At 65.1% G+C, this 115,343-nt stretch carries 88 protein-coding genes, 2 tRNA genes, 1 other RNA gene, 1 pseudogene and 2 riboswitches (2 of these 94 cut by a window edge); of the genes and pseudogenes, 38 read left to right on the top strand and 54 right to left on the bottom strand.

All coding sequences use genetic code 11. The features are described 5' to 3' along the window. Together ssrA and JOE66_RS07305 are read right to left on the bottom strand one after the other, a co-directional pair. Positions 1-64: a transfer-messenger RNA gene (gene ssrA, locus JOE66_RS07310) on the bottom strand (it extends 333 nt beyond the left edge of the window). Between the two features lie 75 nt (positions 65-139). Continuing rightward, positions 140-1,192 carry an isopenicillin N synthase family dioxygenase gene (locus JOE66_RS07305; protein ID WP_205108091.1) on the bottom strand — a complete coding sequence of 351 codons (1,053 nt, stop codon included), beginning with the start codon at positions 1,190-1,192 and terminating at the stop codon, positions 140-142. Between the two features lie 135 nt (positions 1,193-1,327). Between JOE66_RS07305 and JOE66_RS07300 the strand changes: the two genes are divergently transcribed. Further along, the gene (locus JOE66_RS07300) at positions 1,328-2,257 is read left to right on the top strand and encodes an oxidoreductase (RefSeq protein ID WP_205108089.1); all 930 of its coding nucleotides are present in this window, start codon (positions 1,328-1,330) and stop codon (positions 2,255-2,257) included. A gap of 83 nt (positions 2,258-2,340) precedes the next feature. On the opposite strand, the gene JOE66_RS07295 is transcribed toward JOE66_RS07300, so the two are convergent. From JOE66_RS07295 to prfB, 6 genes are all read right to left on the bottom strand, one after another. Next, entirely contained in the window at positions 2,341-3,210 is an 870-nt protein-coding gene (locus JOE66_RS07295) for an ABC transporter permease (protein WP_205108087.1), read from the bottom strand. After that, a complete protein-coding gene (locus tag JOE66_RS07290) occupies positions 3,207-4,229 on the bottom strand; it encodes an ATP-binding cassette domain-containing protein (RefSeq protein WP_205108085.1) in 1,023 nt (340 codons plus the stop codon). The genes JOE66_RS07295 and JOE66_RS07290 overlap by 4 nt, the downstream gene beginning before the upstream one ends. Before the next feature lie 121 nt (positions 4,230-4,350). Further along, on the bottom strand, positions 4,351-4,827 hold the full coding sequence (smpB, locus tag JOE66_RS07285; protein ID WP_205108083.1) for an SsrA-binding protein SmpB: 477 nt from the start codon (positions 4,825-4,827) through the stop codon (positions 4,351-4,353). A 66-nt stretch (positions 4,828-4,893) separates the two neighbouring features. Further along, positions 4,894-5,811 carry a permease-like cell division protein FtsX gene (ftsX, locus tag JOE66_RS07280; protein WP_205108081.1) on the bottom strand — a complete coding sequence of 306 codons (918 nt, stop codon included), beginning with the start codon at positions 5,809-5,811 and terminating at the stop codon, positions 4,894-4,896. Beyond that, positions 5,808-7,118 carry a cell division ATP-binding protein FtsE gene (ftsE, locus tag JOE66_RS07275; RefSeq protein ID WP_205108079.1) on the bottom strand — a complete coding sequence of 437 codons (1,311 nt, stop codon included), beginning with the start codon at positions 7,116-7,118 and terminating at the stop codon, positions 5,808-5,810. Before ftsE ends, ftsX begins: the two co-directional genes overlap by 4 nt. A 91-nt stretch (positions 7,119-7,209) precedes the next feature. Beyond that, positions 7,210-8,316 (bottom strand): peptide chain release factor 2, encoded by a 1,107-nt coding sequence (gene prfB, locus JOE66_RS07270; RefSeq protein ID WP_205111723.1) that lies wholly within the window; start codon positions 8,314-8,316, stop codon positions 7,210-7,212. Positions 8,317-8,433: 117 nt separating this feature from the next. On the opposite strand from prfB, the gene JOE66_RS07265 reads away from it, so the two are divergent. The 3 genes from JOE66_RS07265 (at position 8,434) to JOE66_RS07255 (ending at position 10,703) form a co-directional block, all read left to right on the top strand. Then, positions 8,434-9,723, top strand: coding sequence for an MFS transporter (locus tag JOE66_RS07265; protein WP_205108077.1), 1,290 nt, complete (start codon positions 8,434-8,436; stop codon positions 9,721-9,723). A 72-nt stretch (positions 9,724-9,795) separates the two neighbouring features. After that, positions 9,796-9,877 (top strand) — tRNA-Leu (locus JOE66_RS07260). 73 nt (positions 9,878-9,950) lie between these two features. Continuing rightward, a complete protein-coding gene (locus JOE66_RS07255) occupies positions 9,951-10,703 on the top strand; it encodes a DedA family protein (protein WP_205108075.1) in 753 nt (250 codons plus the stop codon). A 75-nt stretch (positions 10,704-10,778) separates the two neighbouring features. Here JOE66_RS07255 and JOE66_RS07250 read toward each other — a convergent pair whose 3' ends face one another. The 4 genes from JOE66_RS07250 to murI form a co-directional block, all read right to left on the bottom strand. Continuing rightward, a complete protein-coding gene (locus JOE66_RS07250) occupies positions 10,779-11,702 on the bottom strand; it encodes a cation diffusion facilitator family transporter (protein ID WP_205108073.1) in 924 nt (307 codons plus the stop codon). Between the two features lie 106 nt (positions 11,703-11,808). Beyond that, entirely contained in the window at positions 11,809-12,435 is a 627-nt protein-coding gene (gene rdgB / locus JOE66_RS07245) for an RdgB/HAM1 family non-canonical purine NTP pyrophosphatase (protein ID WP_205108071.1), read from the bottom strand. Positions 12,436-12,449: 14 nt separating this feature from the next. Beyond that, positions 12,450-13,205 (bottom strand): ribonuclease PH, encoded by a 756-nt coding sequence (gene rph / locus JOE66_RS07240; RefSeq protein WP_205108069.1) that lies wholly within the window; start codon positions 13,203-13,205, stop codon positions 12,450-12,452. Continuing rightward, complete coding sequence (gene murI, locus JOE66_RS07235; protein ID WP_205108067.1) at positions 13,202-14,116, bottom strand: glutamate racemase; 915 nt, start codon at positions 14,114-14,116, stop codon at positions 13,202-13,204. Before murI ends, rph begins: the two co-directional genes overlap by 4 nt. Before the next feature lie 167 nt (positions 14,117-14,283). Between murI and JOE66_RS07230 the strand changes: the two genes are divergently transcribed. After that, entirely contained in the window at positions 14,284-15,591 is a 1,308-nt protein-coding gene (locus JOE66_RS07230; protein WP_205108065.1) for a nicotinate phosphoribosyltransferase, read from the top strand. Between the two features lie 30 nt (positions 15,592-15,621). On the opposite strand, the gene JOE66_RS07225 is transcribed toward JOE66_RS07230, so the two are convergent. From JOE66_RS07225 to JOE66_RS17625, 3 genes are read right to left on the bottom strand one after another with little or no spacing between them, the layout of a single operon-like run. Further along, on the bottom strand, positions 15,622-15,915 hold the full coding sequence (locus JOE66_RS07225; RefSeq protein ID WP_205108063.1) for a DUF3039 domain-containing protein: 294 nt from the start codon (positions 15,913-15,915) through the stop codon (positions 15,622-15,624). A 23-nt stretch (positions 15,916-15,938) separates the two neighbouring features. Then, positions 15,939-17,510 carry an ABC transporter permease gene (locus tag JOE66_RS07220; RefSeq protein ID WP_205108061.1) on the bottom strand — a complete coding sequence of 524 codons (1,572 nt, stop codon included), beginning with the start codon at positions 17,508-17,510 and terminating at the stop codon, positions 15,939-15,941. Beyond that, positions 17,486-18,991: an ATP-binding cassette domain-containing protein gene (locus tag JOE66_RS17625; RefSeq protein WP_307827103.1), complete on the bottom strand. Its 1,506-nt coding sequence runs from the start codon at positions 18,989-18,991 to the stop codon at positions 17,486-17,488. The genes JOE66_RS07220 and JOE66_RS17625 overlap by 25 nt, the downstream gene beginning before the upstream one ends. 174 nt (positions 18,992-19,165) lie before the next feature. Here JOE66_RS17625 and JOE66_RS07210 point away from each other — a divergent pair, with 174 nt between their 5' ends. Both JOE66_RS07210 and JOE66_RS07205 read left to right on the top strand, forming a co-directional pair. Continuing rightward, on the top strand, positions 19,166-20,068 hold the full coding sequence (locus tag JOE66_RS07210; RefSeq protein ID WP_205108059.1) for a hypothetical protein: 903 nt from the start codon (positions 19,166-19,168) through the stop codon (positions 20,066-20,068). A gap of 66 nt (positions 20,069-20,134) precedes the next feature. Next, on the top strand, positions 20,135-20,437 hold the full coding sequence (locus JOE66_RS07205; protein ID WP_205108057.1) for a hypothetical protein: 303 nt from the start codon (positions 20,135-20,137) through the stop codon (positions 20,435-20,437). A 402-nt stretch (positions 20,438-20,839) separates the two neighbouring features. On the opposite strand, the gene JOE66_RS07200 is transcribed toward JOE66_RS07205, so the two are convergent. Both JOE66_RS07200 and JOE66_RS07195 read right to left on the bottom strand, forming a co-directional pair. After that, entirely contained in the window at positions 20,840-21,934 is a 1,095-nt protein-coding gene (locus tag JOE66_RS07200; RefSeq protein ID WP_205108055.1) for a glycosyltransferase, read from the bottom strand. A gap of 121 nt (positions 21,935-22,055) precedes the next feature. After that, positions 22,056-23,789, bottom strand: coding sequence for a S1C family serine protease (locus JOE66_RS07195; protein ID WP_307827102.1), 1,734 nt, complete (start codon positions 23,787-23,789; stop codon positions 22,056-22,058). Positions 23,790-24,064: 275 nt separating this feature from the next. Here JOE66_RS07195 and JOE66_RS07190 point away from each other — a divergent pair, with 275 nt between their 5' ends. After that, positions 24,065-25,267 (top strand): pyridoxal phosphate-dependent aminotransferase, encoded by a 1,203-nt coding sequence (locus tag JOE66_RS07190; RefSeq protein ID WP_205108053.1) that lies wholly within the window; start codon positions 24,065-24,067, stop codon positions 25,265-25,267. An 87-nt stretch (positions 25,268-25,354) separates the two neighbouring features. On the opposite strand, the gene JOE66_RS07185 is transcribed toward JOE66_RS07190, so the two are convergent. Next, positions 25,355-26,209, bottom strand: a complete 855-nt coding sequence (locus tag JOE66_RS07185; RefSeq protein WP_205108051.1) for a carbon-nitrogen hydrolase family protein — start codon at positions 26,207-26,209, stop codon at positions 25,355-25,357. A 276-nt stretch (positions 26,210-26,485) separates the two neighbouring features. Between JOE66_RS07185 and JOE66_RS07180 the strand changes: the two genes are divergently transcribed. The 3 genes from JOE66_RS07180 (at position 26,486) to JOE66_RS07170 (ending at position 29,218) form a co-directional block, all read left to right on the top strand. Beyond that, a complete protein-coding gene (locus tag JOE66_RS07180) occupies positions 26,486-27,076 on the top strand; it encodes a hypothetical protein (RefSeq protein ID WP_205108049.1) in 591 nt (196 codons plus the stop codon). A gap of 14 nt (positions 27,077-27,090) precedes the next feature. Continuing rightward, a complete protein-coding gene (trxA, locus tag JOE66_RS07175) occupies positions 27,091-27,486 on the top strand; it encodes a thioredoxin (protein WP_205108047.1) in 396 nt (131 codons plus the stop codon). A 172-nt stretch (positions 27,487-27,658) separates the two neighbouring features. Further along, a complete protein-coding gene (locus JOE66_RS07170; protein ID WP_205108045.1) occupies positions 27,659-29,218 on the top strand; it encodes a family 14 glycosylhydrolase in 1,560 nt (519 codons plus the stop codon). A gap of 156 nt (positions 29,219-29,374) precedes the next feature. Here JOE66_RS07170 and JOE66_RS07165 read toward each other — a convergent pair whose 3' ends face one another. Both JOE66_RS07165 and JOE66_RS07160 read right to left on the bottom strand, forming a co-directional pair. Next, positions 29,375-29,605: a hypothetical protein gene (locus JOE66_RS07165; protein WP_205108043.1), complete on the bottom strand. Its 231-nt coding sequence runs from the start codon at positions 29,603-29,605 to the stop codon at positions 29,375-29,377. A gap of 47 nt (positions 29,606-29,652) precedes the next feature. After that, positions 29,653-32,340 (bottom strand): ATP-dependent DNA ligase, encoded by a 2,688-nt coding sequence (locus JOE66_RS07160; RefSeq protein WP_205108041.1) that lies wholly within the window; start codon positions 32,338-32,340, stop codon positions 29,653-29,655. A gap of 107 nt (positions 32,341-32,447) precedes the next feature. On the opposite strand from JOE66_RS07160, the gene ku reads away from it, so the two are divergent. From ku to JOE66_RS07145, 3 genes are read left to right on the top strand one after another with little or no spacing between them, the layout of a single operon-like run. Next, entirely contained in the window at positions 32,448-33,365 is a 918-nt protein-coding gene (gene ku, locus JOE66_RS07155; protein WP_205108039.1) for a non-homologous end joining protein Ku, read from the top strand. A gap of 48 nt (positions 33,366-33,413) precedes the next feature. After that, on the top strand, positions 33,414-34,106 hold the full coding sequence (locus JOE66_RS07150; RefSeq protein ID WP_307827100.1) for a thioredoxin-like domain-containing protein: 693 nt from the start codon (positions 33,414-33,416) through the stop codon (positions 34,104-34,106). Then, positions 34,103-34,765, top strand: coding sequence for a DUF305 domain-containing protein (locus JOE66_RS07145; protein ID WP_307827099.1), 663 nt, complete (start codon positions 34,103-34,105; stop codon positions 34,763-34,765). The genes JOE66_RS07150 and JOE66_RS07145 overlap by 4 nt, the downstream gene beginning before the upstream one ends. 13 nt (positions 34,766-34,778) lie before the next feature. Here the strand turns inward: JOE66_RS07145 and JOE66_RS07140 are convergent, their stop codons facing one another. Then, positions 34,779-36,272: a cation:dicarboxylate symporter family transporter gene (locus JOE66_RS07140; RefSeq protein ID WP_205108037.1), complete on the bottom strand. Its 1,494-nt coding sequence runs from the start codon at positions 36,270-36,272 to the stop codon at positions 34,779-34,781. Between the two features lie 199 nt (positions 36,273-36,471). Between JOE66_RS07140 and JOE66_RS07135 the strand changes: the two genes are divergently transcribed. The 4 genes from JOE66_RS07135 to thiE all read left to right on the top strand — a co-directional run bounded on the left by JOE66_RS07135 (position 36,472) and on the right by thiE (position 40,775). Beyond that, entirely contained in the window at positions 36,472-38,295 is a 1,824-nt protein-coding gene (locus JOE66_RS07135; RefSeq protein ID WP_205108035.1) for an ATP-binding protein, read from the top strand. Positions 38,296-38,341: 46 nt separating this feature from the next. After that, positions 38,342-39,061 (top strand): response regulator, encoded by a 720-nt coding sequence (locus JOE66_RS07130; protein ID WP_205108033.1) that lies wholly within the window; start codon positions 38,342-38,344, stop codon positions 39,059-39,061. Between the two features lie 73 nt (positions 39,062-39,134). Next, positions 39,135-39,226: riboswitch (TPP riboswitch) on the top strand. A 53-nt stretch (positions 39,227-39,279) separates the two neighbouring features. Further along, on the top strand, positions 39,280-40,095 hold the full coding sequence (gene thiM / locus JOE66_RS07125; RefSeq protein ID WP_307827098.1) for a hydroxyethylthiazole kinase: 816 nt from the start codon (positions 39,280-39,282) through the stop codon (positions 40,093-40,095). Beyond that, entirely contained in the window at positions 40,092-40,775 is a 684-nt protein-coding gene (gene thiE / locus JOE66_RS07120) for a thiamine phosphate synthase (protein ID WP_307827097.1), read from the top strand. The genes thiM and thiE overlap by 4 nt, the downstream gene beginning before the upstream one ends. A gap of 68 nt (positions 40,776-40,843) precedes the next feature. On the opposite strand, the gene JOE66_RS07115 is transcribed toward thiE, so the two are convergent. The 6 genes from JOE66_RS07115 to nirD form a co-directional block, all read right to left on the bottom strand. Then, positions 40,844-43,546, bottom strand: coding sequence for an ATP-binding cassette domain-containing protein (locus JOE66_RS07115; protein WP_205108031.1), 2,703 nt, complete (start codon positions 43,544-43,546; stop codon positions 40,844-40,846). A gap of 50 nt (positions 43,547-43,596) precedes the next feature. Continuing rightward, positions 43,597-44,280, bottom strand: a complete 684-nt coding sequence (locus JOE66_RS07110) for an ECF transporter S component (RefSeq protein ID WP_205108029.1) — start codon at positions 44,278-44,280, stop codon at positions 43,597-43,599. A 124-nt stretch (positions 44,281-44,404) separates the two neighbouring features. After that, a riboswitch (TPP riboswitch) is annotated at positions 44,405-44,511 on the bottom strand. Between the two features lie 107 nt (positions 44,512-44,618). Next, positions 44,619-46,523, bottom strand: a complete 1,905-nt coding sequence (locus JOE66_RS07105) for an FAD-dependent oxidoreductase (protein ID WP_205108027.1) — start codon at positions 46,521-46,523, stop codon at positions 44,619-44,621. Next, positions 46,516-48,927, bottom strand: coding sequence for a molybdopterin oxidoreductase family protein (locus JOE66_RS07100; RefSeq protein WP_205108024.1), 2,412 nt, complete (start codon positions 48,925-48,927; stop codon positions 46,516-46,518). The genes JOE66_RS07105 and JOE66_RS07100 overlap by 8 nt, the downstream gene beginning before the upstream one ends. Positions 48,928-48,977: 50 nt before the next feature. Further along, positions 48,978-50,414, bottom strand: a complete 1,437-nt coding sequence (locus JOE66_RS07095; RefSeq protein ID WP_205108022.1) for an MFS transporter — start codon at positions 50,412-50,414, stop codon at positions 48,978-48,980. 95 nt (positions 50,415-50,509) lie between these two features. After that, positions 50,510-51,787, bottom strand: coding sequence for a nitrite reductase small subunit NirD (gene nirD / locus JOE66_RS17620; protein WP_307827095.1), 1,278 nt, complete (start codon positions 51,785-51,787; stop codon positions 50,510-50,512). Between the two features lie 296 nt (positions 51,788-52,083). Here nirD and nirB point away from each other — a divergent pair, with 296 nt between their 5' ends. The 3 genes from nirB (at position 52,084) to JOE66_RS07070 (ending at position 57,315) form a co-directional block, all read left to right on the top strand. Continuing rightward, entirely contained in the window at positions 52,084-54,810 is a 2,727-nt protein-coding gene (nirB, locus tag JOE66_RS07080) for a nitrite reductase large subunit NirB (protein WP_205108020.1), read from the top strand. Next, positions 54,810-56,075, top strand: coding sequence for a uroporphyrinogen-III C-methyltransferase (gene cobA / locus JOE66_RS17615; RefSeq protein WP_205108018.1), 1,266 nt, complete (start codon positions 54,810-54,812; stop codon positions 56,073-56,075). Before nirB ends, cobA begins: the two co-directional genes overlap by 1 nt. 94 nt (positions 56,076-56,169) lie before the next feature. Then, positions 56,170-57,315 carry a uroporphyrinogen-III synthase gene (locus tag JOE66_RS07070; RefSeq protein WP_205108016.1) on the top strand — a complete coding sequence of 382 codons (1,146 nt, stop codon included), beginning with the start codon at positions 56,170-56,172 and terminating at the stop codon, positions 57,313-57,315. Positions 57,316-57,404: 89 nt separating this feature from the next. On the opposite strand, the gene JOE66_RS07065 is transcribed toward JOE66_RS07070, so the two are convergent. Then, a complete protein-coding gene (locus JOE66_RS07065) occupies positions 57,405-57,923 on the bottom strand; it encodes a cupin domain-containing protein (RefSeq protein WP_205108014.1) in 519 nt (172 codons plus the stop codon). 235 nt (positions 57,924-58,158) lie between these two features. Beyond that, positions 58,159-59,886, bottom strand: coding sequence for an HNH endonuclease signature motif containing protein (locus JOE66_RS07060; protein ID WP_205108012.1), 1,728 nt, complete (start codon positions 59,884-59,886; stop codon positions 58,159-58,161). 304 nt (positions 59,887-60,190) lie between these two features. Here JOE66_RS07060 and JOE66_RS07055 point away from each other — a divergent pair, with 304 nt between their 5' ends. From JOE66_RS07055 to JOE66_RS07045, 3 genes are all read left to right on the top strand, one after another. After that, complete coding sequence (locus JOE66_RS07055; RefSeq protein ID WP_205108010.1) at positions 60,191-61,003, top strand: helix-turn-helix domain-containing protein; 813 nt, start codon at positions 60,191-60,193, stop codon at positions 61,001-61,003. A 61-nt stretch (positions 61,004-61,064) separates the two neighbouring features. Next, positions 61,065-61,859 (top strand): SDR family NAD(P)-dependent oxidoreductase, encoded by a 795-nt coding sequence (locus tag JOE66_RS07050; RefSeq protein ID WP_205108008.1) that lies wholly within the window; start codon positions 61,065-61,067, stop codon positions 61,857-61,859. A 49-nt stretch (positions 61,860-61,908) separates the two neighbouring features. Then, positions 61,909-62,703, top strand: a complete 795-nt coding sequence (locus JOE66_RS07045) for an alpha/beta hydrolase (RefSeq protein WP_205108006.1) — start codon at positions 61,909-61,911, stop codon at positions 62,701-62,703. A 373-nt stretch (positions 62,704-63,076) separates the two neighbouring features. Here JOE66_RS07045 and JOE66_RS07035 read toward each other — a convergent pair. The 3 genes from JOE66_RS07035 to JOE66_RS07025 form a co-directional block, all read right to left on the bottom strand. Continuing rightward, positions 63,077-63,150, bottom strand: a tRNA-Met gene (locus JOE66_RS07035). A 152-nt stretch (positions 63,151-63,302) separates the two neighbouring features. Next, positions 63,303-66,212 (bottom strand): UPF0182 family membrane protein, encoded by a 2,910-nt coding sequence (locus JOE66_RS07030; RefSeq protein ID WP_205108004.1) that lies wholly within the window; start codon positions 66,210-66,212, stop codon positions 63,303-63,305. Positions 66,213-66,374: 162 nt separating this feature from the next. Beyond that, positions 66,375-67,451 carry a YlbL family protein gene (locus JOE66_RS07025; protein WP_307827094.1) on the bottom strand — a complete coding sequence of 359 codons (1,077 nt, stop codon included), beginning with the start codon at positions 67,449-67,451 and terminating at the stop codon, positions 66,375-66,377. Between the two features lie 359 nt (positions 67,452-67,810). On the opposite strand from JOE66_RS07025, the gene JOE66_RS07020 reads away from it, so the two are divergent. Then, positions 67,811-69,100, top strand: coding sequence for a zinc-dependent metalloprotease (locus JOE66_RS07020; protein ID WP_205111703.1), 1,290 nt, complete (start codon positions 67,811-67,813; stop codon positions 69,098-69,100). 914 nt (positions 69,101-70,014) lie between these two features. On the opposite strand, the gene JOE66_RS07015 is transcribed toward JOE66_RS07020, so the two are convergent. Both JOE66_RS07015 and nudC read right to left on the bottom strand, forming a co-directional pair. Then, the gene (locus JOE66_RS07015) at positions 70,015-71,832 is read right to left on the bottom strand and encodes an ATP-dependent helicase (RefSeq protein WP_205111701.1); all 1,818 of its coding nucleotides are present in this window, start codon (positions 71,830-71,832) and stop codon (positions 70,015-70,017) included. A gap of 56 nt (positions 71,833-71,888) precedes the next feature. Then, positions 71,889-72,893: an NAD(+) diphosphatase gene (gene nudC / locus JOE66_RS07010; RefSeq protein ID WP_205108001.1), complete on the bottom strand. Its 1,005-nt coding sequence runs from the start codon at positions 72,891-72,893 to the stop codon at positions 71,889-71,891. A 47-nt stretch (positions 72,894-72,940) separates the two neighbouring features. Between nudC and JOE66_RS07005 the strand changes: the two genes are divergently transcribed. Next, on the top strand, positions 72,941-74,023 hold the full coding sequence (locus JOE66_RS07005; protein WP_205107999.1) for a phosphotransferase: 1,083 nt from the start codon (positions 72,941-72,943) through the stop codon (positions 74,021-74,023). Positions 74,024-74,056: 33 nt separating this feature from the next. On the opposite strand, the gene JOE66_RS07000 is transcribed toward JOE66_RS07005, so the two are convergent. Next, positions 74,057-77,383: an ATP-dependent DNA helicase gene (locus JOE66_RS07000; RefSeq protein ID WP_205107998.1), complete on the bottom strand. Its 3,327-nt coding sequence runs from the start codon at positions 77,381-77,383 to the stop codon at positions 74,057-74,059. Then, the gene (locus JOE66_RS06995) at positions 77,383-80,760 is read right to left on the bottom strand and encodes a UrvD/REP family ATP-dependent DNA helicase (RefSeq protein WP_205107997.1); all 3,378 of its coding nucleotides are present in this window, start codon (positions 80,758-80,760) and stop codon (positions 77,383-77,385) included. The genes JOE66_RS07000 and JOE66_RS06995 overlap by 1 nt, the downstream gene beginning before the upstream one ends. 204 nt (positions 80,761-80,964) lie before the next feature. On the opposite strand from JOE66_RS06995, the gene JOE66_RS06990 reads away from it, so the two are divergent. Together JOE66_RS06990 and JOE66_RS06985 are read left to right on the top strand one after the other, a co-directional pair. After that, on the top strand, positions 80,965-81,189 hold the full coding sequence (locus JOE66_RS06990; RefSeq protein WP_205107996.1) for a DUF3107 domain-containing protein: 225 nt from the start codon (positions 80,965-80,967) through the stop codon (positions 81,187-81,189). Between the two features lie 12 nt (positions 81,190-81,201). Continuing rightward, on the top strand, positions 81,202-81,507 hold the full coding sequence (locus tag JOE66_RS06985) for a hypothetical protein (protein WP_205107995.1): 306 nt from the start codon (positions 81,202-81,204) through the stop codon (positions 81,505-81,507). A 25-nt stretch (positions 81,508-81,532) separates the two neighbouring features. On the opposite strand, the gene JOE66_RS06980 is transcribed toward JOE66_RS06985, so the two are convergent. Next, positions 81,533-82,249, bottom strand: a complete 717-nt coding sequence (locus JOE66_RS06980) for a ferritin-like fold-containing protein (protein WP_205107994.1) — start codon at positions 82,247-82,249, stop codon at positions 81,533-81,535. 305 nt (positions 82,250-82,554) lie between these two features. Between JOE66_RS06980 and JOE66_RS06975 the strand changes: the two genes are divergently transcribed. Both JOE66_RS06975 and JOE66_RS06970 read left to right on the top strand, forming a co-directional pair. Continuing rightward, positions 82,555-84,216, top strand: coding sequence for a DEAD/DEAH box helicase (locus tag JOE66_RS06975; protein WP_205107992.1), 1,662 nt, complete (start codon positions 82,555-82,557; stop codon positions 84,214-84,216). 13 nt (positions 84,217-84,229) lie between these two features. Further along, positions 84,230-85,540 carry a DUF445 domain-containing protein gene (locus JOE66_RS06970; protein WP_307827093.1) on the top strand — a complete coding sequence of 437 codons (1,311 nt, stop codon included), beginning with the start codon at positions 84,230-84,232 and terminating at the stop codon, positions 85,538-85,540. Positions 85,541-85,620: 80 nt separating this feature from the next. Here JOE66_RS06970 and JOE66_RS06965 read toward each other — a convergent pair whose 3' ends face one another. Continuing rightward, positions 85,621-86,493, bottom strand: a complete 873-nt coding sequence (locus JOE66_RS06965) for a PHP domain-containing protein (RefSeq protein WP_205107990.1) — start codon at positions 86,491-86,493, stop codon at positions 85,621-85,623. Between the two features lie 110 nt (positions 86,494-86,603). Here JOE66_RS06965 and JOE66_RS06960 point away from each other — a divergent pair, with 110 nt between their 5' ends. After that, positions 86,604-88,145, top strand: a complete 1,542-nt coding sequence (locus JOE66_RS06960) for an aminopeptidase P family protein (protein WP_205107988.1) — start codon at positions 86,604-86,606, stop codon at positions 88,143-88,145. Positions 88,146-88,410: 265 nt separating this feature from the next. On the opposite strand, the gene JOE66_RS06955 is transcribed toward JOE66_RS06960, so the two are convergent. After that, on the bottom strand, positions 88,411-88,977 hold the full coding sequence (locus JOE66_RS06955; RefSeq protein WP_307827092.1) for a YflT domain-containing protein: 567 nt from the start codon (positions 88,975-88,977) through the stop codon (positions 88,411-88,413). 136 nt (positions 88,978-89,113) lie between these two features. Between JOE66_RS06955 and JOE66_RS06950 the strand changes: the two genes are divergently transcribed. From JOE66_RS06950 to JOE66_RS06940, 3 genes and pseudogenes are all read left to right on the top strand, one after another. Next, positions 89,114-90,400, top strand: coding sequence for a magnesium transporter MgtE N-terminal domain-containing protein (locus JOE66_RS06950; RefSeq protein ID WP_205107986.1), 1,287 nt, complete (start codon positions 89,114-89,116; stop codon positions 90,398-90,400). Further along, positions 90,390-90,911, top strand: a pseudogene (locus tag JOE66_RS06945) (DUF1003 domain-containing protein); the annotation flags it as partial. The gene JOE66_RS06950 and the pseudogene JOE66_RS06945, both read left to right, overlap by 11 nt. Positions 90,912-91,113: 202 nt before the next feature. Further along, complete coding sequence (locus JOE66_RS06940) at positions 91,114-92,277, top strand: Mrp/NBP35 family ATP-binding protein (protein ID WP_307827091.1); 1,164 nt, start codon at positions 91,114-91,116, stop codon at positions 92,275-92,277. Positions 92,278-92,498: 221 nt separating this feature from the next. Here JOE66_RS06940 and JOE66_RS06935 read toward each other — a convergent pair whose 3' ends face one another. Both JOE66_RS06935 and JOE66_RS17810 read right to left on the bottom strand, forming a co-directional pair. After that, positions 92,499-94,238, bottom strand: coding sequence for a cation:proton antiporter (locus tag JOE66_RS06935; protein WP_205107982.1), 1,740 nt, complete (start codon positions 94,236-94,238; stop codon positions 92,499-92,501). A 125-nt stretch (positions 94,239-94,363) separates the two neighbouring features. Further along, the gene (locus JOE66_RS17810; protein WP_372435481.1) at positions 94,364-94,906 is read right to left on the bottom strand and encodes a twin-arginine translocase TatA/TatE family subunit; all 543 of its coding nucleotides are present in this window, start codon (positions 94,904-94,906) and stop codon (positions 94,364-94,366) included. Positions 94,907-95,003: 97 nt separating this feature from the next. Between JOE66_RS17810 and JOE66_RS06925 the strand changes: the two genes are divergently transcribed. Then, positions 95,004-95,633 carry an O-methyltransferase gene (locus JOE66_RS06925; protein ID WP_307827090.1) on the top strand — a complete coding sequence of 210 codons (630 nt, stop codon included), beginning with the start codon at positions 95,004-95,006 and terminating at the stop codon, positions 95,631-95,633. Between the two features lie 119 nt (positions 95,634-95,752). On the opposite strand, the gene JOE66_RS06920 is transcribed toward JOE66_RS06925, so the two are convergent. The 3 genes from JOE66_RS06920 to dapE form a co-directional block, all read right to left on the bottom strand. Next, complete coding sequence (locus JOE66_RS06920; protein ID WP_104244821.1) at positions 95,753-95,926, bottom strand: DUF3117 domain-containing protein; 174 nt, start codon at positions 95,924-95,926, stop codon at positions 95,753-95,755. 93 nt (positions 95,927-96,019) lie between these two features. Continuing rightward, positions 96,020-97,396: a hypothetical protein gene (locus JOE66_RS06915; protein WP_239518249.1), complete on the bottom strand. Its 1,377-nt coding sequence runs from the start codon at positions 97,394-97,396 to the stop codon at positions 96,020-96,022. Continuing rightward, entirely contained in the window at positions 97,389-98,504 is a 1,116-nt protein-coding gene (gene dapE, locus JOE66_RS06910; RefSeq protein ID WP_205107978.1) for a succinyl-diaminopimelate desuccinylase, read from the bottom strand. Before dapE ends, JOE66_RS06915 begins: the two co-directional genes overlap by 8 nt. 147 nt (positions 98,505-98,651) lie before the next feature. On the opposite strand from dapE, the gene dapD reads away from it, so the two are divergent. After that, positions 98,652-99,632: a 2,3,4,5-tetrahydropyridine-2,6-dicarboxylate N-succinyltransferase gene (dapD, locus tag JOE66_RS06905; protein ID WP_205107976.1), complete on the top strand. Its 981-nt coding sequence runs from the start codon at positions 98,652-98,654 to the stop codon at positions 99,630-99,632. Positions 99,633-99,718: 86 nt separating this feature from the next. Here the strand turns inward: dapD and JOE66_RS06900 are convergent, their stop codons facing one another. The 4 genes from JOE66_RS06900 to JOE66_RS06885 all read right to left on the bottom strand — a co-directional run bounded on the left by JOE66_RS06900 (position 99,719) and on the right by JOE66_RS06885 (position 103,135). Then, positions 99,719-101,026 (bottom strand): citrate synthase, encoded by a 1,308-nt coding sequence (locus JOE66_RS06900; protein WP_205107974.1) that lies wholly within the window; start codon positions 101,024-101,026, stop codon positions 99,719-99,721. Between the two features lie 89 nt (positions 101,027-101,115). Continuing rightward, entirely contained in the window at positions 101,116-102,252 is a 1,137-nt protein-coding gene (gene dapC / locus JOE66_RS06895) for a succinyldiaminopimelate transaminase (RefSeq protein WP_205107972.1), read from the bottom strand. 29 nt (positions 102,253-102,281) lie between these two features. Beyond that, positions 102,282-102,602, bottom strand: a complete 321-nt coding sequence (gene fdxA, locus JOE66_RS06890; RefSeq protein ID WP_205107970.1) for a ferredoxin — start codon at positions 102,600-102,602, stop codon at positions 102,282-102,284. Positions 102,603-102,631: 29 nt separating this feature from the next. Beyond that, complete coding sequence (locus tag JOE66_RS06885) at positions 102,632-103,135, bottom strand: DUF6113 family protein (RefSeq protein WP_205107968.1); 504 nt, start codon at positions 103,133-103,135, stop codon at positions 102,632-102,634. A gap of 137 nt (positions 103,136-103,272) precedes the next feature. On the opposite strand from JOE66_RS06885, the gene JOE66_RS06880 reads away from it, so the two are divergent. Next, positions 103,273-104,169, top strand: a complete 897-nt coding sequence (locus tag JOE66_RS06880) for an EfeM/EfeO family lipoprotein (RefSeq protein ID WP_205107966.1) — start codon at positions 103,273-103,275, stop codon at positions 104,167-104,169. Between the two features lie 148 nt (positions 104,170-104,317). Here JOE66_RS06880 and efeB read toward each other — a convergent pair whose 3' ends face one another. The 3 genes from efeB to efeU are packed head-to-tail and all read right to left on the bottom strand — an operon-like array spanning position 104,318 to position 108,532. After that, entirely contained in the window at positions 104,318-105,595 is a 1,278-nt protein-coding gene (gene efeB / locus JOE66_RS06875; RefSeq protein WP_205107964.1) for an iron uptake transporter deferrochelatase/peroxidase subunit, read from the bottom strand. Further along, entirely contained in the window at positions 105,595-106,794 is a 1,200-nt protein-coding gene (gene efeO, locus JOE66_RS06870; protein ID WP_205107962.1) for an iron uptake system protein EfeO, read from the bottom strand. Before efeO ends, efeB begins: the two co-directional genes overlap by 1 nt. Beyond that, a complete protein-coding gene (efeU, locus tag JOE66_RS06865; RefSeq protein ID WP_205107960.1) occupies positions 106,784-108,532 on the bottom strand; it encodes an iron uptake transporter permease EfeU in 1,749 nt (582 codons plus the stop codon). Before efeU ends, efeO begins: the two co-directional genes overlap by 11 nt. 183 nt (positions 108,533-108,715) lie before the next feature. Here efeU and JOE66_RS06860 point away from each other — a divergent pair, with 183 nt between their 5' ends. Then, a complete protein-coding gene (locus JOE66_RS06860) occupies positions 108,716-110,554 on the top strand; it encodes a bifunctional 3'-5' exonuclease/DNA polymerase (protein ID WP_205107958.1) in 1,839 nt (612 codons plus the stop codon). Between the two features lie 133 nt (positions 110,555-110,687). Here the strand turns inward: JOE66_RS06860 and typA are convergent, their stop codons facing one another. The 3 genes from typA to JOE66_RS06845 form a co-directional block, all read right to left on the bottom strand. Further along, positions 110,688-112,601, bottom strand: a complete 1,914-nt coding sequence (gene typA, locus JOE66_RS06855; protein ID WP_205107956.1) for a translational GTPase TypA — start codon at positions 112,599-112,601, stop codon at positions 110,688-110,690. Between the two features lie 143 nt (positions 112,602-112,744). Further along, a complete protein-coding gene (locus JOE66_RS06850; protein WP_205107954.1) occupies positions 112,745-114,487 on the bottom strand; it encodes a dipeptide ABC transporter ATP-binding protein in 1,743 nt (580 codons plus the stop codon). After that, on the bottom strand, positions 114,484-115,343 hold the 3' portion of the coding sequence (locus JOE66_RS06845; protein WP_205107951.1) for an ABC transporter permease. Its footprint extends 127 nt past the window's final position; only the last 860 of its 987 coding nucleotides appear in the window; its start codon lies beyond the right edge, outside the window; its stop codon occupies positions 114,484-114,486. The genes JOE66_RS06850 and JOE66_RS06845 overlap by 4 nt, the downstream gene beginning before the upstream one ends.

The raw sequence follows: 115,343 nt of genomic DNA, 5'->3' as shown, positions 1-115,343 counted from the left end.
TTAACCCTGCATCCTCGACCCGCTTCTCACACTCACTCAGGCAATGTCGAAACCGATCATCCCCCCGGGCAAGCAGAAGCTTGAGTCACTACCGCGCGCTGTTGAATTTTCACTGCACCCAGCAATCGAGTGCAGCCCTCTAGTATAGCGCAGATTTCACTCGTTCGGCGTCGCGCGTCGCGGACTCGTTGAGCTTGCCCTGGCGAGACCCAGCGAGCTTCTGCGCGATGTGGTCGCCGATGGTAATCGGGGCGTAGAGATCGGGAGTCGATTCGGTGACCGTCGACGGGATCGTCGTGATCACCGCATCGAAGTTGCCGTCGTGGAAGAACGCCGCCGATCGACGCCGCTGTATGGTGCCATTCACGATCGGCGGCTTGACGCGGTGAAGGGTCGACATCCACTGGTCGTTCGTCCACCGGCCAGTGACATCACCGAGGTTGATCAGAAGCGCTCCATCGGCCGGGGCCACGTCGTGCCAGGCGCGGTCGCGACCAAGCACCTGGAGGCCGGCGACCTGGTCTGCCCAGAGGATGGTCACGATGCCGAAGTCGGTGTGCTCCCCCATTCCGGTCAGGTCACCATCGAGATCGACAGTGCCTTCGGGAAGCGCGTAGTTATTCATACGCATCACATCGATCGAGTGGTCGGTGACGCCCTCGAAGAAACCGCGGTCGAGGCCGAGAGCGTCTTCGAAGATGTGGGTCATCGTCTGCGCGACCCGTCGAGCCTCTTCGTAGTAGGCAAGCACCTGCGTCTCGAATCGAGCATCGAGCTCCGGCCAGACATTCTCGGCATAGACCGAGGTCGGAAGGTCTAAGCCAGGGTGGAGAGATGCCGCATCACCGATGTTGAAGGCTTCGAAGAAGTCGTTCATCCTCGAGGCGGATTCGACTCCCAGCGACAGGCTCAGGGATTCACTCTTCGGCGCCGAGTAGCCGCGGTTCGCGCCGGCGGGAGCCGTCGACCGTTTCTTCGTCTCGAGATCCTGCCCGAAGAAGAGGTCCATCGCTTCGGCGAGACCATCGGTGACGCGTGTGGGTACACCGTGGCCGACGATCTGCATGAACCCGACGGTTCGGCAGGCAACGTCGAGCTTTCGCGCGACGTCTGCCCGGGCATCCATGTCGTCACCCGCCACATAGGCGGAGATGTCGATGGTGGGCACTTCGAAAGAAACGTCTTCGGTCATGCGTTCATCGTAGAGGTCCGGTATTTCAGGCACGTTGCACGGTCGGCGAATGCCAGAACCCTGACACGGTGTCTGGCCGTCAACCCCACCACAATCCCCAGCCGCCGCAAGACCCGGTCGACTATTCTCTTCGCTATGAGCATCGGCCGCTGGACTCCCGCGCAACTCCCCTCACTGGCAGGCAAACGATTCGTCGTCACCGGCGGCAACGCCGGGCTCGGCTACTGGGCCTCAGAGTTTCTCGCCCGCCGCGGCGCTTCGGTCGTGCTTGCGGCCCGTAACGAGCAGAAGGCCGAATCAGCGGCAGCATCGATCCTGACGCGAGCACCCCTCGGCTCGGTCAGTTTCGTCAAGCTCGACCTCGCCAACCTCGAATCGGTGGAGTCGGCAGCAGCCGTGCTCGGCAGCGAACCGATCGACGGGCTTGTCGCCAACGCCGGGATCCTGGGCTCGTCGAAGCCGCAGTTCACCGTCGACGGCTTTGAACTGATGTTCGGCACGAACGTGCTTGGCCACTTTGCCCTGATTGCCCGGTTGATGCCGACACTGCTCGCCACGCCGGGCTCACGCGTCGTGTCGCTGGGCAGCATCAGCCACGAGTTCTTCGAGATGGATCTGGCCGACGTGATGAGCGAGATCGACTACCGAAGCTTCAGAGCCTACGGCCGGTCGAAGCTCGCGGCCATGCTGATCGGGTTCGAGCTCGACCGGCGCCTGCAGGCAGCGGGGCTGTCGACCCGCAGCCTCGTGGCCCACCCGGGGTTCGCGCTCGACAGTCTCGCTTCTGACCGGCCGGGCATCGCCAAGGCTCGCCGTGCGAACGCGCTCGTTCGCACGGCGCTCGCCCCCCTTGCCCAGGGAAAGGACGCCGGCGCCCTCCCCATTGTGCGCGCCGTCGCCGACCCGGTTGCCCGCGGTGGAGAGTACTGGGGCCCCGATGGCTGGCGGCAGCTCAAAGGTGACCCCGCTGTGGTTCGCGCCCGCAACCGTGCCCGTGACATTCGAACCGCCAGTGAACTGTGGGCGATGGCCGAGACCATGACAGGCAATCCGCTCGCGTTCTGAGGGCTGCTCGCGTTCTGAGGGCTGGCCGCGATCTGGCGCGAAAGGGGGTGACACTCCGCGCCAGGCCGCAGCACCACTCTGCATCACCGCGTCGTGATCGAGGCGAACTTTCGGATGCTCAGCGGCACGAACACGAGCAGCATGACGGTGATGCCAATCAGCACGGCGAGGATCGGGTTCTGCTGCGTCCACACGTCGGCCACCGGGGTGCCTGGAGGTACGTTGCCGAAGAGCTGCCGCGCAGCCTGCACGAGCGCCGAGACGGGGTTGTACTCCGCAAAGATGCGAAGCGGGGTGGGCAGCGTGTTGGAGGGTACGAACGCGTTCGAGATGAACGTCAGGGGGAACAGAATCAGGAACGACACGTTGTTGATGATCTCCGGGCTCCTGACGCTCATGCCGATGAAGGCCATCAGCCACGAGAGCGCGTAGGCGAACAGCAGCAGGAGCCCGACCGCAGCCACGGCCTCGAAGAAGCTCGACCGCACCCGCCACCCCACAATGAACCCCGTGGTCATCATGACGACCATGGAGATGCTGTTGATGATCAGGTCACCGTTCGTGCGACCCACGAGCACGGCTGCCGGACTCATCGGCAGCGTTCTGAAACGGTCGATGATGCCGTCTTTCAGGTCTTGTGCCATCGCTGACCCAGAGTAGGTCGAGCCGAAGACGACGGTCTGGGCGAAGATGCCCGCCATGATGAACTCGGTATAGCTACTGCCCGGAATGGAGATCACACCGGAGTAGACGTAGCTGAACAGCAGAACGAACATGATCGGCTGGAGCAGCGTGAAGACCAGGATGTCGGGAACGCGTTTGATCTTGATGAGGTTGCGTCGGGTGGTGATCCACCCGTCGCTGAAGAAGTGGCCGAACGCCGCGCGCGGCGCGTGGTCGGGTTGTAGCCGCGCGGCCAGCGGAACATCAGGCTGTGTGGATGTCGTCGTCATGATTTCACCGCTGCTTTCGTCTTCTTGCCACGGCCTGTGGAATGATCGTCAGCCTCGTCGTCGGCCGCCGTTGCAGCATGACCGGTCAGTCGAAGGAACACGTCGTCGAGCGTGGGACGCCGCATGCCCGCGTCGAACAACTCGATGTTCTCCCGGCCGAACTCGCCGAGCACGGCCTGCAGGACGACGGGCGCGTCTGTCGCCCCGACGGTGAGGCTGCGGCCCTCGCTCGACACGACGGGCTCACCGGAGCCGTGGCGACGAAGGATCTGCACTGCCGCAACGGTGTCTGCCGACGTCACGAGGTTGATCTCCACACGCTGGCCACCGATCGATGCCTTGAGCTCATCTGCCGTACCTTCGGCGATCACCTTGCCGTCGTCGACGACAGAGATGCTGTCAGCGAGTTGATCGGCTTCTTCGAGGTATTGGGTGGTCAGCAGCACAGTTGTGCCCTCCCCTACCAGGGAATTGATGATGCCCCACATGCCGAGCCTGCTACGGGGGTCGAGGCCCGTGGTCGGCTCATCGAGGAAGAGCACCTGCGGCCGGGTGACCAGGGCGCCCGCCAGGTCGATGCGCCGTCGCATACCACCGGAGAAGCCCTTCACCGGGCGATTCTGCGCCTCTGTGAGGTCGAACAGCTCGATCAACTGCGTCGCCCTGGCACGCGACTGCTTCGCGCCGAGGTGGTAGAGCCGCCCCACCATATCGAGGTTCTCGAACCCTGTGAGGTTCTCGTCGACCGCCGCGTACTGACCCGAGACGCCGATGATCGGCCGGATGCGCTCGGGATGTTTCGCCACATCGACTCCCCCGATCATCGCCACTCCGGAGTCAGGCCTGATCAACGTTGTGAGCACCTTCACGGTGGTGGTCTTGCCTGCACCGTTCGGCCCGAGCAGTGCCGTGATCGTGCCCTGGGGCACCGAGAGGGTGAGGCCGTCGAGAGCGTGGACCGGCGGCGCCCCGCGTGGTGTGTAGACCTTCGTGAGGTTCTCTGCCGTGATGTACGTCATGCCGAGACGATAACCACCACCTCTGACATTCGCAAGGAACACTCACGATCACCGCGAAGTGTTCACCACGCAATCATCACCGCGCAATCATTACCGCGTGCCCCTTGTCTGCCGGAAAGAGTCAGTCGCCGAGGTTGCGCTGCGTTCCGATCGCCCGGTCTGCCTCGCGTTTGTCCTGCCGCTCGCGCAGCGTCTGGCGCTTGTCGTACTCCCGCTTGCCCTTCGCAACCGCGAGTTCGACTTTCGCCCGCCCGTCGCTGAAGTACAGGCGGAGGGGTACGAGTGTGTACCCACCCTCTTTGACCTTGTTGTGGATCTTCAGGATCTGCGCCTTGTGCAGCAGCATCTTGCGCTTTCGGCGCGGCGGGTGGTTGTTCCAGCTGCCCTGGTTGAATTCGGGGATGTGCACGGCATCGAGCCACGCCTCTCCGCCGTCGATGTAGCCGTAGCCGTCGACGAGGGATGCCCGGCCAGCGCGCAGCGACTTGACCTCGGTGCCCGTGAGCACCAGCCCCGCCTCATAGGTGTCTTCGATGGTGTAGTCGTGGCGGGCCTTGCGGTTGGTCGCGACGACCTTCTCTCCGCGTTCGCGTGGCACGATGACTCCTGGCTCTGGTGGTGGTGTTGCTGGCAGCCCACCAGTGTATCCGATAACGCGGGCGGACTAGACCTTGAGGTAGCGGGTGATGGCGAACTTCGCCGAGATGGCCGCCAGGATCACCCCGAGCACGAGCAGGATGGGAGCAACGATCACGAGGGCATCCTGAACCGTGACGAAGGCCGTCAGCGGAAGGGATTTCTGCAGGTACCCCTCGACAAAGAAGTGCACGATCGCCCAGACCGTCGCACCGGCGAGCACTGAACCCACCACTGCCGCGATGACGCCTTCGAGAATGAAAGGCGTCTGGATGAACCTGTTCGACGCGCCCACGAGTCTCATGATGCCGATCTCCCGCCGCCGTGAGAAGGCAGAGAGCCGGATGGTCGTGGCGATGAGCAACACCGCTGCAACCAGCATCAGGGCGGCTATGCCGATCGCCGTGTAGCTGGCCGCGTTGAGGATCGAGAAGATCTGCTCGAGATAACTCCGCTGGTCGACGACGGAGTCCACACCGGGAGCGGTTGTCAGGCTTTCGACCAGGACAGCCGACTGTTGCGGGTCGACCATGTTGATCCAGAAGGTCTGGTTCAGCAGATCGGGGGTCACATACTGCGCGACATCGTTGCCCGCGAACTGCGCCTTGAACTTCTCGTAGGCCTGCTCGTGGTTCTCGAAGTCGTACGTCTTGATGAACGGGGCGAGCGTCGAACCGGTGAGTTGCGCGTCGACGGCGGCGATCTGGTCGGCAGTGGCCTCACCGTTGGCGCAGTTGGCACTGCTGGAGGTTGCGGTGCACATGTAGACCGCGACCTGGGCCTTGTCGTACCAGTAGCCCTTCATCTGGCCGATCTGCATCTGCAGCAGAATGGCCGCGCCGACGAAGGTCAGCGAGATGAAGGTCACCAGAACGACGGAGACGACCATTGACATGTTGCGGCGGAGGCCGGTGCCGACCTCGCCGATGATCAGTGCGAGTCTCACGAGGTGGGCCCCACCTTCTGGTCGGCGGCCGGGTCGTGCCTGTCGCCAGGAGCACGCAGGCCCAGCTTCTCGGCGAGGCTCAGGGACGCTGTCGCCAGGTCGTCGTCCTGCTCTGACTCAGGGGCTGCGGAGGCAGCACCGGGCGATTCGTTCCCTTCAGGGACGGATGGCGGATCATCGAGACCCGAAAGCAGCGATGACAGCTCGCCTTCGACGCGGGGATCCGGCGACGGGTCATCGGTGGATGCGGCCACAACGGGAACCCGTGGAACAACGGGAACGGCTCGCGAATGTGTCGACGTCGAACCCGAAACGGCCGCCGTCGCGCCGGTGAAGGCAGGCACGGCGGCGCCAGAGGTCGTACCTGTGGCAGCAGCGGGCACCGCAGCTCGCGCATCGTCGTCGTCGGGGGCCGGGTTGGTGGGCACGGGGTTGGAGGTTGCGGGGTTGGCTGTGGCGGGGTTGGCTGTGGAGGGGTTGGCTGTGGCGGAGACTGCCGGAGTCAGTACGACGAGCGGCATCACCGGCCGGTCGATGGCTCCGGTGGCCTGCATACGCAGCGACAACGGATCTGGACGGGTGATCTCTGCGGTCATTCCGCTGTCTTGGAGACTGACGTCGGTGATCGTGCCGTAGCCGCCTTGGCGCTCGTCGCGCACGACCTGCCCGCTGACCAGTTCGACAACCCGGCGCTGCATCTGGTCGACGATGGCGTTGTCGTGCGTGGCCATGATGATCGTGGTTCCGCCCGCGTTGATGCGGTCGAGCACATTCATGATGCCCGCGCTCGTGACGGGGTCGAGGTTGCCCGTCGGCTCGTCGGCGAGCAGGATGGCGGGCTTGTTCACCACGGCGCGGGCGATGGCCACGCGCTGCTGCTCCCCACCGGAGAGCTCGTGCGGAAGCCGCCCTGCCTTCTCAGCGAGACCCACCATCGCCAGCACGTCTGGCACGGCCTCCTGGATGAACCCGCGAGACTTGCCGATGACCTGGAGAGTGAACGCAACATTGTCGAACACGTTCTTGTTGGGAAGCAGCCGGAAGTCCTGGAAGACCACACCGAGGTTACGCCTGAAATAGGGCACCTTGCGCGACGAGATCGACCCCAGGTCCTGGCCCAGTACGTGGATGCTGCCGCTGGACGGCCGGTCTTCCTTCAGCACCAGACGAAGAAAACTGGACTTGCCCGACCCCGAAGCGCCGACGAGAAAAACGAACTCACCCCGAAGAATCTCGAGGTCGATCGTGTTGAGCGCCGGCTTGGCCGTGCCCTTGTACATCTTGGATACCTGGTCAAATCGAATCATGATCGAGACGAGCCTAAGCAGAATGCCCCACCTCGGGGCTGAGCGACGCGCCCAACAGCGAAGGCTTGGAGAACCCTGTGCGGCAGGTGGGTTACTCGATCTTGCGCTTGCGCCACCGGATGCCCGCGGAGATGAACCCGTCGATGTCACCGTCGAACACGTGCGAGGGGTTGCCCTCTTCGTAATCCGTGCGCAGGTCTTTGACCATCTGGTAGGGCGCGAGCACGTAGCTGCGCATCTGGTCGCCCCAGCTCGCCGTGATGTTTCCGGCGAGTTCCTTCTTGGTCGCGTTCTCCTGCTCGCGCTGCAGCAGCAGCAGCCGGGACTGCAGCACGCGCAGCGCCGCGGCGCGGTTCTGGATCTGGCTCTTCTCGTTCTGGCAGCTCACAACGATGCCCGTGGGCAAGTGGGTGATGCGAACCGCGGAGTCGGTCGTGTTCACCGATTGGCCACCAGGCCCGGATGACCGGAAGACGTCGACGCGGATGTCGGTCTCCGGCACCTCCACCACCTCGGTCTGTTCGATCAGAGGCACGACCTCGACGGCGGCGAAGCTGGTCTGGCGTTTGCCCGCCGAGTTGAAGGGGCTCATCCGCACCAGCCGGTGTGTACCCGCCTCGACTGAGAGTGTTCCAAAAGCGTACGGCGAGTCGATTTCGAACGTCGCGCTCTTGATGCCGGCCTCTTCGGCGTAACTGGTGTCGAGAACGGTCGCCTTGTGCCCGTGTTGCTCTGCCCACCGCAGATACATGCGCATGAGCATCTCTGCGAAGTCCGCGGCGTCGACTCCACCAGCCCCGGCACGAATGGTCACCACGGCGGCACGGGGGTCGTACTCCCCGTTCAGCAGGGTCTGCACCTCGAGTTCGCCCAGCACTTTCTGGAGGCTGACGAGCTCGGCCCGGGCTTCGATCGCCGACTCCTCGTCGGATTCGTCGTTGGCCAGTTCGACCATGATCTCGAGGTCGTCGAGTCGCGACTCGATGCTCACGATCTTCGCGAGCTCGGCCTGCCGGTGCGAGAGAGCGCTTGTGACCTTCTGCGCCTTCTCGGTGTCATTCCACAGGTCGGGAACCCCGGCCTGCTCGCTCAGCTCGGCGATCTGCTCACGCAGGCTGTCGACATCGACCACCGACCTGATGTCGCCGAAGGTCGAACGAAGGGCGGCGATCTGCTCAGAGAGGTCGAGTTCTAACACGGTCACCCAGCCTACCCGCGACTGCTGGTCGCCAGCGGCGTAAACTACTTAACTGATGTGTACTATCGACGAGACTCCCCTGTGCCCTCGACGGTCGTCGAACCGCGAAGGCTCCGCGTGAGCATCGCCGAACCCGATTTCTCCTTCCGGCAGATCGCCCTGCCGGCGTTGTTGCCCTCGCTTCTGTTCGCGATCGGCGAGGGCGCGATCATCCCGCTCATCCCGGCCCTGGCGAGCAACCTCGGGGCGAGTCTCGCCGTCGCCGGATTCATCGCCGGTATGACCATGCTCGGCCAACTGGTGGGCGACATCCCGAGCGGCTGGGTGGTCAGCCGAATTGGTGAGCGCCGCGCAATGATCTACGCCGCGGCCCTCGCGATCCTCGCGGTCGTGCTGTGCCTGCTGGCCGCCAGCCCGGCGGTGTTCGGTGTCGGCATCTTCTTTCTGGGGCTGGCAGCTGCGATCTTCTCGCTGGCGCGCCATGCCTTCCTCACGACCTTCGTGCCCAGGCCCTACCGTGCGCGGGCCCTGTCGACCCTGGGCGGCACCTTCCGTGCGGGCTGGTTCATCGGGCCCTTCCTCGGAGCAGGCCTCATTGCTCTGACCGGCGACTCTCAGGCCGTCTTCTGGATCCAGGGCGCCTGTGCGGTCGCGATCATCGTACTGCTCATCGTCGTTCCCGACCCCATCGAGAAGCTCAGCCTTCCCGATGTGGGTGGCGAGTTCATCGCCGAGGAGTCCACGGGCCTCGTGAAGACTCTCTGGGGGCACCGGGGGCTCCTGGCGCGCATCGGCAGCGGCGTGGCACTCGTCATGGGCCTGAGGGCGGCACGGATGATCATCCTGCCGCTCTGGGCCGTCAGTCTTGGCCTCAGCGAAAGCAACACGGCGCTGATCATCGGCGTCGGCGGCGCACTGGACTTCGCCCTCTTCTACACCAGTGGCCAGATCATGGACAGGTTCGGGCGGCTCTTCAGCGTGATTCCGTCGATGCTGGGCATGGGCGTCGCGCTCCTGGCCCTCTCCGTGACGCACGATCTGCCGGCGGCGCTCACCTGGTTCATTGTGCTCACGATCGTGCTGGGCATATCGAACGGTGTCGGCAGTGGAATCGTCATGACGCTCGGTGCCGACCTCGCGCCACCCGATGACCCTGCGCCGTTCCTCGGTGCCTTCCGCTTCACTGGTGACCTCGGCACGGCCGGTGCGCCCCTGCTGATCTCGCTCGTCGTCGCCGTGGCATCGCTGCCGCTGGCCGCCGCAGTTCTCGGACTTCTCGGGTTCGTGGGGGCTGGGGTATTGCTGCGGTACGTACCCCGGTATGCCCCCGGAGCCGACCCCCGACACAGCCCGCGGAACCCCCCACGCAACGGCCGCCGGATGCTCGCCCCCACACCCCCCGAATAACCCGCCGGTTCGCAGAACTCAGACCCACACAGTCCCCCCGTGAACGCACCCATTACACTGGGGGTGTTCTCTGCGGGAGTGGTGAAATTGGTATACACGCAGGTTTTAGGTACCTGTGCTTTCGAGCGTGAGGGTTCAAGTCCCTTCTCCCGCACGCGCCACAGGCTGCGTCGACTCCTCCGGCGCGGGCACTGACCAACCGGCCGCACGACGACTGGAGTTTGACGTTGCACACTGCACTCATACCGTTTCTCGATCCCACCACGCTGATCAACGCGTTCGGCCCCTGGGCGCTGCTCGGCATCTGCTTCATCGTCTTCGCTGAAACCGGGCTCCTGGTCGGATTCGTGCTGCCCGGCGACACGCTGCTCTTCTTCACCGGGCTACTCACCTTCACCGGAACGATCGGCGTGCCGATCTACTTCGTGGCCCCCGCCATCGCCCTCGCGGCCTTCATCGGCGGTGAGGCCGGGTACCTGATCGGCCGCAAGGCGGGTCCACGCATCTTCGAACGCAAGGAATCCGGGTTCTTCAGCATCAAGAACGTCGAACGCACGAATGCGTTCTTCGAGCGGTTCGGCGGCTTCGCGGTCGTCATCGCCCGCTTCGTGCCGGTTGTTCGCACCTTCGCACCCGTTGCTGCCGGCGTCGGGCGCATGGACTACCGCAAGTACAGCCTGTACAACGCGATCGGTGCCATCATCTGGGGTGGCGGATTCGTCATGCTCGGGTACTTCCTCGGCCAGATCCCGGTTGTCGCCGACTTCACTGCGAAGTACATCGACGTCGTGCTCCTCGCCGTTGTCGTGATCACGCTGGTCCCCACCGTTCTGCACACCGTGATGTCGGCCCGCAAGTCGAAGAAGCTTGCCACTGCTGCCGACGCAGACACTGTCGAGGCCACCGGGGCAGCCGAAGAACTGCTGCTCGACCCCGAGGTGTTCAACCGCCGGCCAGGCAAGGGCCACGCCGCCGAGTGAGGGCATCGCTGGGCGATCATCCTGCCCGGTGAGTGAGCGAGTGAGTGAGCGCCCGGCCAGGTAGCGGGGTGTGGTTCAGCGATGCTGCCCAGGTTCATGCCCTGCGTGTTCGGCCGGTTCGAGCTGGAAGGTCGAGTGCTTGACGTCGAAGTGTTCGGAGAGACATTCGGAGAGCTGATCGAGCACAGCTCCCGTCGTGCCGTCGACGAAGACGCTGCTGTCGACAACCACGTGCGCCGAGAAGACCGGCTCCCCCGAGGTGATGGCCCACACGTGCACGTCGTGAACTTCGAGCACGCCGGGAGTCCGCAGGATGTGGTCACGGATCTGCTGCACATCGGTCTCCCGGGGAACCGACTGGATGAGAACTCCCACCACGTCTCGAATCAGCACGAAGGCGCGCGGTACGATCATCGCCGCGATGGCAAGAGAGGCCAGGGCGTCTGCAGCGACGAATCCTGTGGTGAGGATCACGATGGCGGCACCGATCACGGCCAGCGAGCCGAGCGTGTCTCCGAGCACCTCGAGGTACGCTCCGCGCATGTTGTAGGACTTCGTGTCACCACCGCGCAACACCAGCAGGGCCGCCACATTGGCCACGAGCCCGATACCCGCGATCACCAGCATCGTGCCACCCTGCACGTGATCGGTGCCGGGGTTCAGCAGCCGGGTCACACCTTCGACTGCAACGTACACCGCAACGCCGACGAGAATCACTCCGTTGAGCAACGCGGCAAGCACCTCTGCGCGCTGGAAGCCGAACGTGTGCCTTTCTGACGCCGGTCGCAGTGCGATGATCGAGGCGATGAGGGCGATGATCAGCCCGAACAGGTCGGAGAGCATGTGCCCTGCGTCGGCGAGCAGGGCCAGCGAGCCGCTGACGATCGCGCCGCCGACCTCGAGGAGAAGCACGACGGAGACGATTGCAATCGCGATGCCCAGACGTGTACGGTTCGTGGAGCCGCTCGCGTGGCTGTGCCCTGCTTCGTGCCCACTCATTCTCGTGCCAGACCTCGCTCGTCGATGTGACGCCTCTGAGACAAGAGCCACGGCCCCAGACTAGGCAGCCGGAGCCGAATTGGCCAGCGCGCCGAACCGGGTCGCTCTAGTTGGGAATGACGCTCATTCTCAGTAGCGGGATGAGGTTCTCGAATGCCAGCGCCCTGTGACTCCGGGCGTTCTTCTCCTCGGCTGTCAATTCGGCAGCGGTGACACTGAGCCCCTCGGGAACGAAGATGGGGTCGTAGCCGAAGCCGTTCGCGCCACGGGAGCTGCGGGCCAGGGAGCCCCGCCAGAGTCCGGTTGCGACGAGTTCGATCGGTTCAGCATCCGGCCCAGCATGTTCGCCAGAGGGGACGACGAGGGCAATCGTGCAGGCGAAGGCAGCGCCCCGGTCTTCATCGTGGAGATCAGCCAGCTGGTCCAGGAGAAGGTCTCGGTTTGCCACGTCTCCCTTGCCGTGCCCTGCCCAGCGGGCCGAGAAGATGCCTGGTGCCCCGCCGAGCACGTCGACGCACAGTCCAGAGTCATCAGCCAGGGCTGGCAGCCCGGTCTGCGCCGCCGCCGCTCTGGCCTTGATCAAGGCGTTGGCGGCGAAGGTGACCCCGTCTTCGACCGGCTCCGGGCGGTCGTAGCGCACGATTTCGAGCTCAGGCAACCGAGCCCCGAGGATCTTCTGGAACTCGTCGACCTTGTGCTGGTTGTGGGTGGCCAGAACGATGCGTACGCTCACTGTCTCGTTCCCGCTCAGGCGCCGGAGCCGAGGGCGAGCAGCTGAAGCCGCTCGAGTTCTGCGGTGCCGACGAGCGCGAGATCGAGCAGGGAGTTCAGCTCTGACCGGTCGAAGGGGGCGCCCTCAGCCGTGCCCTGCACCTCGACGAAGAGCCCTCGGCCCGTGACGACGACGTTCATGTCGGTCTCGGCCCGAACGTCTTCGACGTACGCCAGATCGAGCATCGGGGTGCCGTCGATGATGCCAACCGACACCGCAGAAACGCTGTCGATCAACGGCTTGGATTTCTGACCGATGAACTTCTTCTCGCGGGCCCACTCGATTGCGTCGACGAGGGCGACATAGGCACCCGTGATGGCGGCCGTGCGGGTGCCACCGTCGGCCTGGAGAACGTCGCAGTCGATCACGATCGTGTTCTCGCCCAGCGCCTTCATGTCCACGACCGCTCGCAGGGAGCGACCGATGAGCCGGGAGATCTCGTGGGTACGGCCACCGATCTTGCCCTTCACAGCCTCGCGATCCATGCGGCTGTTGGTGGACCGGGGCAGCATGGCGTATTCCGCGGTGACCCAGCCCTTGCCCTTGCCCGACATCCACCGGGGAACGCCGTTCGTGAACGAAGCAGTGCAGAGCACCTTCGTGTTGCCGAACGAGATGAGAGCAGATCCCTCGGCCTGGGTACTCCAGCCCCGTTCAATGGTGACCTCGCGCAGGTCTTCGACAGCGCGGCCGTCGTGGCGCACGAGGGGCGCGGGTGAGCTGTCGGTCATGAGTTCTTCTCCAGGGTTCGAGCGGTCGCTTCGGGGATGGCTGTGCCGGGAGTGGTTCCGCCGGGGGTGGCTGCGCCGGGGCGAGATGCGAAAAGGGGCGGCAGCGAGATCACGCCTGTCTCGACAAGGTCGACCGATGACACCTCTGGGCCGAGAAAGCGGTGTGCCAGACGCAGGAACTCGTCGGCGCTCTCCCCTGTTGCTTCGTACCGGTAGCTGGGTTCACCGGGAGCCACGCGCTGGATGCCCTGCTCCACCAGCTCGCGATAGACGTCGTTGGCCGTCTCGGTGTCGCTGGAGACCAGCGTGACGCCGGCGCCCATCACCACGCGGATGGCACCCTTCAGAAAGGGATAGTGCGTGCATCCGAGCACGACCGTGTCGACCCCGGCGCGCTTCAGGGGCGCGAGGTACTCGGCAGCGACCGCGAGCAGCTCGGGGCTCGACGTGTCGCCCGCCTCGACGAAGTCGACGAATCGAGGGCAGGCCTGCGTGACCAGCTCGAGGTGCGGTGCGGCCGCGAAGGCGTCGTTGTAGGCGCGTGAATTGATCGTGCCGACCGTACCGATGACGCCGACCCTGTTGTTGCGCGTGGCCGTGACCGCGGCACGGACTGCGGGCTGGATCACCTCGATGACCGGAACCGAATACCGCTCACGCGCGTCGCGGAGCATCGCGGCTGATGCCGTATTGCAGGCAATCACCAGCATCTTCACGCCCTGGGCGACCAGATCGTCGAGAACTGCCAGTGCGAAATGCCGCACTTCGGCCAGGGGCCGCGGTCCGTACGGCGAATGGGCCGTGTCACCCACATAGAGCAGCGATTCCCTGGGCAGCTGGTCCCTGATCGATCGGGCCACGGTGAGCCCGCCGACCCCGGAATCGAAGATGCCAATGGGTGCGTCGCTCACAGCCACACAGCCTACCTTCCCTTCCTCCGAGCCCGTGGCCCGCGCAGACCGACCCGGCTGTTCGGCGTCTTTCGGAGGGTTCTGGCTCGAACCCACCGAACACTCCTGACCGAACACTCCTGACAGAACACTCCTGACCGGCCGTCGCGGGCCAGTAGGCTTCGATGGTGGGTACTTCGACAGCACTTCTCACCGACCGTTACGAACTGACAATGCTCGATGCGGCCCTGCGCGACGGCACCGCGCACCGCCGCAGCATGTTCGAGGTGTTTGCTCGCAGCCTCCCCCACGACCGCCGCTACGGCGTCGTGGCCGGCACGGGTCGCCTGCTCGACCTCATCCGGGACTTCCGCTTCGGCGAACCGGAACTCCAGTGGCTCGCCGACAATGACGTCGTGGGCGCACACACACTCGAATGGTTGGCTGCGTACCGCTTCAGCGGCACCATCTCCGGCTATCAGGAGGGTGACCTGTACTTCCCCGGGTCGCCGATCCTCACGGTCGAATCCTCGTTCGCCGAGGGCGTGATCCTCGAAACCCTGATCCTGAGCGTGTTCAACTACGACTCCTCCGTTGCCAGTGCCGCTGCCCGAATGGTCTCCGCCGCCCATGGCCGCCCGCTCGCAGAGATGGGTTCACGTCGCACCGGTGAACACTCGGCAGTGGCAGCAGCACGGGCCGCGTACATTGCAGGATTCCAGGCCACCTCGAACCTCGAGGCCGGCCGCACGTGGGGCATTCCCACGATGGGAACCGCTGCCCACGCGTTCACCCTCCTCCACGACACTGAGGAGCAGGCGTTCCGCTCGCAGGTGAGCACCATGGGGCCGGGTACAACGCTGTTGATCGACACCTACGATGTGGAAGCGGGTGCGGAACTCGCGGTCGCCGTCGCGGGTTCTGGCCTCGGGGCTGTACGACTCGACTCCGGAGACCTGCCAGCGCTTGTCGCATCGGTGCGGGCCAGGCTCGACGCCCTCGGCAACACCGCTACGAAGATCACGGTCACCAACGACCTCGACGAATACACCATCGCTGCTCTCGCGGCATCGCCGGTGGATTCATACGGAGTGGGCACGTCACTCGTCACAGGCTCCGGCTCGGTGGCTGCCGGCATGGTCTACAAGCTCGTCGCCCACACCGACAATTCAGGCCGATGGATGCCCGTGGCCAAACGATCGGCCAACAAGGCTACGATCGGCGGCCGCAAGGTCGCGTTCCGCGCGCTCGGGCCTGACGGCACAGCCACGGCCGAAGTGCTCTACGTGGGCACCGCTTCGCCGAGCGCCGACACTGGTCGTCAGCTGACCCGGGTGCTGGTCACCGACGGAGAGATCGACGACTCGTTCACCGGCCCGGCCGGGGTGAGCCGGGCCCGAGAGCATCATGCTGCCGTCATCGCCGAACTGCCGGAGCAGGGACTGCGGCTTGCCAAGGGCGGCGAGCCGATCATCCCGACCGAGTATGTAGCCTGAGATCGACTGGACGGCGACGAGCGCTGCAGCTCAGTCGTTCTGCATCTTCTCGTAGATCTCCTTGCAGGTGGGGCAGACGGGAAACTTCTCGGGATCGCGCCCGGGGATCCACTTCTTGCCACAGAGCGCCTTCACCGGTTTGCCGGTGAGGGCCGACTCGAGGATCTTGTCTTTCTGCACGTAGTGGGAGAAGCGTTCGTGGTCGCCCGGCTCCATCTGCTCGGTAGTGAGAAGCTCCTCGAGCTCCCTGTCGAGAGTTGCCGTGCCGCCGCCGTCGGGCAGACCACCCGGCTCGGAGAGTGACATGAAGAACGAAGAATCCATGGGGAAATTCTAACCGCGTGTTGTCAGCCCCGGAGCGTTGTCGCCAAGATTTCTGGCCCCCGGCGATTGAAGAGAGCCCCACCCCCGAGGGTACCGAGGATGAACACAAGCAATCCGACGCCGACTCCCGACCACAACGAACTCCAGTGTGCCTCGCTGTCACCGAATTGGGCAGCGACGGCGTAGGCGATGCTCGGTAGGGTCAGCGCCAGGGTTCCGACGACAACCGCGACCTGCACGAACACCGAGGTCGATCCCGTCGACTGGGGCTGCGTGAACGGGCTGTCACCGGGGCGAGTGGCCGCATACGGGAAACGGGCGGAGATCAGATTGCCGAGCCCCAGGGTCGAGAGGAGAACACAGGTGCTGACCCCGAGGACGGACGGCAGAGCTGAACTGTTGTTGGCCAGGAGCACCGTCACCACCGAGCCGACCCCGATGAGGGGAATTCCGATCAGGATCACGGGGATGACCCGGCCGAGCCTGTCGGCTACCCCTCGCCGACCCGAGACGACGTGCAGCCAGACCGCCGAATTGTCGAGCGAGATGTCGTTGTGCACCATGAAGGCGAGAAAGAGGCACATGACCGGCAGGGGAATGAGCGCATAGGACGACAGCGGGAACGAGACCAGCACCAGCGGCACAGCCATGACGATCGGAACGACCGGCACGATGAGCAGCGGGACCCAGTACCGCGGATCGCGCGACCAGTAGGTGAGGCTCCGCGCAGCGATGGTCGCGGACGGGGTGGAGGGCAGTCGCCCGAACCACCCGAGGGCGCTCGGCTCCGAAGACTCGTCTTCTCGCCTGGTCGAGGTGAGCATGGACGTCGTGAGCAGCTGCCACGCCGCCCAGAGAACGGCGACTGTGGCCGCCGCGATGACGAACGAGATGAGGGCACCGGCTCCGTCGCCTTCAGCGAGGGCGGCGGGGATCGTCCAAGCCGCACCCACTGGTGTCACGCCCAGGATTCCGGCGAGCCGCTGTGCCCAGGTCGCCCCTTCGGCACCCCAGTTGATACTCAGCAGGAGCACTGCGGCCGGCGCCAGGATGACGAGAACGAAGACGCCGACGGTTCCGGCGACCTCGCGAGCGCGCCTGCTCGACAGGAGGTACGCGGCAAGCGACGACGACAGCCTTCCGAGCAGGACGCAGGTCGCAAGGCCCAGCACGCCAGACATCAACGCAACGAAAGCAACTCCGGCATTCTGGGACCAGGCCACCACCGCAGACAGGGTGAAAAGAGCAGCCGCGACCACCGGAAGCGCAACGATCGAACTGGCGACCAGAGCGAAGGCCAACGATCGGGAGGCAAAACCGAACCCGGCAAACCGCCTCGGGTCCATGGCATCGCTTCGCTGGAAGAGCATCGGAACGAGAAGGAACGCGGCCACCACAGCAGACCCCGAGAGCACGACGGCGGTTCTGACAGAAGACGACGGCTCGCCGGCCAGATCCGCGATTCGCAGGCACACAGAGACGACCGCGGTCGTTGCCAGGAGCAGGCCGACAGTCACGCCGAGGGCACGACGTCTCGTTCCGCTGAAGATGTTCGAGAGGAGGGCAAGCCTCAGTCGAATGAGCTGAGCAACCATTCCATGCCTTCAACTGCTTTGTGACCGCCGGCAAGTTCGATGAACCGGTCTTCGAGCGTCGAGCCCGCACTGACTTCCTCCACGGTACCGCTGGAGAGAACCCGCCCGTGAACGATGATCGCGACTCCGTCACAGACGCGTTCGATCATGTCCATGCTGTGACTGGAGAGCACGACGGTACCGCCCTTGTGGACGTACCGCTTGAGAATGTCGGTGACGATATCGGCAGAGACCGGATCGACGGCCTCGAAGGGCTCATCGAGGACGAGCATGCTCGGAGAGTGAATCATCGATGCGGCGAGAGCGAGTTTCTTCGTCATACCCGCCGAGTAGTCCGAGACAAGCCGCCCCAGCGCATCCTGTATCCCGAAGGCCTCTGCCAGTTCTTCGCTGCGCTCCTTCACGTCTCGGGCTTTCAGCCCGCGCAATGAGCCGGAGTAGTGAAGCAGCTGGCGACCGGTCAGCCGATCGAAGAGACGCAGCTTGTCTGGCAGCACGCCGATCATCTTCTTCGCGCCTGCGGAGTCCTTCCAGACATCCAGGCCGTTGACGACAATCGATCCCTCATCCGGTCGAACAAGCCCGGTGATCATCGACAGTGTTGTGGTCTTCCCGGCACCGTTCGGCCCGACGATTCCGTAGAAGGCTCCCCGTCGAACGTGCAGGTCGATTCCGTCCACGGCGATCGTCGACCCGAAACGCTTCACCACGCCCGTCAAGGAGAGCACGCTGTCGTCGATCGCCTCGGCCGAACTGTTCGGGAGATCGGAAATGCTCAGCTCGTCGCGTTCCTGGAACTGGATGACCTGGTCGATGCGCTCAGCCTCACGCTGTTCGGCAACCTCGGCGGCCACGAACGCGGTCTCGATCGCTTCGACGACATCGACGGTGTCGACCGAATCGCTGGCGTCACCGCCCACTGCGCCGGCCTCGTCACTGGCCCGGCTGGAATCGCTACTCCCCTGGGCCGGGAGCTCCTGGGCCGGCAGCTCGTGGGCAGGCAGCGCTGGAGCAGGCCGCTCCAGGGCCGGGAGCTCCTGGGCCGGGAGCTCCTGGGCCGGAGTCTCGGCTAGCGGAGTGGTGCGCTCTCCGGGCTTTCGGACGGGCGTCTTCTGGGCGGAAGAACGGGGGGCGGGAGTGCGCGGGGCAGGAGTGCGTGGGGCGGGCCGGCGGGGCGCCTGTGGTCTTCTGGCTGTAGTCGGCGAATCAGTGGTGGTGTCAGTGGTGGCATCAGCCTCTGCGGTCGAAGCAGCTGCCGGTTTGCGGCCTGGCGCCGGCTTCTGCGTGCTCCTGGGCGCTGCCCTGGGCCGGGCAGGCGCCCTCCGTGCCGGAGTACTCGCGCCGGATACCCGCGCTGACGCCGCGCGGGGTTCGACAGTGTCTGATCCGTCAGCGTCGAGTTCGACAGACCCACCGGTGACCACATCGGGCGCACTGACAGCTGTGCCGTCATCAGAGGAAAAGTCAGAAGCTGAACTCACTACACCAACCTATCAATCCCTGTGTTGCCCCGTGAATGCTGCCTGGTTAATGTTGTGTGTCGTGACGACTCGTGCATGTATATCACAGTGGATCGCAACTGCGCTGTGCCCTGCAGTCGCTCGGCAGGTCCCCGTACAATTGGCCGCTCGAGACGCCGCAGTGGAGAGAAGTTGATGAGCGACAACAAGGCCGACGACCACACCGGAACCCAGGCGCATTCGCCGTCGCAGCCCGGTTCCCAGGCCATCAGAGGAATAGACAGGGTGCTGAGCATCCATCGGCCGGTTGTGCTCGCGCACATCAAGGGCCTGAGGCGCCGGCATCCGACTGCCAGCCCCCAGCAGCTCATCGCCATTCTCGAGCGGCACTATCTTGCAGCGGTGACCTCTGGGGGCGCGGCCGTCGGCGCCACCGCCGTGATTCCTGCCGTCGGCACAGGCGCATCACTTGCGCTCACCGGGGTCGAAACGCTCGGGTTTCTCGAAGCGAGTGCCCTCTTCGCTCAGTCGATCACCGAAGTCCACGGCATCGCTGTGAGCGATCCTGACAGGGCGAGGGCCTTGGTGATGACTCTCATGATGGGCAGCGGTGGTGCGGATCTCGTTCAGAACCTCGCAAGGCAAGCCGGCGGATCGGGCCTCCCACTGACGCAGTTCTGGGGAACGCTGATCACACGCAACCTGCCCCAGGCCACGGTTGGGCCGGTTGCAGACCAGGTCAAGAAGACCTTCCTCAAGCATTTTGCGGTCTGGACCGGAGGCACAGCCATCGGCAGGATGATGCCCTTCGGCATCGGAGCCGTCATCGGTGGCGGCGGCAACCTCATGCTGGGGCGCCGTGTCATTGTGCAATCTCGCTCTGCGTTCGGCCCGGCACCCCTGCAGTTCCCTCCGGGGACGGAGCCGACGGTCCGGATCGCGGGCCCCACGGACGACACCGACAATCGGTCCAATCCAGCGGGGACTCTCCGGAGTCGACTGTGGCCGCCAGCGACACCCCGGTCCCTGACGCCCTTTCGACGCCGTGCAACGGAACGATCGTCTCCTCCCCCAGAGCCGTCCGAAACCGGACTTTGAACAAGTCTGTCCTCTTCGCCATCGACAGCGCCTTCTCAGTCAGAGGCTCTTTTTAGACTTCTCACCATGGTCAGAGGCGTCGAGAACCGCAACCCGCTCACCGAGCTGGCGTACGCCGTACCGCTCCGTGTCGACCGTTCGCGTGCGCCCCAGTACACGATCGCGAATGTCGGTCATGAGCGGCTTGTGGGGGTGACCTTCTGCCTCCTGGGTTCTGGAGTGATGCCAGCGTGCGAGCCGCGCGTGCTCGACGTCGGTGCGTGCGCGGAGATCACGATTCGAGGGGACGACCTGTCGAGACGAACCGTCTTGTTGGTGAGGTGGTTCCGACCGACGGGCGAAGAATACCTGTGGCGTATGAGCTTCTGACCGCGCGACGTCCGCGATCGGAGCCGCGTCAAGTCAGCTCACGCTTGAGGTGTCGGTAGTTGGTGCTTTAATGCATCATGCCTGTAGTCCTGTCGCCCGTCACGAAGCTTCGACCGTTTGCCGCAACTGTCGATTGGCACCTTCCTGAACCCCTGTGGCACGATGCCACGATCCGACTGGTCGATCGCATCTCGCCGCTCGGATCACCGATTGTGCTCTGGCAGGTCGATCCGTCGTTCGATGGAGTCTCGTTCACATCGGCGTGGACCGGTTCTGTCGACAACACCGTCGCAGCAGGCGGCGGTGAATCCCGTACACGAGTCCGGGTCGAACGGCACGATGGTCCTCGTCATGTGTGCGTGAAAATAACCGATGCCACGGGGGCTACCTGGAGCACTGTCTTCACTCAAAGTCCACGATGAGGGTGTCTGCCGCACCCTCGATGTTCAGGAACCCCGCAATGAATCCCAGACCCCAGCTGAAATGGATGAACGGCATGACGAGGGCAAACCATGCCCCGGTGCGAAGGTCCTCACGAACCGCGACGATTCCGGCCAGGGTCAGCACGACGACCACGTAGGCCGCGGGCGCCACGATCAGTGCGAAGAGAATCACCGATACGACGAAGGCGGCTCCGAGTGCCCCTGCGACGATGCCGAAGAGTCCGATAGCACCGAGAATGAACCCGGCGATCGTCGCGATCACGACCGCCACGGGGAGCCTGAACCTGAGAGCACTCTCTTCCCGGAAGGCACGGAAGAACTCCCCGCGCCAGAGTCCATCAGCGAAGAGAGCTCTGGTCAGTGCGACGGGCCTGGACGGAGGCCTGTACGAATACACCAACTCTGGCGTGAACCACACCGTGTTGCCGGCGTCACGAAGCCTCGAGTTCATCTCCCAGCTCTGACCGTGCCTGAGTTCCTCGCTGTAGAGCCCTGCGTCGATGAACATTCGCCGACGAAGGACGTGATCATTGGGCTGCCCCGTGGGGCCCTCCGCCTGGCCGGGAGAACGCAGAGGGTCGTCTGCGAGACCCAGGCGATGCCGGAAGCCCTTGGCGACCGCCCGTTCGAACGGCGTCTCCCCGACGGGTCGGGTTCGACCGACGAGCGCCGCGGCATCAGTTCTTGCCATTGCTTCGACCGCCACCCTCACATAGTCGGAAGGCAGCTCACTGCGCGGATCGACCCGGATGAGAACCGCGCTCGTTGCGGCCGCGATGGCTTCGTTGAGAGCAACGGCGGGAGACGCTGATGTCGTCTCAATCACGCTCAACCGCGGGTCGCCAGAAGCGAGAGCTCGAACGATCTCGCGTGTGCCGTCCGTGCTCGGCGCCGAGGCGATCACCACTGCGACTTCGAGCGGATAGTTCTGCGCGAAGATGCTCCTGACTGCACGCTCGACGGTCTGTGCATCATTTCGCACGGCGAGAACGGCCGTGACCGGAGGGATCACAGACGGGCCAGGTGAAGTCGGGCCGGGTGTGGAGTCGATCATCTATTCCGCTCGGTGGATGGGAGTGCAAACAGACCGATAGGCCCATCGCGCCATTAGCAACGATGAGCCTATCAGCTGGCCATTCGAGCCCCTCAGAATACCGATCGAAGGGAGAATCGGGTCAGCTGGCCAGTTGCCCCAGAGTGACCTCGACCGTGTTCGACTTGTCACCACGAAGGTAGGTGACCGTTGCGGTCGCGCCCGCCGGAAGCACTCTGACCTGGGCGGTCAGATCGGTCGCATCGGTGACCGCAATGCCGTTGAACGCCGTAATGACATCACCCTTTTGGATGCCGGCTGCCGCGGCAGCTCCACCGCTGGTGACGTCAGCCACCAGAGCGCCTACGACGGACTGGGACGAGTCGGTCGACGCCGAGATGGATGCACCGAGAAGCCCATGTGTTGCCGAACCGGTGGCAATGATCTCATCGGAGATCCGCTTGGCGAAGTTGGCGGGAATCGAGAAGCCGACGCCGATGCTGCCCGACTGCCCCGAGGAGGAGCTCGTCGAACTGGCGCTGGCGATCGCCACGTTGATTCCGATCAATTGGCCGCTCGAGTTGAGAAGTGCCCCGCCGGAGTTCCCGGGGTTGATCGCGGCATCCGTCTGGATGACGGCAAGGGAGATGGTGCTGTTCGCCGTCGACGGGGCCTGTGACTGGGAGCCACCCTGACCCGGGATGTCGAAGTTCCAGAAGTCGTAGGGGCTACCGGTGCTGTCGGGGTTGGGAGTGGCCTGTTCACCAGAACTCTTCGGGGCAGCTGACGAGGCCACAGTGATGCTGCGGTTCAGCGAACTCACGATTCCGTTCGTCACGGTGCCCGAGAGACCGAGGGGCGCGCCGATCGCGATCGCGGTGTCGCCGACGTTGAGCTTGGAGGAGTCGCCCCATTCGATCTTGGTCAGGCCACTGGCATCCTGCAGCTTGACGACCGCGAGATCGGCTACGGGGTCGGTGCCGACGACTTTGCCGACGTAGATCTTGCCGTCGGCGGCGGTGACGGAGATCGTCGGGCTGGCCGTTGCACCATCCAGGGTGACGACGTGGGTGTTCGTGAGCACGTAGCCATCAGACGACAGCACGACACCTGACCCGGTGCCCGAGGTGGTCGTACCGTCGGTGACCGACAGTGTCACGACCGAGGGCGACGCCTTCACTGCGACGGCGGTGATGTCGTTCACGCTGCCGGGGTTGTTCACGTTGATCGTCTGGGGGCTCGACGCCTGTGTTGAACCCGCGTTGTTCTGGCTGAGCGCCCACACGCTGATGCCCGCACCGGATGCGCCACCGATGAGCGCACCGATGGCGAGCGCAGCGATCAGCGCAGCTCCACCCCGGCGTCGTGCCGGAGCCGCGGCGACGGGTCGTCCGTCTGGGCCGTAGGGGCCGCCACCGACCGGCTGGCCGAACGCGCCGTTGCCGTAGTCGGGAAGGGGCGCGGTCGACGCCGTGCCCATCGGCTGGGAAGGGTAGTACGGAGCCTGGCCGCCAACAGGAGCGGCAGGTGCAGCACTGCCATAGGCCGCGACGCCAGCTACTGCGGTCGAACCGTACTGAGATGCGGGGGCCATCGACACGGGCGCGACTTCGGAAGCCTGCGGAATCACGGGCGCAATCGGCGGAATCGGAATGGTGGGCTGCTCGGCGCCGAAGTCGGCTGGAAGCACGGCCGTGGTGTTCTCGGAGAGAACGTCGGTGACGTTGGTTCCGGCCGGAGTGCGATCGGCATTCGGAGCCACCTCGCCAGGGTTGTGGATGTTCTCAGTGCTGTCGTTCTCAGTGCTGTCGTTCTCAGTGCTGTCGTTCTCAGTGCTGTCGTTCTCAGTGCTGTCGTTCTCAGTGCTGTCTGACACGGGGTGCTCCTTCCAAGCAGTGCAAGCTTTCCCGGCGAACCTGAGTGTTCAATCAACGAAAGCTGAACATGCAGGTCGACGTCTTGCCGATGCGCCGGCCGACAGCGACGCTGGGACCCCAGCGATTCGTTCAGTCGAGCGCGATTGCAAGCGTAATCTTCCACCCCGACGGCTCCGAGCATTCATAGGGAGTTCATGGCAAGTGCGCGCCGCTCGTGCAGCGAGCCGGCCCCGGCCGAACTTTCGAATGGGAGGCATCTTGTAAGTTGGTCATCATGTCGATCAGCGGTCCCTGGCAGCGCACAGCAGAAGGTGCTGGCCTCCTGTCAGCGGACGGAGCAATCCAGGCGACGATCTTCGCGGAGATGAGCGCCCTCGCCCAGGCAACGGGGGCCATCAACCTCGGGCAGGGCTTTCCCGACGAAGACGGCCCCGCCGAAGTTCTCGATACGGCGCGCCGGGCCATCTCCCAAGGCCAGAACCAGTACCCACCAGGGCGAGGCATCGCGGAACTCCGACACGCGATAGCTGAACACCAGAAGAGGTTCTACGGGCTCGAGCTCGATGCCGAAACGGAGGTTCTCGTCACTGCAGGTGCCACGGAGGCACTTGCGGCGACCATCCTGAGCCTGGTCGACGATGGCGACGAGGTCGTCACGCTCGAGCCGTTCTACGACGCCTACGGCGCCCTCATCTCACTCAGCCGCGGCGAGCACCGAACGGTGCCGCTTCGCCTGCCCGACTTTCAACCTGACCACGACGATCTCCGGCGTTCCGTCACCGACCGCACCCGCATCATCCTGATCAACAACCCGCACAACCCGACAGGGTCAGTGCTGAGCCGGGAGACACTCGAGCTCATCGTCGAGCTGGCCCACGAGCACGACGCCCTCATCGTCACCGACGAGGTCTACGAACACCTCATCTTCAACGGGCCACACCTTCCGATCGCCACCCTCGCGGGCGCACGGGAACGCACGATCACGATCTCGTCCGGCGGCAAGACGTTCAACACCACGGGGTGGAAGATCGGCTGGATCACGGCCCCCGCGAAGCTGATCACCGCGATCCTCACCGTGAAGCAGTTTCTGACCTATGTCAATGGCGCGCCGTTCCAACCCGCCATCGCCGTGGGGCTGGCGTTGCCCGATGAATTCTTCGCCGGCATTGCGGCAGATCTCCGCTCAAAGCGTGACGTGCTCTCGAGCGGACTCGTCAAGGCTGGTTTCGAGGTCTTCGACTCCCACGGCACCTACTTCGTCGTCGCAGATGCCAGACCGCTCCGCTATGACGATGCCGTGCAGCTGTGCCGCGACCTGCCCGAACTCGCGGGCGTCGTCGCCGTTCCGATCTCCGCTTTCTGTCACGACGAACTCGCAGCGGAATACTCCTCGCTCGTACGATTCGCCTTCTGCAAGAAGATCGAGGTGCTCGAGCGTGCGGCGGCGCAACTCGGTCGCCTCAGTCGCGAACGGTGAGTCACAGGCACCGGTTTGCTGTCAGAGTGTCGCTGGCCCCGCCCCGCTAGCCCTGCCCGCTAGCCGGGCCCCGCTGGCCCTGCCCCGCTAGCCCTCCGTCACGTGCCTGGGCGTAACGGCGAACCGTCTCAGATCCAGGGCCGGGTTCACCCGCCTCACCTGTTCGAGACGCGCCCGTGAAATGAAGGCCACGGCGACCCCCGCCTCCGCTCCGAGCATCGCAACGGGCACTCCGGTCGGATCCATGACCATGCTCAGTCCCACTCCGCCAGGAACCGTGTGGTCTGCGGCAGCGACGTACACCGTGTTCTCGATTGCGCGTGCTTCGAGCAGTGTCGTCCAGTGCCGCTCCTTCGCCGGGCCGGGCACCCACTCGGCCGGCACCAGCACCAGGTCCACCCCGGCGTCCACCAGCCATCTCGTCGACTCGGGAAACCTGAGGTCGTAACACGTCTGCAGACCTACAGTGAAGTCACCGACGACAAAGGTCTCCGGATGCTCGATGGCGCCCGCGCGCATCCACTCGCTCTCGTGCTGGCCGAAGGCGTCGTAGAGGTGCACTTTGCGATAGCGCGCGACAAGCTCGCCCGATGGATCGACAGCCACGAGGGTGTTGTAGTAGTGATTGTCATCACCACTCTCGACGATGCCGGCGACCACATGTACCCCCGATCGCAGCGCCAGGTCACGGAGTCCGTTCACGAACGGCCCGTCGAGCGACTGCGCGGCGGCGAGGGCATTGGGCCCCAGCGGGGACGAGAAGTGGGACGAGTACTCGGGGAACACGACGAGCTCCGCTCCACGGGCGACCGCAACTGTCACCAGCATGCCCATTTCTTCGAGATTCGCCGCCCCGTCGGCACCCGGCGCGAACTGCGCCACCGCAACGCCCACCGTGACAGCGAGGTTCGACTCGACGCCGGAAGGGGCAGCGACGTTCACCACGCCGCTCCTGCGGTTATGCCAACTCCCGCGATTGCGACAGCTCCGAAGGTCGTGTTGGAGGAATGGGGTTCAGAGACTCTCATAACACGTCAGCCTATGGGAGGTCGGGCCACCGCACCCGTTTTGCGGATGCCACCGATTGTCGCAACACCCTGGACTGTCGCAACCACTTCAGTTGTCGCCGCCTCCTGGATTGTCGCGACCACCTTGACTGTCGCGACCACCTTGACTGTCGCGACCACCTGGATTGTCGCGACCTCTTAGAATCGAGGCATGATCTTCGACCGCATCGACCGGCTGGCAGCTGGGCGCCTGGCGGGCTTCCGCATTCCCGAGGAACAGCGCACCCACGCGAAGACCAGGCGAGCATTCACGGCGATCACCTGGTTACTGGCCTTCGAGTTCGTTCTGGGAACGGCGGCACTCGTCATTGCGCTCACGCTCACGCTCAACGGCCAGAATGTGGCGTGGGCGGTCTGGTTCCGCGGCCTTGTGGTGCTCGGAATCACCATGACCCTGTTCTATTTCTCGTGGCGGGCGCGCGCGGGCTACTACTGGGCGTATTCCCGACTGAAACTGTTCAGTAAGATCTTTCCCATTGTCACTCTGGTGATCGCGGCCATCCCCGGCCTGTACCCGCTCTGGATGATCACCGAGCAGATCCTCTTCAGCCTGGTGCTCATCGGGGTAGCCGACTACCTCTCCTCAGACCACATGCGCTCGGTCTTCGTCAAACCCGAGCTCCCTGCGCGACGCGCACGACGCAGCGCACGAAGCAGCGCACGAGAGCCTGCGGTCCTGGCCTCGTCCCCAGCGATCGGCGATGTGCCCAGCCGGGCGGCGGGGAATACCGTACAGAGCTGAGCGTTCTACTCTGCATGAGCACGCAGACACTGACCCAGGAAACCCACGACCAGACCGTCGCCGACGGCATCGTACTGATCGACTTCTGGGCGGCATGGTGTGGCCCCTGTCGCCAGTTCGCCCCGGTCTTCGAGGCCACAAGCGACAAGAACTCTGATATCACTTTCGCCAAGGTCGACACCGAAGACCAGCAGGCCCTTGCGGCCAGCTATGGCATCACATCGATCCCCACGCTCGTCGTGTACCGCGACGGAATCCCGATCTTCAGCCAGCCGGGCGCACTCCCCCAGCCTGCCCTCGAGAACCTCATCGAACAGGTTCGGCAGCTCGATATGGTCGACGTCCGCAAAGAATACGAGTCGGCCCTCGCAGCACGCGCCGCCGGGTCAAACGACGAAGACAAGTCCTGATTCTTCTCGTGGCGGTAGTCGGCCCGGATCACAGGCTCGACCCCTACTCCGGGAATTGACCCAGGCAGATGCACTGCCCATTCCCAGCTAGCTGATTTTTCCTCAGCTATGCTGGTTTCTTCATGCTGGGAGGCTCTGCGCATGAAGAAACCTGCAACAGTTGGAGAAATCAATGAAGATGTCCTCGCGCCTCCGAACCTCGGCCAAGCGATGGGGTGCTGCGGTGGGAGTCACGGCAGTGCTGGCCGCGGGCGTGGTGATCGCACCGAGCGCTGCGATGGCGTCGCCGGGAGACTCCCCCACCGTCAACGCCATGGCACGACTCTGGATCGGCGACTGGGCGACCGACGGCCCCGAGTGGCAGGCCTTCGTCAAACAGCTGGCTGAAGCCAAGAAGATGGGCATCACCGGAATCTCGGTGGATGTGTGGTGGGGCAAAGTCGCGCTCTCGCCGACGAGCTACACCTGGGCCTACTACGACAAGGAGTTCAAGGCCATCAGCGATGCCGGCCTCAGCATCGTGCCGATCATGTCCACCCACGAGTGCGGCGGTGGCCCCGGCGACGACGGCGACTGCAAGACGAAAATCGGCATGCCGGACTTCGTATGGGAGCCTGTCAACTACGGCGGCGTGGTCGGAACGCATCCCGCGGACAACTACTACCAGAGCGAGTACGGCAACGTCAGCCACGCTGCGATTGCTCCCTGGGGAATGGCCAGGGCCCGCGCGTTGGGCTATGTCAAAGCCTTCATGAATGCCTTCGAAGACCACTACACCTCTGGTTCGACCGACTACCGCGGAAAAGTCAGCGAGATCGCCATCAGCTCCGGCCCCACCGGTGAGCTGCGCGAGCCGTCGTACGACTACCAGGATGGCGGTGTCGCGGGTTCACCCGGCCTGTTCCCGAACAGGGGCGTTCTGCAGACCTATTCGCCTGCGGCCCGAGCGTCATTCACCCAGTGGGTACTGGCCAAGTACGGCTCTGTTGCCGGTGCAGCCACCGCCTGGGGAATTCCGGGCCTCACCCTCGCCACCATCACGCCGCCCAACGACCACGACGGGTTCTTCACCTCGGGCTCGTACCTGAAGATCCAGTACGGCAAGGATTTCACGCAGTGGAACAACGAGAGCCTGGTGAACCACGGGCGCGAAATGCTGAACACAGCGATCGATGCCTTCGACGGCGGATTCCAGGCAGTGACACTCAGCGAGAAGATCCCGGGTGTGCACTGGCAGACCATGAGCGCGAGCCCCATCACCCGGGCCCCTGAGATCGCCGCAGGCCTCATCTCCTCGAACGTCGACCTGAGTTCGGCCGCAAGTGGTCACGGGTACAACGCGATTCTGAACATGATCCACGATGCCGATGTGCACGGTGACGGCACCATGCCCCGAACACACCATGTCATCCTTCACTACACCGAGCTCGAGAAGCCCAACAAGCTCTGGGACGGCGGCAAGCTCGCCTACTCGGCAGCGGCGGACCAGGTCGGCTGGATCGCCGATGCGGCCTCTGCGGCTGGAGTCGAGGTGAAGGGCGAGAACGCGCTCAACGGGGGACTCTACTCAGATGGCGATGCTGACAACGATGGGTGGACGCACATCCGTGCCGCGTTCGACCGGGATCCGGTGCGGCGCTTCTACGGAATCACGCTGTTGCGCCTCCCAGACATCGCCAATGGCGGTTTCTCTGAAACCCTGGCGTCGAATTTCATTCGTGACTACAAGTAGCTCGCTCGGCGCGTAACGCCAGAAAGCACAGACGCCAGAAAGCACAGACGCCTCAAAGCACTGTTGCCTCAAAGCACAGACGCCTCAAAGCAGAAGAGAGGGTGTCCAGGCCATGATGGCCAGACACCCTCTCTTCGTAGCGAAGCTGTGTGGCCGTTACGCCCCGTCGACGTGGCGAAGAAGCTGCAGCGGAATGAACACGCCGAGGGTCACGGCAACGAGGCCGGAAGCGAAGATCAGGGTTGCAAAGTCTGGGTACTCGAAAGCGAATCCGAAGAGGAACATTCCCCCGATGAACAGAGCGAGCGAGACGACGAGGGACACGACCGTCACAACTCCCCCGGATGACTGCCGAGATTCAACGGGGCCTTTACCTAACTGTGTCATGCCCACCATCCTATTGCAGTCGAGTGGTTCTGTGATGACGGGCACGCTCACGATTCACGCACGACAGAATGGGGTGCCTTGTCCGGCCGCCAGCCCCGCCACGTGGGCTGGCGAAGGATTCCTGCAGCCGTCCATTCGACGAACTCGACTTCACCCACCAATTCGGGTTTCAGCCAGCGAGCGCCCGCCCGGGCTTCACGCGGCAGGTCATCGAAGGGGCACTCGTCACTCTGGATGCCCGCAAACGTGTCGATGAGTCGATCGAGTTCTGCATCGGAGAACCCCGTGCCGACGCGACCGATATACTGCAGGGTGCCTGTCAGAGCGGAACTCCTTGCGGAACTCCCACCGGAACTCCCAGCTTGCACTCCCGCCGATGGAATGCCGAGCAGAAGCGAACCCACTCCATGCTCCCGACGGCCGGCCCCCACTCTCCAGCCGCCGACCACGACCTCCTGGGCCCGGTGATGTTTGATCTTGATCCATGCCCGCGAGCGCCTGCCGGCGCTGTACGTGCCGTTCACTCGCTTTGCGACAATCCCCTCGAGCCCCAGATCGACGCTGCTCTGGAAGGCTGCGTCGTAGTCGCCGTCGAAGGCAGGCGGCACCTGCACTCTCGAGCCGGGCGGTGGCTCCACCAGGGCCTCCATCAGTCTCCGGCGCTCTGAGTACGGAGTCGCCAGCTTCGAGACACCGTCGACCTCGACGACGTCGAAGACGATGTAGTGCACGGCCACGGCCTTCACTGCCCGGGAGATGTCAGACTCGCCCTGCAGGTTCATGCGCTGCTGGAGACGACCGAAGCTCGGGCGGCCGGAGTCGTCGAATGCGACGATCTCGCCATCGAGAACCAGCCCGTGGCCGTTCGCCGAATCCCTGAGCGTATCGAGCAGGTCGGGGTACTTCTGGGTCAGGTCACTGCCACTGCGGCTGGAGAGCCGCACAACTGGCAAATCCGACGCCGAACGCTCCACCGACGCCATCGCCCGGATGCCGTCCCACTTCATCTCGTACGCCCAGTGACCCGATTTCACATCAGCCGCAGTTCCCGCCGTGGCGAGCATGGGAGCCACCGTCTTCAGCCCGGCGTTCCCTGGCCCGGCGCTTGGCGAGTCAGCGCCGTTCGAACCAGCGCCCTTCGAACCAGCGCCCTTCGAACCGGTGACGTTCTTTTCCGGTTGCGCAGCTCGCAGACGTGCGTTGAGCTCTGGAGCCTCGTCGTCCGCCTGGGGCGGCAGAGCCGCGTGCCTCGCCTCGCTCTCCGCGTTGTACTTCTCGCTCATCAGATGGATCAACCAGTTGTCGGCGTTGTCACCTCTGCCGGTGTGGATCAAGGCGAACTTACGGTCCCCGCCGAGACCACCCTCCCTGCTGCCGTGCAGCGTGGCGATGATCTCCTTCCCGGGTCGCCACTTCTCGAGATCGTAGGTTCCCTCGTCCCAGATCTCCACGGTCCCTGCGCCATATTCCCCCCGAGGAATGCTTCCCTCGAACGAGCCGTATTCGAGAGGGTGGTCCTCGGTCTGCACTGCCAGGTGATTCTGGTGGCCGTCCGTCGGCGGCCCCTTCGGGATGGCCCACGAAACGAGCACGCCATCGCGCTCGAGCCGGAAGTCGTAGTGCAGCCGCCGCGCGGCGTGCTTCTGGATGACGAAGGTGTTGCCGACGCCCGGCGTGGGTGGGGCATCCGGAACCGGTTCCGGAGTCTTCGTGCGATCACGTTTTGAACGGTACGTGTGAAGAGCATCGCGCTCCGGCACGGAAGCTGCCCCAGCGTCTCCGGCCAGGTCGTCATCGAGGATGACCGCGAGCGGGTCGCCGCGCCGCTTCACCCGGGCAAGCACCTCGCCGTACTCGAGCTGAGCGAGTTTCGGCGACGCCAGCTCGCGCCAGGTTCGCGGGGCAGCGACGGTCGGGCGTTCCCGCCCTCTCAGCGAATACGGGGCAACCGTCGTCTTGGCCCTGCTGTTCTGGCTCCAGTCGACGAGCACCTTGCCTGCCCTCAGTGACTTCTTCATGTCGCTGACGATGAGTTCCGGATGATCGGATTCGAGCACCCGCGCGAGCTCGTGCGCCACCGCCGACACCTGCTCCGACGTCTGCGACCCATCAAGCGCGGCGTAGAGATGAATGCCCTTGCTCCCACTGGTCACCGGCATCGGGTCGAGCCCCATGTCCTGCAGGATCTCGCGGGCGAACCGGGCAACCTCGGCGCACTCGAGCAGCCCTGCTCCCTCTCCCGGGTCGAGGTCGAGCACGAGCCTGTCAGGGTTGTTGGGCGCTCCAGCGGCGCCCCCAGCGGCGCTCCCAGCAGCGCCCCCGAACCGCCACTGCGGCACGTGGATCTCGAGGGCGGCAATCTGCGCGAGCCAGGTGAGCGTCGCGAGGTCGTTCACCAGCGGGTACTCATTGTCGTGATCGGAGTGGGAGATCGTACGCCGCTTCACCCACGAGGGTGTCGAGTCGTCGAGGTTCTTCTGGAAGAACATCGGCCCGGGATGCCCGGCAGTGCCCACCCCGTGGACCCAGCGTTTGCGCGTGGCCGGGCGGTCACGGGTATACGGCACCATGACCTCGCTGATGTCGGAGTAGTACTGCAGCACATCGGCTTTCGTTGTTCCCGCTTCTGGGTAGAGCACCTTGTCGAGGTTGGTGAGACGCAGCCGATGGCCACCAACCGAGACCGTGATGATCTCGCTCGCCTTCTCGTGCTTGGTGCCACCCTGGGTGCTCATAGCTTCCATCTTCGCCGTGCGCGGCTTACAGTGACAGCACTTGACGCAGAAGCCCCCAGCAGCAGAAGCCCCTAGCACTTGACACACAATCGGTGAACACTGGTGTCATGAGATCGATCTGGAAGGGTGCAATCACCTTCGGCCTCGTCAATGTGCCGGTGAAGGTGTACAGCGCAACCGAAGACCACGACATCGCCCTGCACCAGGTTCATGACGCCGATGGTGGGCGCATCCGGTACCAGCGCCGCTGCGAGGTCTGCGGCCAGGTCGTCGACTTCGAACACATCGACAAAGCCTTCGATGACGGTGAACGCACCGTGGTGATCACTGCGGAGGACATTGCCACTCTGCCGGCCGAGAAGAGCCGCGAGATCGACGTGGTCGAGTTCGTGCCCAGCGACCAGGTCGACCCGATCAGGTTCGACCGCAGCTACTTCCTCGAACCCGACTCGAAATCGTCGAAGGCCTATGTGCTTCTTCGCGAGACTCTCGGGCAGACCGACCGAACCGCGATCGTGAAGTTCGCACTCCGACAGAAGTCGAGACTGGCGGCACTGCGGGTGCACGGCGATGTTCTCCTGCTGCAGACCCTGCTCTGGGACGACGAGGTGCGTGATGCCCAGTTCACGTCTCTTGCCGATCATCCGACCATTTCGGCGAAGGAGCTCGAGATGTCGGCGCGGTTGGTCGATTCGTATTCGGCCGATTTCGAGCCGCAGAAGTTCAGTGACGACTACCAGGTCCAGCTCCGGCAGTTGATCGATGCGAAGCTCGAACACGGGGATTCGATCGACACCGAGGCAACGTTCGGGCAGAGTGCCGATGCCGGTGACGACGACACGGGCGGAGAAGGCTCGGGTGGCGACGTCATCGACCTGATGGAGGCTCTTCGCCGAAGCGTCGAGCGTAGCCGCGCCGAGAAGGGCCAGTCTGCCGACGGCGATGGCGACACGGGCGCGGGCACGCACGCGAGAGCGGGCACGAAGTCCCGGCGCACAGCCAAGAAGTCGGCTGCCGCGTCATAGTTGTCGCTTTAACAGTTTTCTGTGATCTTCGATCGCTATTCTGGCGTGGTGCCCAGCGAAACAGACAACCCTGAGAACCAGCAGCCGAAGAACCCGAAGAATCTGACGGTGAAGCAGGAGCGGGAGGCTCGGAGGGCCGAGAAGGTCGAAGCGATGAAACGCGCCCAGGCCAAGGCCACGCGCAACCGCCGCATCACCATCGGCTCTCTGATCGGGGCAGCGGTCCTCGTCATCGTGCTGGTGATCGTGTTCGTTGTCACCGGAAGCGGCACGACACCCGCACCCGTCGCAACGAAGGCCGACGGCGTGCAGACCTTCCCCGGGCTCAGCCGCAACCACGTCTCGGGGTCGGTGACGTACGCACAGGTTCCTCCGGCCGGCGGCGACCACAACCCGGTCTGGCTCAACTGTGGTGTCTACAACCAGCCTGTTCCGAGCGAGAACGCCGTGCACGACCTCGAACACGGCGCTGTCTGGGTGACCTACGACGCCACGCAGGTCACTGCAGACCAGCTCGCCACCCTGCGTGCCGCCCTGCCGTCGACCTACATCGTCCTGTCACCGTTCGTCGGTCTGCCCTCCCCCGTGGTCGCGTCGGCCTGGGGCGCCCAGATCCAGCTGACCGGAGTGACGGACACCAGGCTGGCCGACTTCATCAAGACGTATTGGCAGTCCCCGAACTCGCCCGAACCAGGAGCAGCCTGCACCGGGGGAATCACCGCTCCCGGCCTCGTGACGTGAGTTCACGCATCCGGCTGCGGATCGCCCTCATCCTGGGCGGGGTGCTCCTCCTGGTCGTGGGGCTCGTGGTCGGCCGCGTCACCACTCCGGTGACGCAGACGCCCGGCACCCTGAGCGCTGAGGCCGGTTTCGCCCGTGACATGCAGGTGCATCACCAGCAGGCGATCGACATGGCGCTGATCATCCGGGACCAGACGACCGATCCCGAGATCAGGCAACTCGCCTACGACATTGCCACCTCGCAGGGCCAGCAGGCCGGCCAGATGTTCGCGTGGCTGAACGTGTGGGGACTCCCGCAGGCCTCACCGGTGGCCGCAATGACCTGGATGACCTTACCGACCCTCGACCAGAGCAACGCCGATCACGGCATGGACATGGGCACGGGAGAAGCGACTCCGGGCCAGACGACGCCCGGCCAGACGATGCCAGGCATGGCCTCGCAGGCTGACGTCACACGACTGGGCACCCTGACCGGCGTCGAGGCCGAGAAGCTCTTTCTGACCCTGATGATCGCCCACCACCACGGTGGCGTGCAGATGGCCGAGGCGCTCGTGGCGCGCTCGGCCGACCCCACCGTGCTAGCGGTCGCCAACACGATCATCACCGCGCAGACGGGCGAGATCGCCTACATGCAGCAGTTGCTCGCCGCGCGCCAGTAACGCAGGGCGCTCGTCACCGAACCACCATCGGCCGATCATCCAGCGCCTTCTCGCCAGCGAGCGCCTTCTGGTAAGACAGGGCTTTCTGGTCAGACAGAGCCCTCTCGTCGGCCAGTCGGCGTGCGCGATACTCCTCTTCGTCGGCGCTCAGGTGATCGTCGGCGCTCATTGTCGACTCGTTGAACGGCAACTCGCCGGAGAGCACCCGGTCGACCTGCACCATGTCGATCTGCTTGGTCCACTTTCCGATCAGCACGGTGGCGACAGCGTTGCCGGTGAAGTTCGTGAGGGCGCGGGCTTCTGACATGAACCTGTCGATGCCGACGATCAGGCCGACGCCGTTGACCAGGTCGGGTCGATGCGCCTGGAGACCCCCGGCGAGCGTCGCGATTCCCGCACCGGTGACGCCGGCGGCACCCTTGGACGCGATCATCATGAACAGCAACAGGGAGATCTGCTCGGGGATGTTCAATGGCGTGCCGAGCGCGCTGGCGATGAACAGCGACGACATGGTGAGGTAGATCGCCGTACCGTCGAGGTTGAACGAGTAACCGGTCGGCACGGTGATGCCGACGACGGGCTTGGCGACGCCGAGGTGCTCGAGTTTCGCGATCAGGCGGGGCAGCGCAACCTCGCTCGACGAGGTCGAGACGATGAGGAGGTATTCGCGCGCCAGGTACTTCATCACGCGGAGGATGTTGATACCGGTGACGACCTTGAGCAGCACGCCCAGAATGCCGAAGACGAACAGGATGCACGTGATGTAGAACGCGATCATGAGGGTGCCCAGCGCAACCAGCGCTGCGACGCCCGTAGCGCCGACGACTGCGGCGATCGCACCGAAGGCACCCAGCGGGGCGACCCACATGATCATCGCGAGAATCCGGAACACGAGCTGCTGAAGCTGGCGGATCGCCTCGAGGATCGGCGCGCCCTTCGCGCCCATCTTCTGCAGGGCGAAGCCGACGAGCAGCGCAACGAAGAGCGCCTGGAGAATGCTGCCGCTCGTCAGCGCCGAGAAGAACGACGTCGGAATGATGCCGAGTACGAAGTCTGTCGAGGAGGCCGCGGCGGTCTTCGACGCATCGTAGCTCGTGCTGATGTTCAGCCCCTCGCCCGGGTGGATCAGGTTGCCGACGAGCAGGCCGATCGCGAGCGCGAAGGTCGACATGACAACGAAGTACCCCAGAGCGAGACCGCCCACCTTTCCGACCGTTGCCGCCTTCGCGACAGATCCGACACCGAGGGCGATGGTGCAGAAGATGATGGGCGCGATCATCATCTTGATCAGGGAGACGAACCCGTCACCGAGGGGCTTCAAACCCTTCGCGAATTCGGGAGCGAGCAGACCGACTGCAATACCTGCACCGACAGCCACGATCACGGCGATGTAGAGGTAGTGCGACCTGTCGAGTCGACGGCGCCGGGCCGGGCGTGCAGCGGGGCGTCCGGGCTGACTCACCGGCGGCCGTCCGGCCGGGCTTGCAGGAGAATGCGTCTGAGACATCGGTCTTCCTTTGATGGAGGGAGCCGCCCACGTCTTCGTCGACGGCACTGGAAACCAGCGGCACCAGCCTGCGCTCCACACGTCGTCAGCCGGCACTTGCGTTCATACTGTTCGCGGGTGTTCGGCTGTGAGCGGCATATCGTAGAGAGAGCGCAGCCAGAGAAGCGCAGCAACACAAGACCGCAGCAAGTGAGGCACGATGAAGGCCCGAATCAGCAGGTGGACCATTGCCACCCGACTCTTCGTGCTGCAGGTTGCTGCCATTGCGCTGCTCACGGCGATTGCGACACTCTGGCTCTGGAGCGATGCGCAGGCCGATGTGAACGCCGATGCCGATGCCAAGACCCGGGTGGTGGCCACGGCTGTTGCCGACAACCCGTTTGTCATCGACGCCGTGCAGTCCGCTGATCCGAGCGGCACCCTGCAGCCATACGCTCTGACGACGATGGCCGACACGTCGACGGACTTCATCACCATCATGGCTCCCGACCGCACAAGGTACACGCACCCCGATGCGAGCCAGCTCGGCAAGCCGTTCCAGGGAACCATCGAACCAGCTCTCGAAGGGCGAACCTTCACCGAGACGTACGCAGGGACGCTCGGCCCTTCGGTTCGCTCGGTCGCCCCCGTTTTCGGTTCCGACGGACGCGTTGTCGCGCTGGTCTCCGCCGGCGTCACGGTCAGCAGCCTGGGCGCCACTCTCAGCTCCCGGCTCCCGATCGTCTTCGGAATCGCGGCGCTCACTCTCGCACTCGGCGCACTCGTCTCCTGGCTGCTGAGCCGGTACCTTCGGCGTGTCACCTGGGGCCTCGGGGCCGAGGAGATGAGCCGGATGTTCGGCTATTACGAGGGCGTCCTCCACTCCGTGCGCGAAGGAGTCATTCTGACCGACCCGCAGGGCAACGTCGTGCTCTACAACGACCAGGCGGCCGAGCTACTCGGGTTGGCTCGTCAAGCGCTGCCTGCGAGCCCGTCGCCAGTGACGGAATTCGCGGTGCCTCACAGCCTTCGGCACTTGCTCGCCAGCGGCGCCGTGGCCGTCGACGAGCCGGTGCTCACCGACGACCGGGTGCTGATAGCAAATCAGTCGCCTGCCATCTCCTCCGCGACGGCAGGGCCCGCTCGACGGATCGGAACGATGACCACGCTCCGTGACCACACCGAACTTCAGCAGCTCACCGGCGAGCTGACCACCATGCGCACGCTCTCTGACGCCCTCCGATCACAGACCCACGAGTTCTCGAATCGCCTCCACACGATCATCGCTCTCATCGAGCTCGACCGGCGCGACGAGGCGCTCGCCTTCGCGTCGAACGAGCTTCACGTCGGCCAGACGCTCGTCGACGAGGTGATCGGTTCGGTCGACGAACCCGTCCTCGCCGCGCTTCTGCTCGGCAAGTCGGCGCAGGCCTCTGAACGCGGAGTCGAGTTCGATGTGCGTGTGGACGACGGTCTCGACCTCGGGGATCTGCCGCCGGTCGAGTTGATCACCATCATCGGGAACCTCGTCGACAATGCGCTGGATGCGGCTGCGCTCAGTCCGAGTGGGGTGGATGCCAGTGCGGTGGATGCCAGTGCAGTGAATACCAGTGCAGTGGATGAAGGTGCGCGCGATGCGCCGAAAGTGGCTGCACATCATCCGAAGGTCGTTGTCGCCATGAGAGCCGGCGACCAGCAGGTCACGATCACCGTCACCGACAATGGGCCTGGAATCCCCGACCTCAGCCGGGCTTTCACGCGCGGCTACAGCACAAAAGACCCCGGACAGACCGGACGCGGGATCGGATTGGCACTCGTGGAGCAATCGGTGCGCCGAGTGGGTGGATCCATCGTCGCTGCCAACGCGGGTAACACGGGTGCCTCCAACACGGGCGCTTCCAGCACAGGCGCCACCAACACTGGCGCCTCCAGCACGGGCGCCTCGTTCACCGTCACGCTTCCGATCCCCCGTCCCGAGCTGAGCGGGTTCGGGCGAACGCCTTCCGAAGGCCGGGTCTTGCGCGCGAACAGTGCGTCCGGATGATCAGGGTGATCTGGATGATCTGGAAAATCATGATCAGGGTGATGAAGTGAGCGAGGTACGAGTGCTCGTCGTCGACGACGAGCCGATCACCGCGAGCGCCCACGCGGCCTATCTCGAACGGGTTGGCGGTTTCCTTGTCGCGGGTGTGGCGAATGACGGCACGAGCGCGCTCCGGATGCTGCGTGACAGCGTCGATCCGCACACACTGGGCTCGTCACGTGAAAGCTCCATCGACCTCGTGCTGCTTGACATGAACCTGCCCGATATCCACGGCATCGAGCTGTGCCGGCACCTCCGTTCGTCTGGCCTCGACGTCGATGTGATCGCCATCACTGCCGTACGTGACGTCTCGGTGGTGCGCGCGGCAGTCTCCCTCGGCATCGTGCAATACCTCATCAAGCCATTCACTTTTTCCGTGTTCGCTGAGAAGCTGCGCGGTTATCTGGCATTTCGGGCCGGCTTCGATGTCGTCGCCGGGGTCACCACCCAGAACGACGTCGACGATACGCTGGCGCAATTGCGCAGCATCCGGCCCGTCGAACTCGAGAAGGGGCTCACTGCAGAGACCCTTCAGCTCGTCGTGGCCCGACTTCGTCTGGACCCCGAGCCCGTCTCTGCCGGAGAGCTGGCATTGGCTCTGGAACTGTCGCGCGTCACCACACGGAGATATCTTGAACACCTCGCCGCCGAAGGCACCGTTGTGCGGTCTCCCCGGTACGGCTCACCCGGCCGGCCCGAACTCGAGTACGTCTGGAAGCGCGCCTGAAACAGGTCTTGACGTGTCCGTCGCGGCGCCCCGCAATGAGTCAGGAATGTCCATCGGCCCGTGGTCTAGAGTGGTCAGCGACGCGGGGTGCGCACTGGCGCTGAGAACATACCCGTCGAACCTGATCTAGCTCGAACTAGCGAAGGGACGTCACGATCGTGGCTCCAACTGTGCCCCCCGTTCTGTCTCCAAACCAGCCCCCAACCAGCGCGGACAACGTGAGCATCGGCGGCCCCACGCCCGTGACCGCACACGACATCGGCAATGCACTTCGTCTGCTGCGTGAAAACCCGCCGCTGGTCCAGTGCATCACCAACATCGTCGTCGCCCAATGGACGGCCAACGTGCTGCTCGCGGCCGGTGCCGCACCCGCGATGGTCGACAACCCCCGCGAGGCCGGCGGTTTCGCCTCAATCGCCAGCGGGGTGCTCATCAACCTCGGAACACCCTACGACGACACCGCCCTCGCGATGCTCAAAGCCGTGAAATCCGCCGGCGCGGCTGGAGTGCCCTGGGTCCTCGACCCGGTCGCGGTCGGCCCGCTCGCCTGGCGCACCGAGCTCGCTCACCACCTGCTCGACACTTCTCCCCCACACATCATCCGCGGCAACGCCTCCGAGATCCTCGCCCTGGCCGGCGGGGCTGGAGGGCGCGGAGTCGACACCACCGACACGGCGGAGTCCGCCGTCGACGCGGCCGACTCGCTCGCCAGAGAATACAGCTGCGTCGTGGCCGTGAGCGGCGAGGTCGATCAGCTCACCGACGGTGTTCGACGGGTACGCATTCACAACGGGCATCCATTGATGACGCAGGTCACCGGGGTCGGCTGCGCCCTCGGAGCACTCATGGCCGGCTTCAGCGGGGTTGTCGATGAGGCGCTGCTCGCCGCCGCGGCCGCCACTGCCACACTCACCGTGGCGGCCGACCTCGCGGCCGCCCACTGCCGTGGAACCGGCAGCTTCGCGGTAGGCCTGCTCGACGAGCTCACCGTTCTCACCCCCGAACGCCTCGAAGAACTGACGCGCCTGTCGTGAGCAGTGCCGAGGCCACTGTGTTGCGGTCCACCGTGCTGCGGCCGCTGGACCTCTCGGTCTACCTCGTCACCGACACCCGCCTCTGCGGTGCGTTCGGCGTCGCTGCCACCGTCGCGGCCGCCATCGGTGCAGGGGCGACCACTGTGCAATTGCGCGACCCCGATGCAACCGACGCCGAACTCGTCACCCTCGGCCGGTCGCTCGTGACGCTTCTGACCGGCACGGCGATCCCGCTGCTGGTCAACGACCGGGTGCACCTCGTCGAACCCATCGGCGCCCAGGGGGCCCACATCGGGCAGTCAGATCTCCCCGTCATCGAGGCCCGGCAGCTGCTCGGCCCCCACGCGTTGCTCGGCCTCTCGGCCCAGACACTCGACCACGTCATGGATGCCCGGTCCACACCTCCGCGCACCATCGACTATCTCGGCGTCGGCCCGGTCTGGCATCAGACCACAAAGCCGAACGCTGCCCCTCCCTGCGGCCTCGACGGGTTTGCTGCCATCGCCGAGATGAGCCCCTGGCCGTGTGTCGCGATCGGCGGTATCGACACCGAACGCATCCCTTCACTCCGCTCGGCCGGTGCCGCAGGTGTGGCGGTTGTGAGCGCCATCTGTGGCCAGCCCGACGTCGCCCGGGCAACCGGACTCGTCAGCGCGGCGTGGCACTCGTCAGAACATTGAGCCGTCAGAACACTGAGCCATCAGAACACTGAGCAGTCAGAATCGTGAGCACTCAGAATCGAGAGCACTCAGAACACTGAGCCGAGAACAGATCCGTGCACAGATCCGTACACCGCCGGCACGCTCGCGACGAACCCGACAACGACGAGCAGTACGGTGTCGCCGCGAGTCCAGTAGGCCGGCTCGGCCCAGGTTCGTGCGTGGCTGGATGTTTCGAGGGTGGGTGTTTCGAGGCGGGAGAAGCCCCGGGCATCCATCGCCACGGCCATGCGACCGGCCTTGCGCACCGATTGCACGAGAAGAGCGAAGGTCAGCGAGCCGAATTGCGAGGCACGGCTGAGCGGCGATCGACCCGCGCTCAACCCGCGCACCCTCCGCACTCGTTGCAACTGCTGCCATTGCTCGGTGAGCGTAGAGAACTGCTGCAGTGCGGCGGTCGCAGCAATGACGGGCCGCGCGGGCAGGTGCAGCAGCTGCCCGAGATGATCACCGAGCGACGACGGCTCGATGTACCCCGCCAACAGCACGCCGGGCAGTACGAAGAACGCGATTCGAAGCCCCGCCGTGACCCCGGCCAACAGGCTCTGGTCGGGGCTGAGCAGCCAGGTGGAGAACGCGACCGACGCGGCCGCAAGCAGCCCCGGGGCAAGCCTCCGCAGCCGGATCGAACGCAGATCGAGCACCAACGGTGCCACCGCGAGCAGCACTATGACGCCGACGATCGCCTGCCCGATACTCGTGATGAACAGCGACCCGAGCAGCAGAAGCAGCCCCCCAGCCAGCAGCGACAGCGGCCCACAGCGCCGCGCGAATCCGAAAGAAAACCCGGCTCGCTCGGCTCGAGTGCCAGGCCCGCGGGTCGTCCCTGTCGGTGATTTCTCGGTCGGTGATTTCTCTGTCGGGAATGTCCCTGTCGGGAATGTCCCTGTCGGGAATGTCTCTGTCGGAGACGTCTCAGTCGGAGACGTCTCAGTCGGAGACGTCTCAGTCGGAGTTGTCTCAGTCGGAGTTGTCTCAGTCGGAGTTGTCTCAGTCGGAGACATCTCTGTCGGAAACGTCTCTGTCGGAGTTGGCCCGAAACGCGACATGCGCCCCACCACGCGACCGCTCTCGAGCCGGACGACCCGGTCGGCAAGCTGCACGAGCAGCGGGTCGTGCGTCGCAACGACGACCGCCACCCCTGCTTCCCGCGCAGCGACGACCACCCCCGCAACCGCAGACCAGGTGTGGCGGTCGAGCCCGACTGTCGGTTCGTCGAGCACCAGCAGCGCCGGCCCATGCGCGACGGCACCGGCCAGTGCCACCCGCCGCAGCTCCCCGCCCGAAAGGTGGTGGGGATCTTCTGCCGCCAGCTCGGTCAGGCCGAGCACGTCGAGCAGGGCATCCACTCTGTGCTCGGCTTCGCGGATGTCATGCCCGAGAAGGACGCTCGTGTTCAGTACATCGTCTCGCACCGTGCGGGCCACAATCGCCAGCTCGGCGTTCTGCGGCACCCAGCCCACGCGCTCGGCGAGGCGTCGCGAGCTCCATCGGCCAGGGTGCTGCTCCGCTGTGCCAGTTCCCGCTGTGCCAGTTCCCGCAGGGCGTTTTCCGGCAGGGCGCCTTTCTGCAGGGCCCTCAACTCCACCCCCCACCCACACGACGACGCCGGAGCTCGGGTTCGACAACCCGGCGAGCAGGGCGGTGAACGTCGACTTTCCGGCCCCGCTGGGCCCAACGATGGCTGTGATCTCACCAGCGACGATGTCTGCGGAGACGTCGGCGAGTATCGGCACGGCGGCTCCGCGTGTCGTGCCCCGCTGGCCGAACGACGTTGCGCGCTGAAGAGTGACGCCAACCTTCCGAGCACTCACGACCGGATCGCCGAATTGGTTGGCCCGCTTGGCCTGCTGTACCGGCCCATGCCGACACAGTGCTGCAGACACCTGCTGGGGCACTGGGGGTGCCGAACCCGGTACCCAGACACCAGCTCGAGCCAGCGCGTCTCGACGCGCGACCAGGGTAACCGAAGCCTCACCATCGGCGACGATTTCACCCCCTTCGCCGAGCACCACCAGGCGCGTGATCCGGGGCAACCACTCGGCGAGCTGGTGCTCCACCACAATGAGCGTCGCACCGGATGCTGCAGCCGTCGCCCACACGGCCTCCCTCACCGCCGCAGCCGAAGCCGGGTCGAGCATCGAGGTCGGCTCGTCGAGCAGCACCAGCCGCGGGCCCATGACCAACACCCCGGCGAGGGCGAGGCGTTGGGCCTCCCCTCCCGACAACTGGCTCGACGAATGGTTCGTTCCGTAGGGAAACGACACTGCGTCGAGCGTCTGCGCAATGCGCGCACCCATCCGCGCGCGGTCGACGCCCAGGTTCTCCAGGCCGAAGGCCGTATCCCTGCCCACGGTCTCTGCCACGAGCGCGTCGACCGGATCCTGGAGCAACAGTCCGACGCTCACTGAGCTGGCCGCAGCGGCCTCGTCGATCCCGGCAGGGTGACCAGCGGTGGCATCACCGTCGACCAACACCAGACCCGAAAGCTCGCCGGACTCCGTCGTTCCCAGAACACCCGCGAGGGCGCGGAGAAGTGTGCTCTTGCCGGAGCCGCTCGGCCCCGTGATGAGCACACGTTCTCCTGCCCTCACTCGCAGATCGAGGCCCCGCAGAATGGGTTCGGTACGGCCGAAAGGTCGCCAGGTGAGTCCCCGAACGTCGAGGTCTGCTCCGCGTGGGTACCGGGCATCCGGAGCGCAGTGCGCGGGGCCAGTCGAATCAGCTTCCACAACTCCTCGCCCCCATCATCTGGCAGCAGAAGTCAATCTGAAGACTCAGGTCACTTTCCAACGCGTGCTTCGCGCACTTCTGCGCCTGCGGGGAATGCGTTCAACGCGCCCGAGCGCGCCAGAGCCCGCACGAGCAACCACCCGCCGATCCCGGCGATGACCGCGCCAGACACCATTCCGCTGGCGAGGTACACGAAACGCCAGGTCCACGAGAAGCCGGGAACGTAGGCCCACCACTCGTAGACGACGATCTCGAGCACGGCTGAGAGCACACCGCCGGCCATGGCGACCGGAAGGCCGAAGCGCCGCCACAGCAGCAAACCGAACACGATCTCGACACCGAGGCCCTGCAGCGCGCCCGAAGCCAGCACGGCGATACCCCATTGGTTCCCCAGCAACATCTCGACGTTGGCAGCAATCAGTTCGGTGAGCAGTGCGGCCCCCGGGCGACGGATGACCAGCGCACCCACCACGGCGGGAAGCAGCCACACCCCCAACGCGAGCTCGCCAAGCGGAGGGAAGCCCGCTGACGCAAGGCCCACCACAGGGTAGACGAAAGTGTCGAAGCCCCAGAAGATCACACCGAACGCCACGGCGATCATCGCCGCGGTGATGAGGTCGATTCCCCGCCAGGCCGTCAGTCGGCCCGATGCCGTGAAGCTGGTCTTCTCGCGCGAAGGTGTTGCAATTGTGCGTGCCGGAGTGGTTCCCGACGCGGTCTTGTCTGTTGTCATTCTTGTTCCTGTCCCGTTGAATCCGATGGATACCACGGGGAAGATGCGCAGAAACCCCTCCAGATTCGCACGAATGCCACGGCCAGCCGCGGACACTCATTCACTCTGGGGGAATCACCAAGCACTCTTGAGATTCCCGACTCCCTTCGCCGGTACTAACCGGAGCAGGTTCGAGGGTCTGCGGCGAACCGCACTCTCAGCGCACTGACGTGCGCTCCCCTGTCGTTTGTTCACCTCAGAGTACACCTCTGACCGGACTGCCGGAGGAGATCAGCACATCCCAACGCATTCTTCCCCAGACGGGCCAAGGTCCTCCGAAAGTCCGCACCCGGCACGCGTTATCCCGAAACCACGGCACGGGCTTGCTGCGCAACGGGAGCCGCCCGCGCCAGGATTTCGACAATCTTGCCCCGGCAACCCCCGCAGCCGGTACCCGCGCGAGTGGCCTTGCCGATGCATTCGGTGGTGGAGTGCCCCGCCGCGATCGCATCGGTGATGTGCAAGGTGGTCACGCCGTTGCACCAGCACACCGTGGCATCGGGTGCGAAGGCGTCGGACGTCTCTGGCGCACCGGCGTCGCTCGCATCGAGGCGAAGTAACGCAGACCTGTCGGTCGGCAGCTCACCTCCCCGTTCGAACAGGAACGTCAACTCGGCTCCTGCACGCGCAGAACCGACTGCGACGAACCCGGTGAGCACATCATCCCTGGTGACCAGCTTGAGGTAGCTTCCTCTCCCGGGGTCAGCCCACTGGGTGACCTCCAGGGGCGATTCTCCGGCTGCCACCGATTGGGCCGACTGCTCAGCCCACAGCTCGGTCGTCACGTCGCCGCCAGACACCACGTCGACACCTTCGGCCTTGAGCATGACAACGCTGGCGCGTTCGGTGGGTGCGCGTTCGAAGGGCGCGCGTTCGAAGGCTGAGGGTTCCAGGTGCGCCGTGCGTGACAACCCCGATCCTGACGCCGTACCCGAAGATACGTCAGATACGTCGCTGATTCGCATTTCAGGCACAGCCGCTTCGGCCGCGAGCTGCCCGGCAAGCCAGTCAGCCTGCCGCCATCCCGGTCCGATCAGGCCGGAGGGAGCGCCATCCACCCGGCCGTCTGCTCGTTCCGAGCCTCGTGCCGCAACCTGGGCGCAATCCCCGATTGCGTAGATGTCTGGGTCAGACCACGACCGAAGTTCCTCATCGACGACGATGCCCGCCGACACCGCGAGGTCGGCTGCGGTTGCGAGCTCGGTGCGGGCCGTGACCCCGCACGACAACACGAGCAGGTCACCGTCGATCTGTCGCCCGTCGGCACACACCAGCGCGTCGAAGTGTTGGCGACCCCGATCATCTGTATGGAAGACAAGACCCTCCGCTCGCGCGTGCGACGCCATCGTGACTCCGGCAGCGCGTGCTGCTTTCGCCAACATGCGCCCTCCCGTAGCGTCGAGGTTCCGGGCCATCGGGCCATCGGAGTGGTAGACCACCACGACGTCGGCGCCTTGCTCGGCCAGCCCCAACGCGAGTTCCATACCCAGAACGCCTGCGCCCAGTACGACCACTCTCGCGCGGGAATCGACGGCTTCTCGCACCACTGCTTCTCGCACCACTGCTTCTCGCACCACTGCTGCTCGCACGACAGCTCCTCGCACGACAGCCGCATCAGCCAGATCGCGCAGCACGACAACTCCGGCGGGCAGGGGTGCCGCGCCCTCATCGAGATTCGCTGCGACCGCCGCACGGGCGAGTCTCGATCGTTTCGAGCGCTCGAGGCCGTCAAGAGTCGGCACGTTCGCCCGCGCGCCCGTGGCGAAGACGAGCCGGTCGTAGGGTACGAACACTCCAGAATCGAGTCGGACCACCTGCCGAATTCGATCAATGCCCACGACAGCCTGGCCGAGCAGAAAGTGAACGCCCGCCACTCGCGCGGCAGCCGTATCGGTGATGTCGAGCCGCTCCCGCGATGCTCGACCGATCGCGTAGTCAGCCAGCAGCACACGGTTGTAGGCCTCGTGTGTCTCGGCCCCCACCACGGTCACGTCGGTGATGCCCGACTCAACAGAGGCCACCATCCCCTCCACGAAGCGTGCCCCGACCGGTCCATACCCGATGAGAAGGATGCGCATTGCCCGCTCCCCCAGCGCCCGCTCCCCCAGCGCCCGCTCCCCCAGCGCCCGCTCGCCGATTGCCTGCTCGCCGATTGCCCGCTCCCCGATTGCCCGCTCCCCTGCTGGTCGCTCCCGATCAGACATGAACAGCCTCCACAACTGTGCGATCCCCATCTGAGTGCTCCGCCAGTGATCCCACCGCGGGGGTACGAACAGCGGGCACAGGCACAGGCACAGGCACAACTGTTACCGTCGTGCGCTTGAATTCCGGCATTCCCGAAATGGGGTCCACGATGCGCTCGGTCAGAAGATTGGCGCACTGCTCGTTCGCGAAATGAAACGGCAAGAATACGGTGTCGTGACGGATGCCCGTGGTCACGTCGGCCCGAACGACAACCACGCCGCGAGCATTTCCCACCTGAACGAGCTGCCGGTGCGTGATACCCAGCCGCGATGCAGTGGCCGGGTGGATCTGAACCAGTGCCTCTGGCCGGGATTCCAGCAGCTCCGGTACACGACGGGTCTGCGTGCCCGACTGGTAATGCTCCAGCAGACGCCCCGTGATGAGTGTGAGCGTGCCAGGCCTGTGACCGGCGGATGGCTGGCTGGCGGCTGCCCTGCTGGCGGCTGCAGTGCTCGCGGCTGCAGTGCCCGTCGGCGCGGAGGGAACTGAAGACGCAGCACCCATCTGTGCCCGCCTCACGGAGACAGCCACCAGATGTGCCTTGCCGTCAGCGTGCGCAAACCGGTCGAGAAAAAGTCGTGGCGTACCTGTCGACCCCACGGGGAACGGCCAGTATGCCCCCCGCGTGCTTGCCGGATGCGCAGCATCCAGCAGCCCAGCATCCAGGAGCCCAGCATCCAGGAGCTCAGCATCCAGCAGCTCAGCATCCAGCAGCTCGTGACTCAACCCGGAGTAGTCCGCCAGCCCGCCCGCCGAAGCCCTTGCCAGTTCATCGAAGACCTCGGTCGGCGAGCTGCTGAACGTCGAGGGAGCATTCAACCGCTGGGCCAGCTCGTGCATGATCCACAGCTCGCTCCGCACGCCAGGCGGAGGTTCGACGGCCTTTCTCCGCCGCAGCACCCGGCCTTCGAGCGAGGTCATCGTTCCCTCCTCCTCTGCCCATTGCGTGACAGGCAGCACAACATCGGCGAGGCTCGCCGTCTCAGAGAAGAAGAAGTCGCACACCACGAGCAGGTCGAGCGCCTCAAGCCCGCGCCGAACTTCGGTGACGTCGGGAGCCGAGACCACGACGTTCGATCCGTGCACAAGAAGGCATCGCACCTTGCCGGGCTGCCCGAGTTCAGCGAGCAACTCCACCGCCGGAACACCCGGGCCGGGAATGATGGCGGGGTCGACGCCCCAGACGCGCGCAACATGGGCACGTGCATCCGGATCGGTGATCTTGCGGTAGCCGGGCAGCTGGTCGCACTTCTGGCCGTGCTCGCGCCCGCCCTGGCCGTTTCCCTGCCCCGTCATGGTGCCGTACCCCGAGCGACCGGTGCCGGGCAGGCCAAGCACGAGCGCCAGATTGATGGCAGCTGTTGCCGTGTCGGTACCGTCGACGTGCTGTTCGACACCGCGCCCGGTCAGAATGTAGCTGCCATGCCCGTTTGCCAGGCGACGGGCCACCTCTCGCAGCTGTGCCACGGGCACGCCGGTGTGGGCCTGCACGCGCTCGGGCCACCAGGCGTTGGTGCTCACGCGAACCGCGTCGAACCCGGACGTTCGAGCTTCGAGATAGCTCGTGTCTGTGAGCCCCTCAGCAATGACGATGTGCGTCAGTCCGAGGAGAAGCGCGAGGTCGGTGCCCGCTGCCGGCTGTAGGTGTACTCCTCCGCCTTCTTCGGTCAGGCGAGCAGTCGCAGAGCGTCGCGGGTCGACCACGATGAGCCCGCCTGCCTCACGCGCACCGACGAGGTGGGCAATGAACGGGGGCATCGTTTCGGCGACGTTCGAACCCAGAATCAGCACTGTGTTCGCGGTGTCGAGGTCTTCGACCGGGAACGGAAGGCCTCTGTCGATGCCGAACGCCCTATTGCCGGCGGCCGCAGCAGACGACATGCAGAACCGGCCGTTGTAGTCGATTCGCGAGGTGCCGAGCGCAAGCCGGGCGAACTTGCCGAGCTGGTACGCCTTTTCGTTTGTGAGGCCTCCCCCGCCGAAGACGCCCACAGAGTCAGCCCCGAAACGCGCCCGGCTGTCACGCAGGCAGTCGGCAACACGATCGAGGGCCTCAGCCCAGCTGGCCTCGGCGAAGGTTCCGTCGGACTGTTTGACGAGTGGATGCACGATCCTCTCGGCCGCGTTCAGGAGTTCAGCTGCCGTCCAGCCCTTCTTGCACAGGCCGCCTCGATTGGTCGGGAAGTCACGCCCACTGATCGTCACCGGCACCGGACTCGTGCTCGTGCTCGTGCTCGTGCTCGTGCTCGTGCCAGACTGCGGGTTGCCTTTCGAGAAATCAGGAGAACCCCCGGCACCGCCTGCCAGCGACATGGCGCACTGCAGAGCGCAGTACGGGCAGTGACTGGCGGTGCCGGGAGTCATCGGGTTCTCTTTCGACGTGGTTCAGGAGCAGGTCAGGATACAGAATCCGCTCATATACGGGTTCCTTTGCGCTTTCCGAGGTAGAACACCGCGGTGACCGCGATCATCAGAGCGTAGGCCATCACGAACCATCCGAGTCCGTTCGTGTAGGTGCCGAAGGAGGTCTTCGAGAGGCTCAGCAACTGCGGAATGATGAATCCGCCGTAGGCGCCGACCGCCGAGATGAGGCCGAGGGCGGCCGCGGTCTTGCGCTGGGTCGAGATGTCTCCAGCGTTGTTGTGTGCATCGATTGTTCCGGCTCCCATGGCGAAGACCGTCGGAATCATGCGGTAGGTCGAGCCGTTGCCCACTCCGCTGGCCGCGAAGAGCACGAGAAAACTCGCGAGAAAGAGCCAGAAGTTGCCCAGCGGCAGTGTTGCGATCACGATGAGTGCTCCGATACCCATCACGACGAACGATGCTGTGGTGATGATCGCTCCGCCGAAGCGGTCAGCCAGCCGACCTCCGAATGGCCTGGCCAACGAACCGACCAGGGCGCCCAGGAAGGCGAGAGAGATGCTCGCGCTGCCGACGGCGAAGGTGGAGAACGACGGGAAGGTGTCGGCGATCAGCTTCGGGAAGACGCTCGCGAAACCGATGAACGAGCCGAAGGTTCCGATGTAGAGCAGGGCGAGAATCCACATGTGCGGTTCTTTGACAGCGGCGATGGATGCACTGAAGTCGGCCTTTGCGCTCGACAGGTTGTCCATCCGCTTGTAGGCGCCGAAAACGGCGACGAGAATCAGGGGCACCCAGATCCATCCAGCCAGCGGAAGGTTGAGTGTTGCTGCAGCACCGATCGTGATGGCGATAGGAACCACGAACTGCGCGACAGATGCGCCGAGGTTGCCGCCGGCAGCATTCAGGCCGAGCGCCCAGCCCTTCTTTCTCTGCGGGTAGAAATAGGTGATGTTGGCCATCGAGCTGGCGAAGTTGCCTCCGCCGAGGCCCGCGAGAGCGGCGACAAAGAGCATCACTCCGAACGGCGTGGCGGGGTTGCTCACGCAGATCGCCAGGCCGATGCTCGGGATCAGCAGCAGTGCTGCCGAGATCATCGTCCAGTTGCGCCCGCCGAACTTCGGCACCATGAAGGTGTACGGGAATCGGAGCGTGGCCCCGACCAGGCTGGGAATCGAGATGAGCCAGAAGATCTGGCCCGTGTCGAATGTGAATCCGGTTTTCGGCAACGACACCACGACGATGCTCCAGAGCTGCCAGATGACGAAGCCGAGAAACTCGGCGAAGATCGACCAGCGCAGGTTTCGGGCGGCGATATCTTTGCCGCCGTCGGCCCACTGGGTGCTGTCTTCGGGATCCCAACCGTCGATCGTCCGACCCGGGCGAAAGGTGAGGCCGGTGGGAACGTGCCCCGGAGGCTGCGCGCCGGGTGATGCGCCCGGTGAGGCTGGAGCGGTGCTTTCTGGAGCGGTGGTGACTGGTGCAGACATCGATATCTCCTGGTGATTGGCAGAGCTACGGCAAGGAAATTGCGTGGATGTGGGGAGGGAGCTGAGCCCGTCGAGTCAGGTTCGGGCGGATGAATTCAGCACTGATGCCGTGCTGTCTCACACAGCGCTGTCTCACACAGCGCTGTCTCACACAGCGCTTTCTCACACAGCGCTGTCTCATGCAGCGCTGTCTCATGCAGCGCTGTCTCACACAGCGCGGTTTCATAGAGGTCGCACACGATCTCGACGAGTTCATGAGGTGGGTCTTCGTCGTCCCTGAGCAGCGGAGCAGTGGTTGCATCGGCTCCGGCCTCGGCCGCGAGCGTGGCAAAGTACCCGGGGGCGAGAAGGTAGCTGGCCGCGACTATACGTTTGCCAGGGTAGGTGGCACGCTCGGCGGCGATCGCTTCGACTGCCCGCGGCAGAGAGGCAGAGAGAAAACACACGGTGACGGGCATCCGCAGTTCGACCGAGAGCAATCTCCCCATCTCGTGACAGTCGTCGACCGCAGACGCGTCGCTCGAACCAGCAGCGATCAGCATCACTCGGTCGCTCGCATGAAGGCCTCCTGCAGACAGGCCCACGTCAGACAGGCCGATCTCAGACAGGCGTCTGGCCAGAACCGAGGCCAGCCGCCGGTCGGGCCCGAGTGCTCCGCTAGTGACGACCTCGTGACTGGCAGCTTTGGCGGCTTCGGCAAGATCGACGTGCACGTGGTAGCCGGCGGACAGCAACAACGGTACGACTGCCGCAGAACTCGAGCTAGCGAGGGAAGCGACTGCGGCAGGCACGTCGGGCTGCTGCACATCGACGAAGGCATCCACGACGGTCAACTCGGGCCGCGCCTCACGAACGGCCTGCACAAGATCGGCGATCGCCCTCTGGCCTTTTCCATCGCTCGTTCCGTGCGACGCTGCCACCAGCACGGGGCGCCGCGCAACCTCGACCACCCCGTTCGTGATTCGAACACGCCAGGTGTGAAGGCGGAGCGAGGGCGACGTGAAGCAGCGACCACTCTGCAGGTCGAACACGTCTTTGTGAAGCGGCGAAGCGATCGTCGGCCGGTCTCCCCTGGAGCCGACGATTCCCCGCGACATGACGAATGCGCCGGTGGCCGGGTCGGCATTCGAGACGGCGAACACCCGGTCATCCGGCAGTCTGAACAGGGCGATCTGTTCAGTGCTGGTGTGACCACTGCTGACGAGGGCCGCCTCGCCCCACAGCGGTTCGAGGTCGCTCAGAGCACAGACGGGAAACCATTGCGACTCCAGCTGCGATATCGCCTGAGCTACCAACGGCGTGGCTCGCTGTGAGGGAGTAGAACGAAACCCACGTTCCTCGGTGCCGGATGCTGCACTGCTCGTGATCGTCATGCCCGCCCCTCTCGTGGTGATGGCTGTGTTCGTCGATTCGTTCGATCGAGGTGCTTCGCTCGATGACCACACGCTATTTCGCCAACGTTTCAACCGACCACCCCGACAGAGTCGGCGGCGTAACAAAGACCTCACACGCTCCAAACCTGCACGAGAGACGCCGGTCACAAGACGTTACGGCAGCGCAACAGGGCGGAAACCACGTGGACATAGCGTGGGCACCATCAGTTCGAACGATCGTCACCAACGATCCTCACCAACGGTCGACACGAACGATCGACACGGAAGGCCCACTCATGCAGCAGCGCGACACCGCGGAACTGTCTCGCCCCACCCGGCATGTCGTCGTCGTCGGTGGGGGGCCTGCAGCCCACCGGTTCACTGAATCGCTGGCTTCCCGCCTCACGTCTGGTGGTGACGAGCTGCGCGTCACGGTCTTCGGCGACGAACCCCATCTGCCCTACGACCGTGTGTCACTCTCGAAACGACTCGACGGTGAGCTCGATCTGACCCTCGGCGACAGCGCGTTGTGGACGACGCCGGGCGTCGTCCATCGTGCGGGAATTCGCGTCACGGCGATCGACGCCGCCCGGCACGTTGTCACTCTGGATTCGGGTGAGGACGTCGCCTACGACGAACTTGTGCTTGCAACCGGATCATCAGCGACGGTGCCCCCGATCGAGAACGCACACGCCGGTCGCGTCTACCGCACGCTCGAAGACGTCGACGGAATCGTCGCAGAAGTCGCTGCCCTCTCGGCGAAGAAGGGCCGACCCGCCTCTGTGGTCGTCGTCGGCGGCGGCCTGCTCGGGCTCGAAGCCGCCGGCGGATTTCACCGGCTCGGAGCACGGTCGGCCATCGTGCACTCTGGCCGATGGCTCATGTCGGCCCAGCTCGACGAGGGTGCAGGCCAGGCGCTTGGGCGCATCATCCATGGCCAGGGCATCACCCTGAACCTCGGCGTTCGCCCGACGGGCATCATTCTGGCTCCGTCTGGTGCTGTGCTGGGGGTCTCGTTGACCGACGGCCGGCAGATCGACGCCGACATCGTCGTCTTCTCCATCGGCATCACCCCGCGCGACGAACTGGCTGAAGCCGCAGGAATCGATATCGGCCCTCGCGGTGGTGTGGCCATCTCCCACAGTTGCCAAAGCTCGATACCCCACATCTGGGCGATCGGCGAGGTCGCAAGCGTGAACGGTTCGTGCGTCGGTCTGGTCGCGCCGGCGAATGCCATGGCCGAGGTGGTCGCAGACCGGATCTGGGGTGGCGACGCCGTGTTCCCCGGCATCGACGATGCCACCAAGCTGAAGCTCTCGGGGGTGGAGGTCGCGAGCTTCGGCGATGCCCTCGGCACCACAGAGCACTCGCTCGAGGTGGTCTACGCAGACCCAGCCCGCGGCCTGTACCAGAAGATCGTGGTCAGCGACGATGCGAAGACCCTCCTCGGGGGCATCTTCGTCGGCGATGCGAGCCCGTACACGAGCCTGCGCCCGCTACTCGGTCGCGAACTGCCGGCAGAGCCCGGCGCGTACCTCTCCGCCGCGCTCTCAACTGGTGGCGCAGAACTCCCCGGTGGCGCAGACCTGCCAGACGACGTACAACTGTGCTCCTGCAACAACGTCTCGGTCGGGCACGTTCGCTCGGCTATTCGTGGCGACAGGGCTGGTGAGAGCGCCGGCGAAGGTTCACCGGTATCGCTCGCCTGCACCGACCTCGGCGAACTGAAGGCCTGTACGCGCGCCGGCACCCAGTGCGGTTCGTGTGTTCCGCTAGTGAAGAAGATCCTCGAATCCGAGCTCACCAAAGCCGGGCTCGACGTCTCGAGAGCCCTCTGCGAGCACATCAGCCTCAGCCGCAGCGAGCTCTTCGAATCCGTTCGCATTCTCGGCTTGAATTCCGCCGAGGAGATCATGAAGCGCTTCGGCCACGGCCTGGGCTGCGATGTCTGCAAGCCCGTGATCGCCTCGATCCTCGCAACGCAGACCTCCGGCTACATTCTCGACAACGGTGCCGGCCACCTGCAGGACACGAATGACCGAGCCCTCGCGAACATGCAGAAAGACGGTACCTATTCGGTCGTGCCGCGCATCCCCGGTGGGGAGATCACCCCGGCAAAGCTCAAGGTCATTGCCGAGGTCGCTGCGCAGTACGACCTCTATACCAAGATCACCGGCGGGCAGCGAATCGACATGTTCGGCGCCCGGCTCGAACAGTTGCCCGAAATCTGGAAGATCCTCGTCGACGCGGGCTTCGAATCGGGCCAGGCCTACGGAAAGTCACTGCGCACGGTGAAGTCCTGTGTGGGCTCCACCTGGTGCCGCTATGGGGTTCAGGATGCTGTGGCCATGGCCGTACACCTGGAACTGCGGTATCGCGGCCTTCGGTCGCCTCACAAATTCAAACTCGGAGTATCGGGTTGCGCGCGTGAATGTGCCGAGGCCAGGGGCAAGGACATCGGGATCATCGCCAGTGAGAACGGTTGGAACCTCTACGTCGGCGGCAACGGCGGCTACCAACCGGCCCATGCCCAGCTCCTCGCGCAGGATCTCGATGACGAGACGCTCATCAGGTACATCGACCGCTACATCATGTACTACGTGCGTACTGCGGAACGGCTGCAGCGCACCGCCCGATGGCAGGAGGAGTTGCCCGGTGGGCTCGACCACGTACGCGAGGTCGTCTGCGAGGATTCCCTCGGCATCGCCGCCGACCTCGAAGCCGCGATGGCACTTCACGTCGGCAACTACGAAGACGAATGGGCGGCCACTCTCAAGGACCCGGAGCGCCTGAAGCGGTTTCGGTCGTTCGTCAACGCCCCCGACACCGCTGACCCTGGCATCGTCAAGGTGAGCGAACGTGGCCAGAACCGGCCGGCTTTCGCTGAAGAAAGGGTCGGGGCGGGTGCTGGTTCCGAAACTGTGCACACCAACACTTTGCTGCTCGCCGGCACGACGATTCCTGTCAGATCCGAGTCTCTGGCAGCCAGCACTGCACCGACAACCGCAGGGAGCGCACTCTGATGTCCACCCAGCCCTCTCACCCCGAATCCGCACCCCGGCCAGCCTGGCGCCCGACCGCATCGAAGCCCATCCTGTCACCAGCACCCGCCTCGCCCCTCAGCGTCTCTCTGAGTCTGCTGGGCCGACGGGTGGTCGTCGTCGGAGATGCATTGGGCACACGCCGGGTGCGGGCCCGCTACCGGGCAGCCGGCGCACACGTGGAGCTCGTCACAGCCGGCCAGGCACGCGTTCTCCTCGCCGCTGGTGCTGCTGACTCAGCCCTGCATACCTCAGCCCAGCATGCCTCTGCTCTGCCTGCCTCTGGTCTGCCTGCCTCAAACCAGCCTGCCTCAACCCCGCGCAACAAGCTGCACGACAATCTCCCCGACCTGCTGGTCTGGGTCGACGGCCGCGAATCCCAGCGCGCCGACCTCGCGGCAGCCGCATCGCGACAGCGCGTCTGGATGACCACCGAGCCGTCTGCGCCAACCCTGCCTAGGGGCCACGTCACCCTGATCGGCGGCGGCCCCGGCGAGACCGAGCTGATGACCGTCGCTGGCCGCACCGCCCTCGCCGAGGCCGATGTCGTGCTCTATGACCGGCTCGCCCCCACCGAGACCCTCCAGCAGTGGGCGCCGGGAGCCGAACTGATCGATGTCGGCAAGTTGCCCGGCCACCACGCGGTCCCGCAGCGCGAAATCGAAGCCATCATGGTCGACCGGGCGCTGCAGGGCCTTCACGTCGTTCGCCTGAAGGGCGGCGACCCCTTCGTCTTCGGTCGCGGCGGCGAAGAGGTTCTCGCCTGCCGCATCGCCGGAGTACCCGTCACCGTCGTTCCCGGGGTCACCAGCGCCATCTCCGTCCCGGCGGCCGCAGGCATACCGGTAACTCACCGCAACGTCACCCGGGCGTTCACCGTCATCTCGGGTCACGCCCCGTACAGCGAGGATGAACTCCACCACCTTGCGGGCCTGGGCGGGACCATCGTCGTGCTCATGGGCGTCGGCACCCTTGTGCAGCTGGTCAGCGGCCTGCAACGACACGGCATGACCGCGACCATGCCACTTGCCATCGTCGAGCAGGGGTACAGCATCCACCAGCGCACCACCGTGAGCAGTGTCGGTGAAGTGACCGGGATGCTCGGCACCCTCGCCCTGCGATCTCCAGCCGTCATCGTCATCGGCGAGGTCGTTCGAGTAGCCTCAGATGACGCGGCCAGTACGGGTCAGACCAACACCCAAGAAACTGAAGAGATCATCCGAGCGGTGGCGCAGCTCGCCACCTGACACCAACCACCTGACACCGGACACCGGCCACCAGACCCAGAAGCCAGACCAGACCCGACCCGACAGACCAGACCCGAGAGACCAGAGGCCCCGGATGATCGACGCCACTTCCTCGGGCGACCAGGTTTCACCGGGGTTCCGCGCCGACCAGCTTGAAGGGTTCCGCATCGGCGTTACGAGCGATCGGCGCTCCGAAGACCTCATCGCCGCCTTCGAGCGACGGGGGGCCGATGTCACCCACGCCCCCACGATCCGCATGACCGGGGTCAGCGACGACAGCGTTCTCGAGGCGGAGACCCGAGCGATCATCCAGTACCGGCCCGACGTTCTGCTGGCGACGACCTCCTACGGAATCAGGCGCTGGTTCGAGTCTGCCGACGCGGCAGGTCTCGGCGACGAGCTCAGCGAGACTCTCGCCCACTCCCGCATCCTCGTTCGTGGCCCGAAGGCGCGCGGCGCAATCCGGGCCGCCGGGCTCGACGACGACGGCATGAGCGAACGCGAAACGACAACCTCGCTCGTCGATCTCGTTCTCCGCGGCGGAGTCGAGGGCACAACGGTCGCCGTTCAGCTTCACGGTTTCACCGACCCCGTGCAGCTCACCCGTCTCGAAACCGCGGGTGCACGTGTACTCACCGCCGCCCCCTACCGCTGGACCCAGCACGAAGATTCCGCGCGCGTCCTCCGCCTGATCGACGCGATCTGCACCTCGTCGATCGATGCAGTGACCTTCACCAGCGCTCCCGCAGTCGAAGCCTTGTTCACAACCGCCGATGCAGCAGGGCGACTGGATGAACTGCAGGCCGCCTTCCGCGAATCTGTCGTCGCAGCTGCCGTCGGACCTGTCACAGCCGCGCCCCTCGTCGAAGCGGGAATACTCCCGATCGTTCCCGACCGTTTTCGCATGGGGGCGCTCATCAGGCTGCTCTGCGAACACCTCGAAGAGACTCAGATCACCCGAATCGACACCGACTTCGGCGAAGTCGAGCTTCGCGGCCGCATTACCACCCTCGGCGGTGTCAAAGCCTCTTTGACGCCCGTGTCGCTCGCCCTCTTTCGCACACTCCTCGAAGCGAACGGGGCAACGGTCTCCCGCAGTGCCCTCGCCCAGGCCGCCCCAGAATCCCTCGACGACCACGGCGTCGACGTCGCCCTCAGCCGCCTCCGCCAGAGTCTCCCCGACGCCCGCGTCATCGCCACCGTCATCAAGCGCGGCTACCGAATTGCCACACCCGTCTAGCTGCCCCACCACGTCAGCCCGATGACACTTTGCCACTCCACCGCCCGGAAGCACGGAAGCAGTGCCGCACCACAGCGCCACGAATCAGCTCAGGCGACAGGTACCGGAAACTCGCGGATTTCTCCTGCGGCCTCAGGATGTGAGGCACACAGCGCCTCGACGTCCCCGAGTTCGACGTCAAGTGGCACGACTCCTGGCCACTCGGTGCTGCCACCCAGAAACCAACCTTTGCCCCCGCGCACGCGTGCAGTGTGGAACGTGCCGCCCGGAATGAAGAACTGCACATGCTCGCCACCCAGAACGTCGGGCCCGATGACCTGCCATTCGCTCCTGCCGTCGGCGTGAAGCAGCAGCAACTCCAGCGCCTCACCCTGGTAATAGTGATAGAGCTGGTCGTTCATGATCCGGTGAAGCTGCACAGGCGCCCCAGGCGTCACCAGAAAGTACAAGGCGCTGCCGACAGTTCGCTCGGCCTCAAACGGCGACGTCAGCACCCCCGCCTCCACCGCCAGCTCACTCACATACGTCACCCGAACGAACCCACATGTCTTGTTCGGCTCGAGCTGCAGGGCTGCGATGATCTCCTCTGCGCTGGCTTTCGATTGCATCCGGTCCCCTCGATCTAGTTGAACACTCCCTGAACTGCTACTGATCGAGTTCTTCGATCTACTCCGCATTTGTTCTGTAGCCCAAGTTCCCCAGTAGTTTATGGCTCTCAGCTCGATCAAGCGGTAAGAGAGGATGTCTTCCGTTGGTTCCGAAATTTCCTGACCAAATGCCCCTCGAGGTGTTGAGTGCGCCACCCGAGAATCGATCCGCGACGTCTCCCTCGCCGTCGCAGGCTCATGCAGATCTCCGCAAATCGGGGCCGGATGTTCGTCTCCTGGTGCAGGGTCGGGGTGTTTGTGTCCAGTCGATCTCGGGCGGCGGGATGATGTGCGGTGCGCCGGCGCGCATGACGAGTTTCCATCGGCTCTTATGCACGTTCGAGTGATGAAAATGACACAGCAGCACCCCGTTGTCGGTGTCTGTTCGGCCGGGTAAGTATCCCTTGTCACGCCAGTCGAGAACATGATGGGTTTCACACCACGACGGCGGTCTCCCGCAGCCCGGCCACACACACCCGCCGTCCCGGGCCGCGAGGGCCCGGTTCTGCGCCGCCGTGAACAGCCGTTTCGTCTTCCCGTGCTGCAACACCCGCCCCTCACGCATCAGCGTCGAAAGGACCTCCCCGTGACACAGCAGCTGCTCAACACTCGTCACCGGCACGGGCTGGTCAACACCGTCAACCCAGCCCACACCCCGACCCTCGACGATGTCTTCGAGGGTGACGTGCACGTTGACCGTCGGACGCGCCCCACACAACACCGGCATGTCGGGTAACCCCGCGACCCGGTCGATGTACGCCGTGAACCCGTCAGCCAACAACTGCTCACGCGTGCGGGTGTCAGCCAACACCGGGCTGACCTCCTCCTCGCCGTCATCGTCGGCGAAGAAGCGTGGGCCGCTACCGTTTCTGCTGCGGACACCATCACCGCTGGGCATCGAAGAACCATCCTCGACCTCGCCGCCGCCCGAACCCTCAGAAGCACCAGAAGCACCAGAAGCACCAGAACCATCAGGAGCATCAGGAGTATCAGGAGTATCAGGAGTATCAGGAGTATCAGGAGCACCAGGAGTATCAGGAGCATCAGGAGCATCAGGAGTATCAGGAGCATCACCAGAATGAGAGCCATCACTGGCGCCCGGGGCCTCGCCGTTGTCTGCGAATCGGGGAAGTCTGGGGCTGAGGATGGTTTGGGCGATGGCCTGCCACTTCGCACCCTGCACCGCCGTCAACAGACCGCCGACCTTGAAACTCCCGTCAGCCTGCTGCCGTAGCCACAACCCGCGCTTGTCCTCCAACTCCTTCGCGGTCGGTTCGGCACCATCAGGATCCAGATGCCCCTGCCACTGCGCCACCATGATCGCGACCTGATCCGCCGACAACGAAAGCCCCACATCGGTCGTCGGATCAGCGGCGAGCACCACCATCCGCTCACACTCATGAAGATCCGCCCCGAACCCCACCCGCCTCGCCGACTCGCCCAGCATCCGGGTGATCACCTGCGCACTATCCACCCCGAGCCGGCCCTCCCGAAGAGCCTCCTGTACGGAAGGGAAGTTGCTCTCGTTCACCAGACCCACCACCGACATCGACGACCTAACCGCCGTACCGAGTCGCACCCGGCCTGCCGCGGTCTTCTTCGACACCCCCGTCAAGCCGGAGATCAGCGACACGACATCTGCGCAGCCGTGCTTCACGGTCAACCGGTCATCACCGTGCTCATGCTTGGATCGTTCGGCAAGCTCCCCGGCCGCCTCGACAACGATCCCCTCCGCACATCGCAGCAAGGCCTCACCAGCCACCGCCCAGGCGAGGAGTTCCTCGTCGGCAAGCCCGCAGGGCGCGGCAGCCCCAAACCCACCAGACACCATCACCGCCTCCACCGCCGCACGCAGCGCAGAAGCCCGAGGGTCATCCAAGCCCTCAGGCGATGACCCGGGCAACCCGGCAGCTGGTGTGTTCATACCCCCATCCAAACACCAGCCACTGACAATCCCTCACCAAATCAGGGCCGCCGCGAACATCAGTGGAGAACTACTTCCACACCCCAATGTGGAGGACAAGTCGCAAGAGCAGCCGCCCTACAAGGCATCCGCGAAGTTGCCGCCGGGCCGCGAGGATGAGCAGATCAACCCGCATTCCGTAACGCCATGACCGCGCCGGGCTCAGCGCCGCAGCGCAGCCCGGCCAAACCAACCCAGACCTATCCCCCGCTCGCTTTCCCCACGAATTCTTCCTCCCCCGCGAGTATCTCGATAAAATTTCGGCATGCCAAGTCCACACCCGCTCGGCGACTACCTGAGAGCCCGGCGCGAACTGCTGCAACCTGCCGACGTCGCGCTGCCCGAAGGCGCTGGAATTCGCCGGGTGCCCGGACTCCGACGCTCCGAAGTGGCGGCAATCGCAGGGATCAGCACCGAGTACTACGTGAAATTGGAGCAGGGCCAGGAAGCCCACCCCACCGATCAGGTACTCAATTCGCTTTCACGGGCTCTCCAGCTGGACGCCACCGCGAACTCCTACCTTCACGCTCTCGCTCACCTCCCCCAGAAGCCGATCCGTCCCACCTCCACGCCGGCCGTCGAGCGCACCCGGTGGCTCATCGATTCGTGGCCGATGACGGCAGCAATGATCCTCGACCGCCATTTCGATATTGTGGCAACTAACCCACTCATGACTGCCCTGATCGCTGGCTATCGCACCGGGCGCAACTCCGTCGCAGTATTGCTGCTCGATGCCGACGTCCGTGAGCTTCACCTGGACTGGAACGGCCTGAGCATGCGCTCAATCGCCCTATTGCGATCTCGCGCAGGCATGTATCCCGACGATGCTCGGACCCAGGAACTCATCAAGCAACTGATGCGCGAGAGCGAACGGTTCAGGGAACTCTGGCACCGGTACGACATCGCGGGGATGACCGAAGGCACCCATCCGATCATGCATCCCGCGGTGGGCGCTCTTTCGCTCCAGTATGCTCACTTGCCTCTGGTCGGCGCTGACGATCACTCGATCTTCTTGTACTTCGCCGAGCCGGGCACTCCCACTGAGAGCGCCCTCGCCGCTTTGGCAATAGGGAGGTAGTGCCAGTACTAGGCACGACTGGGGCAGGTTCGCTCACACCGCTACTCCTATTGTGAGGCACATGGATCTGGGACTCTCTGGCAAGAACGCCATTGTCACTGGCGCAAGCAAGGGCATCGGCCTCGCGATCACGCAGGCGCTGGTCGCCGAGGGGGCCAGAGTCGTCGCCGGTGCGCGCTCATCGACGCCAGAACTCGAGGCGCTGGTCGCCACGGGCGAGGTGTTGTTCGAGAGCGTCGACCTCTCGGTCCCGGATGCTCCTGCCCGACTCGTCGCGCGATCGGCCGAGCTCGGCGGGCTCGACGTCCTGGTGAACAACGTCGGCGCAGTCGCCTTCCGCTTCGATGGCTTCCTGTCCATCAGCGACGAACAGTGGCTCGACACCCTCAACCTCAGTTTCCTGGCCGCCGTGCGTACCACTCGTGCCGCCATTCCCTTGCTGATCGAACGAGGCGGCGGAAACGTCGTGACGATCGGATCGGTCAACGCCTTCCTGCCCGATCCGCCTGTGGTCGACTACTCCGCCGCAAAAGCCGCGGTCTGGAACCTGTCGAAGGCCCTCTCCAAGGAATTCGGCCCGCAGAACATTCGCTTCAACACCATCAGCCCTGGGCCAGTCGCGACGCAGCTCTGGCTCGGCGACAACGGCGTCGCGGCGACGGCCGCCAGAACGATGGGTGTCGACTTCGACACCGCACGTGACAGGGTCGTCGCGAGCCAGGGCGGCTTCTCGACAGGACGGTTCACGGAGCCAGGCGAGGTTGCCGATCTCGCTCTCATTCTCGCGAGCAGTCGCGCCGGAAACGTCACTGGAGCTGATTTCCTCATAGACGGCGGCCTCATCAAAACTCTCTGATCGTCCGAAAGCACAAGCATCGGCCCCCAACACAACCCAAGGAGCTCACATGGCCACGCACGTTGTCTTCATCCACGGACTCTGGATCCACGCCACCGCCTGGCGGCCATGGCAGGACCTTTTCGAAGAGCAGGGCTACACGACCTCGGCGCCAGGATGGCCCGGAGACCTTGACACGGTGGCCGCCACCCGGGCGACGCCAGATGGTCTCAACAACCAGGGCATCGCAGAGATCTGCCACCACTATGCCGATCTCATCGCGCAGTTCGACGAGAAGCCCGTCGTTGTCGGCCACTCCTTCGGTGGCCTGATCGCTCAAGAGCTGCTCGCGAACGACCTTGTGTCGGCAGCTGTCGCGATCGATCCGGCTCCGATCAAGGGCGTGAAAGTCTTGCCTTTCACGCAGCTGAAGTCGGGCTTCCCCGTGCTTGGCAACCCCGCCAACAGGTCTCGGACCGTCGCCCTCACCGTCAAGCAGTTCAAGTACGCCTTCGGCAACGTGCTCACCGAGGAAGAATCGGATGCCCTGCACGATGCATGGACGATCCCGGGACCCGGCCGGCCCCTCTTCGAGGATGCGACCGCGAACTTCGTCCGCAACTCGCCCGCCGCAGTCAATACGCACACCGCAGTGCGCGGGCCGCTGTTGCTCACCTCTGGCACAGAGGACCACACCGTTCCCCAGGCCGTCACCGTTGCCGTCGCGAAGCTCTACGCCGACAACACGTCATCGGTGACGGAGTACCACGAGTACGAAGGCAAAGGCCACTCTCTCACCCTCGACGCTGGCTGGAAGGAGGTCGCCGACGACGTGCTCGCGTGGTTGGCGAAGCACGGGTTCTAGAGTTCCTGCGAATTCCCGGCGCCCGTACACAGTCTCCGACTCCGAGCCGCGCCGCAGATCGGGCCAACTGAGCCTGCTGCGACAGATCGAGACTGCCCCACCGGGCTCGAATCGGCGTCACGGACGCAATTCCGAAACCGGCACCGGCACTCGGCCTGGCACGGGCACCCGGCTTGCCACTTGTACCCGGCTTGCCACTGGCACCCGGCTTGCCACTGGCACCCGGCTTGCCACTGGCACCCGGCTTGCCACTGGCAGCCGGCTTGCCACTGGCACCCGGCTTGCCACTGGCACCCGGCTTGCCACTGGCACTGTGGCGCCCCGCGAAAACAAGAAAAGGCCCGGCCAGAGGCCGGACCTTTTCTCTCTTTTGTTGCGGGGACAGGATTTGAACCTGCGACCTCTGGGTTATGAGCCCAGCGAGCTACCGAACTGCTCCACCCCGCGGCACAAGATGTAACACTACCACAGGGTTCACGAGCAGTCGACCGCGGGGCCGATTCGAATGCCCGACGAGAGCGACGACAGCACGAGAACCGGTGCCAGAACGGGCGCCAGAATCGGCCAGGAGACCGGCTCCGGCAGCCCGCTCCGTTCGCCTACTGCCCGCTGGCAGCGATGGCCGCGGCAACGGCGGTCTTGAGCTGCGCGTCAGCGACGCCGTACGCTGCCCAGTCGGCTGCCTTGAGCGCAGCATCCCTCGCCGTCAATGCCGCCTGCGCCTCGTTCAGCGCCTGCTGGAGAGCCGCGTTGTTGGTTGTCGACGGCGTAGTCGTGCCGGAGCCCGGTGACGTTCCAGTGCCCGCGCCTGTGCTCGTAGACGGTGTGCCGCCGTCGCCGGCGGTCGCCCCTGAGTCTCCTCCGAAGAGGTCGTCGAGTGCCGCATTCAGCGTGTCTTCGAAGGCGATCTTGTCGCCGAAGCCGACCAGGATCTTCTGCAACAGCGGGTAACTCGTCTCACCCCGGGACTTGACATAGACCGGTTGCACATAGAGCAAGCCACCACCCACCGGGAGCGTCAGCAGGTTTCCACTGATCACGTCGGTCGAGCCCTGTTTGAGCAGGTTGAGCGCCTGCGAGACGGTCGGGTTCGAGCTGAACTTGTTCTGCTGCTGCCCTGGGCCCGGAACGGTACCGGCCTTGGGCAACGTCAACAGCCGGAGCTTGCCGAAGTCGGCAGACTTCTGCCCTGCCGTCGCCCCGGCGTTGGAATCGACCGCAAGATACCCGTTGAGGCTCTTGGACGTGTCTTCTCCGGTCAGCGGGATGAAGGTTGTGTACAGCGAGTACTGCGGCTCGGTCTGGCCGGGCATCTGCAGGGTCAGGTAGTACGGCGGTTGCAGGGTGGGGCTGGCCGCGAGAGACGTCGGGTCGTTCGGGGTCGTCCACGCGTCTTCACGCGAGTAGAACGAACCGGCATCGGTGACGTGGTACTGGCCGAGAATCGCGCGCTGAACCTTGAAGAGGTCGGCCGGGTACCGCACGTGGCTCATGAGCTGCGAGCCCATCTCGCTCATCGGCTTCACCGTGGCGGGGAAGATCTTCTCCCACGTCTGCAACATGGGGTCGGTGTCATCCCAGGCATAGAGCGTGACCTTGCCGGTGTAGGCATCGACCGTGGCCTTCACCGAGTTGCGGATGTAGTTGATGTTGTTGTCGACCGCGTACCCGAGCTTGGGAGTGTTCGTGTCGGCAATGGCCGCACTCAGCCCCTCGGTCTTGGAGTACGGGTAGTTCGACGAGGTGGTGTAGCCGTCGACGATCCAGACCACCTTGCCGTCAACGACCGAGGCATAGGGATCAGAGTCGATCGTCAGGTACGGCGCTACCTTCGACACACGGGTCGCCGGGTCGCGGTCGTACAAAATCTGCGAGTTGGCGTTGACCGCCTCCGACAGGAAGATCTGCTCCGACTGGAACTTCAGCGCATACGCCAGGCGGTTGAAGACGTTGTCGAGCTTGGGCCCGCCGTCGCCCGTGAACGTGCTGTACGCCTGCGACGCGCTGTCCGTTCCCGACGGGTAGTCGAGTTCGACCGCCGAAGCCCCCTGGGCCGCACCGACAATCGAGTAATCGGGTGAGGTCTCACCGAAGTAGATACGCGGCTCATAGTCGCCCAGCACCCCAGTGCTCGGGATGCCCGACTCAGCGAAGACGGGCTGGCCGTCGGCCGAGCGCTGGTTGCCGTAGGCGGCCACAACTCCGTACCCGTGGGTGTACACGACGGTCTGGTTGTACCAGCTCGCCGAAGTGCCGAGCTGCGTGAGGTTCAGGTCACGAACGGTGGTGACCGTGTCCTGGCTCTTGCCGTCGATGGTGTACCGGTCGACGTTGAGGTCGGTCGGGAACTGGTAGTACTGCCGGAACTGCTGCAGCGCCGCAAACGTTCCACTCACGATGGCTGGGTCGAGAATCCGGATGCTCGAGGTGGTCGCCGCGTCGGCCCGAAGCGCCCCTGCCTCAGCCGTCGTCTTCGCGTCATACGGAATCGTCTCGACATCGGAGACCCCGTAGGCATCCCGAGTCGCGTTGATGTTCTCTTGCAGGTAGGGCTGCTCGAGGCTCTTCTCAGACGGGTCGACCTGGAAGCGCTGGACGACCCACGGGTAGAGCGAGCCGAGGATGAGACCGCTGATGATGAGCAGCACCGTGCCGATGACCGGCAGCCGCCACCGGCCGATGAAGGCGGCGATCAGGAACAGGATCGCGACGATGACAGCGATGCCGGAGAGGATCTGAAGGCCGGGGATCGTGGCATTGACGTCGGAGTAGGAGGCACCTGTCAGGAGACCGCCGCTGCTGGTGAGGGTCGCATACTGGTCGAGCCAGATGCTGACGGCCTGCAGCAGCAGGTAGATACCGGCGGTGATCGCCACCTGGACGCGGGCGGTCTTGGAGATGCGTACCTCCCGCTGGCCGAACCTGATGGCGCCGTAGAGGTAACTCGTCGAGACCGCTGCTATTCCTGAAAGGATCACGACCGCCGACGCGAACCCGACGACGCTCTGCCAGAACGGCAGGTCGTAGACGTAGAACGAGACGTCGAGCCCGAACTGCGGATCGGTCTTGCCGAATGACGTTTTGTTCAGGTACATCAGCACAACCTGCCAGCGCGTGGCCGTGGCCACACCGGCGAACAGACCGAGAAGAGCCGGGATGCCGAACGCAGCCAGGCGGCGCAACGGCTCGACAACCTGCTGGTACCGGTCGAGCTGCGAGTTCAGCTTCGCGTAGACGGGCCGGAAACGAAACGCGATCTCGATGCTGGCGAACACAGGGATGGCCATGGCGAAGAAGCCGATGAAGAACATCACTGTTCCTGCCAACCACTGGGTGGTGAGCACGCTGACAAAACCGAGCTGGTTGAACCACAGCACTTCGGTATAGAGGTTCGTGAACACAAAGAAGGCGATGGCGAGAACCGCGATCACGGCGATCGCGACCGCGACCACTGTTCGCGACCTACGCGCGGGCTTCTGGCCGGAGTTCTGGGCGGTGGAGGAAGTCACGGTGTGCCTCTTGTGTTAGCTGTGTGTGTTGTTGTGAGCTGCATGTAGCTCAGCTGCGTGCTGGTGAACTGTGATGAGCGGGCGGCGCCTCAGTCGCTGTGATAGCAGCGGAGATGTCTGCCCCATACTAGACAACCCACGCTGAGAACAGCCTGTCGCTCGTTACGTCGAAGCTTGCACTGAGTCACAAGTCGGCAACGAATCAAGACCCGTTCCCGACGAGATGTCATTCAGTGCGGTGATCGAGTCGCTGAGAGTCGACACGGCGTAGACAGTCAGGCCACTCGGCACATGGCCGGTGACCTCGTCACAGTTCGAGGAGGGCGCCAGAAAATACGAGGCACCATTCTGCTTCGCACCGAAGAGTTTCTGGCGGATTCCGCCGATGGGCCCCACCGTGCCGTCTGCGGTGATGGTGCCGGTACCCGCAACGTTCTTTCCGCCGTTGAGCTGCCCGGGCGTCAGCTGGTCGATGATTCCGAGGGCGAACATCATCCCCGCGCTCGGGCCACCGACGTTGTCGAGCTGGATGTCGACGGTGAACGGGAACTGGTAACTCGCTGACGCAGCGATGCCGAGAAGAATCGTTCCGTCGTCAGCCTTCTTCGGCGTGACGGCGACGGTCTGCTGGGCACCCTTCCGCGTGATCACCAGCGTCGCCGGCGATGAATTACCGTTGGCTGTGACCGCTGTGCGCAGGGCATCAACGGTCGACACCGGTGTTCCGTTCACCGAATCGATCACGTCGCCCACCTCCAGCACGCCGGTCGCCGCGGAACTATCGGCGAGCTGGGCGACCGTGACGGTCGTCGTGAACGGGATCTTCAGATCGGTGAGAGCCGCCGCGATGGCCTCCTGCTGCGAATCGACCATCATCGCCGTGTTCTCCTGGTCGCGTTCCTCCACCGTCACCGAAGGCGGGTAGATCGCATCGACGGGCACGGCCGCCCGGGAGGGGTCGAACCACGCCGAGATGACCTCTGCCCAGCTGGGCAGGCTCTGCGGAGTGCCCACCACCGAGACCGTGAGCATGTCCAGGGCGCCTGCGGTCGGGTACGTCGGCGCTCCGGTGATCGAGATCAGGGGCACTTCTGTACCGTCGTGCGTGCTGGTGCCGAGGGTGTTGAACACCGGCCCCGGCTGCTCGATCACGTAAGGAGACGGAATGAAGCTCATACCCAGCGCCAAGCCGAGGGCCACGATGAGGCTGACCCAGCCGATATTTCTGCGCCGTCTCACGTCGACCTTTCACGGGGATTCCAGTTGGGTTGGTAGTTCGCCTGCGCGCCCGAATGACCGCACAGGATGATCGCCCGGGCTGTCAGCCGAGGGATCGGCCAGCGCGTTCGCCAGGTCTTCTCCGGGGTGTTCTCCGGGGTGTTCGCCACGGGCGCACGGCCAAGCGACCAGCTTATGAGAAAACTCAGCTTGCCGAACGGGCCACCGGCTAGCGTAGAAGTCGATGCTGACAGGTGCCAGAGAACGGCGCACGATGTGTTCGGCAGAAATGCATTCGGCAGAAGATCGAGAGTGGTAGAACCGTGAGCGACGTTCCAGAACAGGGCCAGGGGCAGAACCCCGAAGACGAGTTCGCCGAGATGCTGCGCCAGTTTCTCTCCGGAAACTCCGAGCTCGACCCTTCGAAGCTCGCGAGCGCGGCCGGCCTGCCCTCTGACCCCGCCGCCGTTGCCGCCCTGATGCAGCAACTGCAGAGCGCGATGCAGAACACCACCGACGGCGTGGACTGGAAGGTCGCACTGAACGCCGCCCAGGAGATCGCCTCAGCAGAGACCGTCGTCTCCTCCCCCGCCGCCAAGTCCGCACTCGAACAGGCCCTGCACGTCGCCGAGCTGTGGCTCGACGAAGTGACGTACGTCGCCGAATTGGCGGCCTCGCCGAAGCTCATGTCGCGCAGGGAATGGGTCACAGCATCCATGCCCGTCTGGACGGAGCTCGCAGAGCCCGTCGCCCTCAGCATTGCAAACGCCCTGACCCAGGTACTGAAAGACCAGGCTCCCGAGGAGCTCTCCGGAATGATGGCCAGCGCGAGCCAGATGATGCGCAACATCGGCGGCGCCCTGTTCGCCATGCAGCTCGGCCAGGTCGTGGGGCAGCTCTCGACCGAAGTCGTCTCGGGTGGTGACGTCGGAATTCCGTTGATGAGTGAACAGCAGGCCGTACTCATCCCCCAGAACCTCGCCGAGTTCGGTGAAGGCCTCGACATTCCCGCAGACCAGGTGCAGCTGTACCTGGCTGTGCGCGAGCTGGCACACGCCCGGCTGTTCCGGCACGCGAAGTGGCTGCGACTGCACATGATCTCCTCGATCACCGAGTTCGCCCGCGGCATCTCGATCGACACGAGTCGCCTCGAAGACCTGGCGAGCGGGTTCGACCCCTCGAACCCCGAAGAACTCCGCCAGGCGATGATGAGCGGTGCCCTGATCCCGCCGAAGACCGACACGCAGTTGCAGGCGCTGGCTCGACTCGAGACGACTCTCGCCCTGGTCGAGGGGTGGGTCGACGTGGTCACAGCAGCGGCAACGGTTCGCCTGCCGAAGCGCGACTCCGTCGCGGAGACCGTTCGTCGTCGTCGCGCAACAGGCGGGCCTGCCGAGTCGGCATTCTCGACGCTCGTTGGCCTGGAGCTCCGGCCGCGACGGCTCCGCGAAGCCGCCGCGATGTGGCAGGCCGTCACCGATGCCGTCGGCCCCGAAGCGCGAGATGCTTTGTGGTCACACCCTGACGTGGTGCCCACCTCCGAAGACCTCGACGACCCCGCGGCCCTCGTGGCCCGGCTCATCGCCGGCGAACCGGAACCCGACGAGATGGACCAGGCGATCGAGGACTTCTTTCGCGAGCAGGAGGGTGACGCTCCGCCAGCCGTCTGAGCGGTTCGCGGGCGCGCGCCCAGCCTCCTGTGGATAACTCTGCAGGCAGTCTGGCGATTCGGTGCATCATGGTGCGATGACCTCGAGCACTCTTCGATTTGACCCTCGCTACCCGCTCCTCTGGCGCACGCCCAGTTCGCTCCAGATCGGTGTCGACGAGCCCCTCGTGGTTCTCGACGAGGTGACGGAGACCGATGAACGGCTGCTGCACGCACTCCGGCGTGGTGTGAGCCCCGAGGGCTTGCGGATGATCGCGCAGCGGTACCGGGCTACGGCGAAGCAGCTTCACACCTTCCTCGGCTCCGTTGCCCCGGCGCTCGACTGTGGCTATGAAGCGAGTCTGCCCACGCTCGCGGCGGCAGTGACGCGCGAGGGGCCAGGCAGACCCGCCCCGGGCGACTCGACCACACAACGGCTTCTCGAGCTGCTGGATGCGACAGGGCTGAGTGGGCACGTCGTCATCGACGCGCCTGACGCCCCGTCACTGCCGCAGACGCCCATGCAGACGCAGACGCTGGTCATTCTCCTCTCGACGTGGGCAGTCTCCCCGGCTCGAGCGGCACACTGGATGAACACAGACAGCGCTCACCTGGCCGTGGTGTTCGGCGATCGCGTCGTTCGGATCGGACCCTTGGTGCGCCCGGGTGCGGGGCCCTGCCTGCACTGCGTCGAACGGTGGCACATCGATCACGACCCCGCCTGGCCAGCGATGGCGGGGCAGCTCCTCGGGCGCCCGGCACCGACAACCGATCCCCTCACCAGCGCAACAGTCAGCGCGCTTGTCGTGCGGCTCTGCAGCCAGTTCGTCTCCCAGACAATCGCCGCGGGAAGCGAGAGGTCACGACGCCCAGGCCAGCAACTCGCCGGCCCGCGACCCGGTCTGGTGCTTCACCTGGACTCGGTCACCGGTGTCGTCACCGAGAGCGAAGCGGAGGTGCATCCGGAGTGCGCGTGCCAAGCTCTGCCAGAAAGCGCGATGGTTGTCGCACTTGGGAGCGACTGGCACCCGTCTGGGCCCACGACAACGCCAGAAGTCGGCGCGCGCGCGTCACCCCCACGTAGAGCAGTCGTCGCTCTTCATCGACCAGATCGAGAGTAGTGGCGTAGCTGATCGGCACGAGCCCTTCGCTCAGGCCGAGGATGAACACGCTCCCCCATTCGAGCCCCTTGGCCGAGTGCAGGGTCGCCAGCGTCACGGCGGCGATGGTGGGCTCATGCTGGCCGGCCTGGCGCTCGAGCAGCTCATCGGTGAAGGCGCGGAATGAGGTACGCGCCGGCTGCTGTTCGGCAAGGCCCATGATGGCATTGAGGGATTCCCAGCGATCGCGAACCGCTCCCCGGGCTTCGGGCGGACTCTGCGACCAGCCGAGCGAACGGAGTACGTCACTCACCGACTTGAACAGTGGCTCGCCCGAGATGGACACCGACGCCGCCCGCAGGCTCATGATGGCCTGCTTGACCTCTGGCAGGTCGAAGAAGCGCTGCGATCCCCTGATCTGGTACGTCACGCCCGCTTCAGCGAGGGCGCCTTCGAGCGCGGCAGCCTGGGCGTTGATCCGATACAACACCGCGATGTCTTCGGGTCTTGTGCCGTCGACGATCAGTCGTGCAATCGTGGCAGCGACCCCACGCGCCTCTGCGGCGTCGGAGGCGTACGCCGTGATCGTCGGTTCTGCGCCCCGGGAGGCGACTCTCGCCCGGGCATCGCCTGCCTGCGCACCGATTTCACCAGCACGGGCTTCACTCGCAGCGCCTCCCCGTGCGCCGCCTCCCGCGGATCGAAGACTCAGCGCACCGGTGCGCCCGCGCATCAGACGGTTCGCCGTGTCGACGACAGCGGGTGTCGAGCGATAGTTGCGCTCGAGCCGAACCATCTTCGCATTGGGGTACGACCGACCGAACGACAGCAGGAAGTCCGAGTTGGCACCTGCGAAGGAATAGATCGTCTGACTCGCATCGCCGACGACACAGAGGTCACGGCGGTCACCGAGCCAGAGCGAGAGCAGATGGTGCTGCAGGGGCGAGACGTCCTGGTACTCGTCGACGACAAAGAACCGGTACTGCTCGCGAACCTGCATGGCGACCGATGGCTCGGATTCGATCATCCCTGCAGTAGCCAGCAGCACGTCTTCGAAATCGAGCTGCCGACGGTCGTCTTTCACCTTCTCGTATTCGCGCTGGAGGTCGATGACCTGTTCGACGCTCAGGGAGCCGGGCTGCGCCCTGCTGGTTCGCGCAGCGAGGCCATAGGCGTCGAGCGACAGGTTCGAGATCTTGCGCCACTCGATTTCTGCGGCGAGGTCACGGAGCGTCGCGGTGTCGACCCTCAGCTTGAGGTTCTCAGCGACCTGCCCGAGCAGGCGGCCCTTGCCCTCGAGCAGCCGCGGCACGTCGCCGCCGATCACCTGGGGCCAGAAGAAGTTCAGCTGTGCGAGCGCGGCCGAGTGGAAGGTGCGTGCAGAGACTCCGCCAGCGCCCAGGGACCGGAGGCGCGAACGGAGTTCAGCCGCCGAGCGGGCCGTGAAGGTGAGGGCCATCAGCTTGCTCGGCGGGAAGACACCGGTTGCAACGCCGTAGGCAATGCGGTGGGTGATTGCGCGGGTCTTACCTGTACCAGCCCCGGCAAGAACGCAGACCGGTCCGAGAAGGGTGCTGGCGACGACTCGTTGCTCTGAGTCGAGACCCGACAACAGCGCCTCGGCACCGGTTGCCGGTTCACTCCGCTCGTTCAGACCGTCTTCGACACTGATTTCGGCGGCGCGATCTCCAGCATCGTCGGGGCCTGGTCTCACCAATCCCGCCCGGGAATGGGGCCGCCGTACCAGTGCTCGATGATCGCACGGGCAATCGAGGAGGAGCCGGGCAGGATCGCCGTCTGGGCAGGATCGGCCAGGTCTTCGCGACTGAACCAGCGGACATCCAGGATCTCTTCACCGTCGGGAACCAGCGGATCGGTCGACGACGCAGGGTCGACGCGGGCGAGAAACCCGCACATCAACGATGCCGGAAACGGCCACGGCTGCGAACCGAGGTACTCAGGCGTCAGAATGCGAACGCCGGACTCCTCGAACACCTCGCGAATCGCCGCGGCCTCAAGCGATTCACCCGGCTCGACGAAACCGGCGAGCAGCGAGTACCGGTTGATCTCCCACAGGGCGTTCGACCCCAGCAGGATGCGGTCGTGCTCGTCGACGATCCCGACGATCACCGCCGGGTCGGTTCGCGGGAAGATCTCGATGTCCTGCACGGGACATCGCCTCACCCAGCCGCCCATCTCGGGTACGGTCCCTGCTCCGCAGCGTGGGCAGTGGGTGTGGGAGTTGTGCCAGTTGATGATGCCGAGCGCCTCGGTGAAGGCACCGGCGTCACGGTCGGTCAGCCCCGAGGCGACTGTTCGCAGGTTCACCCACCGGCTTTCGTCCGGCTCCAGTGCGCGCGCTGCGTCGTCAGAGAGCGACAGGGCGACGAGCCTCGTTCCGACCGGCTCGGTGACATCGGTGGCGAGCGAACGCCCGAGGTACACCGCCACCTCCACCCCAGCGGAACCGGCCACCCCTGCCCCTCCGACTGCGGCGATGCTCGCGGCAGGCATGAAGGCGAGCTCCGGATGCCCGGCAGTGCCATCGCCCAGAAGCGCCAGCCCGTTCCAGAACACCGCAACCCGCGTCGCCTCGTCTGCCCAGAGCGTGTCGAACAGCTGCGGCGTGCTGCGAAACTCGTGATCACGGTCGATCTCGAATCGGGAGAGCGGCAGCGAAGAGAGAAAAGTCGTATGCAAGGGTTGACCAATCATGCGTGGCGAAAGCCATCGAGTGCAGATGCCAGCCCTACCCTGAGAGTATGGCCAGATCCTCTCTCACTCTAGCCGCGCTCGCGACCGCGGCCGTCGCCGGGCTCGATGTCGTGTCGACCTCGCCTCTCTCAACCGGCCAGTCCGGCCGGTACGACTCAGCACTGCTGCAGGCCAGGGGTGGCGACAGGTTTGTCGTGCGGGTTCCGACGGCCGACGAGGCCGAGCGCGAACAGTCCGGGGACCTCGTGGCGCTGCGCGCCCTGACCGGCGGGTCACGGAGCCGGCTGCCCTTCGCCGCCCCAGAGTTCGTCGGCCAGGCTCCCATTGCGCAGATCCCCAGCCCCCAGACGTCAAGCAGCCAGACCCGCGGAATGGTCTACAACTACATCGAGGGCAGGCCTGCCACTCTGGCAAGCCTCGACGACAGTATCGAACTGGCCGAGTCATTCGGCCGCGCGATCGCCTCTATCCATTCGCTTCCGACCTCCGTCGTCACCGATGCCGGGCTGCCTGTCTTCAGCGCCACGGAATCGGCCCGGGTCGCGCGAACCTCGAAAGACCGCGCGACCGCGACCGGCAAGGTGCCCACCGAACTGCTCACGCGATGGTCGCTCGCCCTCGAAGACAGCGCCCTGTGGCAGTTCCAGCCCACCGTCATCCACGGCTCGCTCGGCCCGGAATCGTTCCTCATCGCCGGCGACAGGGTCACGGGCATCCTCGACTGGTCGAATTTCAAGGTCGGCGACCCGGCCAGTGATCTCTACTGGCTGAGCTCGGTCTCGCGTGAGGAGTCGGCCACACGGGTGTTCTCGGGCTACAACGTCGCCCGCTCAGGGCCGGTCGACCGCCAGTTGCGAAAGCGGGCCAGGCTCTACGCCGAGCTCGAGATCGCGAAGTGGCTCGTGCACGGCTACGACCTCAGGGACTCCTTGATCGTCGACGACGCGGTGGGCATGCTCGCCGGTCTCGCCACCACGGCCCAGTCCGACCTGCTGAACCCCCTGTCGACAGACACCGGGCGGGTCATGGCCGTCGACGAGGTCGAAGAGATGCTGGCGCGCACACCGCGCTCCGAAACGGTCACGGCTCGTGACCACGCGAACGCAGCTCGCATCTCGGAAGACGACTGATCCGTTCTGCCCATTCGGCAGCCCGGCTGGACCCTACACCTGAGCCTCGACGGCCTCCCAGAGTCTGAGGAGTTCAGTCTCCGAGTAGACCCGAACGGGTGCGATGACCTCGTCGACAGCCACGAAGTAGAAGACAGCGTCGATGAGTTCGGGTTCGATTCCGCGCCACTTCGAGTACGCGAGTCGGTATAGCGCCAGCTGCAGTTGCTTCGCTTCGAGATCGGCTGCGTCGACCGGGGCACGCCCGGTCTTCCAGTCGACGATCTGGTAGCGGCCGCCCCGATCGAAGACGGCATCGATCTTGCACACGACTATGTGACCGCCCAGCGCCAGGTGGATCTCGATTTCGACGTCGACCGGGGCGAGACCCGCCCATTCCGATGCCTCGAAGGTCGCCTGGAGAGCCTGCAACGCTTCGTCTTCGGCCGTATCGGGGATTCGCGTCGCGACCAGGAGCCCGTCGCTGTCGAGCGCTTCGTCGGTGTCGAGCTCGAGCAGCGACGCATCGAGTTGCTCAGACCCCCCGATGATGCCGTACCGGTTCTCCACCCAGGTGTGAAAGCGCGTGCCCAGCCTGGTCTGGCGGTAGGGGCGCTCCGGCATCGGGCGCCGGAGCTGCCGCAGCACGGCGGGCGTGTCTCCGACGTAGTCCTTGAACCGGGAGGCGGCAACCCGCACGGGCACGGCCAGGGGCTCGCCCGCCGCTGAGGCCGCGCGTTCAGCGAGCAGCAGATCGATGTCGGTCGACCACTCGGTCACGATCGTGGGGTCAGCACTCAGCACGAGTTCTGCCGCAGCATTGACCCTCGCCTGTCGGGAGCCCAGCGGATCGCTGGGCCAGGGCACGAGCCGCACCGACTCGGGCAGCGGATTCTGGTCGTTCTGGGGGGCGTCGGGAAGGGCATCCTTCGTGATGAGCCTGTGATCGGCGAGTTCGGTGAGAAACAAGCCGGGCCCGCGTGGCTGGGTCTGGATCGACCAGAACGAGCCGCTCAGCAGGAGGCTCTGCCTCGCACGGGTCACCGCGACGTAGATGAGTCGTCTCTGCTCTTCGGCGTACCGATCGACGATCTCGTCGTTGAACTCCGACTTGGCGGTGGCGAACTCGGCCTGGGTGTCGCAGCTGCGCCATGGCAGAAAGGGCAGTTCAGCGGCGTCGCCCCGGAATTCGAACGGAAGTTCGCCGAAGGCCAGCCACCCCTGTTTGCTCTGGACCTTGCCGGGCAACTCGTCTTCGACCATTCGCGGCACCGCGACGACGTCCCACTCCAGGCCCTTGGCGCCGTGGATGGTGAGGATCTGCACGGTGCCGGGTTCTGGCTCCTCCGACCGAGGGGAGAGTTTGTCGCGCTTCTCGGCCTCTTCGAGCCACGACAGGAAGACGCCGAGGCCCGCGGTCGCATCCGCGGCGACGAACGCCGTGACCTGCTCCGAGAAGGCATCGAGACTGGCCTGGCCGAGATACGACCTCTCGTTCGCTGCGACCTCGATGTCGAGCAGGAGCTCCTGGGTGACGAGGTTCACCAGGTCGAGCAGGTCAAGGCCCGTGCGGGTGCGCAGAAACGCGAGCTGGGACCCCGCCTGGCGGATGCGGGAGACCCCCGCCTCACTGAATCCGTCGAGCATACGGTGACCCGCAGGTGCCGTCGCCACGAAGTCGACGGCGTCGACCAGCGATCTCGTCTCGTCGGCGACCACCGAGTTGCGCAGGCGCTGTTTCACGCCCGGATCAAGGGTGGCGAAATGATGATCGCGTTCGGCGAGCCACGAGGCCACTCGACTGAGAACGAGAACGTCGCGAAGACCGACCCGCCATCGGGCGCCGGTGAGCAGCCGCACCAGTTCGGATTCGGCCGCTGGATAGTAGATGACCCTCAGCGCTGAAACGAGGTCGGCGACGGCCGGCTCCTCGAGGAGGCCACCCAACCCCAGCACGTGAAACGGCACGCCGTGTTCGGCCAGCGCGGTCGTGAAGGCGTCGATTTTCTTGATCGAACGGCACAGCATGGCTGCTGACCTCACACCGCCCTTCGCATCGGGGATCGCGAGCTGGTACTTGAGCCATCGGGAGACAGCCTCGGCCTCGTCGGTGACCGTCTCGCCGTAGAACGCATCGACAACACCCGTGCCGGCATCGGGGCGCGCCTCGAGCCGCTCGACGGCAATGGCAGAGGCCGCCGTGAGGGGTGCGACGAGGGTGTTGGCGACGTCGAGAACGCGGAGCGGGTTTCGCCAACTGGTCGAGAGCGCGAAAGACTCGGCGCCGTCGCGCCTGCCCGTGAAGTCCACCGCGAACGTCGCCAGGTTGGCCGCACTTGCGCCGCGCCAGCCATAGATCGACTGATGCGGGTCACCCACAGCCATGACCGGCTGGCCACCGAAGAGCTGCGACAGGAGCCTGGTCTGAACGACACTCGTGTCCTGGTATTCGTCGAGCAGGATCACGCGGAATCGACCGCGATAGTCGGGGATCACCCGTGGCACCCGTTCGGTGATCGCGAGAGCGAGCGCGACCTGGTCAGAGTACTCGACGAAGCCGCGCCGGATCTTCTCGGCGGAGTACTGCTCGGCCAGATCGACGAGAACCGGCAGCGCCTGCACAGAGACGATCGCATCGCGCAGCGAGGCGTTCAGTGTCTTCACTCGTGTCGAGCCCGTCGGCAGGTCGGCGAGCTGCTCGAAGTCGGCGGCGAGCGCGACGACCTCAGTAGGCGAGACCACGTTCTCGCTCATGGCACGGCTGAGCGACAAGACGGCCTCGGTGAGCGAGTCGATCGGTTTGTCGAGGGTGATGAGCCGATCATCCGTGCTGCTCGTCACGATCTTTCGCGCCATCTGCCAGGCAGACGCTTCGCTCAGGATGCCCGAATCACCCTCGCGGCCGATGAGCAGCGCGTTGTCCCGAAAGATGCTGTTGGCAAAGGAGTTGTACGTGGCCACGGTCGGAGCGTCGAACGGATCGAACGGATCGAACGGATCGAACGCTGCGATTGTAGGCTGCGATGCGCGGCCGGACAGCCCGGCATCGCCGAATGGCGCTGCCACGTTGAACGACCCCGGATCGCCGCGCTCTGCTGCATCACTGCGCTGCGCTGCCGCGAGCTGGTCGAGGCGTGACCGGATGCGCTGCGAGAGTTCCCCGGCCGCCTTCCGTGTGAAGGTCAGGCCAAGGATCTCCGACACCGGAACGAGGTTGTTGGCCACGAGCCAGACCACCCGGTTGGCCATCGTCTCGGTCTTGCCGCTGCCGGCGCCGGCGATCACGATACTCGGGGAGAGGGGGGCTTCGATCACCGCCTGTTGCTGCGGAGTGGGTGCAGGGAGACCGAGCTTGCCGGCGATTTCGAGCGCGCTGATCATCACGAGGAGACTGCCTTCACGAGGTGGATCCGGTAGCGCCAGGAGCCGTGGGGGTCACGATCGCCGAGACCGTCACGGCCGGGGAAGACGGTTCCGGCCATGCCGAGCGCAGCGCGCTCGATGCGGCCGCGGAAGAACTGCTCTGAATCGGAGTCGAGGGGTGGCTGGGTCAACAGCTTGTAGAGTACTTTCTTCGATCCTGCGCCGGCACTGAGGGCCACGTAGAGCAACACGGCTCCGCCGTTCTGCGACGGGTCGATGACGACGGGCCCGCTTCGCGACTCCGTTTTGGATTCTGCTCGGGATTCTGCTCGGGATTCTGCTGGAGATTCTGCTGGAGATTCTGCTCGAGTCTCATTCGACGCGGGTGTGACAGCCCCCGCGAGAAGTGCGAGCTGGTAGCTACCGAGCTGTGCGTGCTCGGCCACGCCCAATGCAGACGGAGCGGAACCACCGGTCTTCAGGTCGACAACGCTGACAACACCATCCGGACCGCGCTCGAGACGGTCGATCGTTCCGCGCAACCGCGCACGACCGACCTCCACGCTGAATCCGGCTTCGCCACCGACCAGCTCCCCTCCGCTTCGTTCGAACTCCTTGAGATACTCGGAGAGACCCTCCACGCGCCGGAACGTGCGCCGACGTTCTCTCTCAGCGAGCCACAGTGACTCGAAGTCGAGCTCATTCCAGCGTTGTTCGAGTAGAGACCAGAGTGCAGTCACACTCAGGTCTGGCTGGGGCATTGTCGCCACCTCTTCCATCACCGAGTGCACGATCGTTCCGATACTGGCCGCCATGCCGAACGTGCTGCCGGAGACTTTGTCGATGTACCACGCCAGAGGCGATTTCTCGAAGGTCTCGAGCTTTGAGGGCGAGACATCGACGAACACCTCAGGATTGTCGAGGTCGGCGAGGGGCTCCATCGTCGACGGGTCGAGCAGCCCATACCAACTCGTCGGATGCGCACCGGGCACGTCTTCTGCGGCGAGACGAGCGAGTGCTGTCGCCGCCTCGGGGGCACCCGTCACGGCGAGTTCCCGGCGCAGGGTGCCCGTCAGGGCCCGCAAGGTCAGGGGGTGTGTGGCAACAGGGGAGCCGTTGGTTCCACCACGACCGATCACCGGAGCCTCGGGAGCGAGCCGAAGGAACGGGGACGGCTGTTCGTCGTCGTTCGCGACGCAACTGAGCACGGTCTGCATGGTGGCCCGGGAGGCCGCGAGCACGAACATCCGCAATTCGTCGCCCATCACCTCGGCGCGGTCATCGATCGCGGCAGCCACCTGCCCCGAGATGTGTTGATCAGGAGCGTGTTGAGTGGCAGGGGGAAGGCCAGCTACAACAGCGCTCAGCCGGTCGGGGTGCAGCAGCGAACCGCGAAGACGAAGATTCGGCCAGACGGCTTCCTGGAGGCCGGCGATCACAACGACCTTCACCTGGACCCCGACTACGCCAGTCGGCGTGGAGACGAGTACTGAATCACCGGCAGAACGGGGTGAGAGAGAGTCCTCTGGCACTTCGCTCTCGCGAACGTCGATCAGGAACTCGGTTGCGGGGCGGTGGGGGCTTCGCTCGACGAAGCGCTTCGCCGCTGTGAACAGGCCGACGATGCCGTCGAGGTTGCGGTTGGCCTCGTCTGCCAGGATTCCCGAGCCCCTGGATTGAGCCAGCCAGAGTTCGGGGAGCGCGCTCCGGCTCCAGGCCGACCAGAACAACTCCTCGATGCTGGCTCCGCTTGCATGCATGCTCCTGACGACAGCCAGGCTGTCGGCCAGGCGTGCGACCCTGCGTGCGGGCGAGGAGTCGATGGTGACAAGACGACCGGGTGCCTCAAGGGCCTCCCGCAACAGCAGCTCGGCTGAGCGATTGCCTCCACCCGCCAGCTCTTCGTGGCGCAGTGAGAGCCGCAGCCGCCGCAGCGACACGGCATCGAGGCCACCGAACGGCCCCAGCAACAGCTCGGTGATGGTCTCGTCATCGAGCTCCTGCACTCCCGTCGCGACAGAGATCACGGTGACGAGATGCCGGGCTGAGTAGTCGTCGCGCAGTGCACGGCCGCCCGTTGTGGTGGCCGTCGGTACCTCGGCCAGCGCCAGTCCCCTGGCGAACGACGAGATCGCACCACCCGATCGCACGACGACTGCCATCTCTCGCCACGGGACTCCCCGCAGGAGGTGATGTTCCCGCAGAAGCTGGGCGATCTGTGCCACCTCAGCGGCAGACGACGTCGCTTCGATACGCACGACAGAATTGTCTATGCCGGCCGGCGCAGCTGTCACTCCCGCACCCTGAGACTCTCCGCGCCCCTGGTCAACGTGTGGGTCATCGCGGCCACCGAGACTCAGCGCTGCCCGCTGGCGCCCGGCCGCCGCAGCACCGATGCGCGCTGTCGCTCGCTGAATCAGACTCCGGATGCCCGGGCCATGCCTGTAGACACCCTGCAGGTAGATCGTGGGCGCTGTCGCAACGGCGAGCACCGAGGCCAGGCGCCCCAGGCTGTCGGTCGAACCGCCGCGAAAGCTCGCGCTCGCCATGTCGGGATCGCCGAAGGCGACGATGGCGACTCCACTGCGCGCGAGAGTCGAGAGAAAATTCACGGCCCCACTCGAAAGCTCGGGGAAGTCGTCGACGACGACGAGTCTCACACCGCGGAGCACCTCGGCCTCACCGCGCGCAACCACCAGGCGAGCCTCCGCGATCAACTCTGCAGAATCGAGGTACGAATCACGAAAGCTCGAGACGACCTGCTGGTATTCCGCGGCGAATTCGCCAGCTGCCACCCACTCAGCGACGCCGTGTCGCCGACCGAGATCGGCAAGCTGTACCGGCGAGACCCCGTTTTCGGTGGCACGCATCATGAGTTCTCGGAGCTCTGTTCTGAAACCGCGAAGCACCCGCACTTCAGGTCGCAGCGGATCGGGCCATTCGGGGCCCGTATCGGTTTCGAGGTGGCCCTGGATGAGTTCGGCGATGATCCTGTCGTGCTCCGCGCCAGTGAGCAGAGCGGGCGCCGCGGCCCCTGTTCGGGCGGCCTGTGCCTGCACGATCTGGAAGGCGAGAGAATTCACCGTTCGGGCGAGCGGGCCGTTCGTGGGCGACGCCAGCCTCAGGGCGAGAATGTCTCTCAGCCGGGTTGCGGCCTGTCGCGTCGGGGTGAGCACAACGATCTCTGAGGGCGCGAACCCGAACCGCTTCACTCGATCGGCAACGAGTTCGACAAGCACGGTCGTCTTGCCCGAGCCGGGCGCTCCGATGACGGCGACCGTATCGCCCACTGGCACCTCCAGCACAGACCGTTGGGACGCATCGAGCCCCGTGCGCTTCGCTTCTGGACCCGGCAGGGTGTCAGCGTCAGCTTCAGGTTCGGGTTCGTGGTCCACGTCTGAAACGCTAGCAAGCACCGGTGACACCATCGTCGCGCAGGATGCGGCGAAGGCGAGCCGAGGGTCGGCCCGATCATCCGGCTGTTCGCTCAGGGCAAGGGTCGGGGAACTCGGAGCGGCGATCGGGCCGGGAGGAACTGTCGTAATCTGGGCTGTGGTGATCAGAACACGCGATCACCCAACCGTTGAAAGGCGCACCTGGTGGAAATTCGTATCGGCATCACACAGACTCCCCGAGAACTCAGCTTCGAGTCGAGCCAGACTCCCGACGAGATCGAGAAGCTGGTCTCTGACGCACTCGCCTCCGGCACCGGTCACCTGTCGCTCAAAGACAGCAAGGGCAAGCTCTACCTCGTTCCCGTAGCCGGCCTCGCCTACGTCGAGATCGGCTCAGAAGACACCCGCCGAATCGGCTTCGTCGGCTAGGGTCTTCTCACTATGGAACTTCTCTTCGTGGTGCTGGCCGGAATCATCCTGGGGTTGGCCGCACGCTACCTCTTTCCGCTGCGAGACACGCATGGGGCGTTCCTCATCCCCGCGATCGGGGCGGCCACCGCTTCGGTCGTGTGGGAGGCACTGACCTGGCTCGGCTGGGCCTGGAACGGCGGCTGGATCTGGACGACGACGCTGCTGCTCACAGCGGCAGTCGTCTCGGTTTCGGCATTGACCATCGGGCGTGCCAGGCGAAGCAGGGACCGGGCCCAGCTCAGTGCCCTGCTGTCTCCGAAAGCGCGAACAGTCTAGGCAAATCCTCGAGTAACCGCACCGCTCAGGCGGTCAGTCCCAGCCCGTCCATGCGCCGGCTGTGCTTGGCGATCAGCTCCGTGAACACCGGCTCGATCCGCTGTTCATCGTTCTGTGGGTTGCCGCTGTGGTGAATGGCTGACCGGGCAACCAGAAGTGTGTCGCCGACGAGTCGCCTCCCCCACAGTGCAAGCCGCGAGCTGAGCATGGAATCGGCCGACATCGCGTCGGAGAGCATGGTCACGATCACCTGGCGGCCATCGTCACCGGCAACGATCCTGGCCGCGCGTGGGCCGACGTCGCCTTCGAGACCCGTTGCCAGCAACACGAAGAAGTCGTCCAGGATCCCTGCGGTCAGATAGATGCTCGTCAGGGACTCGAACCAGTCCGCACCGCGGATCTCAGCGGCGTACCTGTCGATGGCGGGCGCAAACGGCTCGATGACGCTCGACGGTTCGGCGACAAGTCTTCGGAGCTCTGCCGTCAGCATTTCATGCTTACCCAAGGCGAAGCCCGCGGCCGGCCCGAGCAGCTCCTTCGCCCCGACGTTGGGCGCGAGCATCACCGCACGCGCCAAAGACTCGAACACCGAGAGCTGGATGTAGGCCGCCTGCCCGAGGTAGGGCACGATCTCCGGCGTGAGCTCAGCCAGGTTGACACGCTCGGTCAGCGCTGGAGGCCGACGCTGCTTCAGCCGCGGAACCTCTATGCGCACCTTTGGGCGCTTGAAAACGTCAAACACCCGGTGAGTCTACCGGCTGGCAGTGGGCTACCGATCGATGACTTCAGTGACAGCTGACAGCACCCTGCACGCCCCACGGCGGCGAATTCCGGATGCTCGGCTAAACTGAATGCAGCCCTGACACGAATCGGGGCGTCTACGCCCCCCAGCCAGGCGCCATCGCCGGCCCTAGTTCTGAAGAAAATCGCGTATCCGGGCACTTCGTGACCGAGCAGTACACGATGTGCACCTCAGGTTCACTTCAGGTGCATTTCTCAGGACTCTTCTCTTTCAGGCGTAGCCCACACAACGACAGGGCACCCCCAATGACATTCACAGAACCCAATGCCGACGCGATCGATGCTGTCGCCGTCATCGACGTGATCGCACCAGACCCCACCCTTCCCGATGCGATCATCGACGAATCGACCTTCAGCGACCTCAAGGTCGACCAGGACCTCGTCGACGCGCTGGCGTCGAAGGGCATCATCCACCCGTTCCCGATCCAGACCCAGACCATCCCGCTCGGCCTCGAGGGCCAGGACATCATCGGCCAGGCCAAGACCGGTACCGGCAAGACGTTCGGCTTCGGCCTCCCATTGCTGCAGAGTCTCGGGCAGAACCCGGCCCCCGGAGTGCAGGCCCTCGTGGTCGTGCCAACCCGTGAACTCGCCGTGCAGGTCACCGAAGACCTGCAGCTTGCGGCCAAGAACAGGCCGACAACGGTCATCGCCATCTATGGCGGCAAATCGTACGAGGGCCAGATCGAGCAGCTGAAGGCCGGCGCGCAGGTCGTCGTCGGTACGCCCGGTCGTCTTCTCGACCTCGCAGGCCAACGCCTGCTTTCGCTCGCCAACGTTCGCGTAATGGTGCTCGATGAGGCAGACAAGATGCTCGACCTCGGCTTTCTCGCCGACGTCGAGAAGCTCTTCTCGCAGACCCCGGCTGGCCGCCACACCATGCTCTTCTCTGCGACGATGCCCGGCCCGGTCGTGGCGCTCGCACGCCGATTCATGACGCGCCCGATCCACATCCGCGCGACGGACCCTGACGAAGGTCTCACCCAGGCCAACATCAAGCACGTCGTGTATCGCGCCCACAACCTCGACAAAGACGAGGTCATCGCGCGCATCCTGCAGGCCAACGGCCGAGGCAAGACCGTCATCTTCACCCGCACAAAGCGTGCAGCGGCCAGGCTGGTCGAAGAACTCGGCGACCGCGGTTTCAACGCCGCAGCCGTGCACGGCGACCTCAACCAGGAGCAGCGTGAGCGCGCCATGGCCGCGTTCAAGGCTGGCAAGCGTGACGTTCTGATCGCCACCGACGTCGCCGCCCGCGGCATCGACGTCAACGACGTGACGCACGTGATCAACCACACCATTCCCGAAGACGAGAAGACGTACCTGCACCGCGCCGGTCGGACCGGTCGCGCCGGCAAGACGGGAATCGCGGTCACCTTCGTCGACTGGGATGATCTGCACAAGTGGGCCCTGATCAACAAGGCACTCGACATGGGCCAGCCGGAGCCGGTCGAGACCTACTCCTCCTCCCCGCACCTCTTCACCGATCTCGACATTCCGGCAGGCGTCAAGGGACGCCTGAAGCCCACTCCCCCGGCGAAGGGCGTCGACGCTGCTGATCGACCGCCCCGCGCTCCGCGTGAGGGCTCGACCGGCGGGTCACACGGTAATACCTCGAACGCTGGCGGCTCGGGCGCAAACCGGGCTCCACGTGAAGGGGGAAGTGAGCGCCCGCCGAGGTCGCGCAACCGTCGCCCCAACGGCAGCGGGGCATCCACCACCACGACGGAGGTCACGGCCAGCGGCCTGGCCGGCGACACGACTGCCGTCAGCTTCTCAGGCGCTTCAGGCGGATCGGGCGACGCACCGGCAAGCGGGCCGGCACACGCGGGCCACGAGCACCACGACGGCAACAGCGCTCCTCGCAGGCGCACGCGCTCGCGCAACCGCGCACCACGCCCCGAGTGAGCCAGACCCCACAGTGAGCAGTGGGCAACCGAATCCACTGGCCCCGAATCGACTGGCCCCGAACGAGCTGACCCCGAACGAGCTCGTGAAGCTGCAGGCACTTCGCCGCATGAAGCTCCTGGCGACAAGCCTGTTGATCATGATGGCGGTGATCTTCGCCGTTGCATTCGCGCTGCAGACCCGGTATCCGTGGTTGCAGTACGTGCGCGCAGCGGCCGAAGGTGGCATGGTCGGCGCCCTCGCTGACTGGTTCGCCGTGACCGCACTGTTCCGTTACCCGCTGGGGCTGAAGATTCCGCACACCGCGATCATCCCGACCCGCAAGAACGAGATCGGGGCCAGCCTCGGCGAATTCGTCGAAGAGAACTTTCTCTCCGAGGCGATCGTGCGCCAGAAACTCGCCGATGTGGGCGTCTCCCGGGTGGTCGGCACCTGGCTCTCGAAACCAGCGAATGCCGAGCGCATCACCGAGGAACTCGCCAGTGGGCTGCAGGGCGCCCTCACCTTCCTGAGCGACGACGAGATCCGCGAGGTCATCGAAGGCCTGGCGCGAACGCACCTGGTCGGGCGCGACTGGTCGGCCCAGATCGGCGAGCTCGCCCAGAAGGTGATCGAATCCGGCCACCATCACCTCGCTGTCGACCTCCTCGTCGACAAGACCGAACAGTGGCTCGCCGCCAATCCCGACTCGTTCACCGAGCTGGTGTCGCGGCGCCTGCCCAGCTGGATACCGTCGTTCGTCGACAAACTGGTCGACGAACGTGTCTACCGCGAAGCGCTGAAGTTCGTGCAGGCGGTGCAGGCGAATCCCACCCACCAGCTCCGCCTCGCCCTCGACGCGTACCTGCTGCAGCTCAGCACAGACCTGCAACATGACCCCGAGATGATGCGCCGCCTCGAAAGTGTCAAAGTGGGCCTGCTCGACGACCCTCGCCTGCGGGAACTGGCCGGCCTGGCCTGGGACGCGATCAAGTCGGCATTGCAATCCTCGTTGGCCACCCCGGGAAGCCCGCTTCGCCTGTCGATCCAATCCACCCTCACCGATGTCGGCACGCGATTGGTGTCGGATGCCCGGCTCGCCCTCACCGTCGACACCTGGGTTGGCAACGCCGCCGCCCATCTCGTGCAGAACTATCGCCACGACATCGCCGCCGTCATCGCCGAGACCGTCGAGCGGTGGGACGGCCGCGAGGCCAGCCAGAAGATCGAGATCCAGGTCGGAAAAGACCTGCAGTTCATCCGCATCAACGGAACCGTCGTCGGCTCACTGGCGGGCCTGGCGATCTTCACTGTCGCCCAGGCTGTCGTCTCACTGACGAACTGAACGACTGCGGCTGCAAGACGGTGCCAGGCGGAACGGGTCAGATGAAGACGTTCCAGGCGAAACGGGACTGCCGTCGTGACTCAGGCGTAAACCGGAAGCGATCCCGTGGCCCGGTCGACGATCTTCTGCAGAACCTCGAGGGGCGTGGTGTTCTCGCCCAGCCGATTCGGCTTGCCTGAGCCGTGGTAGTCGCTCGACCCGGTGACCTGGAGCCCGAATTTCTTGGCGAGCTCGTAGAGCCTGGTCTTTCCGTCGGCCGTGTTGAGACTGTGCTCGATCTCGAGACCGAAGAGCCCAGCATCCACCAGTCGGCGAAGGTTGGACTCGGGAATCACCCGGTCGCGACCGCTCGTTCCCGGGTGGGCGAGCACGGGCACTCCCCCGGCCGCCACCACCAGTTGCACCCCGATCAGCGGCGTCGGTGCGTAGTGGGGCTGGAAGTACCCCGCCTTCCAGTGCAATATGCCCTGGAAGGCATGACTCCGTGTCGGCGCGAGGCCCTTGGCGACCAGAGCGTCGGCGATGTGCGGCCGGCCGATGGTCGCCCCTTCGGTGGTCTGGTCGAGGACGTCCTGCCAGGTGAGGTCGTAGTCCTCTGAAATACGGGCCACAATGCTCTCAGCGCGCTTCATCCGAGCGTTTCGGATCGTGGTCGTCTCGGCCAGCAGCGCTTCGTCTGCCGGGTCGAAGAGGTAGGCCAGGAGATGAACGCTTGCGTACTCCTGACGGGTGCTGAGTTCCATTCCCGGAATCAGCGAGAGGCCGAAGTGGCGGGCGGCCTGTGACGCGGATGCCCATCCTGCCGTCGTATCGTGATCGGTCAGTGCGAGCGTTCCGAGGCCCGCCTCGTGTGCCGAGCGCACGACCTCGTACGGCGTTTCCGTTCCGTCTGACGCACTGCTGTGAGTGTGAAGATCGACAGGACCGCGGAATGCGGGTGCAACGTCAGGCATACCCCCATGCTAGGCGCTCGATCAGCGCTCTCAGCCGACTACCAGATCGGGCCCCGGTGCTCGTCAGTTGCCCGAGTCGCAATCGCCCACCACGAGCGAGACAATGGAGTATGGCTGAATCAACAGACACCGCTGTGACCGACCCCGCCCCGCGGGCCACCTCGAACCGCTCGACCACCCCCGGCTCCGAGGCCTTCAAGCACTACATCTCCGAGGGCTGGGCTGAGCGAACGGATGTTCTGCCGCCCGCCCGCGAACAGGCTCCCTTCGCCGCCGACCGTCGCGCCCGCATCTCGGCCATGTACCCGGGCATGCGGCTGATCATCCCCGCCGGGCGCCTGAAGCAGCGCTCGAACGACACCGACTACGCCTTCCGCGCCCACACCTCCTTCGCGTACCTCACCGGCTGGGGTTCAGACAGCGAGCCCGGGGCCGTGCTGGTACTCGAACCGATCGACGGCCCAGAAGCACACGATGGCGGCGAGGGCCACACGGCGTCGCTCTACTTCCGCGAGCGCGCCGGCCGCGACTCCGACGAGTTCTACGCGAACCCCGAGATCGGCGAATTCTGGATCGGCCCCCGCCCCTCGCTCGCGCAGGTCGCCAGTGATCTCGGCCTGCAGACCTTCGGAATCGCCGAACTCGACGAGGTCGTCAACTCCTCTGACGAGAACACCCGCATCGTCCGCGAAGCCGATCCCGCGCTCACAGCCCTGGTCGACGCGAGCCGTGGTGAAGCCTTCGAACTCGCCGAACTCGACACCGTGGGCAACAGGAGCGCGTCGTCCGACCTGCTCGAACGAGATCTCGCCGAGTTGCGGCTGGTGAAAGACGAGTACGAGATCGCGCAGATGAGACTGGCGATCGCTGCGACCGCGCGCGGCTTCGACGACATCATCGCCGACCTGCCACGGATCGTCGCCCACGAGCGAGGAGAACGCCTCGTGGAGGGTGTGTTCTATGGCCGTGCCCGGTCTGACGGCAACGCGCTCGGCTATGACACGATCGCAGCATCCGGGCCCCACGCCTGCATTCTGCACTGGACCCGCAACGACGGCCCCGTGGTCCCGGGCGACCTCATTCTCATCGACGCTGGTGTTGAAGCCGACAGCTACTACACCGCCGACATCACGCGCACCCTGCCCGTCTCCGGCACCTTCAGCGAAGAGCAGCGGATGATCTACGAAGCCGTTCGCGAAGCAGCCGACGCCGCCTTCGCCATCGTGCGCCCCGGCATCCGTTTTCGCGAGATCCACCAGACAGCCATGGCCGTCATCGCCCGGCGAACAGCCGTGTGGGGACTGCTGCCCGTCAGTGCCGAAGAGGCCATCAAGGTCGAGAACCAGCAGCACCGCCGCTACATGGTGCACGGCACGAGCCACCACCTCGGACTCGACGTTCACGACTGCGCCAAGGCTCGGCGTGAGATGTACCTCGACGGCGTGCTCGAAGCCGGCAACGTGTTCACGATCGAACCCGGGCTCTACTTCCAGCCCGACGACCTGACCGTGCCGGTGAACTTCCGAGGCATCGGGGCACGCATCGAAGACGACATCCTCGTCACGCCCACCGGCGCCGAGAACCTGTCGATCGCGATCCCGCGCTCGGCCGACGACGTCGAGTCCTGGGTGAGGGCGGCGGGCGGCCTATAACGGCCGCTCGCTCACAGCCCGGCACGGTGAGGGCGGCGGGCGGCCTATAACGGCCGCTCGCCCAAAGCCCGGCACGGTGAGGGCGGCGGGCGGCCTATAACGGCCGCTCGCTCACAGTCCGGCACGGTGAGGGCGGCGGGCGGCCTATAACGGCCGCTCGCTCACAGCCCGGCACGGTGAGGGCGGCGGGCGGCCTATAACGGCCGCTCGCTCACAGCCCGGCACAACGCTGCGGAACTGAAGACGAGCGCCATCGACGCCGGGGTCAGAGCGCGGGGGGTGGGTCTGAGGGGTGCGGTGCGGGCGGGTCTGAGGGGTGAGGCGCCTGCGCCTGGCCCCAGGTTGCGTCGGGAGCGATGATGTTGCGCGCGCGGTTCGCCACCTCAGGGTCGGCCAGGATGGAGTAGCTGGTAGCGACGACCTGCATGGTCGACGTGAAGTCGCGTCGGCGACGGGTGATCGTGTACGACACGATTCCGAACAGCATTCCGAACCCTGCACCGATCAGGATCGCCGCGGCCACGAAGCCGAACGACGTCGCGTTCGGTGAGAAGATCACCAGCAGTAGCCCGAAGAACAGGCCCATCCACGCACCACTGAACGCGCCGGCGAGCGCGGCACGGCCGTAGCTCAGCTTGCCCGTCACATTCTCGACCGTCTTGAGGTCGCTGCCGATGATCGCCAGCTGGTTCACCGGAAAGTCCGAACGCGCGAGCACATCGACGGCCTGCTGGGCGTCTTCGTAGGTCTCGAAGGTCTGGACGATCTCGCCCCGGGGAATCCGGGGTGTGGTTCGGGGATTGCGGCCCATTCCGGGCATCTGGTTCGTCACGAGCCCATTCTTCCACGGGCATCCGGCCGCATGGGGGTGACGACCGGTGGTTCACAGCCTGTGATGGCACCACGGTTGTACCGTGAGGGGTCTCATCACGGAGGGTCTGTTCACGCAGACGGTCTAAGTTAGAAGCGTGAGTGCCACCAGAGTCTTCGTCGCCAGATTGGCCGGGTGCACCGTCTTCGACCCCGCGGGCGACCGCTTGGGCAAGGTGCGCGACGTACTGGTGGTGTACCGAAGTCCGGACACCCCGCGGCTCGTCGGACTCATCGTCGAGATTCCCGGAAAACGACGGGTCTTCGTCTCGATCGGCCGGGTCACGAGCATCGGCAGCGGCCAGATCATCACCACGGGCCTTATGAACGTGCGTCGCTTCGAGCAGCGCGGCGGCGAGGTGCGGGTCATCGCCGAGATCCTCGGGCGCAAGGTGGTCTTCACCGACGGATCGGGCGAGGCGACCATCGAAGACGTCGCCATCGAACAGTCCGGCCCCGGCGAGTGGGCCGTCTCGCAGCTCTTCCTGCGGCGCCCGAAGACGAGTGCCAGCCCGTTCGGCAAGGGCCCGACCGTCTTCGCAACCTGGGCAGAGGTCAGGGAACGCAGCCAGACGGGCCAGTCGCAATCCGCCGAGCAGCTGATTGCCACCTACGGCGACATGAAGCCGGCCGACCTCGCGAACACCCTGCTCGACCTTCCGCACCTGCGCAGGCTCGAAGTCGCCGGAGAACTGCCGGATGCCCGGCTCGCCGACGTTCTCGAAGAGATGCCCGAGAGCGACCAGGTCGAGATCATGAACCAACTCGACGACACCCGTGCGGCCGACGTGCTCGACCAGATGCAGCCGGATGATGCCGCCGACCTCATCGCGCAGCTCTCCGATGCCCGCGGCGAAGAGCTGCTGAAGCTCATGCAGCCCGAAGAGGCCGACGACGTGCGCATGCTGCTTGCCTACGCGCCCGACACGGCGGGTGGGCTGATGACGACTGAGCCGATCATCGTATCGGCCGACGCAACCGTCGCCGAAGGTCTCGCCCTCATCAGGCGACACGAGCTCGCACCCGCCCTCGGGGCCGCGATCTGCGTCACGCTGCCCCCGTACGAGCCCCCGACCGGCCGGTTCCTCGGTATGGTGCACTTCCAACGGATGCTGCGGTACCCGCCGCACGAACGCCTCGGCGCCCTGCTCGACGACGGCCTCGAGCCGGTGAAGGCACACACCTCAGCGGCCGAGGTTTCGCGCATCCTGGCCAGTTACAACCTCGTCTCGGTGCCCGTTGTCGACGAGAACCACCGGCTTGTCGGGGTGGTGACCATTGACGATGTTCTCGATTACCTGCTGCCTGACGACTGGCGAAGTCACGACGGCACGGTGATCAACGCAACACCTCTACGCGGAAGGAGAGTCGGCAATGGCTCGTAGCTCCATCACCCGGACCCCTGACGCCAGGCTCGACTCCCCCAAGGGCCTGCGCTCACGCGTGCTGCCCGGTCGCAACCGCACCAGCCGCGACCGCTTCGGCCGCTCGACAGAAGCCATCGCCCGCGGCATGGGAACCCCATGGTTCCTGATCATCCTGACCGGCTTCGTCGTGCTCTGGATCGGCTTCAACACCTACGGCCCCGACAACCTGCGGTTCGACTCTGCCGCGATCGGCTTCACTGCCCTGACGCTCATCCTGTCGCTGCAGGCGTCCTATGCAGCCCCGCTCATTCTGCTTGCCCAGAACCGGCAGGATGACCGCGACCGCGTCCAGATCGAACAGGATCGCCAGCGTGCCGAACGAAACCTCGCCGACACCGAGTATCTTGCCCGCGAGGTCGTCGCCCTGCGACTGGCGATGCAGGATATGGCGAGCAAGGACTTCATCAGGGGCGAGCTCCGCGCCCTGCTCGAGGAGCTCTCTGTCGAAGAGGGCGGGCCGGGATCGAAGCGGTCGGACAAACGCAGCGGCAAGCGCAAGCCCGGCGAATCTCGGCCGAGCAACGCACGACCGAGTGACGCACGACCGAGTGAAACCCGGGGCGCCCAACACCCGGAAGCAGAACAACCGCAAGCCGCACAGCCAGAGGCCGCACAGACTCGCACTGCAGCGACCACCAGCGATCCTCAGCCCGCCGGAGTCGAGCCCGGCAGTGCCTGAGCACTCGAGCTCAACCGGTGATTGCCCTCTCGCCGAGGGGGTGCTGCAGGCGCTCGCACGGGTGATCGATCCCGAGATCCGCAAGCCCATCACCGAACTCGACATGGTCGGTGACGTCTCGGTCGACCCCGATGGTCTGGCTTCGGTCGTCATCAAACTCACGATCACCGGATGCCCGGCGGCAACAGCGATCGAACGGGACGTTCGCACGGCCACACTGGGTGTCGCGGGCGTGACCGCCGCGAGCATCCAGGTCACCGTGATGTCGCGAGACGAGCGCTCAGCCCTGACCGAGAAGCTGCGGGGCCCCGGCGGAGCCCGACAGACGCAGTTCGGCCCTGACTCGCTCACCCGCATCTACGCCGTCACCAGCGGCAAGGGTGGCGTCGGCAAGTCGACCCTGACCGCGAACCTGGCTGTCGCCCTCGCAGCCCGCGGGCTCGCTGTGGGCATCGTCGACGCCGACGTGTACGGGTTCTCGATCCCGGGCATCCTCGGGCTCGTGCACGACGGGGTCGCGGTGAAACCGACGCGGGTCGACGACATGATCCTGCCGCCGGTCGGGTACGACGTGAAGGTCATCTCCATCGGTATGTTCGTCGACGACAACGCCGCCGTCGCGTGGCGGGGGCCGATGCTGCACCGCACCATCACGCAGTTCCTCAGCGACGTGTATTTCGGCGACCTCGACGTGCTGCTGCTCGACCTGCCGCCCGGCACCGGCGACGTCGCGATCTCGGTGGGACAGCTGCTCCCCCACGCCGAAGTGCTGGTCGTCACAACTCCCCAGCCGGCCGCCGCCGACGTGGCAGAGCGCTCGGGTGTCGTTGCCCGCCAGACCGGCCAGAAGATCGTCGGCGTCATCGAGAACATGGCGGGGCTGCCCCAGCCTGACGGCACCGTACTCGAGCTCTTCGGCTCGGGTGGAGGTCTCGAAGTCGCCCGGCGACTCTCGGAAGGGCAGGATGCTGCGGTACCCCTGCTCGCCTCGATCCCGTTGAGCGTGGCGCTCCGCAGCGGCGGTGACGCTGGTGCGCCGATCGTGCTGAGCGACCCCGCCGACCCCGCGAGCGTGGCGATCCTCGCAATCGCCGAGACGCTCGCCGCACGCCCCCGCGGCCTCGCTCGTCGCCCGCTCGGCGTCTCGCCGCGCTGACTCGCGCGCAAACGGACGAACCTCAGCCCCACCGCCGCACTATGTTCGACGGTCGGGCTGACGTTCGCCGGATTCCGACGCGGACTGTCGCTGACGCTCGGCTCATCGACCAATCGTCGGCCCTCAGTCGAACCGACGCACTATTTGCGACGGATCAGACGAGGGCCGACGATTCGTCGATCTGCCCCTCGCACAGTCAGGGGGGCACCAGCGCGCGCCGGTCAGTGGCCGGTGCCCGTGCGAGGGCGTAGACGCGTCTCCTCGACGTCGAGCATGGCCTGGGCCTCGGCGAGGATGCGCGAGGCGTAGGCGCCGCGGCTGCGTGCGTCGAGCAGTGCGGCCCGCTCGGCCTCCACCACCGCGAGCCGCAGCTCCCGGTAGACCCGGTGCGGCGTCTCGTCGGTTCCCGCCGTCAGCTCGAGCGAGCGCTCCCAGGCCGACTCGGTGCGGAGGAACGATGTCTGGCGCACACGCTCCACCACATCGGGGTCGACCGGGGATTCTTCGCCGAGGGCCCTGGCCGGATCATCCAGGACCTGAAGACCCTCGCCGCTGATCTCATCGAGAAGCCGCGCGAGTTCACGCCGGTCTTCGGCGACATCGATGCCCTGGATGCCCACCAGCCGTATCACCCACGGCAGGGTTCCGCCCTGCACCACCAGGGTCACGACGGCCACGGTGAAGGCGATGAGAATGAGCTGGTCGCGGTACGGCGTGTTCTCAGGCAGGGACTGGGCCGCAGCGAGCGTGACCACCCCGCGCATGCCCGACCAGCCGATGACCACGCCGCCACGCCAGTCGATGCCCTCGTTTCGCAACTGCTGGAGGTCTGATCGCCTCCGCGTGTACGAGCGCTCGGCGATCCTTCGTCTTCGGGCCTGGCGAGGGCCCGTCACCGGCTGGCTTCGCACGTAGTCGAGGAAGAGCCGCGAGCGGAGTGTTGTCTTCTCGGCGCGTTGGGCGCGCAATCGCAGGCCGAGAACGAGCGGGCCGGCCCACAGGAACCGCAGCAGGATCAGGGCGACTGTGGTGAGCAGGCCTATTCCGATCGACTCCCATACGCCGAGGGGCGACGACTCGTCGTTGACATTGTCGATCAGTGTGCGGATCTCGAGGCCGATCAGCAGAAAGACGCCGTTCTCGAGAAAGAACTGAACGGTGCGCCAATTGATGCGGTCGCTGATGCGGGATTGCGCAGAGAACGCGCTCGGGGCGGCATGCCCGGTGTAGAGGCCGGCGATCACCACGGCGAGAACCCCGGAGGCGCCGATGCCCTCTGCTGGCATGAATGCGGCAAACGGAACCGCGAACGAGATCGCCGTGTCGAGCACCGGGTCATTGAGTTTCGACCTGATGAACACGGTCACGAAGCCCACCACGAGCCCGATGGCGATGGCGACGACAACGGCATAGACGAAGTCGAGAACACCGGCCCAGGGGCTCGCCAGCGCCCCCACCGCCGCTGCGGTGGCCGAGCGCAGCAAGACGAGGGCGGTGGCGTCGTTCACGAGCCCCTCGCCCTCGAGCACCGTTAGGAGCCGGGGCGGCAGGCCGAGCCGCCGGCCCACCGACGTCGCAGCGACAGCATCGGGCGGACTGATGATCGCACCGAGGGCGATCGCCGCCGCCAGATTGAGATCGGGCAGCATCGTGTACAGCAGGAAACCCGTGCCGAAGGCCGTGATGACGACCAGCACCACCGACAAGCTCGTGATGGTTCCGAGGTTGCGCCGAAAATCGACGATGGGCACGCTGATGGCCGCGGCATACAGAATCGGCGGCAGCAGGCCGTTCAAAATGTACTCGTGCGGGATCTCGATCTCGGGCACACCCGGCAGGTACGAGAGGCCGACACCGACGACGACGAGGATGATCGGGGCCGCGATTCCGAGCCGCTTGGAGAACGCTGCAACCGCCACAATGACAGCCACGCCGATCACCGCGTAGATCCCCAGCTCCATCAACCAAGCTTACCGGGGAGTGCACCGGAGGCTGTCGGAGAGCGGGCCGGCCGGGTGGCGACAGAACAGACCCGTCCAGACCCGATCGGGTCGGATCGAATCAGGTCAGGTCAGGTCAGGTCGAGTCAGGTCGATTCAGAATCGAAGGGAGCAACGACGGGGGCCGCCTGGCCACCGCCACCGGCGCCCGCCGCCGCGAGGTTCTTCTCTTCGACCAGATTCTTCTGTTCCATGAGGCGTTTGTGCTGCAGGTAGGCAGGCTCAGGGCGCTTGAGGGTAACCGTCGTATCGACGTCGGTGGCCGTGCTCGGAACCGCCGTGAGCGGGTCGGAGATCAACGCTGCGCCTGCGGCTGCGGCCCCGGCTGCTGCCATGGTCGCGGAAGGCTTCGTGGGGGTGGTGCCAGCGGTCTCGGGGTCTTCAAGCAGGGCATCACGGATGATGCGGCGAGGGTCGTACTGACGGGGATCGAGCTTCTTCCACTCGACCTCGTCGAAGTCGGGGCCCATCTCCTCTTTCATGCGCGACTTGGCGTCATTCGTGAATCCGCGCAATTGGCGAACGAATTTGGCAAGCACCGAGGCGTAGTGGGGCAGGCGCTCAGGACCGATCACGAAAGCCGCAATGACTCCCACGATTATCAGTTTCTCGAAGGTCAACCCGAACATTGCACCAGACTACAGGGTTGTTCTGCCGCGGTTTCTGCGAGCCTGCCGCAAGCCCCGGGTGCATCAACCTAAACTGGGCCGCGGAGGATATGAACCCGTGTCGAAAGAGACCAACTGGAAGTACGCCGAAGACATCGTCACCGAACCGGCGGTGATCGCTTCGGCGCGGGCGCACGCCATCGAGCTCGGTGTCGAATCCGTCTCCCCTGGCATCGGAGCCCAACTCGCGGTGCTTGCCGGCACCTCTGCGGCCCAATCGATCGTCGAGATCGGAACCGGCCTCGGTGTCTCCGGGCTCTGGATGTTCGCGGGAGCCCCCGGCGCAACCCTCACCTCGATCGACACAGAGGTCGACAGGCAGCAGTCCGCCCGTGCCGCGTTCCTCGAAGCGGGCGTCGCTGTGAACCGCATCCGGCTCATAACCGGCCGGGCCCGTGACGTGCTACCCCGCATGAACGAGAATTCCTACGACCTCGTCCTCGTGGACGGCGACCCGGAGTCGGTCATCGAATACGTCGAGCACGGTCTGCGGCTTGTGCGTGTGGGCGGAACGGTGCTGGTTCCGCACGCACTCTGGCGCGACCGCGTTGCGGACCCCGTGCAGCGCGACGAGACGGTCACCGACTTCCGCACCCTCATCAACGAGCTGTCGGGGTCGACAGCCGTGATCACCGCGCTGTCGCCGATCGGCGACGGCCTGCTCCAGGTCACTAAGATCGTCGGCTAACAGAGGTTTCGATACGGTTCGCTTCGCGAACCTCCTCAACCAGCACCCCCCTACGAACAGCCCGAGAACGAGAAAGACCCCCGCCACAAACGCTGGGCGGGGGTCTTTTCGTCTGTCAGCTAGGCGGGCGCCACCACACCAGCAAGAGCGTCGTGCAGTTCGCGTGCTTCAGCGTCGTTGACGGAGACGACAAGTCGCCCACCGCCCTCGAGAGGTACCCGAACGATTATGAGGCGTCCTTCTTTAACAGCCTCCATCGGGCCGTCACCGGTCCTTGGTTTCATGGCGGCCATGCGGCATCCCCTTTCGTGGTGTCGTTCTTCTATTATCGGGCATCGGCGCCGTGGTCAAAAACTGACACTGTCTCGGCGTCAGAAGTCCGAGCATCACGGCGGAGACCAATCCGAGCCGTCCACGCCCCAGCAGATCAGGAGCCAGCCCCACTGGGCGGCGAGAAAGACGATCACCAGGGCGACTCGGTACACACGCGACTTCGGCAGCGCCATCACACCGAGCAGAGGGAAGAGAGGCATGAGCAGCCGGAACGTACTCGACTGCGGAAAGAACACGGCGAAGAGGTACACCGCGTAGGCGATCACCCAGAGTCGCAACGTGAGGTCGATGCGCCTGACCGCTTTCGTCGCCATGACCAGAGCGAACGCGACAGCCAGCAGCACGACCACGATCGCCCCGGCAGGTGCCCCCAGCCACCAGTTGCCACCCTGGAACCAGGCCGTGAACGGAATCAGTTTCGTGTATCCGATGTAGCTGGCCCGCCAGGCGAGCTCCGTGTCGGTGTAGGCCGAGAAGTAGCCCGTGCCAGCCCAGGCCACGAGAGTCCACGCGAAGCCCATGAAGGCGCTGAAGACCGTCGCTGCTCCGACGAGTACCCGCTCCTTCGTCCCGAACGGTTCCTTCGCGCGCATCCACCACCGGTACCCGAAATACAGTGCCAGGCAGAGGGCGAAGGCCAGCCCGCTCGGTCTCGTGAGCGCCATGACGAAGACGATCGGGAAGAGCATCCAGTAGTTCCGCTTGATCAGGAACCAGAGAGCCAGCATCAGCAGGAACAGCGCCATCGACTCGGCGTAGGCCACCTGGAACATCGGCGAGACGGGCGCAATGCACAGCAGAACCGTAGCGAAGAGCGCGGTGCCATGCGGCATAGTGAGCCGCATCAGTTTGTAGAAGACAAGCGCCGCTCCGAGCCCGAAGGCGAACGACACCGCAACCGAGACGTATTCCCAGGGCGCTGTGGTCAGCGTCGAGAGCCCTCGCACGACATACGGGTAACCCGGCAGAAATGCCCAGGCATTCTCGCTCACGTGGCCAGAGGTGGTGAGCGGCAACTGGCTCGGGTACGGCCAGTAGGCGATGATCTTGTACCACGTGCCGTCCCAGATCGACGCGTAGTCCCAATACGAGGGCTGGGCACCCGTCCACGGGTTCTTGCCCTGCACACTGGCGAGAACCAGCAGCATCACCGTCGTCACTGCGCGTGCTGCCAGGTAGATGCCGATGACGCTGAGCCACCACGGCGACCGCCAGCCTGCGCGGCTTTCGGTCGCCGAATGGATGCTCGCCCCCGACGCGCTCGTCTCCCCAGCTGACGCAGCCAGACCCGGGCCCTGAGCCGCCTGTGGGAGTGTGCCTACCCGGCCGACCCCGCCTCTGCCTGCGCCGTCTGCGCCGACCCCGCCTGTGCCTGCGCCGCCTCTGCCTGCGCCGCCTGTGCCGGCGTTACCTGTATCGGCGCTACCCATGCCGGGGGGTGTTGTCGGCGCTGAGCCAGGCCCGCAGGCCCCGCTCACAGTCGGTGATCTGCTCGAGAAGCACCCGCTCATCGTCGGCGTGCGCCTTCAGGGGGTCACCCGGCCCGTAGTTGACGGCCGGGATGCCGAGCGCTGAGAACCGGGCGACATCAGTCCAGCCGTACTTGGGAAACGCCACCCCGCCGACCGCTGCGAGGAAGTGTTGGGCGAGCGGAGCATCCAGACCCGGTCGTGCCCCCTCGGCCAGGTCGACCACCGTGATCTCGTAGTCGCCGAAGAGTTCGTGCATGTGGGCGATCGCCTCGTCGCCGGAGCGGTTCGGCGCGAAGCGGTAGTTGATGTGCACCATGGCCTCGTCGGGGATGATGTTGCCCGCGACTCCCCCGCTGATTCCCACCGCGTTGAGGCCCTCGCGGTAGACGAGTCCGTCGACCTCGACGTTCCGGGCCTCGTAGGCCGCGAGAGTGTTGAGGATCGGCGCAAGCTTGTGCACGGCGTTTTCGCCGACCCAACCCCGGGCCGAATGAGCGCGGAGGCCGAAGGTACGCACCTCGATGCGCAGGTTGCCGTTGCACCCGCCCTCGATCTGGCTCCGGGTCGGCTCGCCGAGGATGGCGAAATCACCGGCGAAGAGATCAGGCCTGTTCGCAGCCAGCCGGGTCAGACCATTGAGTTCTGCAGAGACCTCTTCGTGGTCGTACCACATCCAGGTGATGTCGACTGCGGGGTCGTCGAGCTCTGCCGCCAGTTTCAGCTGGACTGCAACGCCGGCTTTCATGTCGACGGTGCCCCGACCCCACAGGTAGTCGAGGCCGTCGATCGTCTCGAAACGGGTCGGCAGGTTGTTGTTCAGCGGCACGGTGTCGATGTGCCCCGCAATGACTACCCGCTGGGCACGCCCGAGGTTCGTGCGCGCGACGACCGTGTCACCGTCACGGATGATCTCCAGATGCCCAAACGGAGAAAGTACGCTCTCGATGACATCGGCGAGCGACTTCTCGTCACCCGACACGGACTCGATGTCGCAGATCTGGCGAGTCAGGTCGATCGACGAAGCCGTCAGGTCGAGAATGGCGGGGGCTGCATCGTGCGTCGGCATAGCTTGTAGTTTAGGTGCACTGTTTGTGGGTACGCGGGATGGCGTCATTCTCAGCGTGCTCGTGGGTATGCACGTCAGTGTGCACGTCAGGGTGCTCGCCCCCGGCGGGTGATCGAGCAGAACTCTCTTCTCAACTAGCCTTGGTGCATGACTTTGGAACCGACCCGTGAAACTCCGTCCTCCAGCCATGCCTGGGGCTATGGTCTCGCGACCATTGCCGGCGACGGAACCGTGCTCGACACCTGGTTTCCCACACCGAGACTGGGTCGAGCCGCCGACTCGGCAGAACCGTGGGTTGTTCCCGCCGAACTGGAGGAGGTTGCGGGCCCCGATACCAGGCGCAACGTGCGCATCGAACTGGTGACGGTCGAGATCGAGCTGAAGCGGCCTCCGCTGGGTACCTCAGACGCCTATCTGCGCCTGCACCTGCTGTCGCACCTTCTGGCCGAACCGAACTCACTCAACCTGGACGGGATCTTCGGGCACCTGCCCATCGCCGTGTGGACGAACGCCGGCCCTGTCCTGCCTTCCGACTTCGACCGCCTTCGCCCCTCGCTGCAACGACAGGGAATCGCCGCCCACGGCATCGACAAGTTCCCCCGGATGCTCGACTACGTCAGCCCCGACCGGGTACGCATCGCGGATGCCTCTCGCGTGCGACTGGGCGCCTACCTGTCGCCGGGCACCACGGTGATGCACGAGGGGTTTGTGAACTTCAACGCCGGCACCCTTGGTACATCGATGGTCGAGGGGCGCATCTCGCAGGGCGTCGTTGTCGGCGACGCATCAGACATCGGTGGAGGGGCATCCATCATGGGCACGCTCTCAGGGGGCGGCACCCAGCGTGTCTCCATCGGGCGACGGGTGCTGCTCGGCGCGAACTCCGGGATCGGGATTTCGATCGGTGACGACTCCGTCGTGGAGGCGGGCCTCTACGTCACTGCAGGCACGAAGGTTCTGCTGGTGGGAAGCGCTCCGAAGGCCGACGGAACTGTGCCATCGGTGAAAGCCGTCGAGCTCTCGGGTGTACCGAACCTGTTGTTCCGACGCAACTCGATCTCAGGCGCCGTCGAGGTGCTGTCGCGCACGGGCGCGGGGGTCACCCTGAACGAAACGCTTCATGCTTGAGGTCCTTTTCGGCCCCAACTCCCGCCGCCGACAAAGCACAGCTTCGTCGGCGCTGGCGTCGCAGCGAGCATCCACTGGATGCTCGCTTACAGCTCCAGCGCGCTCTGGGGGAAGTCTCTTTCAGGGCTGCCGATGTAGAGCTGCTGGGGCCGACCGATCTTGGTCGCCGGGTCGATCTGCATCTCCCGCCAGTGGGCGATCCAGCCGGGCAGGCGCCCGATCGCGAAGAGCACCGTGAACATGCGCGTCGGGAAGCCCATCGCCTTGTAGATCACGCCGGTGTAGAAGTCGACGTTCGGGTACAACCGCCGCGAGATGAAGTACTCGTCGGCCAGGGCGATCGCTTCGAGCTCCTTGGCGATGTCGAGCAGATCATCCTGTACGCCCAGGGCGGCAAGCACCTCGTCAGCCGCCTCCTTGACGAGTTTTGCACGAGGATCGTAGTTCTTGTAGACCCGGTGGCCGAAGCCCATGAGCCTGACGCCTGCCTCTTTGTTCTTGACCCGTTCGACGAACTTCTCGACGCCCTCACCCGAATCGCGGATCTGTGCCAGCATCGTGAGCACTGCCTCGTTCGCGCCGCCGTGAAGAGGCCCGTAGAGGGCATTGATGCCGGCCGAGATCGACGCGAAGATGTTGGCCTCGGTCGAGCCGACCAGCCGAACCGTCGACGTCGACGCATTCTGCTCGTGGTCTTCGTGCAGGATGAGAAGGCGCTCGAGCGCCTTCGACAGCACTGGGTTGATCACGTAGGGCTCGGCGTTCGTGCCGAAGTTGAGCCGCAGGAAGTTGTCGATGAAGCTCAGGCTGTTGTCGGGGTAGAGGAACGCCTGCCCGAGGCTCTTCTTGTGCGCGTAGGCCGCCATCACGGGCAACTTTGCCAGCAGGCGGATGGTCGAGATCTCGACGTGCTCGGGGTTCCGCGGGTCGAGGGAGTCCTGGTAGTACGTTGAGAGTGCCGAGATGCCCGCAGACAACACAGACATCGGGTGGGCATTGTGGGGCAGCGCGTCGAAGAAGCGCTTCAGATCTTCGTGCAGCAGGGTGTGGTGTCGGATCTTGTCGTCGAACTCCGCCAGCTCGGTCGGAGTCGGCAGTTCTCCGTAGATGAGCAGCCACGCCGTCTCGAGGTAGGTCGAGTTCTCGGCGATCTGGTCGATCGGGTACCCGCGATACCGCAGGATCCCCTTGTCACCGTCGATGTAGGTGATCGCCGACTTCGTGGCCGAGGTGTTGACAAATCCGTAGTCGAGCGTTGTCAGCCCGGTCTGCTTGGTGAGCGTCGAGATGTCCATCGATGACGCACCGTCAACACTCTGGAGAATCGGAAACTCAGCTGTGCCGCCGGGGAACGACAGGGTGGCCTTCTGGATGTCCGGGTCGATTTCGCCCATGGCGGTCCTCCTACGAGTTCACTGTCGGCATGACGATGCCGGGAGATGTGTGAGGCTCGACGATGAGCCGTCGTACCACACCCCTCAGCCTAAAGGACGCCGGGGGTAGCTTCGCGCCGAGATACTTCTGCGAGCCGCAGCACCGCCTCAGCGATCTTCGCATCCGTCGCCGTGAGCGAGAACCTGACGTGCTGCGGAAAGTGCTCGCCGTAGAACGTTCCGGGCCCTGCAACGATCCCGAGGGCGGCGAGTTCGGCGATCGTCTGCCAGGCGTCGACCCCGCCCGTCGCCCAGAGGTAGAGCCCCGCCTCGCTTCGGTCGATATGAAGGCCGTACCGTTCGAGGGCCGGTTTGAGTATCGCGCGGCGCGCACGGTACAGCTCCTTCTGGGCCGCGACGTGAGTGTCATCTCCGAGAGCGACCGTCATGGCGGCCTGCACCGGTGCCGGCGGCATCATGCCGGTCTGCTTTCGAACATTCAGGAGCCGGGCGATCAGTTCAGCGTCACCGGCGATGAACGCTGCCCTAAAGCCTGCGAGGTTCGACTGCTTGCTCAGCGAGTACACCGAGAGCACCGATGTTGCGTCTGCACCGGTCACCCGGGGGTCGAGGATGCTCGGCACGGGCTGCGCGGCCCACTCCCCCTCCCAGCCCAGTTCGGCGTAGCACTCGTCGTTGGCGATGACCGCACCGAGCTCGCGAGCGCGGGCGACGGCCTCCCGGAGTTCGGCCACACCCAGAACGTGCCCGTCGGGGTTGCCGGGCGAGTTCAACCACACGAGCTTCGTCCCGGCAGGCCATTCGGCAGGGTCATCGGAGGCGAACGCACGCGCACCGGCAACAAGGGCGCCGATCTCGTAGGTGGGGTAGGCAGCGCGAGGGTGCACGACGACGTCGCCCTCGCCGAGCCCGAGCATGAACGGCAGCCAGGCCACCAGCTCCTTCGACCCGATGGTCGGCAGCGCCTGCTCCGGCGTCAGGCCGGGTACTCCGCGCCGGCGTGCGTACCACGCAACGATCGCGTTCCGAAGCTCCGGCGTACCGGCGGTCTGGGGGTAGGCATGCGCATCGGTGGCTGCAGCCAGCGCTTCACGAATCAGCTCGGGAGTTGGATCGACCGGAGACCCGATCGACAGGTCGACGATGCCGCCAGAGTGGTTCTTCGCCTGCTCGACGTAGGGAACCATCTGGTCCCACGGGTAGTCAGGCAGGGCACGGAGGCTCATACGTGGCTCATGCTCGGCTCACGCTGGGCTCATGCTCCCTGCGGAGGAAGCACCGAGATCACCGGGTGGTCCTTGGCGATGACGCCGACTTTCGCAGCTCCACCCGGCGAACCGATGTCGTCGAAGAACTCGACGTTCGCCTTGTAGTAGTCTGCCCATTCCTCTGGCAGGTCGTCTTCGTAGTAGATCGCCTCGACGGGGCACACCGGTTCACAGGCGCCGCAGTCCACACACTCGTCGGGATGGATGTACAGCGAACGCTCGCCCTCGTAGATGCAGTCGACCGGGCACTCATCGATGCAGGCCCGGTCTTTCACGTCGACACAGGGTAAGGCAATGACATAGGTCACAGTGATGAAATCCCTTCGAAAGATCAGCTCTATTCTATTGGACGCCCGGTTCCCGAAAGACGCCCGGCACCGCCCTGCGCGGCCGTCGCCCGGCGCAGGGGCCGGCTGGGCCAGGCGAGTGTCACGAGTGCAATGATCGTCGGTGCAAAGGTCCAGATGTAGCCGGCGACGTTGGCAGGGATCAACACCGACCCGCCAGGGCTCGGCAGGGTGAGAACGGCCACCAGGGCCACCGAGCCCACAGCGCAGAGCACAGCCACCGTTCGGGTCGGCAGTATCAGACGGAGCCCGACCAGCAGCAGAGCCAGACCGACGCAGGCGAAGATCAACCCGATCGGAACGTCGAAGAGACCGAAGAAGCTGAACGTCGCCTGGTTCACGACGGTGCCGAGCATCCCGTAGACGACGCCGAGGAGCAGGCCGATCGCCCAGCTGCCCACCCGCACGACCATCGATTCGCCGACGTCCGGTTCGTCTGGGTGGGGTGCCTGGCCCAGTGCCCGGCCGTTCGCAGCCAGTGGTTCGTACGACATCACGATTACCTTTCGATCTGCCCCCAATGTAGTTCAGCAAGCTCAAGCAATTCTGCGAACGGGTACCGTAGAGGCGGCGAAGGTGCCGCGTTGCAGCCGCGACAACTTTCTCTCTTGACGACCCACGGAGACCATTCGTGAAAAAACACCATTCCGCCCTGGCCCTCCTCGCCGTGGCGGTCACCCTCGTCGTGAGCGGATGCACTGCCCACAGCTCCACGTCGATGCAGTCGGCAGCGCAGCCCGTCACCCAGGCCCAGTTCATCACCCTGCAGCTCAGGGAGTCGACGAGCGATTTCGCTGTGTACCTGCGCCAACAGGCCGAACAGCTCGACGGCGGCACGGCAGAATTCGCCGCCGCCTACCAGTCCGGAGACACGGCCCTCGCGCAGGCGCTCAATGCCCCGACGCGCATGTTCTACAACCGGATGCTCGTCGCCAGGAGCGAATTCTCCGATCTGGCCGCCCGTATCGACGGGCCGGACCCCGCACTCGGTTCGCTGAACACCTCAGCAACGGCTGGCACGGCGCTAAGCGGGTGGCAGGCGATCGAGAGTGACCTGTACCCGGTCGCCGGCCAATCCCCTCTCACCGTGGAACAGCGAACGGCACTCGCCACCGCCCTCACCACCGACACGCATTCTCTCTCCGAGGCCGTCTACGGACTGAGTCTCACCACTGACGAACAGACGGCCGGCGCGGCTGCGCTCATCGCCACCCTGGGGAATGAGGCAGCGAGCGGCAGAAAGGATTCACTGTCGAAGAGCGGGGTCTCAGACCTGCAGGGCTACGTCGACGGAGCCCGTATCGTCTTCGACGGAATCCGCGCGGTGCTCGTCACCCAGGACGCGGCTCTGGCGACGCGGCTCGACCACCAGTTCGCAGCGGTGCAGGATGCTCTCAACTCGTATCGGGACGGAGTGACCTTCATGACCTACGACAAGCTCAGCGAGAGCCAGGCGAGTTCGCTCCGATCCGATGTCGCCGATCTCGCGGCCTCCCTCGCCCGCGTAGAGCCCACGATGGGCCTGTGAGCCACGAAGCTCGATTTCGATACGCTTCGCTACTCGATCAGCGCATTCGCCGGTTGAGTAGCGGCACCGCCGCGTATCGAAACCCCACTCTGGATTTCGATACGCTTCGCTACTCAATCAGCGCATTAGCCCACTACTCAATCAGCGGTCAGGCGCCGAACAAGGCCTTACCGAAGTAGTCCCCCGCGCCAGAGAGCCCGGGCGGCACAGCGAAGACACCGGAGCCGACGTGCCTGATGTACTCGTTGAGGCGATCGGACGCGCCGAGTTTCGACTGAAGCGCGACGAACTGCGCCGGGTCCTTCTGGTACGAGATGAACATGAGCCCGGCATCCAGGCGGCCGACGCTGTCGATGCCGTCGGTGAAGTTGTACCCGCGCCGCAGGATCTTCACCCCACCGTTGTTCTCGTGCGCGGCAAGGGCGACGTGTGACGTTGCTGGAATGACCGGCGAGCCGTCAGCAGCCTTCGCAGCGAAGTCGGGCGTGTCGAATTCGTGCGCCCCGCCCAGCGGTGCGCCCTGGACCTTCGTGCGCCCGAACACCGCATGCTGGTCGCCGATGAAGTCCGCGTCCCAGGTCTCGATGAGCATGTGGATCTTGCGGGTCACGAGGTAGCTGCCGCCGATCATCCACTGCTGGTCTGCATCGTCGCCGACCCAGACGAACTTCTCGAAGTCATCGTCGGTGGTGATGTTGCGCGTGCCGTCTTTGAACCCCATGAGGTTGCGTGGCGTCGTCTGGCCGGCGCCAGCGGATGCCCGGCCGAACCCCTGCACGACGTACCGTGTGGCTGCGGTGGTCCTGGCCATTCTCGCGAGGTTGCGGATCGCGTGGTAGGCGACCTGCGGGTCGCTCGCACACGCCTGCACGCAGATGTCGCCGCCGGTGTACCCCGGGGTGAGCGCGTCGCTCGCGAATGCCGGAATGTCGACAAGCGCCGCCGGCCGGTGTGGTTTCCAGCCGAAACGGTCGTCGAACATCGACGGCGCGAAACCGAGCGTCACGGTGAGCTGGTTCGGGCCCATGCCCTCGGCCTCTCCGGTGTCGCCGGGCACGGCGAGGTCACGCTCGGGTTCGACCGCACCGACGGCGAGGCCACCGGTGTACTGGGCGATGGCGGCCGACCACTTGGCGAGCATGACCTGCAGCTCGGCAGCTGAGGTGGTGGTGACGTCGAAGACCATGAGCACCAGGTGATCCTGCGGGGGCGTCCGGATGCCCGCCTGGTGTGGGCCGTAGAAGTCGTAGGCACTGTCAGACGCCGACACGGCCGCCGGGCCCGCGTTCGCTGCGGTCGACGCCAGTCCTGTCGTCGTGATTCCGGCAGCCGCTCCGGCCGCAGCACTCGCGACGGCCCCTCCGAAGAATGCCCGGCGCGAGATGCCGGTTGATTCGGGTGCTGTCGTCTCTTCTGAAACCCCCACTACGCCGTTGCCACCTTCTCGGCGATCTGCGAGAGCGGTGCCTGCAGCGCCTGGATGGCCTGGGTGAGCTTCGTGGCGTCTGACGCCTTCAGCGTGTCGGTGTAGAGAACGAAGCCCCCGAGCGCACTGGTGTCTGCGTAGCTGGCGAGCAGGGCATCCACTGACTCGAACTGCCCGCTGATCGACGTGGTCAAGTCAGGATCGATGGTGGTCAGGGCGGGCTTCAGGTACTCGAAGGCCTGCTCAGAGCCCTCGATGTTCGCTGCGAAGTCGACGAGGTCGATGTGGCTGTACGCCTCTTCTTCGCCAGTGATCTTCGAGGACTGCACCTCTTCGAGCAGGCTCGACGCTCCGTTTGCGAGTTCTTCCGGCTTGTAGCTGAGGCCGGTGGTGAGGGTCTGCAATTGGGCGATGTCGGCAACCAGTTTGGTGCTCAGCGCCTTGGTCGTGTCGGCGATGGCGCCGGTTTCGAACAGATCCTTCTCGATGGGGTGGAAGCCCGTCCATTCTGTGCCCGGCGTGACATCGGCGACTCGCGCGTCGACCTGGGGGTCGAGGTCGGCGAAGCTCTCGGCGACCGGCTCGATGCGCTCATAGAACGGGCGCGCGGCGGCATAGGCCTTCTTCGCTGCAGCGACATCGCCGGCCTGGATGGCAGCATCGAGGGTGGCCACGGCCGCTACGAGGCCCGCCGCCTGGTCTTCGATGAAGGCGCCGTAGCCGGTGGTGCCCTCGGTAAGGCGGCCCTGCACGTCGCTGGCTGCTGTCGTGGCTGCGCCGGTGACAGTGAAGGTCGTGTTCTCCGCGGTGGCTCCCGGGCAGTTCAGCGCGTAGCTTCCGCCCGAGAGCGTCACCGTGAATGAGGCAGGCTTCAGACCGGCCACGATGTTCTCCCGCTCGCCCAGGATCCGCTTGTCGCTCATCAGTTCGACCTCGCTGAGACCTGCGGCGTCGGTGTTCGTCACCGTGAACGTGACCGGGCCCGCGGGCGCCGTGGTGTAGTCGAGCAAGCACTGCGATCCCGTCAGAGTGACGGCGACCTGAGCTGCACCGTTGGCAACGGGTGCCGCACCTGAACCTGAGGACACCGATGAGCCCGCAGATGACCCCGCGGTGCAGCCGGTGAGCAGCATGCTGCCGGCGACAACCGCAGCGAGGAGAGTGAGACGAAGGGTGCTGTGGCTGGTGCTAGGCGTCATGAAGATGAAGCTCCTGGTTCTGAACGCTGCGTGCGTATTCGGGAGGGGACTGCCGTTCGGGGGCGGACTGTTGTTCGGGGAGGGAGAGCGGGTCGGGGAGGGAATGCAGTCGAGCTTCATTGCCGGCGACGGAGCGCACTCTTCGCGCCGAGCGGAGACCACGGAGACCGAATGCGGCGAGCACCGAAGCAGCGAGCAGGAGTGCAAGCGGCAGGTAGTACTTGAAGAGAGCTGCCTCGTCGGCGGCCGAGAGCCAGTCCGTCACAGTCGTTGCCACGGCCTCAGAATGTGTGCTGTCGACCGCCCACGCCAGTGACCCTGGAGCGGTGTCAGCCGAAGCAGCATCCGCAGAAGCGACGGCAACGGTTCTAGCCGAAGCGAGGCCGCCGCCTGACAGTGTCACCGTGGTCACCGACTGGCTGCTGGCATCCAGCAGCGTCTCGCCGGCGACCCAGACCTGGTCGGTCACTGCCACGGTCCACGTCGCATCGAACGGGCCAGGATTCAGTGCCCGGTTGATGCCGACCGGAGTACGACCGCCGTTCAGGGCCGCAAGCTGCTCGAGCGTGAGCGAGGTGGAAAGGCCCGTGACGTCGGCGTTGGACGTGACCGACCAGGACCGGGCATCCAGACCCAGGTGCGTGCCCGGCTCAGAAGCAGAGGCATCGAGGATGGTCGTGGACTGCACGCCTGACACCGTGCTCTGCAGCGCCAGCACGCCGTCAGAGGTCACCAACTGGGCGGAACCGAGTGCCTGGCCGTCGGCCGCAACGATCGGCGCACTGCCCGTGGTCGTGGTGCCGGTAGTCGTGGTGCCTGTGGTTGTTTCGCCGGCAGCACTGGGCGAAGCCGGCATCGGCACGGCAACCGCGAGTATCAGAGCAACCGCGGCGAGACCAGCGGCGAGCCCCAGCTGCAGCCGGTAGGCGTTGAGACCGGGGCGCAGCGTGCGCGGCCAGAGCACGAACAGCAGCACCGGAACGAGGTACAGCGCCCAGCCCAGGACTTCGATGACGCGGGGGTCAGAGGGGATTCCGAGGACCCCGGTGAGCAGGGCGGCCTGCACCGAGCCTGCAGGAGCGAGCCACTCGAGGTCGACCGTGGTCTGCTGCCCGAGCGTGATCCAGCCGGCCTCGTGGGCGGTGCGGAGCGCACTCATCACCAGGCCCGCTGCGACGAAAACCAGGAACACTCCGGTGACAGTGAAGAACTTGCCGAGGTCGAGCTTCACCCCGCCGCGGTAGATCGCGTAACCGATTCCCACGGAGACGAGGATGCCGACAACAGCCCCCAGCCCCGCGGCGAGCGGACTCACCGACGACTGGAAGGCCGCGAGAAGGAAGACCGAGGTCTCGAAGCCCTCTCGCAGAACGGCGAGGAAGGCCATCCCCGAAAGTGCGAGCACGGAACCGTTGCCGAGCGCTCGACCGGCGGTGGATTCGAGTTCGCTCCGCATGTGGCGGGCGTGCTTGCTCATCCAGATGATCATGCCGGTGACCATCACGACCGCGACCGCTGCGATGATCGACTCCATGGCCTCCTGCTGGGCCTGGGGCAGGCCGACAGAGATCACTTCGAGAATGATTCCCACCGCGAGGCTCAGCACGAGCGCGGCGCCGACACCGACCCACATCGATTTCAGCGAGTGCCCGTTGCGTTTCAGGAAGGCGGCGATGATGCCCACGATGAGCGCAGCCTCGAGCCCCTCGCGGAGGCCGATGACGAAGGTGGCTAGCACAGGGTCTCTCCAAGTAGGCGAAGGGCGGGTGAAGCACGCGGGTCAGCGCTTCGAAGGTAAGCCTACACTTACTTAGGGTTACCTTGCTTGATGAAATTCTGTGAGCCCAGCGAACTTCTGCCAAACCAGTGAGCTTCTGCGGGCCGGCGCATCACCGTCAGTGGTTGCAGCGAGAATGGACGAATGTACGTCGTCGTTTCTCCCGCCGGCCCCGAGGGGTACGCGCTGTCGTTCCTCGACGACTCCGGCGAAGAAGAGCAGCAGGGCGAAGTCGTCGCAGACGACGAACTGGGCGAGGCCGTCGAGGCGATCGAGCTCGAGTCCCCGCGCTGGGTCTGGCACGACACAGCCACGACGTACCCACGCATGCTCATCGCAGGCGTACGCGTCGAACGCTGTCACGACCTTCGACTGACGAGGGCGCTGTTGAGGTCATCGAGCCTGACAGCCAGCACGGGCCTGGCAATGTCTCCTCCCGGAAGGTGGGACGAGGCGATCACCTCGACGGGACCGGCAGCTGCGCGTCAGCCCTCAGGAAATGAACTGAGTTTCACTGATGGATCGGGCAGCGACGACGATGACAGTGGAGCCGCTGGCAGTGGAGCCGCTGGCAGTGGAGCCGCTGGCTCAGCGCAGCTCACGGTCGACGAGTTTCGGCTCCAGCTCGAGACCGTCAGGGCCGCCACCGAGCCGAACCGCCTGCGCCTTCTCATTGCAGCCGAATCGGCCGGGGCTCTGATCGCTGCGGAGATGACCCATGCCGGTCTGCCCTGGCGCGAAGACGTGCACGACTCCCTGCTCACGGAGCTTCTCGGCCCCCGGGTTGCGGCCGGTCTTCGCCCGGCCCGTCTCGAACAGCTGGCCACGATCATCCAACACGAACTTGGCTCGCCGGGCCTCAACACCGACTCTCCTGCCGAGGTACTCAGGGCGCTCAGGGCAGCCGGGCTCACGGTCGAGACGACGCGGTCGTGGGAACTGCAGGCGCTCGAGCATCCGGTGATCGAACCCCTGCTGGAATACAAGAAGCTCTCGCGACTGCTGAGCGCCAATGGATGGTCGTGGATGGAGGCGTGGGTCAGCGACGGCCGATTCTCTCCCGAATACGTGCCGGGCGGAGTCGTCTCCGGCCGCTGGGTAACGCGTGGGGGTGGCGCCCTCCAACTGCCGAAACAGGTGCGGCGGGCAGTCACTGCCGACGAGGGATGGAAGCTCGTGGTGGCCGATGCCGCCCAGCTCGAGCCGCGAATCCTCGCCGGCGTCTCTGGAGATCTCATCATGGCTCGCGCAGGCCAGGGAACAGACCTGTATGCCGGAATCGTCGCGAGCGGGGCCGTCGAGAATCGCGCACAGGCCAAGGTGGCGATGCTCGGGGCGATGTACGGCGCCACGACGGGCGAGAGTGGTCGGCTGCTGCCACGACTGGCACGGGCGTTTCCTGCAGCCCTCGCGTTCGTTGAAGACGCCGCCCGGGCCGGCGAACGCGGCGAGATCGTGACGTCGAGGCTCGGCAGGAGTTCACCCCGGCCCGGTGAAGACTGGTGGGAGGCACAGGCTGCGGCTAGGGAAGGAGCCGGATCGGAGCGCGACCGGCAACATGCGCGTCAACAGGCGCGCGACTGGGGCAGATTCACCCGCAACTTCGTCGTGCAGGCCAGTGCGGCCGACTGGGCGCTCTGCTGGATGGCCGACCTGCGGCGGCGCCTCAGTTATCTCGGAGCGGCTGCCCTCAGAACAGCCGCCCCCGGAACCGCGGCTCTTGAAACAGCGGCTCTTGAAACCACGGCTTTTGGAACGACGGCTGAATCGGGCCGGGCCCTCGAACCCTTCAGATCGGTGCCGCACCTGGTGTTCTTCCTCCACGACGAGGTGATCGTGCATGCGCCGGAGTTCCAGGCGGAGGCTGTTGCTGAAGCCCTGCGCGCTGCTGCGACCAGCGCAACGACGCTGCTCTTCGGCGGATTCCCGCTGACAGTACCGCTCGACGTCTCCATCGTCGACTCATACGCCGACGCGGTGTGATGCGCGGCGCGGCACGGCACTGCGCCGTGGCGCTTAATGAACTGTGAGGCGGCCGCGACGAAAGTGAGGCACGTAGACGTGTCTCAACTCGTCGCAACCGCCTCACAGAGTGGAACGGAAGCGCAGGTGCCGGTTAGGCGTTTGCGTTCTGGCTCTTGACGCGGCTCGCGCTGCGCTGGCGGGCCTGAGCCGAGAGCTCGACCTTGCGGATGCGCACCCACTCGGGCGTGACCTCGACGCACTCGTCTTCGCGAGCGAATTCGAGGCTCTCTTCGAGGGTCAGCTTGCGCGAGGGGGTCATGCGCTCGAACGTGTCAGACGTCGACTGGCGCATGTTGGTGAGCTGCTTCTCCTTGGTGATGTTCACATCCATGTCGTCGGCGCGCGAGTTCTCGCCGATGACCATGCCTTCGTAGACCTCCTGCGTCGGTTCCACGAAGAACGACATGCGCTCCTGCAGGTTGACGATGGCGAACGGCGTGACAACACCCGAGCGGTCTGCGACGATCGAGCCGTTGTTGCGGGTGACGATCGGTCCGGCCCAGGGGCCGTAGCCGTGCGAGATCGCGTTGGCGATGCCGGTACCACGCGTCGTGGTGAGGAACTCGGTGCGGAACCCGATGAGCCCACGGGACGGAACGATGAACTCCATGCGAACCCAGCCGGTGCCGTGGTTCTGCATGGTCTCCATCATGCCCTTGCGCGAGGCGAGAAGCTGGGTGATCGCGCCGAGGAATTCCTCGGGCGCGTCGACCGTGAGGTGCTCGAACGGTTCGTGGGTCTTGCCGTTGACCTGCTTGGTGACCACCTGCGGCTTGCCGACGGTGAGTTCGAAGCCTTCGCGGCGCATCTGCTCCACGAGGATGGCGAGGGCGAGTTCTCCACGGCCCTGAACCTCCCACGCGTCAGGGCGACCGATGTCGACGACCTTCAGCGAGACGTTACCGACCAGCTCGCGGTCGAGGCGATCCTTCACCATGCGGGCGGTGACCTTCGAGCCCTTGGTGCGGCCGATCATCGGCGACGTGTTCGTGCCGATCGTCATCGAGATGGCAGGGTCGTCGACCGTGATGATCGGCAGGGGGCGCACGTCTTCGGGGTCACTGATCGTGTCACCGATGGTGATCTCCTCGATACCGGCGATGGCGACGATGTCACCGGGGCCGGCCGTCTCCGTCGGAAAGCGGGTGAGAGCCTTCGTGATGAGCAGTTCGGTGAGCTTGACGTTCTGAACGGAACCATCGTGGCGCACCCAGGCGACCTGCTGGCCCTTCTTGATGTGGCCGTTGAAGATGCGAAGCAGCGCGAGGCGCCCGAGGAACGGGGAAGCGTCGAGGTTGGTGACGTGCGCCTGCAGCGGGTGCTCGTCATCGTAGACGGGCGCTGGAACGTGCTTCAGGATTGCCTCGAAGAGGGGCTCGAGGTCGTCGTTGTCGGGCAGCGTACCGTTCTCGGGCTTGTTGTTCGACGCGGCGCCGGCACGGCCCGAGGCATAGACGATGGGCACGTCGAGCACGGCATCGAGATCGAGGTCGGGGTGATCATCTGACATGTCAGAGGCGAGGCCGAGCAACAGGTCCTGGCTCTCGGCGATGACCTCGTCGATCCGGGCATCCGGCCGGTCTGTCTTGTTGACCAGCAGGATGACCGGGAGGTTCGCCTCGAGCGCCTTGCGCAGCACGAAGCGCGTCTGCGGCAGCGGGCCCTCAGAAGCGTCGACGAGCAGCACAACACCGTCGACCATGGAGAGGCCGCGCTCGACCTCACCGCCGAAGTCGGCGTGGCCCGGGGTGTCGATCACGTTGATGACAATGTTCTTGCCATTCGCGTGCTTTCCGCTGTAGAGCACCGAGGTGTTCTTCGCGAGGATGGTGATGCCCTTTTCGCGTTCCAGGTCATTCGAGTCCATCATGCGGTCTTCGCCCTCGAAGTGGGCGTCGAAGGAGTTGGTCTGCTTGAGCATCGCGTCGACAAGCGTGGTCTTGCCGTGGTCGACGTGGGCAACAATGGCTACGTTACGTAGGTCATCGCGGGTGGCTGACGCCATGGATGATCGTCCTCAATGTAATGCGGACTCAAACTGGTGGCGAGCCCGACGAATAAACGGGTTGGGGCAGCGACGCCCTCAGGATTGTGTTCTTCGCCGGGGCTCGCCCAGCAGGAGAATACACGCAGGTTGTGAACGCGGCGTTAAACTCCGAGGGCGATTCCGGCCCCGGGGATCGCGTTCAGCAACTCTTTAGTGTAATCCATGCGCGGGTTGTCGAACACCTCGTTCGTTGTGGCCTTCTCGACGATCTTTCCGCGCTGCATGACGCAGACGTTGTCAGCGATCACCCGCACGACCGCGAGGTCGTGCGTGATGAAGAGATACGTGAGGTCGAGTTCGGTCTGCAGGTCAGACAACAGTTGCAGGATCTGGGCCTGCACAAGCACATCCAGCGCCGATACGGCCTCGTCGAGAATGACGATGTCGGGTTTGAGCGCCAGGGCACGTGCGATCGCGACGCGCTGGCGCTGGCCACCAGAGAGCTCGTTCGGGTACCGGGTCGACAGGGTGCGCGGCAACGAAACCTGGTCGAGCAGCTCGTGCACCCTGTCACGGCGCGACTGTGCGTCACCGACCCTGTGGGTGTGCAGCGGTTCACTGATGGTGTTGCCGATGTTGCGGAGCGGGTCGAGCGAGCCGTAGGGATCCTGGAAGACAGGCTGCATCTTTCTGCGCAGCGCGAGCAGTTCGCGCCCCTTGAGTGGCGCGGTGTCGGTTCCGTCGATCAGGATCTTGCCGGCCGTCGCGTCTTCGAGCCGCAGGAGCATCTTGGCGACGGTCGACTTCCCCGAGCCCGATTCGCCCACCAGAGCCGTCGTCGTGCCGCGCTCGATCGCGAACGAGACGTCGTCGACCGCAGTCAAGGGCTCCTTGTTGCCGCGGATCTTGTAGACCTTGGTGAGGTTATCGACCACGATCGCAGGGGCCTTCGCCGGAGCTGCAGCCACTGCCTCGGCACGGGATTCTGCGGTCTCGATGAGGTCGAGGCCCTCTGTCACCTTGGTCGCCGAGTAGTCCAGGTCGGTGAGTTTGTGCACCGACGACTGGATGCGACGCGAGGCGAGGCTGGGAGCTGCAGCCACGAGGCGCTGGGTGTAGGGGTGAATCGGGTTGGCGAGGATCTCGCGCGAAGGGCCCGATTCGACGATCTGGCCCTTGTACATAACGACGAGCTGCTCGGCACGTTCGGCGGCGAGCCCGAGGTCGTGAGTGATGAAGAGGAGCGCTGTGCCCGTCTCCCTGGTGAGCTTCTCGAGGTTGTCGAGAATGGTGCGCTGCACGGTGACATCGAGGGCCGAGGTCGGCTCGTCGGCGATGAGAAGCTTGGGCCGGGACGAGAGCCCCATACCGATGAGTACCCGCTGGCGCATGCCGCCGGAGAACTGGTGCGGGAACTGCCGCAGCCGCTTGTCAGCGTCGGCGAGCCCCGCCTCCTTGAGCACCGTGATGGCGTGCTTCTTGATCTCCTTGCGGCCTTTGGCGATGCCGTTGGCCTTGATGGCCTCTTCGACCTGGAACCCGATGCTCCACACAGGGTTCAGGTTCGACATCGGGTCCTGGGGGACAAAACCGATCAGCTTGCCGCGGATGTCTTCCATCTCCCGCTCGGTGAACGTGGTCAGGTCGCGTCCCTCGAACAGGATCTCGCCGCCGGTGATCAGACCCGAGCCCGGCAGCAGGTTGATGATGGCGTGTGCGGTGGTCGATTTTCCTGACCCCGACTCCCCCACGATGGCGAGCGTCTTGCCCGCCCGCAGGGTCAGGCTCGCTCCGCGAACCGCAGGCACGATACCGCCGGTCGTACGGAAGCCGACCTGCAGGTTCTTGATCTCGAGCAGCGGGGCCTGGGCATCCGGTGTCTGTGAAGCCTGGCTAGAACTCATCGGAGTGCTCTCGCTTTCGGGTCGAGCGCATCCCGGATGACCTCGCCCATGAGAATGAACGAGAAGACAGTGACGGAGAGGGCGATCGAGGGGTAGATCAGGGTCTGCGGGTTGGTGCGGATGTCGCGCTGGGCCTGGTTGATGTCGTTGCCCCACGACATGATGTCGCTGCCGAGCCCAACGCCGAGGAACGAGAGCGTCGCTTCGGCCACAATGGCGCCAGCGAGCGAGATCGTCGTGATGGCGATGACGGGTGCGATCGAGTTGGGCATGACGTGGCGCCAGAGGATGCGGAACCTCGACACGCCGAGCGCTTCTGACGCCATCACGAAGTCGGCGTTCTTCACTCGGAGGATCTCGGCTCTCAGCACCCTGGCCGTGGATGGCCAGGCGAAGATACCGATCGCCAGGGAGATCGTCCACACGCTCCGGTACTCCGCGAGCACCGACATGATGACGATCGCCGCGAGGATGTAGGGGATCGAGAAGAAGATATCGCCGACGCGGGAGAGCGTTGCATCGATCGCTCCACCATAGAAACCGGCGAATGCTCCGAAGACGATACCGAGCACCGTGGTCAGAATGATGACGATGATTCCCACTGCGAGTGAGGTCGAGGTGCCATTGATGATGCGCGAGTAGACATCGCAGCCCTGCTTCGTGAAGCCGAGCGGATGCCCGTCGGTGGGTCCGCCATTGCTGAAGTGCAGATCGCAGCCGTTGTTGGGAGGCGTTTGCGTGAAGAGCCACGGGAACAGAGCGACGATGCACACGAGCAGGATGAGCGCACCCGAGATCCAGAAGATCGGGCGCCGGCGTGCGTCACGCCAGGCGTCGATCCACAGGTTGCTGGGCT

Origin of the sequence: Subtercola frigoramans, from assembly GCF_016907385.1 — a bacterium.
GTDB classification, from domain to species: Bacteria; Actinomycetota; Actinomycetes; order Actinomycetales; family Microbacteriaceae; genus Subtercola; species Subtercola frigoramans.
This window is presented reverse-complemented; position numbering and strand designations above follow the sequence as displayed.

What these genes read in the sequence shown, in the direction of transcription:
- JOE66_RS07305 (WP_205108091.1), bottom strand. Translation starts at nt 1,192, where the DNA reads ATGACCGAAGACGTTTCTTTCGAAGTGCCCACCATCGACATCTCCGCC.
- JOE66_RS07300 (WP_205108089.1), top strand. Translation starts at nt 1,328, where the DNA reads ATGAGCATCGGCCGCTGGACTCCCGCGCAACTCCCCTCACTGGCAGGC.
- JOE66_RS07295 (WP_205108087.1), bottom strand. Translation starts at nt 3,210, where the DNA reads ATGACGACGACATCCACACAGCCTGATGTTCCGCTGGCCGCGCGGCTA.
- JOE66_RS07290 (WP_205108085.1), bottom strand. Translation starts at nt 4,229, where the DNA reads ATGACGTACATCACGGCAGAGAACCTCACGAAGGTCTACACACCACGC.
- ftsE (WP_205108079.1), bottom strand. Translation starts at nt 7,118, where the DNA reads ATGATTCGATTTGACCAGGTATCCAAGATGTACAAGGGCACGGCCAAG.
- JOE66_RS07250 (WP_205108073.1), bottom strand. Translation starts at nt 11,702, where the DNA reads ATGAGTGGGCACGAAGCAGGGCACAGCCACGCGAGCGGCTCCACGAAC.
- rph (WP_205108069.1), bottom strand. Translation starts at nt 13,205, where the DNA reads ATGACCGACAGCTCACCCGCGCCCCTCGTGCGCCACGACGGCCGCGCT.
- JOE66_RS07225 (WP_205108063.1), bottom strand. Translation starts at nt 15,915, where the DNA reads ATGGATTCTTCGTTCTTCATGTCACTCTCCGAGCCGGGTGGTCTGCCC.
- JOE66_RS07220 (WP_205108061.1), bottom strand. Translation starts at nt 17,510, where the DNA reads ATGGTTGCTCAGCTCATTCGACTGAGGCTTGCCCTCCTCTCGAACATC.
- JOE66_RS07210 (WP_205108059.1), top strand. Translation starts at nt 19,166, where the DNA reads ATGAGCGACAACAAGGCCGACGACCACACCGGAACCCAGGCGCATTCG.
- JOE66_RS07205 (WP_205108057.1), top strand. Translation starts at nt 20,135, where the DNA reads ATGGTCAGAGGCGTCGAGAACCGCAACCCGCTCACCGAGCTGGCGTAC.
- JOE66_RS07200 (WP_205108055.1), bottom strand. Translation starts at nt 21,934, where the DNA reads ATGATCGACTCCACACCCGGCCCGACTTCACCTGGCCCGTCTGTGATC.
- JOE66_RS07190 (WP_205108053.1), top strand. Translation starts at nt 24,065, where the DNA reads ATGTCGATCAGCGGTCCCTGGCAGCGCACAGCAGAAGGTGCTGGCCTC.
- JOE66_RS07180 (WP_205108049.1), top strand. Translation starts at nt 26,486, where the DNA reads ATGATCTTCGACCGCATCGACCGGCTGGCAGCTGGGCGCCTGGCGGGC.
- trxA (WP_205108047.1), top strand. Translation starts at nt 27,091, where the DNA reads ATGAGCACGCAGACACTGACCCAGGAAACCCACGACCAGACCGTCGCC.
- JOE66_RS07170 (WP_205108045.1), top strand. Translation starts at nt 27,659, where the DNA reads ATGAAGATGTCCTCGCGCCTCCGAACCTCGGCCAAGCGATGGGGTGCT.
- JOE66_RS07165 (WP_205108043.1), bottom strand. Translation starts at nt 29,605, where the DNA reads ATGACACAGTTAGGTAAAGGCCCCGTTGAATCTCGGCAGTCATCCGGG.
- JOE66_RS07160 (WP_205108041.1), bottom strand. Translation starts at nt 32,340, where the DNA reads ATGAGCACCCAGGGTGGCACCAAGCACGAGAAGGCGAGCGAGATCATC.
- ku (WP_205108039.1), top strand. Translation starts at nt 32,448, where the DNA reads ATGAGATCGATCTGGAAGGGTGCAATCACCTTCGGCCTCGTCAATGTG.
- JOE66_RS07140 (WP_205108037.1), bottom strand. Translation starts at nt 36,272, where the DNA reads ATGTCTCAGACGCATTCTCCTGCAAGCCCGGCCGGACGGCCGCCGGTG.
- JOE66_RS07135 (WP_205108035.1), top strand. Translation starts at nt 36,472, where the DNA reads ATGAAGGCCCGAATCAGCAGGTGGACCATTGCCACCCGACTCTTCGTG.
- JOE66_RS07110 (WP_205108029.1), bottom strand. Translation starts at nt 44,280, where the DNA reads ATGACAACAGACAAGACCGCGTCGGGAACCACTCCGGCACGCACAATT.
- JOE66_RS07105 (WP_205108027.1), bottom strand. Translation starts at nt 46,523, where the DNA reads ATGTCTGATCGGGAGCGACCAGCAGGGGAGCGGGCAATCGGGGAGCGG.
- JOE66_RS07100 (WP_205108024.1), bottom strand. Translation starts at nt 48,927, where the DNA reads ATGACTCCCGGCACCGCCAGTCACTGCCCGTACTGCGCTCTGCAGTGC.
- JOE66_RS07095 (WP_205108022.1), bottom strand. Translation starts at nt 50,414, where the DNA reads ATGTCTGCACCAGTCACCACCGCTCCAGAAAGCACCGCTCCAGCCTCA.
- nirD (WP_307827095.1), bottom strand. Translation starts at nt 51,787, where the DNA reads ATGACGATCACGAGCAGTGCAGCATCCGGCACCGAGGAACGTGGGTTT.
- nirB (WP_205108020.1), top strand. Translation starts at nt 52,084, where the DNA reads ATGCAGCAGCGCGACACCGCGGAACTGTCTCGCCCCACCCGGCATGTC.
- cobA (WP_205108018.1), top strand. Translation starts at nt 54,810, where the DNA reads ATGTCCACCCAGCCCTCTCACCCCGAATCCGCACCCCGGCCAGCCTGG.
- JOE66_RS07070 (WP_205108016.1), top strand. Translation starts at nt 56,170, where the DNA reads ATGATCGACGCCACTTCCTCGGGCGACCAGGTTTCACCGGGGTTCCGC.
- JOE66_RS07065 (WP_205108014.1), bottom strand. Translation starts at nt 57,923, where the DNA reads ATGCAATCGAAAGCCAGCGCAGAGGAGATCATCGCAGCCCTGCAGCTC.
- JOE66_RS07060 (WP_205108012.1), bottom strand. Translation starts at nt 59,886, where the DNA reads ATGAACACACCAGCTGCCGGGTTGCCCGGGTCATCGCCTGAGGGCTTG.
- JOE66_RS07055 (WP_205108010.1), top strand. Translation starts at nt 60,191, where the DNA reads ATGCCAAGTCCACACCCGCTCGGCGACTACCTGAGAGCCCGGCGCGAA.
- JOE66_RS07050 (WP_205108008.1), top strand. Translation starts at nt 61,065, where the DNA reads ATGGATCTGGGACTCTCTGGCAAGAACGCCATTGTCACTGGCGCAAGC.
- JOE66_RS07045 (WP_205108006.1), top strand. Translation starts at nt 61,909, where the DNA reads ATGGCCACGCACGTTGTCTTCATCCACGGACTCTGGATCCACGCCACC.
- JOE66_RS07020 (WP_205111703.1), top strand. Translation starts at nt 67,811, where the DNA reads ATGCTGCGCCAGTTTCTCTCCGGAAACTCCGAGCTCGACCCTTCGAAG.
- nudC (WP_205108001.1), bottom strand. Translation starts at nt 72,893, where the DNA reads ATGATTGGTCAACCCTTGCATACGACTTTTCTCTCTTCGCTGCCGCTC.
- JOE66_RS07005 (WP_205107999.1), top strand. Translation starts at nt 72,941, where the DNA reads ATGGCCAGATCCTCTCTCACTCTAGCCGCGCTCGCGACCGCGGCCGTC.
- JOE66_RS07000 (WP_205107998.1), bottom strand. Translation starts at nt 77,383, where the DNA reads ATGATCAGCGCGCTCGAAATCGCCGGCAAGCTCGGTCTCCCTGCACCC.
- JOE66_RS06985 (WP_205107995.1), top strand. Translation starts at nt 81,202, where the DNA reads ATGGAACTTCTCTTCGTGGTGCTGGCCGGAATCATCCTGGGGTTGGCC.
- JOE66_RS06975 (WP_205107992.1), top strand. Translation starts at nt 82,555, where the DNA reads ATGACATTCACAGAACCCAATGCCGACGCGATCGATGCTGTCGCCGTC.
- JOE66_RS06965 (WP_205107990.1), bottom strand. Translation starts at nt 86,493, where the DNA reads ATGCCTGACGTTGCACCCGCATTCCGCGGTCCTGTCGATCTTCACACT.
- JOE66_RS06960 (WP_205107988.1), top strand. Translation starts at nt 86,604, where the DNA reads ATGGCTGAATCAACAGACACCGCTGTGACCGACCCCGCCCCGCGGGCC.
- JOE66_RS06935 (WP_205107982.1), bottom strand. Translation starts at nt 94,238, where the DNA reads ATGGAGCTGGGGATCTACGCGGTGATCGGCGTGGCTGTCATTGTGGCG.
- JOE66_RS17810 (WP_372435481.1), bottom strand. Translation starts at nt 94,906, where the DNA reads ATGTTCGGGTTGACCTTCGAGAAACTGATAATCGTGGGAGTCATTGCG.
- JOE66_RS06920 (WP_104244821.1), bottom strand. Translation starts at nt 95,926, where the DNA reads ATGGCCGCCATGAAACCAAGGACCGGTGACGGCCCGATGGAGGCTGTT.
- JOE66_RS06915 (WP_239518249.1), bottom strand. Translation starts at nt 97,396, where the DNA reads ATGGGTAGCGCCGATACAGGTAACGCCGGCACAGGCGGCGCAGGCAGA.
- dapE (WP_205107978.1), bottom strand. Translation starts at nt 98,504, where the DNA reads ATGCCGACGCACGATGCAGCCCCCGCCATTCTCGACCTGACGGCTTCG.
- dapD (WP_205107976.1), top strand. Translation starts at nt 98,652, where the DNA reads ATGACTTTGGAACCGACCCGTGAAACTCCGTCCTCCAGCCATGCCTGG.
- JOE66_RS06900 (WP_205107974.1), bottom strand. Translation starts at nt 101,026, where the DNA reads ATGGGCGAAATCGACCCGGACATCCAGAAGGCCACCCTGTCGTTCCCC.
- dapC (WP_205107972.1), bottom strand. Translation starts at nt 102,252, where the DNA reads ATGAGCCTCCGTGCCCTGCCTGACTACCCGTGGGACCAGATGGTTCCC.
- JOE66_RS06885 (WP_205107968.1), bottom strand. Translation starts at nt 103,135, where the DNA reads ATGTCGTACGAACCACTGGCTGCGAACGGCCGGGCACTGGGCCAGGCA.
- efeO (WP_205107962.1), bottom strand. Translation starts at nt 106,794, where the DNA reads ATGACGCCTAGCACCAGCCACAGCACCCTTCGTCTCACTCTCCTCGCT.
- JOE66_RS06860 (WP_205107958.1), top strand. Translation starts at nt 108,716, where the DNA reads ATGTACGTCGTCGTTTCTCCCGCCGGCCCCGAGGGGTACGCGCTGTCG.
- typA (WP_205107956.1), bottom strand. Translation starts at nt 112,601, where the DNA reads ATGGCGTCAGCCACCCGCGATGACCTACGTAACGTAGCCATTGTTGCC.
- JOE66_RS06850 (WP_205107954.1), bottom strand. Translation starts at nt 114,487, where the DNA reads ATGAGTTCTAGCCAGGCTTCACAGACACCGGATGCCCAGGCCCCGCTG.